This is a genomic window from Streptomyces longwoodensis, assembly GCF_001514125.1.
Lineage (GTDB): Bacteria > Actinomycetota > Actinomycetes > Streptomycetales > Streptomycetaceae > Streptomyces > Streptomyces longwoodensis.
In genome coordinates, this window is the sequence record NZ_KQ948561.1 from 112717 (window position 1) to 222849 (window position 110133).

Sequence of the window (110133 nt, forward strand, 5' to 3'; positions counted from 1 at the left end):
GCGGCGCAGGCGTCCCGGGCACCCGGCGCCGGTCCCCCGCCCCGGCCGCGCCGCGCACGTACCGGCCGGGCCCTGCGTACGCGGCGCCCGCGCTGCTGGCGTACCTCGCGGTGCGGCTCACGGGGCTGCTGTTCCTCACCGTCTGGGCGCACCGGCGCCACCACGGCGTCTGGCCGGTCCTCGCGACCCACTGGGACGCCGACTGGTACCTGGGGATCGCCGACCACGGGTACGCGCGCACCCTGGGCACCGCCTTCGACGCGAACAACCTGGCGTTCTTCCCGCTGTACCCGGTGCTGGTCAAGGCGGTCGCGGCGGTCACCCCGGGCAGCCGGGCCACGACGGGCCTGTGCCTCGCGGTCGCCGCCTCGTTCGCGGCCGCCTGGGGGATCTTCGCCGTCGGCGACCGGCTGCACGGCCGGCGTACGGGGGTGCTGCTGACCGTGCTGTGGGCGGCGCTGCCGGTCGGGCTGGTGCAGTGGATGGGGTACACCGAGTCGCTGTTCACGGCGTGCGCGGCCTGGGCGCTGTACGCGGTGCTCGCGCGGCACTGGATCACGGCCGGGGTGCTGGCGTCGCTGGCCGGGCTCACCCGGCCGACCGGCGTGGCGGTGGCCGCCGCGGTCGTCGTGGCGGCGCTGCTCGCCCTGCGCCGGCGGCCGGTCCCGCCGCGGGCCCTGGCCGCGGTGTTCCTCGCGCCGCTCGGCTGGTGCGGGTACGTCGGCTGGGTGGGGCTGCGCCTGCACCGCTGGGACGGCTACTTCGCCGTACAGCGGCTGTGGCACAACGAGTGGGACGGCGGGGCGGAGACCCTGCGCCGGTTCCGGGAGCTGCTCGGGCGGGACTCGACGCCGGAGCTGTTCCTCGTGGTGGTGACCGTGACGCTGCTGGCATCGGTGGTGCTGTACGGGCTGTCGCTGGCGGACCGGCAGCCGGTGGCGCTGCTGGTGTTCACCGGGGTGCTGCTGGTGATCGTGCTGGGCAGCGGCGGGGTGTACTTCCCGCGGGCCCGCTTCCTGCTGCCCGGCTTCCCGCTGCTGCTGCCCGTGGCCCTGCACCTGCACCGGGCCTCGCGGCGCTTCCGGGCCCTGGCGCTGGCGGCGGCGGTGCTGGGCGGCGCGTACTGCGGCGCCTACATGTCCCTGGTGTGGCCGAGCGCCCCGTAGCGTCCGCCGTCCGGATCGGTCCCGCGTCGCGCGTCGCGGGGTCCGGTGCGCCGCCGTCCGCTCAGCCGACGGCGATGAGGATCACCAGCAGCACCGCTCCCGCGAGCGCCGGGCCCAGGATCTCCCAGGCCCACCGCACGGTGACCTCGTCCGGGCCGGCCGGCGGGGGTCCCGCGGTCTTCTCGTGGTCCGCGTGCAGGTGGCGCAGCTCGTCCATCACCTTGTCGGTCTCCGCCCGCAGGGGACCCTCGGGCACCTCCGGGACCACGGCGCCGCGCGAGGGACCGCCGAAGGCGCCGCGCGACCCCCTCGTACCGCGTCCCTCGCGCCCGGCCGCGGCCTCGGCCCGCAGCCGGGCGTCCTTGCGCGAGGCGCGCTTGCGGGCGCGCAGGGACACCGGGATGGCCCACAACTGGTACGTGTCGCCGTCGGCGGTGACGGCCTCGTTGGAGAAGCCGGACCGCAGGGAGACGACCCGGCCCCAGGGCAGCACGACGACCCGGAAGGGGTTGCGCACCCGCAGCCGCTCCGGGTTCGCGAAGACGGCGGGCCGCAGGGTGAACGCGACCACCAGCGGGACGGCGAGGAGCAGCGAGGCGAGCGCCAGCCAGGGGACGCGGCCCTCGCCGACGACGAGCGCGTCGATGCCGAGCCATCCCATGAGGGCGAGCAGCAGCACCCCGCCGGCCATGCCCGCGGGCGACCGGTAGATCCGGTCCTTGACGGCGGGGACCGGGGGCTGCGGCTCGGGTGACTCGTGGTCGGGGGTCGTCATGCGCCCGATTCTGCCTCAGCGCCCCCGGGCCGGCCCGACCGCCTCCACGCGCCCGTTCCGCCCGCCCGCGGTCGCCGCCGAGGCTGTACAGCCGCTACGCGCGTAGATATGCTCGTCTGGTGACCATGCCCACTACCGCACCCACAGCCAACGCTCTCGCCGACGTCACCGCGTCCGACAGCACGCTGCGCCGCTTCCTGCACGGGCTGCCCGGCGTCGACGCGGTCGGCCTGGAGGCGCGCGCCGCCTCGCTAGGCACCCGTTCCATCAAGACCACCGCGAAGGCGTACGCGATCGACCTCGCCATCTCGATGGTCGACCTGACGACGCTGGAAGGCGCGGACACCCCGGGCAAGGTCCGGGCGCTCGGCGCCAAGGCGGTCCTGCCCGACCCGACCGACCGCACGGCGCCCGCCACGGCCGCGGTCTGCGTCTACCCCGACATGGTGGCCGTCGCCAAGCAGGCCGTCGCCGGCTCCGGCGTGAAGGTCGCCTCGGTCGCCACCGCCTTCCCCGCGGGCCGCGCCGCGCTGGAGGTGAAGCTCGCCGACGTGCGCGACGCCGTCGCCGCCGGCGCCGACGAGGTGGACATGGTCATCGACCGCGGGGCGTTCCTCGCGGGCAAGTACCTCAAGGTGTACGACGAGATCGTCGCCGTGAAGGAGGCCTGCGGCGGCGCCGCCCGCCTGAAGGTCATCTTCGAGACCGGCGAGCTGTCGACGTACGACAACATCCGCCGGGCCAGCTGGCTCGGGATGCTGGCCGGCGCCGACTTCATCAAGACGTCGACCGGCAAGGTCGCCGTCAACGCGACCCCCGCGAACACCCTGCTGATGCTGGAGGCGGTCCGCGACTTCCGGGCGCAGACCGGCGTCCAGGTCGGCGTGAAGCCGGCGGGCGGCATCCGCACCAGCAAGGACGCGATCAAGTTCCTGGTCCTGGTCAACGAGACCGTGGGCGAGGACTGGCTGGACAACCACTGGTTCCGCTTCGGCGCCTCCTCGCTCCTGAACGACCTGCTGATGCAGCGCCAGAAGCTGGCCACCGGCCGCTACTCCGGCCCCGACTACGTGACGGTGGACTGATTCCCCATGGCTTCCGCATTCGAGTACGCACCGGCGCCCGAGTCCCGCTCGGTCGTCGACATCGCCCCGTCCTACGGCCTGTTCGTCGACGGTGAGTTCACCGAGGCCGCCGACGGCAAGGTCTTCAAGACGATCAGCCCCAGCACGGAGGAGGTCCTCTCCGAGGTCGCCCGGGCCGGGGCCGAGGACGTCGACCGCGCCGTCCGGGCCGCCCGCAAGGCGTTCGGGACCTGGTCCGCGCTGCCGGGCGCCGAGCGCGCCAAGTACCTGTTCCGCATCGCCCGGATCATCCAGGAGCGCAGCCGCGAGCTGGCCGTCCTGGAGACGCTGGACAACGGCAAGCCGATCCGGGAGACCCGCGACGCGGACCTCCCGCTGGTCGCCGCGCACTTCTTCTACTACGCGGGCTGGGCCGACAAGCTGGAGCACGCCGGCTTCGGCGCGCGCCCGCGGCCGCTCGGCGTCGCCGGCCAGGTCATCCCCTGGAACTTCCCGCTGCTGATGCTGGCGTGGAAGATCGCCCCGGCGCTGGCGACCGGCAACACGGTCGTCCTCAAGCCCGCCGAGACGACGCCCCTGTCGGCGCTGTTCTTCGCGGACGTCTGCCGCCAGGCGGGCCTGCCCCGGGGCGTCGTCAACATCCTCCCCGGCTACGGTGACGCGGGCGCCGCGCTGGTCGCGCACCCGGACGTGAACAAGGTGGCCTTCACCGGCTCCACGGCCGTCGGCAAGGAGATCGCGCGCACCGTCGCCGGCACCCGCAAGAAGCTGACGCTGGAACTGGGCGGCAAGGGCGCCAACATCGTCTTCGACGACGCCCCGATCGACCAGGCGGTCGAGGGGATCGTCAACGGCATCTTCTTCAACCAGGGCCAGGTGTGCTGCGCGGGCAGCCGCCTGCTGGTGCAGGAGTCCGTCGAGGAGGAGCTGCTGGACGCCCTCAAGCGCCGGCTGTCCACGCTGCGCCTCGGCGACCCGCTGGACAAGAACACCGACATCGGCGCGATCAACTCCGAGGAGCAGCTCACCCGGATCACCCGGCTCGTCGAGCAGGGCGAGGCGGAGGGCGCCGAGCGCTGGTCCCCGCAGTGCGAGATCCCCTCGGCGGGCTACTGGTTCGCGCCGACGCTGTTCACGAAGGTCACCCAGGCGCACACGGTCGCCCGCGACGAGATCTTCGGCCCGGTGCTGTCGGTCCTGACCTTCCGCACCCCGGACGAGGCGGTCGCCAAGGCGAACAACACGCCGTACGGCCTGTCGGCGGGCGTCTGGACGGAGAAGGGCTCGCGGATCCTGGCGGTGGCGGGCAAGCTGCGCGCGGGCGTGATCTGGTCCAACACGTTCAACAAGTTCGACCCGACCTCGCCGTTCGGCGGTTACAAGGAGTCGGGCTTCGGCCGCGAGGGCGGCCGCCACGGCCTGGAGGCGTACCTCGATGTCTGACAAGACCCACAAGGCCCACAAGGCCCACAAGGCGTCCAGGGCCCAGAAGGCGGGCGGGACCCACGAGGCCGCCGCGGACGTCGAGGCCGTCCCGGCCGTCACGGGTGACGGGACGGCCCCGGCCGCCGGTGCCGGGCCGCGGGTGACGGTCCTCAAGACCTACAAGCTGTACGTGGGCGGGAAGTTCCCGCGTTCCGAGAGCGGCCGGGTGTACGAGGTGACGGACTCCGAGGGCAACTGGCTGGCGAACGCGCCGCGGGCGAGCCGCAAGGACGCCCGGGACGCGGTGGTGGCCGCGCGCAAGGCGTTCGGCGGCTGGTCCGGCGCGACCGCCTACAACCGCGGCCAGGTGCTGTACCGGGTCGCGGAGATGCTGGAGGGCCGCCGGCACCAGTTCGTGCGCGAGGTGGCCGACGCCGAGGGCCTGTCCGAGGCGCGGGCCGCCGGGGTCGTGGACGCCACGATCGACCGGTGGGTCTGGTACGCGGGCTGGACCGACAAGATCGCCCAGGTGACCGGCGGCGCCAACCCGGTGGCCGGCCCGTACTTCAACCTCTCCTCGCCCGAACCGACAGGCGTGGTCGCGGTGCTGGCCCCGCAGGAGTCGTCGTTCCTGGGCCTGGTCTCGGTGCTCGCCCCGGTGATCGCCACGGGCAACACCGCGGTCCTGGTGGCCAGCGAGCGCGCCCCGCTGCCCGCGCTGTCCCTGGCCGAGGTCCTGGCCACCTCCGACGTGCCGGGCGGGGTCGTCAACGTCCTGTCCGGCGGTACGGCGGAGCTCGCGGCGCCCCTCGCCGCGCACCAGGACGTCAACGCGATCGACCTCGCGGGCGCCGACGAGCAGCTGGCGAAGGAGCTGGAGGTCGCGGCGGCGGACAACCTGAAGCGGGTGCTCCGTCCACAGCCTGTGGATTACTTCGCCACCCCCGGCACCGACCGCATGACCGCGTTCCTGGAGACCAAGACGGTCTGGCACCCCACGGGTTCGCTGGGCGCGTCGGGCTCGTCGTACTGACGGCCGGCCACCCCGGGGCGACGCCCCCCTGAGCAGGGCCGCGGCTCCTCCCCGTCCGGGGGAACCGCGGCCCTCCGCACGCGTGCCGTCAGGCGCCGAGCAGCCCCGTCACCTGTCCCACCACCGGGAGCGAGCCGATCGACGCCGCCTGGGCGACCGGCCTGGTCAGCATCTGGGAGTCGAGCGGCTTGAAGTCGGCGAGCTGGGTGCCGACGCCGTTGTCGAGCGGGTCGACGCCGGTGCCCGCGAGCGGGTTGGGCTTGAGGTTCGTCAGGGCGCCGGTCGCGTACGGCACCGCCTCCGTCAGCGCCCGCAGGCCCGACTGGGGGTCGATGTGGCCGAGTGAGGTGGGACGGGTGTGCACCCCGCCCAGGAGCGGCGCGCTGTCCGCCGCGGCCGCGGCACCCGCGCCCGCACCGAGGGCGACCCCCGCGGTGGCGAGGACGGCCAGGGCGCGCCGGCCGGTGGTGGTTTGGGGGAAGAGGTGTCGGGCCATCGCTGCTGCCACCTTTGTGTGCGGAAAGTAAGCGGTTCAGCGCAGAGGGTAGTTGAGATGTGACGCGCGCTTCAAAGCCGACCCGCGGGGTCGTGGGGGGGCCGGGGGATGCCGCACACTGGTGTCCCGTGAGTCCCCATCCCCTCCCGCCCACGCGAGTCGTGCTGCTCTGCGGCCCTTCCGGCTCCGGCAAGTCCCTCCTCGCCGCCCGCTCGGGCCTGCCGGTCCTCCGGCTCGACGACTTCTACAAGGAGGCCGGCGACCCGACGCTGCCGCTGGTGGCGGGAAGTTCAGACATCGACTGGGACCACCCCGACTCCTGGGACGCGGACGCGGCCGTCGCCGCGATCGCCGAGCTGTGCCGCCAGGGCCGTACCCGGGTCCCGGTGTACGACATCTCCCTGAGCGCCCGCACCGGCGCGGACGCGCTCGACATCGGACCGACCCCGCTGTTCATCGCGGAGGGCATCTTCGCGGCGGAGATCGTGCGGCGCTGCCGGGAGCTGGGCCTGCTCGCGGACGCGCTGTGCCTGAGCCGCGGCCCGGTGAAGACGTTCCGCCGCCGTTTCCTGCGGGACCTGCGCGAGGGCCGCAAGTCGGTGCCGTTCCTGCTGCGCCGGGGCTGGCGCCTGATGCGCCTGGAACGCTCGATCGTGGCCCGCCAGACCGCGCTGGGCGCCCACGCCTGCGACCGCGACGAGGCCCTGGACCGGCTGGCGGCCGCGGGGACGGGCGGGACCGGTGTGCCGGGCGCGCGGGGCGCGCACGCGGTGCGGGACGTGCCGGACGTGCGGGACATGGACGGTGTGGCCGACGTGCAGGACACGCGGGACGCCCAGGAGCCGACCCCGGCGTAACGCCGACGCGCGCGGTGAACGTCCCCGGCCGCCGGCGCCCGGCCCGGCACGGCACGGCACACGAAAGCGGGACCGGACGGACCCCCCGGCCCTCCGGTCCCGCTCCCTTTCGGTGCTCCCCCGTGCTCCCCCGTTCTTCCCCTTGCTGTTCCCCCGTGTTCCCCCCGGTCGCGGTACCGCTCCCCGTACGTCCCCCGTCGGGTCCCCCCGGTACCGCTCCCGTGTTCCCCCGTGTTTCCCCCGTGCGTTCCCCCGTTGCCGGGCCGGAGCCCGGTGTTTCCCCCGTGACCTTCAGGCGACGAGCTCCCCGAAGGCGTCCTCCTCGTCACGGCCGAAGCTGAGGACCTCGTCCTCGCGCAGCCGGCGGAGCGACCGCCAGATGCTCGACTTCACCGTGCCGACACTGATGCCGAGGATGTCGGCGATCTCCGGATCGGTGCGGCCCTCGTAGTAGCGCAGGACCAGCATCGTCCGCTGGGTCTCGGGCAGCCGGGCCAGCGCCTGCCACAGGACGGCGCGCAGCTCGGTGCCGCGCATCGCGTCCGTGTCGCCGGGCGTCTCCGGCAGTTCCTCGGTCGGGTACTCGTTCAGCTTGCGGCGGCGCCACGCGCTGATGTGCAGGTTCGTCATGGTGCGGCGCAGGTAGCCCCCGACCGCGGCCTTGTCGCTGATCCGCTCCCAGGCCCGGTAGGTCGAGAACAGCGCGCTCTGCAGCAGGTCCTCGGCCTCGAACCGGTCGCCGGTGAGGTGGTAGGCGGTGGCGTACAGGGAGGCGCGGCGCTCCTGGACGTAGGCGGTGAACTCCGCCTCCGTCAGGGAGCGGCGCTCCCCCGGTTCCTCCCCGTACGCGGCTCCCCCGTGAGCCGCCTGCTCCCCCGCGTCGGCCACGGCCACCAGGGCTGTGTGCTGACGCCCGGCGCCGCGAGCGCACCCCCGCCCGATCGCGACGCCGGACTTCTCCCGGTTCACGTCGTGCAGGCGCGTGACCACTGCGCTGGTGCTCATGCCGTGCAGCGTGTTCATCTCGCGCCCCCCGTCGTGGACTTCCGTGGTGTCCGTCTGCTCGGGCGTACGTCCTTGCCCGTGCCGAAAAGCTTGCCGAGGGGACTTCATCGCCGTGTCCGCCGACTGTCACAGACCTGTCACAGGGGCCGGTCCGGGCCGTCAAACCGCGTGTCGCGGTGACGGCCTCACGGAGAGGACGGACGCGCGGGGCGGCGGGGCGGTTGCGAGTCCGGCGGCCCCACAGGTCGAACAGAAGCCCCCGCATGGGCCAGAATGAGCCCGTGCCTTCCCTGTTGCTGATCGAGGACGACGACGCCATCCGTACGGCCCTGGAGCTCTCCCTGACGCGCCAGGGACACCGGGTGGCCACCGCTGCCAGCGGTGAGGACGGTCTGAAGCTGCTGCGCGAGCAGCGGCCGGATCTCATCGTGCTGGACGTCATGCTGCCCGGCATCGACGGCTTCGAGGTGTGCCGGCGCATCCGGCGCACCGACCAGCTGCCGATCATCCTGCTGACCGCGCGCAGCGACGACATCGACGTCGTCGTCGGCCTGGAGTCCGGGGCGGACGACTACGTCGTCAAGCCCGTGCAGGGCCGGGTGCTCGACGCCCGGATCCGGGCGGTGCTGCGCCGCGGGGAGCGCGAGTCGAACGACGCGGCGAGCTTCGGCAGCCTGGTCATCGACCGGGCCGCCATGACCGTCACCAAGAACGGCGAGGACCTCCAGCTGACGCCGACCGAGCTGCGGCTGCTGCTGGAGCTGAGCCGCCGTCCCGGACAGGCGCTGTCCCGGCAGCAGTTGCTGCGGCTGGTGTGGGAGCACGACTACCTCGGTGACTCGCGCCTGGTGGACGCCTGCGTCCAGCGGCTGCGCGCCAAGGTCGAGGACGTGCCCTCGTCACCGACCCTGATCCGCACGGTCCGGGGTGTCGGCTACCGCCTGGACGCGCCTCAGTGACACGCACGCACGGGGGGTTCCGCGGCTGGGCCGCGGATCGTACGGGACACCTGACACGACTGCGCTTCACCAGCCTGCGCCTGCGGCTCGTCGTGGTGTTCGGGCTGGTCGCCCTCACCGCCGCCGTCTCGGCGTCCGGCATCGCCTACTGGCTCAACCGCGAGGCGGTGCTCACCCGCACCCAGGGCGCGGTGCTGCGCGACTTCCAGCAGGAGATGCAGAACCGCGCCGGGGCCCTGCCCGCCCACCCCGAGCAGGACGAACTCCAGCACACCGCGGGGCAGATGGCGAACAGCAGCCAGCGCTTCAGCGTGCTGCTCGTCGCCACCGGCACCGACGGGCGGACGGTCTACGGCAACTCCGGCGGGCTGAGCGGGTTCTCGCTGGACGACGTGCCGGCGTCGCTGCGCACGGCGGTGAACAAGCAGCAGCCGCTCACCGGCGGCAACAAGTCGCCGTACCACCTGTACTGGCAGCGGGTCGTCGACCACGGCACGCCGTACCTGGTCGCGGGCACGCGGGTGATCGGCGGCGGACCGACCGGCTACCTGCGCAAGTCGCTGGAGCCCGAGGCGAAGGACCTCAACTCGCTGGCCTGGTCGCTGGGGATCGCCACCGGGCTGGCGCTGATCGGCGCCGCGCTGCTCGCGCAGGCCGCCGCCACGACCGTGCTGAAGCCGGTGCACCGGCTGGGCGTCGCCGCCCGGCGGCTCGGCGAGGGCCGGCTCGACACCCGGCTGCGGGTGTCCGGCACCGACGAACTCGCCGATCTGTCGCGGACGTTCAACAACGCCGCCGAGGCACTGGAGAAGCGGGTCGCCGACATGGCCGCCCGCGACGAGGCGTCCCGGCGCTTCGTCGCCGACATGAGCCACGAGCTGCGCACCCCGCTCACCGCCATCACCGCCGTCACCGAGGTGCTGGAGGAGGAGCTGGAGGCCGAGACCGGCAGCATGGACCCGATGATCGAGCCGGCCGTGCGGCTGGTGGTCAGCGAGACCCGGCGGCTGAACGACCTGGTGGAGAACCTGATGGAGGTCACCCGCTTCGACGCGGGCACCGCCCGGCTGGTGCTCGACGACGTGGACGTGGCCGACCAGATCACCGCCTGCATCGACGCCCGCGCCTGGCTCGACGCGGTGGAACTGGACGCCGCGCGCGGCATCCACGCCCGCCTCGACCCGCGCCGCCTGGACGTCATCCTCGCCAACCTCATCGGCAACGCCCTCAAGCACGGCGGCTCGCCGGTGCGGGTGTCGGTCCGCGCGGAGCGCTCCGGCGCGCCGGGGACGGAGGCCGGTGCCGAAGATGCCGGTGACGGCGGTGAGGAGTCCGTGGTGATCGCCGTGCGCGACCACGGGCCCGGCATCCCCGAGGACGTCCTGCCGCACGTCTTCGACCGGTTCTACAAGGCCAGCGCCTCCCGGCCCCGGTCGGAGGGCAGCGGCCTCGGCCTGTCCATCGCGCAGGAGAACGCGCACATCCACGGCGGTGCCATCACCGCCGCCAACTGCCCCGAGGGCGGCGCCGTGTTCACGCTGCGGCTGCCGCGGGACGCCTCGGACCTGGCCGAGCAGCCGGGCGAGCGCGCGGGCGCGGTCCAGGTCACGGGCCAGGGCACCGGCCTGGGCCAGGAGGACGCCCGATGACCGTACGCCGACTGCCGGGCCTGCTGGCGCTGCCCGTCCTCGCCGCGCTGCTCGCCGGGTGCGGGATCCGGTCCACCGAGGTGCCGACCGACTTCGGGCCCGCGCCGTCCCGGGTGCGCTGCTCGCTCGCCGACCCCGGCCGGGCCACGCAGAGCGGCACGGGCGTGCCCGTGCAGGTGTTCCTGCTGTGCGGGTCGTCGCTGGTGGCCGTCGACCGGTCGGTGCCGGTGCCGGACGGCGCGGCCGGCGCCGAGCGGCGGGTGCTGGTGGCGCAGGGCCTGCTCGACCAGCTGGCGCAGTCGCCGTCGGCGGCCGAGAAGGAGGCCGGGTACACCACCGACGTGCGCGGCGGGGTGACGGTGAGCGGCCCGGGCCCGGACGACCCGGACGACGCGCTGCGGCTGTCCGCGGCCCCCGGCTCGCTCACGTCGTACGCCCTCGCGCAGGTGGTGTGCACGCTGTCCGACTCGGCGGCCACCGAGGGCGACGGCTCGGTGGTCCTCGGCGGTCCGGGGACGCAGCCGCCGCGCCGCTACGCCTGCACCTCCGGGGTGCGCAACCGCCCCGGCAGCAGCGAACCGCCGTCCTCCGAGGTCACCGGCGGCTGAACGGCCGGGGCACCCGCGGCCGGAGGGCGCGGGGTCCCGGATGTGGCGCACGCCTCGTCCGCCGGTTCGGGGGTGGTCCGGAACCGATCGTCCCGCGGCGGGCGTCTAGTCGGTCGTGCAGCGTCAAGGCTCCATCGGCGGCAGCGCCGCGTACCGCATCCGTGTGGCCGGGGGTGTTCTCCTGGCCGCACACCTCGCGTTCGTCGCCTGGTACGCGCTGCGTCCGCTGGACGTCCCGTGGGTCATGCCCACGAACCTGCACCCGCTCGCCGGCATCCGTGCCGACCTCGCGCTCGGCTGGCCGCAGGCGGCCCGCCGCATCGGCACCGGGCTCGGGCTGCTCGCCCCGCTGGGCGTCCTGCTGCCGCTGGTGCACGGCCGGTCCGTCGTCTCCCCGCTCGCCTCGCTGGTCCGCACGGTGCTGGCGGGCGCCCTGCTGTCGCTGGTCATCGAGCTGCTCCAGACGGGCGTGCCGGGCCAGGTGGTCGACGTGGACTCGCTGCTGCTCAATACGGCCGGGGTGGGGCTCGCCCACGCCCTCGTCGTCCCCGCGGTCCGCACCCGGCTCCGTCGCAGGGCGGACCTCCGGCTGCTGCGGGCCCCCCGCCAGGAGGAACCGGCTCAGGGTCGCACCCCGACGATTCCCAGGGTCGGGATCGCCCCGTAGAGCGACGCTCGGGCGGATTCGTCCCCCTACCGTGGAAGGCACAGTCGAGGGGCCACCGGGGCCGCCTGCGACGGACGCCCACGAAGGAGCCGCTGCCATGTCCAGCCTCGCCCGACCCACCCACGGACGCGTGATCGGCGGCGTGTGCGCCGCGCTGGCCCGGCGGTTCGGCACGTCCGCCACGACGATGCGCGTGATCTTCCTGGTGTCCTGCCTGCTGCCGGGACCCCAGTTCCTGCTCTACCTGGCGCTGTGGGCGCTGCTGCCCTCGGAGGACAAGGCCCGCACCGCCTGGTGACCCGGCCGGCGCGCCGCCGGCCGCCGGGGAGTGTCCGTACCAACGCCGTCGGGGCGCACCGGAGTCGACCGGTGCGCCCCGACGGCGTGCGGGCGGGCTCAGCCCAGCGGGACCCCGTTCACGGGCAGGCCGTGCGTCGGCAGGCCCTGCACCGGCAGGCCGCCGAGGAGGCCGGCGACCGGCTTGGTCGGGCCCTCGGCGACGAGGCGCTCCGCGATCGGCTGGACGGCGGTCAGGCCGTGGCCGACCGCCGGCTGGGCCTGCTTCAGCGCCTGGCCGGCCCCCGGCAGCGCCTGGGCGACGGTCTCCGCCGGCAGCGTCCGGGTCACGCCGTCCAGGGTCTGGGCGGCGTCCGGCAGGGCGGCGGGGGCGGCGTTCGCCGCACCGGCGCCGGCGGCGGCGAAGGCGGCACCGAGGGTGGCGACGCCGAGGGTCTTGGCAGCAGACTGCTTCATGAATGCGTCCTCGAATGGGATACGGGGAACCGAGCGGTCCACGACCGTAAACATGCCCGGGTGCCCACCGCAAACATCGAAATGCGGACGGATGGTGAAGCCCCGTCCGCGCTCCGCGCCGCAATACCGCCCCTATCAGCCCTCCAGACCGGAAGAATCCCTGGTCGAAGCGGTCTGCTGGAACAGCCATTCGGATTTCAGCTCGGCATATCCCGACTTGATCACGTCATTGATCATGGCCAGTCGTTCATCGAAAGGAATGAACGCTGATTTCATCGCATTGACGGAGAACCATTGCAGGTCGTCGAGCGTGTAGCCGAATGCGTCGACCAGGTGCTCGAATTCCCGGCTCATGCTGGTGCCGGACATCAGCCGGTTGTCGGTGTTGACGGTGGCCCGGAAGTGCAGCCGCCGCAGCAGCCCGATCGGGTGCTCCTCGTACGAGGAGGCCGCCCCGGTCTGGAGGTTGGAACTGGGGCACAGCTCCAGCGGGACCCGCTTGTCGCGCACGTACGACGCGAGCCGCCCGAGCTTCACGGTGCCGTCCCCGGCGACCTCGATGTCGTCGATGATGCGCACCCCGTGCCCGAGCCGGTCGGCACCGCACCACTGGAGCGCCTGCCAGATGGACGGCAGCCCGAACGCCTCGCCGGCGTGGATGGTGAAGTGGTTGTTCTCCCGCTTCAGGAACTCGAAGGCGTCCAGGTGCCGGGTCGGCGGGTGGCCGGCCTCGGCGCCCGCGATGTCGAAGCCGACGACGCCCACGTCCCGGTAGCGGTTGGCGAGTTCGGCGATCTCCAGGGAGCGGGCCGCGTGCCGCATGGCGGTCAGCAGGGCCCCGACGCGGATGCGGTGGCCGTGGGCGCGGGCGGTGCGCTCGCCCTCCCGGAAGCCCTCGTTGACGGCCTCGACGACCTCCTCGAGGGTCAGCCCGCCCTCGAGGTGCTGCTCGGGGGCGTAGCGCACCTCGGCGTAGACGACGCCGTCCTCGGCGAGGTCCTCGGCGCACTCGCGGGCGACCCGCACGAGCGCGTCGCGGGTCTGCATGACGCCGACGGTGTGCGAGAAGGTCTCCAAGTACCGTTCCAGGGAACCGGAGTCGGCGGCCTCGCGGAACCAGACGCCGAGCCTGCCGGGGTCGGTCTCGGGGAGGTGCGGGTAGCCCGTCGCGCGGGCGAGGTCCACGATCGTGCCGGGACGCAGCCCGCCGTCGAGGTGGTCGTGCAGCAGAACCTTGGGCGCCCGGCGGATCTGGTCCGGGCTGGGCGTGACGCCCGTCGCGGTGGTCTGGCTCGTCATTGCGGCACTCTAACTCCTACGCGCGTAGATCGCCCGTCGCGCGGGGCCGTCGATACGCAACGGTGACCCCCCGGCAGGGTGGCGTACACCAGCGCTTCTGACACTGTTCTGCCATGGCACAACAAGCGACGCCGGCCCGAACGGCCCGGCTGGGCAGGGCGATCGGACCGGAACCGACGTCGGTGAGCGGGGTCGTCCTGCTGCTGCCCGCCGGCGAGGAGGTCTCCGACCGCAGACCCTCGCCGCTGCGCGCGGCGGCCTCCGTGCACGGCCTCGGCCGGCGGCTGGCCCGCGCCGGCCGGGACGAGGGGCTGGCCACCCACGTCGTGCACTACCGCTACCGCGGCTGGAACGGCAGCGACGCCCACCCGGCGGCGGACGCGACCTGGGCCGCGGACGAGGCGGTACGGCGCTACGGCGACGTCCCCGTGTGCCTGGCCGGCCCGGGCATGGGCGGGCGGGCGGCGCTGCGCGCGGGCGGGCACGAGGCCGTCACCTCCGTGCTGGCCCTCGCGCCCTGGCTGCCGGAGGAGGACGTGGCCGGGACGCCGGAGCCGGTACGGCAGTTGGCGGGGCGGCGGGTGCTGATCGTGCACGGCACGAACGACCGGCGGACCGATCCGGAGCTGTCGTTCCGGCTGGCGGAGCGGGCGAAGAAGGCGAACCGGGAGGTGTGCCGCTTCGAAGTGCACGCCGACGGGCACGGGTTGCACCAGTACCGGGACGAGGTGCACTCGCTGGCCGAGGACTTCGTGATCGGCACCCTGTTCGGGCGGTCGTTCTCCCGCCCGGTGACCGACGCCTTCGCCGCGCCGCCGCCGCTGGGCCTGCGGATGCCCCTGGCGGCGGGGTTCGGGCGCTCGCTGCGGCGGTGACGCGCGCGGGCGGCCGCGCGCGACGGCGGCCGCCCGGGGCGTCAGTCGGGGAGCAGGGCGCCCCGGCGCGAGAGCAGGAACTTCTTGAAGGCCGCCACCGGCGGGGTGTCCTCGCGGTCGGCCAGCCAGGCCACCCCGATCTCGCGGACCGCCCGCGGGGCGGTGACCGCCAGTTCCACGACCCCCGGCCGGGGCACCGTCGGCGGGGGCAGCAGGGCCACGCCCAGGCCGGCCGCGACCAGGCCCCGCAGGGTCTCCGCCTCCTCGCCCTCGAAGGCGACCCGGGGCCGGAACCCGGCCTCGCGGCACAGCGCGTCGGTGATGCGGCGCAGCCCGTAGCCCGGTTCCAGGGTCACGAAGGTCTCCTCGGCGGCCTCGGCGAGGCGCACCCGCCTGCGGCCGGCCAGCCGGTGCTCGGCGGGGACCACCAGGCGCAGCTTCTGCTCGTCCAGCCGGCGCGCGACCAGGTCGGGCGCGTCCGGCACCGGCGAGGTCAGGCACAGGTCCAGTTGCCCCGCCCGCAGCCCCTCCAGCATCGCCTCGCCGTGGTTCTGGACCAGGCCGAAGCGCACGCGCGGGTGGTCGGCGCGGAAGGCGTGCAGCAGGCCCGGCACGGTCTCGGCGCCCATGGTGTGCAGGAAGCCGAACGCGACCTTGCCGGTGGCCGCGTCGGCGTCGGCGCGGACCTCGTCGGCGGCGCGCTGCACCTCGGCGAGGGCCCGTTCGACGGAGGTGAGGAAGGTGCGGCCGGCGGGCGTCAGCGAGACCGTCCGGCCGTGCCGCGCGAACAGGTCGACGCCCAGGTCCTGTTCCAGGCGGGCCATCGCGCGCGAGAGGGTGGACTGCGGGACGTTCATCTCCTGCGCGGCCCTGGTGACGTGCTCGGTGCGGGCCACACCGGCGAAGTGGGCGAGCCGCGGCGCGAGCAGCATCCCCATGTCGGTCGTGTCTTCTGTGTCACTGGACGGTGACAGGCGGGCCGCGGACCTCTGCTGATGCACCATGGGAACGATTATGGACAGTCCGTGCATTGGACGGATGAGTGGGGCGTCCGTAGCGTCGGTGGCATGTCTCCCGCCGATACCGGGGCGTCCACCACCGTGGGCGCCCGTCTGCCAGCCTCCCCCGACTCCCCGACGGACTCCCGCATGGCCCCGGGCGGCCCCGGCTACCGCCGGATGAGCCTCGCCCTGTTCCTCGCCGGCGTCGCCACCTTCGCCCTGCTGTACTCCACCCAGGCGCTGCTGCCGCTGATCTCCGGGGAGTTCGGGGTCGCGGCGGGCGAGGCGAGCTGGACGGTCGCGGCGGCGACCGGCGGCCTCGCGCTGTTCGTCCTGCCGATGAGCGCCCTGTCCGAGCGCTACGGCCGCCGTACGGTGATGACGGCCTCGCTGGCGGTCGCGGTGGCCGTCGGCGTCCTGGTGCCCTTCGCGCCGTCGATCGGCGCGCTGGTGGTGCTGCGGGCGGTGCAGGGCGCCGCGCTGGCCGGGCTCCCGGCGTCCGCGACGGCCTACCTCGCGGAGGAGGTGCGGCCCCGGGCGCTGGTGACAGCGATCGGCCTGTTCGTCGCGGGCAACAGCGTCGGCGGGATGAGCGGCCGGGTCATCACCGGCTGGGTGGCGCAGGAGTGGGGCTGGCGGGTCGCCGTCGGTGTGATCGGCGCGCTCGCCGTGGCCTGCGCGGTGGCGTTCCGGCTGCTGCTGCCCGCGCCCCGGCACTTCACCCCGGGCTCGCTGCGGCCCCGGGTGCTGCTCGGCACGGTCCGCGACCACCTGGCGAACCCGCTGCTGCGCCGGCTGTACGCGATCGGCGCGCTGTTCATGACGGTGTTCGGCGGCGTCTACACGGTGATCGGCTACCGCCTCACCGAGCAGCCGTTCGGCCTGCCGCAGGGCGTCGTCGGCTCGATCTTCCTGGTCTACCTGGTCGGCACCGTGTCGGCGTCGACGGCCGGCCGCCTGGTGGGCCGCCTCGGCCGCCGGGGCGCCCTGTACCTGGCGGGCGGCACCACGGCGGCGGGCCTGCTGCTGTCCCTGGGCGACCGCCTGGCGCTCGTCCTGCTGGGCCTGGTGCTCATCACCGCGGGCTTCTTCGCGGGCCACGCGGTGGCGTCCTCGGCGGTCAGCCGCACGGCCACCACCGGCCGCGCCCAGGCCTCCGCGCTCTACCAGTCCGCGTACTACGTCGGCTCCAGCGCCGGCAGCACGGTGGGCGCCCTGGCCTTCCACTCCGGCGGCTGGGCCGGGACGGTCGGCGTGGGCCTGCTCGCGGTGCTCGGCGTGGTGGGCATCACCCTGTGCGGCACGCGCGCGGCGCGGGTGGCGGCCCGCCGGGAACCGGTGCCGGCGCACTGACGGCCCCGCCCGGCGCCCCGTGCCGGGCCCTCGCACGTCCCTGGAGCCCAGGTCGGGACACCCCTCCCGACCTGGGCTTTCGCGCACTCGGCGGGCCGTTGTCAGTGGGCTGCGGTAGCTTCCGGAGTAGTGGCGCGAAGGCGCGGCACAGGACGGCCACAGGGGCGGGTGGACGACGATGACGGACGGCACGGCGACGGTCGAGGACCTCGACGTCAGGCTGGAGAGGCACCGGACCGAGCTGACCGGGTACTGCTACCGGATGCTCGGCTCCTCCTTCGAGGCCGAGGACGCGGTGCAGGACACGATGGTGCGCGCCTGGCGGAGCTACGCCACGTTCGAGGGCCGGTCCAGCCTGCGCTCCTGGCTCTACCGCATCGCGACGAACGTCTGCCTGGACATGCTGGCCGCGGGCAACAAGCGGGCCCGCCCGATGGACCTCCAGGAGGCCACGCCGCTGGCGCGGGCCGCCCTCTCCCCCCGCCCCGACCACACCTGGCTGGAACCCATGCCCGACGCGCGCGTGCTGCCCACGGTGGAGGACCCGGCCGAGGCGGCCGTGGCCAAGGAGTCGGTGCGGCTGGCGTTCATGGCGGCGCTGCAGCAGCTGCCGCCCAAGCAGCGGGCGGTGCTGATCCTGCGCGAGGTGCTGGCCTGGCGGGCCAGTGAGGTCGCCGAGCTGCTCGGCACGTCGGTCGCGTCGGTCAACAGCGCGCTCCAGCGGGCCCGGGCCACCCTCGCCGAGCGGGACGACAAGGCGGCCTCGGCGGCCGTGTCCGACCCGCTGGACGACGAGCAGCGCAAGCTGCTGGACCGCTACGTGGCGGCCTTCGAGGGGTACGACATGACCGCGCTGACGGCGCTGCTGCACGAGGACGCCGTCATGACGATGCCGCCGTTCGACCTGTGGCTGACCGGCCACGACGACATCGCCGGCTTCATGACCACGTTCGGCTCCGCGTGCGCGGGCTCGCGGCTGCTGCCGGTGCGGGTCAACGGCCTGCCGGGGTTCGCGCAGTACAAGCCCGACCCGGAGCGGGGCGGCTACGCCCCCTGGGCGATCCAGGTGCTGGAGATCTCAGACGGCCGCCTCACCGGGTTCCACTTCTTCCTCGACACCCAGCGGTGGTTCCCGCTGTTCGGGGTCCCCCTCCATCTCGAAGGGGATGCCGACCAGGCCGAGCAGGGCGCGTAGGGCGGGGTCGGCGCCGCGCAGCCGGAGGTGTCCCCCGGCCCGCCGGGCGGCCAGCTCCAGACGGGCCAGGGTGTCCACCACGGGCAGGCCCGGCGGTCCGGCCCCGGTGACGTCACAGACGACCACCCGGCCGGCGGTGACCTCCAGCAGCGCCCGCACGGCGTCGCAGAGCCCCGCCACCTCGGAGCGGGTGGCGGGACCGGTCAGCGTGAGTACGGGCGGTGTCGTCGGGTCCACGTACGGTATGACCGCGGCGGGGCCCCCGACTCATCGGTGCCCGGCGGCCGACCGGCAACCGGCCCCGCCGGGCCGGGCGGGTCCGGGTCGGTCCGGTCGGCCCACCGGTGTCAGGCGATGCGCTCCAGCACCACCGGCGACGGGGTGAACGGCGTGCCCGGCGCCGCGATGTCCCAGGAGCCCTCGACGGCCTGGAGGGCGTAGTCGAAGCGCTCGGGGGTGTCGGTATGCAGGGTCAGCAGCGGCTGCCCCTCGGTCACCGTGTCCCCGGGCCTGGCGTGCAGCTCGACGCCCGCGGCGGCCTGCACCGGGTCCTCCTTGCGGGCGCGGCCCGCGCCGAGGCGCCAGGCGGCGATGCCGATGTCGTAGGCGTCCAGCCGGGTCAGCACCCCGCTCGCGGGCGCCTTGACGACGTGCTGTTCCTTGGAGGTGGGCAGCGCCGCGTCCGGGTCGCCGCCCTGGGCCGCGATCATCCGGCGCCAGACGTCCATCGCCGAGCCGTCGGCCAGCGCCTTCGCCGGGTCCGCATCGCGCACCCCGGCCGCGTCGAGCATCTCCCGGGCCAGGGCGAGGGTCAGCTCGACCACGTCCGCGGGGCCGCCGCCGGCCAGCACCTCCAGCGACTCGCGGACCTCCAGCGCGTTGCCGGCGGTCAGGCCGAGCGGGGTGGACATGTCCGTCAGCAGCGCGACGGTGCGCACGCCGTGGTCCGTGCCGAGGCCGACCATGGTCGAGGCCAGCTCGCGCGCGTCCTCCAGGGTCTTCATGAAGGCGCCGCTGCCGACCTTGACGTCCAGCACCAGCGAGCCGGTGCCCTCGGCGATCTTCTTGGACATGATGGACGAGGCGATCAGCGGGATGGCCTCCACCGTGCCGGTCACGTCGCGCAGCGCGTACAGCTTCTTGTCGGCGGGGGCCAGTCCGTCGCCGGCCGCGCAGATCACCGCGCCGGTGGTGTCGAGGACGTGCAGCATCTCCTCGTTGGACAGCAGCGCGCGCCAGCCGGGGATCGACTCCAGCTTGTCCAGCGTGCCGCCGGTGTGGCCGAGGCCGCGGCCGGACAGCTGCGGGACCGCCGCGCCGCAGGCCGCCACCAGCGGGGCGAGCGGCAGCGTGATCTTGTCGCCGACGCCGCCCGTGGAGTGCTTGTCGGCGGTCGGCCGGGACAGCGAGGAGAAGTCCATGCGCTCGCCGGAGGCGATCATCGCGGCGGTCCAGCGGGCGATCTCGCGCCGGTTCATGCCGTTGAGCAGGATCGCCATCGCGAGGGAGGACATCTGCTCGTCGGCGACCTCGCCGCGCGTGTACGCGTCGATGACCCAGTCGATCTGCTCGTCGCTGAGCTCTCCGCGGTCCCGCTTGGTGCGGATGACGGAGACGGCGTCCATGGCCATGGCGTTCCTTCCGGGTGGTTCAAAAAGAGCGCGGCCCCTCCGGCCTGACGGACTCGGAGGGGCCGCGGGACGTCACTTGGTGAGGTGGTCCGGCCCGAAGGCCTGCGGGAGCATCCGCGCCAGCGGCAGGACGCCCTCGGGGGTCTCCAGCAGCAGGTCAGGGCCGCCGAACTCGAACAGCAGCTGCCGGCAGCGGCCGCACGGCACCAGCACGTCGCCGTTGCCGTCGACGCACGTGAAGTGCGTCAGCCGGCCGCCGCCGGTGCGCTGCAGCTCGGAGACCAGCCCGCACTCGGCGCACAGGCCGAGCCCGTAGGAGGCGTTCTCCACGTTGCAGCCGGAGACCGTGCGGCCGTCGTCGACGAGGGCGGCGACCCCGACCGGGTAGCCCGAGTAGGGGGCGTACGCGTGGCGCATCGCCTCGTGGGCCAGCGCGCGCAGCGCCTCCCAGTCGCAGGCCCCCTCGGGCGGGGTCACTTGCCCTGCCCCTTCCGGTACGGCAGGCCGTCCGCCTTCGGCATCCGCAGGCGCTGCGCGGACAGCGACAGCACCAGCAGCGTGACGACGTACGGCGCGGCGGTGACGACCTGGCGCGGGACCTCGTCGGTGCCGGCGTACCAGAGGAACATCACGGCGGAGATCACCAGCGTGATGACCCCGCTGATCAGCTTGCGGCGCCACAGCAGGTAGACGCCGCCGACCACGAGCAGCATGGCGAGCAGCAGGATCAGCGCGTGCACGTTGGTGGTGCCGCCGCGCAGGTTGAGGCTGTCGGTGTAGCCGAACAGGCCAGCGCCCAGGGCGAGGCCGCCCGGCATCCAGTTGCCGAAGATCATCGCGGCGAGGCCGATGTAGCCGCGGCCGGCGGTCTGGCCGTCGAGGTACACGTTGGACGCGACGATCGACAGGAAGGCGCCGCCCAGGCCGGCGAAGCCACCGGAGACGATCACGGCGATGTACTTGTACTTGTAGACGTTCACGCCGAGGGACTCGGCGGCGACCGGGTTCTCGCCGCAGGAGCGCAGGCGCAGCCCGAACGCCGTGCGCCACAGCACCCACCAGGTGGCGGGGACCAGGGCGACCGCGACGACGGTCAGCGGCGAGAGGTTGGTGACCAGGCCGCCGACCAGGCCGGCGATGTCGGAGACGAGGAACCAGTGCTTCTCGTTGAGCGTCTGGAGCCAGCTCGACAGGCCGGGGATGTCGAAGGTGCCCAGCGAGTCGATCGGCGGGGACTGCTTGGAGGAGCCCTGCGGGGCGTCCTCGAAGGTGAACTTCGACAGGTAGCGGGTGGTGCCGAGGGCCAGGATGTTCAGCGCCACACCGGAGACGATGTGGTTGACGTTGAAGGTGACCGTGGCGATGGCGTGCAGGACGGCGCCGAGCGCGCCGCCGATGATGCCGAAGGCGACACCGGTCCACGGGCCCCACTGGTAGCCGGCCCAGGCGCCGAACCAGGTGCCGAGGATCATCATGCCCTCGAGGCCGATGTTGACCACGCCCGCGCGCTCGGCCCACAGGCCGCCGAGGCCGGCGAGGCCGATCGGCACGGCGAGCCGCAGGGCCGTGGACATCTGGCCGGTGGAGGTGATGCCGTCCGCGCCGGAGATCAGCCGGACGACGGAGGTGAGGACCAGCACGCCCGCGATGATCAGCAGGAGTACCGGCAGGGAGAATCGGCGGCTGCCCTTGCCGGGCTGCTGCGCCGTGGGCTTGGCGACGGTCGCGGTGCTCATCAGGCAGCCACCTCCTTCTGGGCGTTCGGGTTGGCGGCCTCGGCGGCGAGCTGGGCGCCGACCTGCTTCTGCTGGCGGCGCAGGCCCCACTGCCGTACGGCCTCGTACGAGATGACGACCGCGAAGACGATCAGGCCCTGCATGATGGTGGCGATCTCCTTCTCGTACGCCACCGGGACGGCGTAGTCGAGGGCGGGGGACGCCTTGTCGAGGAAGGCCCAGAGCAGGGCGGCCAGGGCGATGCCGCCCGGGTTGTTGCGGCCGAGCAGGGCGATGCCGATGGCGGTGAAGCCGAGGCCCGCCGGGAAGCTCAGCGAGTAGGTGTGCACGTCGCCGAGGAGCAGCGGCAGGCCGGAGATGCCGGCCACCGCGCCGGAGATCAGCATCGCGGTGAGCACCATGCGCTTGGCGTCGACGCCGGAGGCGGCGGCGGCGGTCTCGGACTCGCCGGTGGCGCGCAGGTCGAAGCCGAAGCGGGTGCGGTTGAGGACCAGCCAGTAGGCGATGCCCAGGGCGATCGCGAGGAAGACCAGGCCGTAGATCTCGCCGACGTCCTGGCCCAGGTCGATCCCGGGCACCCAGCCGGAGTCCTTCATGATGCCGGTGGTGACGTTGTCGCCGACCAGCACGCCGAGGTTGTCGGTCAGGGTGAGGTAGCCGATGACGCTGGTGGCGATCGAGTTCAGCATGATCGTCGCGACGACCTCGCTGACGCCCCGGGTCACCTTCAGCACACCCGCGATGCCCGCCCACATGGCGCCGGTGAGCGCGCCCACCAGCAGCAGCATCGGGACCTGGAGGAAGGACGGCAGGGCGACGTGGGCGCCGACCACGGCCGTCATCATCGCGCCGAGGCGGTACTGGCCGTCGACGCCGATGTTGAACAGGTTCATCCGGAAGCCGAGGGCGACCGCGATGGCGGCGATGTAGTACAGCGACGCCTGGTTGACGATCAGCACTTGGACGTCGGAGTACCCGGCCTGCTCCAGCATCAGCCGGTACGGCTCGAACGGGTTCTTGCCGGAGGCGATCAGCACGACCGAGGTCAGCAGGATCGCCGCGACGAGCGCGATGACGGGGCCCGCCACCGCGACGAGCACGCGCTCCTTGTCGAACTTCTTCATCGGGCCTCGTCCTCCGGGGCGGTGTCCGCCGCGCTGTCTTCGGAATGGTGCAGGTGCCCGGTCGCGGCGCCGGTCATCGCGGAACCGAGCTCCTCCGGGGTGATGGTGGCGGGGTCGGCGTCGGCGACCAGCTTGCCGTCGAAGATCACCCGCAGGGTGTCCGACAGTCCGATCAGCTCGTCCAGGTCGGCGGAGATCAGCAGCACCGCCAGGCCCTCGCGGCGGGCCTCGCGGATGCGGTCCCAGATCTGGGCCTGCGCGCCGACGTCCACACCGCGGGTGGGGTGGGCGGCGATCAGGAACTTGGGGTCGTGGCTCATCTCGCGGCCGACGATCAGCTTCTGCTGGTTGCCGCCGGACAGGGAGGCCGCGGTGACGTCGATGCCGGGGGTGCGGACGTCGTACTCCTCGACGATCCGGCGGGTGTCGGCCTGCGCACCCTTGGGGTTGAGCCAGAAGCCCTTGGCGTTGGGGGCCTCGGTGACGTGGCCGAGGATGCGGTTCTCCCAGAGCGGGGCCTCCAGCAGCAGGCCCTGGCGGTGGCGGTCCTCGGGGATGTAGCCGATGCCGGACTCGCGCCGCTTGCGGGTGGCCCAGGGGGTGATGTCCTCGCCGAGGAAGACGATCTGCCCGGAGTCGGCGGCCTTGGTGCCGATCAGCGCGTCGATCAGCTCGGTCTGGCCGTTGCCCTCGACACCGGCGATGCCCATGACCTCACCGGCGTGGATGGTGAAGGTGACGTCGTCGAGGACCTTCTTGACCTCGCCGGCGGGCGCGAACTCGGTGAGGCCACCGGCGGTGGGCTCCTCCTCCGTACCCACGGACACGGCGCCGCGGGCGTGCACCGTGAGGTTCCTGACCTCCAGCACCGCGCGGTCGGTGACCGTGGACTCGGCGGTCTCCGGGGTGGGCAGCTCGCTGCCGACCATCATCTCGGCCAGCTGGCGCGGGGTGGTCTTGGCGGGGACGGCCGTCCCGACGGTCGTGCCGCGCCGGATGACGGTGATCTCGTCGGCGACGGAGAGCACCTCGCCCAGCTTGTGGGAGATGAAGATGACGGACAGGCCCTCGGACTTCAGCCCGCGCAGGTTGGCGAAGAGCGCGTCGACCTCCTGCGGCACCAGCACGGCGGTCGGCTCGTCGAGGATCAGGGTGCGGGCACCGCGGAAGAGGACCTTGAGGATCTCCACGCGCTGGCGGTCGGCCACGCCGAGGTCCTCCACCAGGGCGTCGGGGCGCACCCCGAGGCCGTAGCGGTCGGAGATCTCCTGGATCTTGCGGCGGGCCCCGCCGCCGATGCCGTGCAGCTTCTCGCTGCCGAGGACGACGTTCTCCAGCACGGTGAGGTTGTCGGCCAGCATGAAGTGCTGGTGGACCATGCCGATGCCGCGCGCGATGGCGTCGGCGGGGCTGGAGAAGGTCACCTGCTCGCCGCCGACCGCGATGGTCCCCTCGTCCGGCTTCTGCATGCCGTAGAGGATCTTCATCAGGGTCGACTTGCCGGCGCCGTTCTCGCCGACGAGGGCGTGCACGGTGCCCTTGCGGACGGTCAGGTGGATGTCGTGGTTGGCGACGACACCGGGGAACCGCTTGGTGATGCCCGTGAGCTCCACCGCCACTGTCGACGGAGCGGTGAGCGGAGGGCTGCTGGACGCGTCGATGGCGCACTCTCCTCGGGAAAGGGGCCGCTCTACGCGCGTAGCGCCCCTGCTTTAAATAGTGCCCGGACCTGATCGCACTGCTTCCAGTCTGATCCGTTCCGAGCATTGTGCCGCGCGAACGGGGCGCGGGGAGGCCATCCTCCGCGCGCCCCGTTCCGTGGCGGTAACGCTGTCATGACAGCGCCCTTTTGGCCATGGTCCGTACGGCCTCTGCGGCCGCGCCGGGTCAGGAGGTCTTGACGGTGATGGTGCCGTTCTTGATGCCTTCCTCGGCCTTGTTCACGGCGTCCTGGATCGCCTTGTCGTTCGCGAACGTCGGGTTCGAGTCCGACAGGCTCACGCCGCCGTTGGCCAGGCTGCCGCGGATCTCACCGGTCTCCGGCTTGTCGTCGTGGACGGACTTGGCCAGGCCGTAGACCGCGCCCTCGACGTTCTTCATGGCCGAGGTGAGGATCGAGGCCTTGTACTTGGCCAGCGCGTCCTGCTTGTACTGGTCGGAGTCGACGCCGATCGCCCAGACCTTGTGCGCCGAGGCGGCCTTGATGACGCCCTGGCCGGACAGGCCGGCGGCGGCGTAGATGACGTCCGCACCGGCGTCGATCTGGCCGTCGGCCGCACTCTCGCCCTTGTCGGGGCTGGAGAAGCCGCCCTCGGCGGCGGTCTCGGTCAGGTACTGCGACTTGACCGTGACGCCCTTCTTGGTGTCCGCGACGCCCTGCTTGAAGCCGGCCTCGAACTTGTGGATCAGGGGCACGTCCACGCCGCCGATGAAGCCGACGACGTTGGACTTGGTGGCCTTGGCGGCGGCCACGCCCGCCAGGTAGGACGCCTGCTCCTCGTGGAAGACGAGGTTGGCGACGTTCTTCGCCTGGAAGGAGTTGTCGTCGACGATGCCGAAGGTGGTCTTCGGGAACTTGGCCGCGACCTCCTTGACGGCCGGCGCGTACGCGAAGCCGACGCCGATCACCGGGTTGTAGCCCTGCTTGGCGAGGGTCTCCAGGCGCTGCGTCTTGTCCGCGTCGGACTCGCCGTCCTGCGGCTCGACGGCGGCCGACTTGTAGCCGAACTCCTTGTCGGCCTTCTCCAGGCCGGCGGTGGCCGCGTCATTGAAGGACTGGTCACCCTTGCCGCCGACGTCGTACGCCAGCGCGAGGCCCAGGTTCTTGTCACTGCTGTCGGAGGACGACGACGTGGACGAGCTTCCGCAAGCGGAAACCGTCACGGCGAGGACTGCGGTAGCAACACCCGCAACCGCGATACGGGACACCCGGCGCATGGAACGAGACTCCTTTGTGCAAGCGCCCATACCAGGCGCTGGTTCCGCCGCAGCGTAACGCGCGTAGACCAGACGGAAAAACCCTTCTGTCCGGTCCGTTATCGAGCTGTGGCCGCATTTTGCCGCCAGACTACGGACAGCAATGCGCCCCTTGCGGGAGGCAAGGGGCGCACGGATCGCAAAGGGCCCGGAGGGCCCAGTGGGCCCGGAAAAAGTCAGACCTTTCGGCCCGCCGGGGTTCCGCGGTGGCGGACGGTCACTGGGTCTTGACGGTGACCTTGCCGGAGGTGATGTCCTGCTTGGCCTTGTCGACCGCGCCGACCACGTCGGTCATCGCCTTGTACTTCGGGTTGGAGTCGGCGAAGCCGACGCCGTCGTTGGAGAGGCTGCCGCGGACCACGCCGCTCAGCGGCTTGCCCTCGTGGACCGACTTGACCAGGTCGTAGACCGCGCCGCCGACGTTCTTCAGGGCCGAGCCGAGGATGTGGTCCTTGTACGCGGCCAGCGAGCTCTGGCTGTACTGGTCGGAGTCGACGCCGATGACCCAGATCCCCTTGGACGCGCCCTCGGAGATCACGCCCTGACCGGACAGGCCGGCCGCGTGGTAGATCACGTCGACGCCCTTCTCGATCTGGCCGCCGGCGCCCTCCTTGCCCTTGTCGGGGCTGGAGAAGCCGCCCTCGGCCGGGGTCTCGGTGAGGTACTGCGACTCGATCTTGATGTTCGGGTTCACCGACTTGGCGCCCTGGACGTACCCGGCCTCGAACTTGTGGATCAGCGGGATGTCGACACCGCCGATGAAGCCGATGTGCGCCTTCTTCGACGCCTTCGCGGCGGCCACGCCGGCGAGGTAGGACGCCTGCTCCTCGTGGAAGACCAGGTCGGCGACGTTCTTCGCCTGGACGGTCTCGTCGTCGATGATCCCGAAGGTGGTCTTCGGGAACTTCGCGGCCACCGCCTTCACGGCCGGCGCGTAGATGTAGCCGACGCCGATGACGGGGTTGTAGCCGGCCTGGGCCAGCTGGGTCAGGCGCTGCACCTTGTCCGCGTCGGACTCGCCGTCCTGCGGCTCGACGTCCCGGCCGCTGAGGCCGAACTCCTTCTCCGCCTTCTGGAACCCCGCGTAGGCCGCGTCGTTGAAGGACTGGTCGCCCTTGCCGCCGATGTCGTACGCCAGGCCGATGCCCTTGCCCGTGTAGCCGCCGGCGGACTCCTTGTCACCGCCCTTGGAGCTGGTGCTGGACTCGCCGCACCCGGCGGCCGCGAGCGCGACGACCGCGACGGCCACCGCTGCCTGGGAGACCCTGCTCCCCCGAGAGATCAGACGCATGACAAGCACCCTTCGTCCCCGCGGCACCGCCGCCTGCGCCGGCCCGCATCCCCAATCAGCCACCCGCGGTGGCGATTCCGGCGCACAGTAACGCGCGTAGAAGGGGAGCGGAACGGGGTTCCTCGCGGCCGTTACCGATTCGTGCCGCCCCCGGGTTACGGGCGGGTCCCGGCGGTTACGGGCGGGTGTCAGCACGGGGCGAAGCAGGACGTACCGGGCGCGGGCGCCCCTCTCGCGGGGCCTGAGACGCAGGTCACACGCAGGGCTGTCACATCCGTGCGTGCCGTTCCGTCAGAGAAGTACAACCCGCAGCCACGACAGAGGAGTTCTCATGGAAGCCCGGCTGAACCTCTTCGCCAACCCTTTCTTCGGCAAGGTCCTCAAGCACATCAACTCCGCGGGCAAGGCCGTCTCGGACTCGTCCCTGCCCGCCGCGACCCAGGAACTGGTGAAGATCCGCGCGAGCCAGATCAACGGCTGCGGCTTCTGCACCGACATGCACACCAAGGACGCCGCACACGCCGGGGAGACCGCGCAGCGCCTGCACCTGGTCGCCGTCTGGCGCGAGGCCACGGTGTTCACGGAGGCCGAGCGGGCCGCCCTGGAGCTGACCGAGCAGGGCACCCGGATCGCCGACGCGGCCGGCGGCGTGTCCGACGAGGTGTGGCAGAACGCGGCCAAGCACTACGACGAGGAGCAGCTCGCCGCGCTGGTCTCGCTGATCGCCATCATCAACGCCTACAACCGGGTCAACGTGATCAACCAGCAGCCGGCCGGCGACTACCAGCCGGGCATGTTCGGCTGACGCGGCTGACGGGCACGTGGCCGGCGCACGCGGGATGCACGGCCGCCGGGGGCCGTCCCACGTCGGTGGGGACGGCCCGCCCTACCCGGGCCGGCGGGCCAGGACGTAGCCCCGGGGCATCCGCAGGCGGGACGGTCCCTCCGGGGCGAGGACGGCGCGGGCCCGTACGTCCAGGCCCGCGTCGGCCAGGAGGCCGGCCACCCTGTCCGGGGTGCGCCAGTGGTAGCGCAGGTCGACGGGGCGGCCGTAGCGCTCGGCCAGGTGCCGGCCGTCGAGGTCCTCCTCGAACTGGAAGAGCAGCATCACGTGGCCGCCCGGGGCCAGCACGCGGCGGAACTCGGCGAAGACCCCCGGCAGGTGCTCGTCCGGGACGTGGATGATCGAGTACAGCGCGGTGATCCCGCCGAGCGTGGCGTCCGGCAGGTCGAGCGCGGTCATGGACCCCACGTGGAAGCGCAGGTGGGGGTGGGCGCGGCGGGCCAGCGCGACCATGCGCGGCGAGACGTCCACGCCGAAGACCGGCACCCCGAGGGCGTGCAGCCGGGCGGTGACGTACCCCGGTCCGCTGCCGACGTCGGCCACCGGTCCGCCGCCCGCCTCCTTCACCAGGTCGGCGAAGGCGGTGAGCAGGGCACCGTACAGCGGGCCGTCGCCCAGGCCGTCGGGGTGCTCCCCGGTGTAGTCCTCGGCGATCGTGTCGTACGAGTCCCGGGCGGCCCGGAGGGCGTCCGCCAGGTCCGCCCGCGTGGTCGTGGTCCCTGCGTCGGAGTCGGTCACGGGAGCGGACTCTACCCGCGGGGCGGACCCCCCGGGGGTCCTCCGGACGAGAGGCCCGTGCGGTGAAGTGGCCTGCCCGCCCCTGGGTGTTGGCCCGAGTCGGGTCACGGCGGCGGGTCGTCCTCGTACCGGGTGAAGCCCGCGAGCAGCCGGCCGGCGTCCGTGAGGACGGCCTCCTCGTCCGGTACGGGCCGCCGGGCCCGGGCGCGGGCGCGACGGCCGCGCCATCCCGCGAGCCACACCAGCGTGGCCAGCACCCAGCCGGCGAGAGCCGTGAGCACGATCATGCCGAGGATCATGCCGAGGACCAGGGAGACGGCGTCGAACAAGCCGAGCCGGAGCAGGGTGAAGGGATCCGGGGCGCATCCGCATGCCTGCACGAGGTCGTTCGCCGGGGTCGCCATGCGGGCACCCTGCCCGGCGGCGGGGCGGGGGTCACGCGGTGTGGCCGAACCGCCGCGCGGCGGTGATGGTTCCGCCACCGGGCGGAGCCGGGGCGGGGCGCTTCCCGGTGTCCGGTGGGCGGTGGCCGGTTCCGCTGGGTGGACAACTCCAGCGTTTCTGTGGCGACGCGTGGTATCCGTGGAAGAGGAGGAAAGAGGAAGAACGAGCAAGAGGCACGACGGGTGGAGCCCATGATCGGCTCGGCCGGAGGACGGGCGAGTTTACCCACCCGACACAACCGCCATGCGCCGTGCGGCCAATTTTTCTTCGCCTGACGGGTTGAAGTTTGGTGATCGTGGGTCGGTTGACCGTCCCGGCGTCCTACCCTTCAAAGGGTGAAGCAACTGATGTCCCGAGAGTCCGAGGCCGAACCCGCCGCCACCGCCGGGCACGCACCGCTCCCCGGTGCCCTCCCGGAGGAGCTGCGCGCCGAGCTCGTCGCCTTCCGCCGCGACCTGCACATGCACCCCGAGCTCGGCAACCAGGAGTTCCGCACCACGGCCGCGATCAAGGCCCGCCTGGAGAAGGCGGGTCTGCGGCCGCGGGTGCTGAGCGGCGGCACCGGCCTCCTCTGTGACATCGGCGACGTCGACCCGGTCACCGGCTCCGTGATGGCGCTGCGCGCGGACATCGACGCGCTGCCCATCCCGGACACCAAGAGCGACTGCGCGTACCGGTCCACGGTGCCCGACCGCGCGCACGCCTGCGGCCACGACGTGCACACCACCGTGGTGCTGGGCGCCGCCCTGGTCCTGGCCGAGCTGTACCGCGACGGCCTGCTGCAGCGCCCGGTGCGGCTGATCTTCCAGCCCGCCGAGGAGGTGCTGCCCGGCGGCGCGGCCGACGCGATCGCGAACGGCGCGCTGGACGGGGTGGGCCGGATCATCGCCGTGCACTGCGACCCGCGGGTGGACGCGGGCCGGATCGGGCTGCGGGTCGGGCCGATCACCTCGGCCTGCGACCGGCTGGAGATCTCCCTGGAGGGCCCCGGCGGCCACACCGCCCGGCCGCACCTGACGACCGACCTGGTGACCGCGGCGGCCCGGGTGGTCACCGACGTCCCGGCGCTGGTCGGCCGGCGCGTCGACACGCGCGCGGGGCTGGCGGTCACCTGGGGCCGGATCGACTGCGGTCACGCGCCGAACGTCATCCCGCAGCACGCCGAGCTGTCCGGCACGGTGCGCTGCCTGGACATCGAGGCGTGGCGGCTGGCGCCCGACATGGTGGTCGCGGCGATCGACGAGGTGGCCAACCTGCACCGCGCCAAGTCGGAGATCAACTACGTGCGGGGCGTGCCGCCGGTCGTCAACGACGCCGAGGTCGTAGACCTGCTGGGCAGCGCGATGACCGCGCGCCGGGGCGCCGACTCCGTGGAGGGCACCGAGCAGAGCCTCGGCGGGGAGGACTTCTCCTGGTACCTGGAGCACGTGCCCGGCGCCATGGCCCGCCTCGGCGTCCGCCCCCCGGGCGAGCGCACGGTCCGCGACCTGCACCAGGGCGACTTCGACGCGGACGAGTCGGCGATCCGGGTGGGCGTCGAGCTGTTCACGGCGGCGGTCCTGCTGGACGCCCGCACACGCCCCGCGTAGGTCCCGCGGGCGGCCCCTGAAACCGGTGCCGGCCCGCCGGCGCCGGTCAGAGGGCCGCCCGCAGCGTGGCCGCCGTCGCGCGGGGGTCGTAGTCGGGCGCCACGCCCTCCGCCAGGACGATGTCCCCGGCGATGTGGTCGGTGCGCAGGTGCAGGATCTCCCGGTAGGCGGGGGACGCGTACCAGGCGCGGGCCTCGGCGAGGCCGGGGAACGCGATCAGCACGAGGTTGCCCTCGAAGCTGCCCTCCACCACCTCGGCCGGCGGGCCGTGCAGCAGGAACCGGCCCTGGAAGGGGTCCAGCGTGTCCTGGATGCGGTCGATGTACTCGACGATGTCCGGGTGCAGGGCGCTGTGGTGCAGGTGGGCAAAGGCGTAGGCGGTCATGTCCGGCTCCTTCGGCGCGTCTGCTGGGGTGACGCGTCGAACGTACCGGCGCCGGTGCGGGGGTGCGATTACCCGGGAGGTAAGGGCCCCCGACCCCGGCGTGGCCCCGGCCCTGGTCGACGCGCGCGGGCGCCGCGCGCCTGCGCCGGGACTGCCGCGCGCCTACGCCGGGGTCACCGCCGCCAGCCGGTGGACGTCGCGGGCCGTGGTCGTGACGCCCGCGAGGAAGCCCTCGGCGCGCGGGGAGGCGTGGTCGGTGAGCCAGCCGGGGTCGATGTCGCAGACCACGATGCGCACCCCGGTGCCGGCCAGGGCCAGCGGCAGGGTGTGCACGACCGTGGAGGGGAAGCTGAGCACGGTCCGGCCGACCGGGCCGCGGCGGGCGATCAGTTCCAGTGGCAGCTCGGGCCGGACGACCTCCAGGCCGGTCTCCACGGCCAGCCGGTGCAGCTTGTCGGCGCTCTCGCGCCGGTGGGCGAAGTAGCGGTGCACCCCGTGCGCCTTGGCCAGAGTGCGGACCGCCTCCAGGTAGCGCTCGCCGTCCACCACGCCGGTCTCCACCAGGGAGGTGCCGACCAGGTCGGCGCCGTCGATCAGGTGCGGCGGGCCGAAGCGCTCGCGGGTCCAGGCGAAGGTGTGGGCGGTGACCGTGACGCCCTCGGGCCTCTCCTCGACCGGCATGGCGGAGAACACCTCCACCGTCCGGTTCCCGGCCGGGGACAGCCGACGGCGCGCGCGGGCCGACACCGGGGCGAAGAGCAGGTCGCGCGGGGCGGGCCGGCCGCCCTTGCGGTGCCAGCGCACCAGGCGCTCGCCGCGCGCGAGCTGGGCGACGAACTCCATCGTCGCGGTGCCGTCGTCGACGACCACCAGGGACCGGGCCCGGGTGATCGTCAGCAGCAGCTGGACGTAGCGGGAGAACGGGTCCCCCATGACGACCCGTTCGGCCCGCCGCAGCAGGCCGGCCAGGGCACCGACGGTGCGGAAGGGCGCCGTGGCGCCGCCCCGGGCCTCCTCCCAGCGCACCTCGTGGCCCTCCTCGCGGGCCAGCTCCGCCATCCGGCGCAGCTGGCCGCGGGTCATCGGGTCGGTCGGCGACAGCACGACCAGGGTGAACCCCGCGCCGGGCTCCTCGGGCGGGTGCGGGCCCTGGGCGTGGGCCCACTCCAGCACGTTCAGGAGCTGCACCGGACTCTCGACGAAGGCGAGGGTGTGGGGGGTGCCGGTGTTCCCGGCGCGGGGGCTCATCCTCGTACGACCATCCCGTCGTGGGGCGCTGTCGGGGTGCGGATCGGCGGCCGGGGTCAGACCGTCAGGGGCTCGCCCGCCGCGGCGGCGATCTCCGCCTCGGCGACCACGCCGGTGACCCGGCGCAGCTTCTTCATCGGGCCCCGCTCGGACTCGTAGACCTTCTTCACGCCGTCGCCGAGGGACGCCTCGATGGTGCGGATGTCGCGCACCAGGCGGGTCAGGCCCTGGGGTTCGACGGAGGCGGCCTGGTCGGAGCCCCACATGGCGCGGTCCAGGGTGATGTGGCGCTCGACGAAGGCGGCGCCGAGGGCGACCGCGGCCAGCGTGGTCTGCAGGCCGGTCTCGTGGCCGGAGTAGCCGATCGGGACGTTCGGGTACTCCTTCTCCAGCGTGTTGATCACGCGGAGGTTGAGCTCCTCGGCCTTCGCCGGGTAGGTCGAGGTGGCGTGGCACATCAGGATGTTGTCACTGCCGAGGACCTCCACCGCGTGGCGGATCTGCTTCGGGGTGGACATGCCGGTGGACAGGATGACGGTGCGGCCGGTGGCGCGCAGGGCGCGCAGCAGCTCGTCGTCGGTGAGGGAGGCGGAGGCGACCTTGTGGGCCGGGACGTCGAACTTCTCCAGGAAGGCCACGGCCTCGGTGTCCCACGGGGAGGCGAACCAGGCGATGCCCTTCTCCTTGCAGTACGCGTCGATCTGCCGGTACTCGTCCTCGCCGAACTCCACGCGGTGGCGGTAGTCGATGTACGTCATCCGGCCCCAGGGGGTGTCGCGCTCGATGTCCCACTGGTCGCGCGGGGTGCAGATCTCGGGGGTGCGCTTCTGGAACTTCACGGCGTCGCAGCCGGCTTCGGCGGCCGCGTCGATCAGCTTGAAGGCGTTCTCCAGCTCGCCGTTGTGGTTGATGCCGATCTCGCCGCAGATGTAGACGGGGCGGCCCGGGCCGACCTCGCGGGAACCGAACGTGCGCAGGCGGGAGTTGGTGCTCATGGCGGGAACTGTCCTTAGGTGTGGAGGGAGTCGAGGGAGGGGCCGAGGATCCAGCCGGCGATCTCTCGGATCGCGCCGTCACCGCCGGGGACGGTGGTGACCGCGCGCGCGGCGCCGCGTACGACGTCGTGGGCGCTCGCGACCGCAACGGGCCAGCCCACGAGGGCGAAGCACGGGAGGTCGTTGACGTCGTTGCCGACGTAGAGCACGCGCTCCGGCGCGATGCCCTGCTCCTCGCACCACTGCTTCAGCGCGAGGTCCTTGCGGTCGACGCCGTGCAGCACCGGGAGCCTCAGCTTCCGGGCCCGGGCGGCGACCACCGGGTTCTGTTCCGTGGACAGGACCAGCATCGCCAGGCCGCTGCGGCGCAGGGCGGCGATGCCGAGTCCGTCCCCGCGGTGCACGGAGACGAACTCCCGTCCGTCGGCGTCGATCAGCACCCGGTCGTCGGTCTGGGTGCCGTCGAAGTCCAGCACGACCGCGTCGACGTCATCCGCGGTCGGGAGGGCGCCCGGGCGGTCCGCGTCGAGGAGCGGGGCCAAGGCGCGGGCGCGGGCCAGGTCGTGCGGGTCGTCGATCTCCAGGACGCGCGCCGGGTCGGTGCGGACCAGCTCGGTGCGGCCGAAGAAGCGGTGGCCGTGGGTGCGGAAGCCCGCCGCGTCCATCGCGTAGGCGGCGCCGGTCTCCAGGTAGTCCTGGGGGCGGTCCTGGCGGCGCGGCCGGTGGGACCGGTCGTGGTTGACGCCGGTGCCGCCCTCGGACGCGTCCTCGGCGTCGCGCCAGACGAAGCCGTGGAAGGGGGCGACGGTCACGGCGGTGTCGGCGCCGTGCTCGGCGACCGCGCCGGCCACCGCGTCGACGTCCTCGTGGACCAGGAAGGGGCTGGTGCACTGGACGAGCAGCACCACGTCGACGGGGGCGCCGTGCAGGGCCTCGTGGGCCTCCAGGGCGTGCAGCACGGCGGCCTCGGAGGTGGCGGTGTCGCCGGCGATGGCGGCGGGCCGCAGCACGACCTCGGCGCCGGCCTGACGGGCCGCGGCGGCGATGGCCTGGTCGTCGGTGGAGACGACGACGTCCGTGACGCGCCGCGCCGCCAGGCACGCCCGCACCGCCCGCACCACCAGCGGGACCCCGCCGACGGGCGCCAGGTTCTTGGCGGGCACCCCCTTGGAGCCACCGCGGGCGGGAATCACGGCGAGCACCCGGCGCACCGGGGGGCCGTCGGGGTGGGGCATGGGGGGAACTCCTCGGTCTCGGGACGGGGGTGGGGGCGGGGCCGCGGGCGGGGTCACAGCTCGCCCATCCGGCGGATGACCGGGGCCACGCGCTGGACGCCGTGCCGGTAGGCGCCGCGGGCGGCGCGGCGGACGATCTGGCGGACGGGGCCGGGCTCCCGGTCGGCGGCCGGGGCGCCGGGCAGCAGGGAGCCGTCGGGGGCGAGGTGGTGGCGGGCGAGGACGCCGGGCAGGTAGCCGGGGGCGGTCTCGGGCGTGTAGTACGGCGCGAGCGGCGGACGTCCCCCGGGCCGGCCGAGCAGTTCGGCGATGCGGTCGCGGGCCGCGTCGAAGGCCGACGCGTACCGGCCGTCGGCCGCGACGCCCTGGCGGGCCACCCACTCCTCGTCCGGCACCGGCCGGTGGCCGGCGTCGAGCTGGTCCCAGGAGGCGAGGCAGCCGGAGCCGACGAAGTGGTGGTTGCCGAGCGCCTCGCGCACCCCGAGGTCGGTGAGCACGACGGTGGGGATGCGGCGGTGCAGGGACTCCAGGGCGGCCGTGGAGCTGACCGTGACCATCAGGTCGGTGCGGTCCAGGACCTCGCCCATGTTGCCGTACACCAGCCGGAAGTTGGGCGGCAGGTCGAGGCGCTGCGCCAGCTTCTGGTAGGGCAGCTCCTCCAGGTGGGTGGTGTGCTCGCCGGGCCGGGAGCGCAGCTTGAGGAGCACCTCGCGCCCGGGGTGCAGCCGGGCGTGCCGGACCAGCCGCTCCAGCAGGTAGGTGCGGTCCCGGCGGGTGTCCGGCACCGACGGCTGGGCCGCGAACACCACGGTGTACGGGTCGTGTTCGCCGGTGTAGGGCGCGCCGCCGAGGAACGGCAGGGCCACCTCGGTCACCGACGAGGCGTCGGCGCCCACCCCTTCGTACACCTGCCGGAACCGCTCCGCGTCCTGGCGGGAGTTGGCGAGGACGAGGTCCGCGCCGTGGCGCAACAGCAGTCCGTCGGCGAGCTTTTCGTACACGACGCCGACGTAGCCGGTGACGACGACGGGCCGGTCGGCGCGGTCCTCCCAGACCCGGCGCAGCCCGTGCAGCACGGCCTGCACCCCGCCCCCGACGAGCGCGAGGACCAGCACGTCGTACGGCTCCCGCGCCATGACGCGCAGGAACTCGGCCGCGGTGACCTCGCGCAGGGAGTCGGCGCGCACGCCCACCTCGGCCAGCTGGCGCGGGGTGGGGGTGGCGCGGCCGCGCAGCAGGAAACCGTCCAGGACGGGTGCGGCGGGTGCGGCGGGTGCGACGCGTCCGGCGGTCGACGCCCCCCATTTCCAGCGGGTGTCGGAGTCCGCGAGGACGGCGATCCGGAGGCTCTTCGTATTACTCGGTGGCACGGCCAAGACGCTAGAAAGAGAAATCCAGCGACGTGCCAACCACAAGTCAACAATGAGTTAACAACACATCACCTGGGGCCGAATCGGCTCGCCCCGGGACGGGAAGTAGAAGCGGGGCACTGTTCCGACACATCGAGTTCACCTGCTGTATCCCGGACCGAAATTCCTGCCGCCCCGATGCGCCCTAGGGTTTCGCCGTGCCAAAGCTTTCCGTGATCGTGCCGTTCTACAACGTGCAGCAATACGCGCCGGACACCCTGGTGAGCCTGCGGGCGAACACGCGGGAGGACTTCGAGTTCCTGCTGGTCGACGACTGTTCGACCGACGCGACCCCGGAGATCCTCGAGCGTGCGGAGCGCGAACTGCCGGGAGCCGTGGTGATCAGACACGAGCGGAACGGGGGGCTGGCCACCGCGAGAAACACCGGGATCGACGCGGCGCGCGGTGATTATCTGACATTTCTGGACGGCGACGACTGGCTCGCCCCCGGGTATTTCCCGCGGCTCCTCGCCGCCATCGAGGAACTGGGCTGCGACTTCGTGCGCACCGACCACGTGCAGTGCACCGGGCGGGCACGCAGCATCCACCGGGTGCCGCTGGGCCGACGCGGGACGGTGCTGAGCCCGCGGGACGGCATCCTGCCCGCCGACCGGTCCACCTCGGTGGACTACGCCTACGCCTGGGCCGGCGTCTACCACCGCCGCCTGGTCGACCGGGGGCTGCTGCACTTCACCGACGGACTGCGCACCGCCGAGGACCGGCCCTGGATCTGGAAGCTGCACCGGGAGGCGGACAGCTTCGCCGTGGTGGGGCTGCTGGGCGTCCACTACCGGCGCGGGGTGGCCTCCTCGCTCACGCAGATCGGCGACGTGCGCCAACTGGACTTCATCCGCGCCTTCGACCAGGTGGTCGAGGAGACCGCGCGCGACCCCGAGGCCGGCCGGCTGCTGCCCAAGGCCGTGCGCACCTACTGCGCGATCATGACCCATCACCTCGGCACGATCGAGCGGTTCGAACCCGCGGTGGCCCGGCAGTTGCGCTCCCTGTGCGCGGCGGCCCTGCGGCGCATGCCGCAGGACGTCCTCGCCGAGGTCATGGACTCGATGGACACCGAGCGCGCGAGCACGCTGCGCCGGGTGCGGCGGCGTCCCACGGCGGCCCGGTCGGCGGTGGCCGTCTGATGCCCGGCACCACCCGCGTCTTCTGCGTCTCCACCCTGTTCGGCGCCGCGACCCTGGCCGCCGCCCTGGACGCCGGGCTGTTCGCCCCGACGGACCGCCGGCTGCTGCTGGTCACCAACAACGCGGCCAACCCGGAGACCACCCCGTCCGTCGACACGATGCCCGGCTTCGACCGGATCCGTGAGCGGTTCGACGACGTGCTGTCCTGGAACGAGACCATCGCCCCCTTCCACCCGGGCGGCTGGGGCCCGCGCGCGGACGACGTCCCGATGTGGGAGCGGTACGTGCGGCTGCTGTGGGGCCTCGGCGACGACGAGGTCCACCTGGCCGTGGAGTCCGTCCAGGTGAACCCGGCGCTGGCGCTGGCCCAGCTGTTCACCGGCGCCCCCCTCGACGTCTACGCCGACGGCCTGATGAGCTACGGCCCCACCCGCGACAAGATCGACCCGCTGGTCGGCACCCGCATCGACCGGCTGCTCCACCTGGACCTGGTGCCGGGCCTCACCCCGCTGCTGCTCACCGAGTTCGGCGTGCCGCCGGTGCTGGTGCCGTCGGAGGCGTTCCTGAAGGTGCTCGGCGAACTGGCCGAGGCGGAGACCGACACCGGGGCCGGTATCGAGGAGCGGCCCGCGCTGCTGCTCGGGCAGTACCTCTCGGCGCTCGGCATCCTCGGGGACGCCGAGGAGGAGCAGCTGCACCTGGCGATGGTGCGCGGCGCGGTCGCGCTCGGGCACCGCCGCCTGGTGTTCAAGCCGCACCCCACGGCCCCGGCCCGCTGGTCGCGGCTGCTGGAGGAGGAGGCGGAGCGGCTGGGCGCCCGGCTGACGCTGCTGGAGCGGCCCGTGCTGGCGGAGGTGGCCTACCAGCGGTTGCGTCCGGCCCTCGTCGTCGGCTGCTTCTCCACCGCGCTGCTCACCGCGGCCGGTCTGTACGGCCTGCCCGTCGCCCGGGCCGGCACCGGCACCGTGCTGGCCCGGCTCGCGCCGTACCAGAACAGCAACCGGGTGCCGCTGACCATCGTCGACGCCCTGCTGCCGGACGTCGAGGACGGGGCGGCGGTCGGGGCGTGGAGCATGCCGGGGCGGGAGCGGGTGGCGGAGCTGGCCGCGCTGCTGCGGGCGGTCGGTTTCGCGATGCAGCCGAAGATCCACCCGTCCCTGCGGGGCGAGGCCGAGCGGTACCTCGCCGCGCACCTGGACCCGCACACCTGGCGCTACTTCAAGCGCCGGCGCCTGGCCGCGCTGGCGCTGCCCGGTGCCGTACCGGCCCAGCTCGCCTTCCTCCCGCGCAACGCGGCCGTGCGCCGCATCGCCCGCCGGGCGCGGGCCCTGAAGAAGGGCGTGCCGGGCAACAGGCGCTGATGGCAGCGGAGTCCGACCGGGCAGCCGTTCATCCGATCGTCATGTTCACGCCCCCGGCGGGTCAGCCGTCCCTCATTCCTCATGCGCGGGAGGTCCCTAGCGTGCACGCGTCCCCCGACTCCCACGGAAGGTCCCCAGGATGAGCGCGGCTGACCAGGCCACGGCCCCGGCACCCCCGCCGGCGCCGGCCCCGGGGCGGAGCGCCCTGCTGTCCGGCCCGGCACCGGTCCGGCCCCGGGCGGAGGGCCGGCTGCGCGCGCTGGACGGGCTGCGGCTGCTGGCGGCGCTCATGGTGTGCTGCTACCACTACGCCGGCAAGAACGGCGAGGTCGCGCAGTCCTGGCACCAGTCCCCCAGCGAGGTGTTCCCGACCTTCTCGCAGTTCGCCACCTACGGCAGCCTCGGGGTGCAGTTCTTCTTCCTGATCAGCGGGTTCGTCATCTGCATGAGCAGCTGGGGCCGCAGCCTGGGCGACTTCTTCCGCTCGCGCGTGGCCCGGCTGTACCCGGCGTACTGGGCGGCGATCGTCCTCGTCACGGTGGCCGCGTACGTCCTGCCGGTGGTGGTGGAGCCACTGCGCTCGGACGAGCTCCTGGTGAACCTCACCATGCTCCAGCAGCCGATGGGCGTGGACCGCGTGCTGGGCGTGGACTGGACGCTGTGGGTCGAGGTCCGCTTCTACGCCCTGTTCGCGCTGTGCGTGGTCTGGCGGGGCGTCACCTACCGGCGGGTGGTGGTGTTCTGCTGCCTGTGGACGCTGGCCGGGGCCTTCGCCCGGGTCGCGGACACCCCGCTGACCGACGAACTGGTGATGCGCGACCACGCCCCCTACTTCATCGGCGGCCTCGCCCTCTACCTGATCCACCGCTACGGCAACGACCTGCTGCTGTGGGGCATCGTCGTGATGAGCTTCCTGCTCGGCCAGCGCTACTCGGTCACCGCGCTGTGGCACCCGGGCCCCCAGGGCGACTTCCACCGCGACCCGCACGTCATCCAGCTGATCGTCCTGGTCGCCTTCGCCGCCGTCGCCGCGGTGGCCGTGGGCTGGACGAGCCGGGCGAACGGCAGGTGGCTCACCGTGGCCGGCGCGCTGACGTACCCCTTCTACCTGATCCACGAGCACCTGGGCTGGTTCGCGATACGCGTCCTGCACCGGGGCTTCGGCCTGAACCCGTACGTCACGATCACCGGCAGCATCCTGATCATGCTCGGACTGGCCTGGCTGCTGCACAAGTGCGTCGAGAAACCGATCGGCCCGCGGCTCAAAAGGGCCCTCGTGGTCCGCCGGGTCGAGGACCCCGCGCGGCCGTGACCGACATGCCCACCCCGACCCCGGCCCCCACTCCGACCCAGGACGTCTCCGCCGCCCGGCGCGGCCCCGGTCCGCGCGGGCCGCACGCGCGCCGGCCGCGCCTGACCTCTCCCGCCGGCTGGACGACCGCCGTCGTCACCGCGGGGCTGCTGCTCGCGACCACGCTCACCACCGGGGTGTTCCTCGACCTGCGGTACGTGCTGGCGGCCCTGCGCACCACGGGCCGGGGCGGGCTGTCCCCGTCGGAGGTGTTCGCCCACCGGCCGTTCTTCTACCGCTGGCTGATCGCCGGGCTGGACGCGCTCACCGCCGGGCCGGACGCGGTGCGCGAGGCGCTGATGCGGTGCGTCGGGCTGCTCCTGTGCGCGGGCGCCGGCCTGCTGCTGCACCGCGCCCTGCGCGCCCGGCTGCCGGAGCGCGACGCGCTGCTCGTGTCGGGGCTGACCGCGCTCACCCTCGCCTTCGCGCCGGTCATCGACTACCTGCAGCCCGAGTGGTTCGCCCTGGTCTTCTCGGTGGTCGCCGTCGCCGCCGTGCTCGGGGTGCGCAGCCGGTGGCGGGCCGCCGCGCTCGCCGCCGCGCCGCTCGGTCTGGCCGTGCTGATGAAGTACTCGACGGCGGGCACCGCGGCGATGGCGCTGCTCGTGGTGTTCACCGTGGACCGGGTGCGGGCCGTGCTGCTGGCCGCGGCCACCGCCGTCGCCACCGGCCTGCTGTTCGCGGTCAGCGCCTGGTCCGGCTCGCGCGAGGTGCAGTGGCTGCGCGACATGCCGCACATCAACGCGCACGCCTGGGGCAACGACCCCGTGGTCGCCTCCGAGTTGCTGCGGCGGACCGCCTACTACCTGGGCGACCGCACGGCGCTGACGCCGGTGCTCGCGCTGCTGCCGGGCGCCCTGCTGCTGTACGCGCTGACGCTCGCCTCCCGGCGGCAGCGCGTGGAGGCGACGCTCGTCACCGTGCTGCTGGTGCTCTGCGGTGTGGCCGTCGTCGTCTACCAGGGCAACTGGTTCGCCTACCACGGTGAGAACCTGCCGGTGGTGGCGGCGGCCCTCACCGGCCTCGCGATCGGCCGCTGGTACGGCCGGTACGGCCGGCCGCCGCTCTGCCTGACCGCGCTGGCGCTGCTGCTGGGCGTGCTCACCCCGCTGCTGGCAACGGTCCGCCAGGACGTGGACGCGGCCGTGCTCGCCGGGTACGCCGCCGCCCTGTCCTTCGGCGCCGCGCTCCTCGACGTCCTGCTGTCCCGCGGCCCTCGCGGGGCGCGCGGCCCCCGGGTGCCCGCGGCCCTGTCCGTGCTGGCGCTGGTGGTGTGCCTGGCGGTGACCGTGTGGCCGTGCTCCGGGGTCAGGATCATCGTCGGCCGGCTCGTCACGACCAACGCCGAGCTGAAGGCGCAGGCCCGCTCGGCGAAGGACGCGGCCGAGCAGGTGGACGCCCTGCTGCCGGCCGGCGCCGAGGTGCAGTACCTCGTGTTCGGGCAGCAGGCGTACTACATCGGCCACCCGACGCGCTGCCGCTACCCGTTCCCGACGTTCCTCAACGTGCCCAAGCAGCTCACCGAGGTGCCGTCGCTGACGTCCAGCCGGGAGAACGTCCGCTGCATCACCCAGGAGCACCCGCCCGCGTACGCCGTCTACCAGCCCAGCTGGCTCTCACTCGGCGTGATCGACCCGCGCGTCGCGTCCGCCATCCGCACCACCTACCGCTGCCCCCGGCCCGCCCAGGGGCAGCAGCTGGTGGTGTGCACCCTGCGCCACCCGCACTGAGGTCAGGCGACCCCGGCGATGCGGGCCGCCTTGTGGCCCAGCTCCACCGAGTAGCTCTGCCCCCGGTCCTGCGGGTAGATCTGCGCCATCGTCGCCAGCGTGACCCCGTCGAGGTGGGTGCGGTGCCCGGGGATCAGCGCCTTGTACGCGGGCGTGACCACGGGCTGCGCGAAGGGCGCCCGGGAGAAGTGCCAGTCCTGGATCCAGGTCCGGTCGAACTCCGGGTTGATCCGCCGCAGCCACGGCAGGTAGCGGTCCAGCAGCTCGGCCGGCTCGGTGGTGAAGCGCCAGTCGTCGCGCTCCACGTAGTTGCCGACGTAGAGGATGTGCCGCCCGCCGTACTCGGCCGGGTCGATCATCCGGGTGTGCTCGACGACCGCGAGGAACGGGAAGTCCGGCTCGTTGACGTTGAGCCAGTAGTACGGGATCGCGCTGCGGTCCAGTTCCAGGACGAAGCAGGTCGCGCCCAGGTACTGGTTGCGCCACACCGTGTCGTCGGCGGGGGCGTCGGCGGCGTGGGCGAAGGCCGGCTGCGGGGTGGTGACGATCAGGTGGTCGAAGGCGTAGGAGGCGCCGTCGGCGGTGCGCACGGTGACCGGGCCGCCCGCGTCGGGCTGCCGGATCGTGTCCACCCGCTTGCCGAACTCCACCTTGCCGCCGCGCTCGGCGATCCGGTCCCGCAGGGTGGCGTAGACCCGCTCGAACCCGCCGTCCAGGTAGCCGAGTTCGAAGGTGCGGCAGTGCACGCGGGCCCACAGCCAGGCCATCGACACCTGGTCGGCGCGGTCGCCGAACTTGCCGCGCAGCAGCGGCTCCCAGACCGCCTCGGTGGCACGCCGCCCGGCCCACTTGTTCAGCCAGCCCAGCGCCGTGCGGTCGGTGAACCGCTCACCGTCGCGCACGACCTTCAGCCAGGCCGACGACAGCCCGAAGCGGATGCCCGCGGGCAGCCCGTACAGCGGCGAGCGCAGCATCTCCAGCGGGGTGCTGAAGGGGTACGTGCGGTCACCCCGGAAGACGCCGGTCGTCGTCTTGTGGAAGCGCAGCGAACCGCCGAGGCCGAGGTCCTCGATCAGCTCGATCATCTGCCGGTCGCTGCGGAAGATGTGGTGGTAGTAGCGCTCCAGCGGCACTCCCCCGACGGTGATCGACGCGGCGAGTCCGCCGAGTTCGTCGGCGGCCTCCAGGACCGTGACGGCGTGGCCCTGCTTGACCGCGTCGTACGCGGCGGTCAGGCCGGTGGCTCCCGCGCCGATGACGCCGAGGTTCATCCGAAACTCCACTTTCTGTTGAGCGCGAACTGGAAGAGCAGCACCACGGGCAGCGAACCGGCCTTGACGAGGTTCGGGTCGATGCCGAGGCCCCGGGAGAACACCGCGAGCAGCACGAAGGTCAGCGCGATGCCGGTCAGGCCGACGGCGTAGAAGCGCAGGTAGCGCACCAGCAGGCGGTCCCGCCTGCGGAAGGTGAACAGGGCGTTCAGCACGAAGTTGTTGGTGATGCCGATGCTGGTGGACAGGACGTTGGCCAGCTGTTCGTGCCAGCCGGCGACGTCGTAGAGCAGCAGGAAGGCCCCCAGGTCGAGCAGCACGCCGCTGCCCCCGACCAGCGCGTACGTGATCAGCTGCCGCACGTCACGGGCGCGGCCGTGGGCCTCGGGACGCGCGGGGGCCGGGGTGTCCGTGCCCGTGCCGGTGCCCGCGGGCATCAGGTCATCGGTCGCCATGGCCGGTGCCGTCACCGCCGACGGGGACGGGAACGGGGACCGGGGCGGGAGCGGGGGCAGGGGCCGTGTCCGTCCCGTGCGCGATGATCTGCCGCACCGTGTACAGCGGTCTGCCCTGCACCTCGCTGTAGGTGCGGCCGATGTAGCTGCCCAGCACGCCGAGCGAGAGCATCTGCACGCCGCCGAGGAAGAGGACGACCACCATGAGCATCGTCCAGCCCGACACCGTGATGTCCGGGCGCAGCACCTTCATGCCGAGCGCGTAGGCGATGCCGAGCAGCGACAGCGCGAGCACCGCGAAGCCCAGCTTGGTGATCAGGCGCAGGGGCGCCGTGGAGAAGCCGGTCAGCCCGTCGACGGCGAGGCGCGCCATCTTCTTCAGCGGGTACTTGGTCTCCCCGGCGAACCGCTCGTCGCGGTCGAAGGTGACCTCGCTCTGGCGGAAGCCCATCGAGGCGACCATGCCGCGCACGAACCGGCTGCGCTCGCGGAAGCGCCGCAGCTCGTCGGCGGCGCGGCGGTCCATCAGCCGGAAGTCCCCGGTGTCCAGGGGGATGTCGACGTCGGTGGAGGAGCGCAGGACCCGGTAGAAGGCGTGCGCGGTGGTCCGCTTGAAGAACGTGTCCTGCCGGCTGCGCCGGCGGGCGTGCACGATCTCCGCGCCGTCGCGCCAGGCGTCGATCAGCTCCAGGCTGACCCGGGGCGGGTCCTGCAGGTCGGTGTCCATGACGATGACGGCATCGCCGCGCGCCACGTCGATCCCGGCCGTGATGGCCATCTGGTGGCCGAAGTTGCGGGCGAAGTCCACGACCCGGACCCGCCGGTCGTTCTTGGCGATGTCCTCCAGGACGGCGAGCGTGCCGTCCGCGGAGCCGTCGTTGACGTACACCAACTCGTACGTGTACTCGGGTCGTTCGCGCAGGGCCGCCACGAGTTCCTCGTGGAAGTGACGGATCCCGTCGAACTCGTTGAAGACGGGCAGCACATAGGAGACGAGCGCGGCGCCACCACGCTGGCGCGGCACGTGCACCTGTGGCGCCCGGCGGGATATGTCTGGCATCCGCCGAACCTAGGGGGACCATGTGAACGTGCCGCTAACGCGTGGTAAGCGGTGCGGTGCCGTGAGTCGACGCCCCCCGCACGGCCGTTACGCGGGCCGCGCCGCCGTCCGCAGCCGCCGTACGGCCCGGCGGACGGCCGGGTGGCGGCGCAGCGCCTCGGCGCGGACCTGGGCGCCGCCGGGCAGCCGCAGGCTCGTCAGCCGGCGGCGCTTGAAGTACCGCTGGTACTCGGTGAGGTGGACGGCGAGCCAGAGCGCCGTCTCCTCGCGCAGGGCGTGGTGCTTGCGGGACTGCATGCAGTACCCCACGGCCCGCACCAGCGGCGTCAGCTCCTGCGCGATGCCCTCGAGTTCCAGCGGCGTCCCGACCTCGTCGCGCTCGGCGTCGGGCAGCGCCGCGTCGATGAGGGTGAGCGGCACCCGGTTGCTGTTCTCGTAGGGCGTGATGCGCTCCAGCAGCAGGTCGGTGCCGACCCGGGCGACGGGGATGTCGTAGAAGGCGGCGGCGGTCATCAGGGCCGTGGAGAAGCAGCCGATGACGAGCTTCGGCTTCAGGAACGCGAAGACCGTCTCGGCGAGGACCGGCTCGTTCAGCACGGTGAGCCGGACGCCGAGTTCGCCGGCGGCCGCCTCCAGGGACTCGTTGTAGACGGAGGGCGCGCTCGGGTGCGGCTTGAACAGCACGTCCCGGTGCCCGGCGCGGGCGGCGGCCCGCAGCATCCGCAGGTGCAGTCCCTGTTCCTCGTCCTGGCTGATCAGGTCGAGGGCGGAGAGGTACTGCCCGAGCAGCACGGCGGTGGGCGGGTGGTCGGCGGGCAGCAGACCGGCGAGCAGACCGGCACCGGACTCGCCGAGCTGCGCGAGGACCTCGACCATCGCCGCGCTGGGCACGGCCTCGGGCTCCACGCCGTACTCGGACAGCAGCAGGGGCCGCAGTCCGGGCACCAGGTCGAGGTGCAGGACCCGCTCGATGCGGCTGCTCATGCCGTGCGGGATGCGGTTGCGGGTGGGGCCGTAGGTCATCAGGCCGTCCGCGTACACGTGCAGGGGGCTGTCGGCGAAGATGTCGGCGACCGCCCGGGAGGGGTTGGCCTGGATGGACTCGCAGGCGATCTCCACCGGTTCGTCGCCGAGGTCCCAGGCGAGGCGCACGGCCTTCTCCCACAGCGGGGCGTCCTGGGCGCGCGGCGCCCAGCCGGCCGGGTGGTGCGGGGAGATGAACTCGTTCCAGGAGCGCACCTCGTCGAACTCGGGCCGCAGCTTCTCGAAGCCGGGCATCCGGTCCAGCGGCGTGCCGACCTCCGGGACGGCGGCGACGTTGCTGACGACGAGGATGCGGCGGACGCCCTCGCGGGGGCCGAACTGCCCGGCGCGGATCGCGGCCGTCACCGTCGCCGCCGCGTACTGCGTCGCCGAGAAGAACATCTGGATCATGCCGCCACTCCCTTCAGGCCACCGCGCACCCGGCGCAGCAGGTGTACGCGTTCCTCGCCCATCCCCACGACGGCCTCGCCCAGCTCGTCCTCGCTCATCGCGCGCAGCGCCTCGGCGGCACGGCGCTTGAGCTCGGCGGCCACCCCGCGTTCGAACCGCCCCCGGTCCAGCAGCTGGTGGGCGATCACGACGCAGTAGTTGCGCAGCGCCTTCGTGCGCAGCCGGCCGGCCTCGGGGTCGTCGGCGAGTTCGGCGAGGACCAGGTCGAAGGAGCGGAAGAAGTCCAGCTGGCGCACGTCGCCGATCTGGGTGAGCGAACTGGCCACGCCCCGGCGGTAGAAGACCCCGCGCAGGCTGGCGACGACGTAGGACTCCGCCCTGCGGTGCAGGCCCCAGATCCAGGGGCGGTCCTCGGCGGTGCGCAGCCCGTCGTGGAAGCGCAGCAGCCCCTTGTCCAGCAGGCGGCGGTGGTAGACGCCGGCCCAGGCGTAGGGGTAGTCGACCATGGTGGTGTCGTCGACCGGGAGGATCGAGGTGCGCGGGTCCAGGGGGGTGTGGCGGCGGCCCTCGGGCGCGCGGTGGACGGCCCGTTCGACACCGGTGACCTGGACGTGGTCGGTGCGCACGAAGTCGACGTCGAACCGCTGGACGACGTCGACGAGGCGGGCCAGGTAGCCCGGCGCCAGCCAGTCGTCGCCGTCGAGGAAGGTGAGGTAGCGGCCCTCGGAGGCGTCGATGCCGGTGTTGCGGGCCGTGGCGAGTCCGCCGTTGTGCTCGTGCCGGATCACCCTGCTGCGGGGCAGCCGTTCCGTCAGGGCGAGCAGGGCCTCGTAGGTGCGGTCCTTGGTGGACCGGTCCTCGACGAAGACGAACTCGAAGTCGTCCCGGGCGTTGTTGACGAGGCTGGTCACCGTTTCGGAGACGTACGCCTCGATGTTGTAGCAGGGGACGACGACGGACAGGGTCGGTGTGTTGGCCACGGGTGCGCACCTGGATTCTGAGCGGGAAGTCAAGTGACTCTAAGAAAGTAAGATCAGCACCCTGATGTCCCGCCGACGACAGTCGGGTGAACTCGCTGTGACATCCGCGTCGGGGCCGTCAGGCGTGGCCGTACCGTGCCGCGATCCCGCAGATCACCAGCTCCAGGCCCTCCTCGAAGTGCCGGTCGTAGTCGGTGAAGATCTCCGGTCCGGCCGCCGCCGACAGCGGGAAGTCGGCCAGCAGCCGGGCGCGCTCCTCTAGGTCGTAGCCCTCGCGGCGCTCGCCGGGCAGGGGCCGTACGCCCTGCTCCTCGATGACGAAGCCGACGGTGTACGCGTACGCCGTCGAGGTGGCCCGGACCGCCTCGGCGAGGGTGAAGCCGGCCGCCGTGAAGACGCGCAGGGTGTCCTCCATCTGCACGGCGTGGTCGGTGCCGGTGAAGCGGGAGCCGCTGAAGACCCGGGCCCCGTCGCGGTGGGCGAGCAGGGCCGCACGCAGCCCGTGGTGGGTGGCGCGCAGCCGCTCCTGCCAGGTGCCGCCCGGCGCGGGGCCGACGTCGGCGACCATCCGGCGGTACATCGCGGTCGCCATCTCGTCGAGCAGCGCCTGCTTGTCCTTGAAGTGCCAGTACAGCGCGGGCGCCTTGACGTCCAGCTCGCGGGCGATGGCGCGCAGGGTGAGGCCGTCGAGGCCGACCTCGTTCAGCAGCGCCAGGGCGGTGTCGGCGACGCGGGCGCGGTCCAGGGGGGCTCGGCGTTCGGTGCTCACCCGGCCAAATTAACACCGTTAAGCGGTGGGGCTTGACTCCTTAACGACGTTAAGGGCAGGCTGGTCGGCGACAGCACTTAACAACGTTAAGGAGCAGGCATGGCCACAGGAGCGACCCCCACGGACGTCGTGATCGTCGGCGCGGGACCCACCGGCCTCGCACTCGGCATCGACCTGGCCCGGCGCGGGGTGGACGCGCTGGTGGTGGAGCGAGGCGCGGAGCTCGCCCCGGGCTCGCGCGGCAAGGGGTTCCAGCCGCGCACGATGGAGGTCTTCGAGGACCTCGGCGTACTGGACTCGGTCCTGGCGGCCGGGGGCACCTACCCGGTGGGCATGGTCTGGCGGGACGGCCGGCAACTGGGCGAGCACCGGATGTTCGACCCGGCCGAGGACGGCGAGCCGCACTCCCGCTTCACCGTCCCCTGGATGGTGCCGCAGTGGCGGACCACGCGGATCCTGCACGCGCGGCTGACGGAACTGGGCGGCCGGGTGGCCTTCGGCCGCGAGGCCGTGGCCGTCGACCAGGACGCCGACGGCGTGACCGTCCGCTTCGCCTCCGGAGCGCCGGTGCGCGCCCGGTACGCGGTCGCGGCCGACGGGGGCCGCTCGGCGCTGCGGCGGGCGCTGGGCATCGGGATGACCGGGGAGACCGTGGACCCGGACCCGATCCTGGTGGCGGACGTGCGCGTCGAGGGGCTGAGCCGGGAGTTCTGGCACCTCTTCCCGCCGGGCGGGGCGGGCGAGGCGGGTGAGGCGGGCGAGGCGCGTGACCCCGGCGGCTCTGGCGGCCCCAGTGGCCCCGGTGACCCCGGTGACCCCGGTGAGTCCGACGGGAGCGGTGGGCGCCGCGGCTTCCTGGCGATCTGCCCGCTGGCCGGCACGGAGGACTTCCAGCTGGTGGCGCAGTTCCATGGCGCGGACGGGCCCGACCCCTCCCTGGAGGGCGTCCGCAAGGTCGTCGGCGAACGCACCCACCTGGCCCCCGAGTCGGTGACGGCGGTCGGCTGGTCCTCCGACTTCCGCCCGCGCGCGGCCCTCGCGGACCGCTTCCGCGCCGGCCGCGTGTTCCTCGCCGGGGACGCGGCCCACGTCCACTCCCCCGCGGGCGGCCAGGGCCTCAACACCAGCGTGCAGGACGCCTACAACCTCGGCTGGAAGCTGGCCGCCGTGCTGACCGGGGCCGCGCCCGAGGCCCTGCTCGACACCTACGAGGAGGAGCGCCGCCCGATCGCCGCGCACATCCTGGCCCTGTCCACGGCGATCCACCGCGACCAGGCGCGACGCGGTGCGGCGACCCGCCAACTGGGCCTCGGCTACCGGGAGTCGTCGCTGGCCGTGACGGACGGCGAGACCCCGGGCGAGGTGCGGGCGGGCGACCGCGTGCCCGACGTGCAGGTCGACGGCGCACGCCTGCACGCGTCGCTGGCGGGCCCGCGCTGGACACTCCTCGCGATGGGCACGCACGCCCCGCGGACGCCCGAGGGCGTACGGGTGCTGTCCTGCCCACCGGTCGAGCCGTTCGGCACGGGCCTGTACCTGGTCAGGCCGGACGGCTACGTGGGCTGGACGGGCACGGACCCGGAGGGCCTGGCGGCGTACGCGGCCCGGGTGGGAGCGGGCGCGGGAGCCGGGAAGCAGGGACGGCCGGGGACGGCGACGCGGTGACCGCCGGAGACAGGAGGCGGCGTCAGGCGCTGGCCAGCGTCAGCTTCACCGCGAAGCCCAGGAACAGCGCGCCCGCCGCGCTCGTGGCACCCGCGGCCAGCCGCCGGCGCCGCCGGAACGCCGCCGCGAGCCGGGTGCCGCTGAAGATCAGGGCGCTGAGGTAGAGGAAGCTGGCGACCTGGGCGAACGCCCCGAGGACGACGAAGGACAGCGCCGGGTAGGCGTAGGCCGGGTCGACGAACTGCACGAAGAAGGCGACGAAGAACAGGATCGCCTTGGGGTTGAACAGGCTGACGACGAGGGCGCGCCGGAAGGGGCGTTCCTCGGCGACGGCGGCGGCAGCGGCACCGGCACCCGCCGACGGCCCGGCCGCCGGGTCCCCGGCCGCGCCCCGCTCGCGCCGGGAGCGCCACATCCCCCACGCGGCCCGCATCATCCCGACCGCGAGCCACGTCAGGTAGCCGGCCCCGGCGTACTTCACGATGCCGAACAGCAGGGCGTTGGCCTGGAGCAGCGAGGCGACGCCCGCGGCGGACAGGGTCATCAGCACGGCGTCCCCGCACCACACGCCGGCCGCCGCGGTGTACCCGGCCCGTACGCCCTTGCGGGCGGCGACGGACAGCACGTAGAGCGAGTTGGGGCCTGGCAGCAGGACGATCAGGACGAGTCCTGCCAGGTAGGTGGGGAGGTCGATGACGCCGAACATGGCAGGAGTGTCGCACGCGCGTGCGGCACTCCTCACCGTGGTTTCCCTCACCCGGTCCGCGGTGCTCCCGGGGCGGGTCTCAGAACGCGTCCGTGGGCACGTACGTCCCCCACACGTCCCGCAGCGCGTTGCACACCTCGCCGACCGTCGCGCGGGCCCGGAGCGCGTCCTTCATCGGGTACAGGACGTTGTCCTCGCCCTCCGCGGCCTTCCGCAGCGCCGCGAGCGCCGTGTCGACGGCCGCCTGGTCCCGCTCCGCCCGGAGCCGGGCGAGGCGCTCGGCCTGCTGGGCCTCGATGGCGGGGTCCACGCGCAGCGGCTCGTACGGTTCCTCCTCGTCGAGCTGGAAGCGGTTGACGCCGACCACGACGCGCTCGCCGGCGTCGGTCTCCTGGGCGATGCGGTAGGCGTTGCGCTCGATCTCGTTCTTCTGGAAGCCGTGCTCGATGGCGGTGACCGCGCCGCCCAGGTCCTCGACCTTCCGCATCAGCTCCAGCGCGGCCGACTCGACCTCGTCGGTCATCTTCTCGATGACGTACGACCCGGCGAACGGGTCCACGGTGGCGGTCACGTCGGTCTCGTACGCGAGGACCTGCTGCGTGCGCAGCGCCAGGCGGGCGGACTTGTCGGTCGGGAGCGCGATCGCCTCGTCGAAGGAGTTGGTGTGCAGGGACTGGGTGCCGCCGAGCACGGCCGCGAGGCCCTGGACGGCGACCCGCACCAGGTTCACCTCCGGCTGCTGCGCGGTGAGCTGCACACCGGCCGTCTGCGTGTGGAAGCGCAGCATCAGGGACTTCGGGTTCTTCGCCCCGAACTCCTCCTTCATCACGCGCGCCCAGATCCGGCGGGCCGCGCGGAACTTGGCGACCTCCTCCAGGATCGTCGTGCGGGCGACGAAGAAGAAGGACAGCCGGGGCGCGAAGTCGTCGACGTCCATGCCGGCCGCGACCGCCGTACGGACGTACTCGATGCCGTCCGCGAGCGTGAAGGCGATCTCCTGCGCGGGGGACGCGCCGGCCTCGGCCATGTGGTAGCCGGAGATCGAGATGGTGTTCCACTTCGGGATCTCGGCCCGGCAGTACTTGAAGATGTCGGCGATCAGGCGCAGCGACGGCTTGGGCGGGAAGATGTACGTCCCGCGCGCGATGTACTCCTTCAGCACGTCGTTCTGGATGGTGCCCGTGAGCTGGTCGGCGCCGACGCCCTGCTCCTCGGCGACGAGTTGGTAGAGCAGCAGCAGGAGGGCGGCCGGGGCGTTGATCGTCATCGACGTCGACACCTTGTCCAGCGGGATCCCGCCGAACAGCACCCGCATGTCGTCGATCGAGTCGATGGCGACGCCGACCTTGCCGACCTCGCCCGAGGCGATCGGGGCGTCGGAGTCGTGGCCCATCTGGGTGGGCAGGTCGAAGGCGACCGACAGGCCCATCGTGCCGTTGGCGATCAGCTGCTTGTAGCGGGCGTTGGACTCCGACGCCGTGCCGAAGCCGGCGTACTGGCGCATCGTCCACGGCCGGCCCGTGTACATCGACGGGTACACACCGCGCGTGAACGGGTAGGCCCCCGGCTCGCCCAGCTTCTCGGCGGGGTCCCAGTCGGCCAGGGCGTCGGGTCCGTAGACCGGTTCGATGGGCAGTCCGGACTCGGACTCGCGTGCCATGCTCTGCCTCCGCGCTCTCATGGTTACTCGCCGGTAGGGCCGACTCCTCGCCACGGACTGTAGCGGCGGCCGTGTGCCCTATGGAGTGGCCCACGCTGGGACCTTCCTCACAACGATGCCGTGTCGTACGCGACGCGTCACCCGAGGAGCGCGTCCTAGGGGTACGGGCGACCGGAAGTGGGGTGGGGAGGGGCGGCGACGGGGGCGGGGCGGGGCGTCGCGTGAGTGGGGCGCGGGCGGGACCGGGGGAACGTGTCCCGCCCGCGCCAGGTGCACGAGCCGTGGGTACGGGGGGAACCCCGGCTCCGTGCGACGGCCGATGACCAGTCGGCTCACTAGTACCTGCGTGACGGGGCCGGAAAATGTCACACCTCGGGCGGGAAATTTTCGGGGAGGGGGAACGTCGCAGGTCAGAGGGGGTTGTGGGACTGCGGGTCCGGCCGCCGGCTGTGACCGTGGCCTTCGCCCTGGTCCGAGCCTCGATGGGTGCCGGTGGTGCCGGTGGTACCGGTGGTGCCCGCGGTCGAGGCCTTCTTCTCCTGGCCTTGGCCGTGCCCCTTGCCGTTGCCGTTGCCGTTGTCGCCCTGGCCCGTGCCGCCGCTGTTGGCCTTGTTCCCGTCGGCGTTGCCGTTGCCGTCGGTGCCGCTTCCGTTGCCCTTGCCCTTGCCCGTGTCCTTGCCCGTGCCGGAGCCGCCCTTCTCCTCCTCGAGGAGGTCGGTGCAGTAGGCGGTGATGCGGGACGGGCCGCCGGCGCGGTTCTCCAGGGTGTGGCGCAGGACGGGGTTCACGGTCCTGCCCTGCCGGACCGCGCGGCAGGCGGCGGCGACCTCGGGCGGGGTGCCGTGCACGGAGCCGGGCTCCGCGGGGCCGGTCGCGGTGCCGCCGTCCGAGCCGTCGGCGGTGGCCGAGTCGCCCGCCCGGGGTGAGGGAGTGGGGTCCGGGTGGCCGCCGGGCCCGGGGGTGGCGGCGGAGACCGAGGTGGCGGGCTCCGGGCCTGCCCCGCCGAAGGGCTCGGGGAGCACACCGGTGCCGGCCGCGACGGCGACCCCGCCGACCGTGCCGACGATCAGCGCGGCGGCCAGTCCGAGACGGACGGTGTGGCGGCGGCGCGAGGAACGGGCGGTGCCCCGCTGCCCGGGACGGCCGATGCGGACCAGGCCGCTCCCGGTAGCGGCGGGCTCCGCACGGGCGGCGCGGAAGGCGGCGAGGGCGGCGGCCTCACCGGGGAGTTCACCGGAGGGGTCGCCCAGGGCGGGGGCGGGGGCTGGGGCGGAGGGGGGCTCCGCCGCGCCGGACCCGGTGAGGGAGGCGGACAGGGCGTCGAGGGTGCGGGAGAGCCGTTCGGCCTGCTCACGGGCGGCCGGGGGGACGGCGTCGTCCGGTGACTCGCGGCGCAGCAAGCGTTCGGCCGCCTCGCTGTCCAGCCACCTGTACTCGTCGGCCATCACACGTCCTTCTGCGTCCGCGGGCACGCGTGCGTCACACCGGCGGAGGTCACCGCGCCCGAGGGCGGTCGTCGCTGGAGTGGGAGGGCGTCGAGCACCCCGGCCGTCTCCGGGTCGTCACCGATCAGCTCGGCGAGCTTCTTCAGCCCGCGGTGGGCGGCGGTGCGGACGGCGCCGGGCCGCTTGCCGAGGGTCTCCGCGGCGGTCTTGGCGTCGAGGCCGACGACGACGCGCAGCACGACGGCCTCGGCCTGGTCCTGGGGCAGCTTGGCTATGAGGGAGAGCGTACGGCCGGTGGCGAGCGCCTCGATGGCCTCGCCCGCGGTGTCGGACGCGGCCGCCCGGCCGGTCAGTTCGCTCTCGTCACCGCCGACGGCGGGGCGCCGGCCCCGCATGCGGATGTGGTCGAGGGCGCGGTTGCGGGCGATGCGGGCGGCCCAGCCGCGGAAGCGGTCGGCGTCACCGCTGAAGCGCTGGAGGTCCCGGGCGATCTGGAGCCAGGCCTCGGAAGCCACGTCCTCGGCGTCGAGTTCACCGACGAGGGTACGGACGTAACCGAGGAGCCGAGGGTGCACAGCGCGGTACACGGCACGGAACGCGGTCTCGTCCCCGCCCTGCGCCGCAAGCACCGCGGCGGTCAGCTCCGCGTCGTCCCCCAGCACCCTGTCCCTCGGTCGATGGTCGCGGTGGTCCGGCCGCCCCGCACTCGGCGCGAAAGGCACGTTACGGCGTGAAACCGCGGCGCGTCCATGTACGTCCAACATGCAACTATCTCGTGACACGGACGATGCGGACCGGGGTGTGACACGAAGCGCCCGCCCGGCGCTGTAGGGAGTACGGACCGCGGCGCGGTCCGTGCCGCGACGGCCGGGGCCTCTCCTGTGGGGGGTGGCGGCCCCGGCCGTCGCCTCGGTACGGCCCCTTCGCCGCCACCGGACACGACACTGCGGCGCCCTGGGCGCGGTGTGCCGGGCCGGGTCACGAACCCTTGCCGCCGCCGGTCTTCGCCCCGTTGGACTGTCCGTCCGTCTGTCCTTCCGTCTGTCCTTCCGTCCGTCCGTTGCCCTGTCCGCCGTCCTGGCCCTGGCCCTGGGTGCCGTTGGAGGCGGCGGCCCCCGGGGATCCGCCGGCGCCGTCGGGCCGGGCCGTCGCGCGGGCCGTGCCCGGGGTGGTGTTCCCCCGGGTCGTCCCGTCCGGCGGGGAGGCGGTCGCGGTGACGTGGGCGCAGTACGCGGTGACCTGGTCCTCGCCGCCCGCCGCGGCGACCAGCCGCTGCCAGGCGGTGGTCGCCATGGCCTCGCCGCTCCTGCCGCCGGCCTTCTCGTACGCCAGGCACCGGGCCGCGGTCTCCTCCGCGGTGGCCGCCGGACCGGCCGGGAGCGCCCGGGTCGAGGCCGGGGCTGCGGGGTCCGCGGTGGAGTGCCCGCCGGACGCGGCGGGCGGTGCGGACGGCCGGGTCGTGGGGTGGGCGCCGGAGCCGTCGTCGGTGGAGGAGCCGACCGTGCCGATGGCCGCGACGGCGACCCCGCCCAGGGCGAGGCTCGCGACGGCCACGGTCAGCGTGGCCCTGAGCGAACGTCTGGCGCGTCGCTGCCCCTGCTGCCGCCAGTCGTCGCGGCGGCGGGTGCGGGCGCTGTGGGCGCCGGCGTCCCGGGCGGCGCGGAAGGCGGCCACGGCCCGCTGCTCGCCCTCGCTGCCGCCTGCCGGCCCGGTCCCGGGGGCGCGCAGGACGACGGCCAGCAGTTCCTCCAGCCCGGTCCGGTCACCCCGGGCGGGCGCGCCGGACGCGGTGGCGCCAGGCTGCACGCACCGTCGGCGGCCGTCCGCGGCCCCGCGGTCGTCCTGCCGTTCACCCATGTCCGTTTCCGCCTCTGTCCGGTTGGTCACTGCTCACGGGACCCGGGGCCCCGTCGGCGCGGGAGGCCGCCGCCCCGAGAGCGCACGGGTCCCCCACTTCATACGGTCCGGCGCCGTCGCCGTTCATGTCGACTCACCCAGCGTCCGGGGGCCGTCATCCGTCACACCCTCCACGTCGAGCTGGCGTGCGAGCCGTTTCAGGCCCCGGTGGGCTGCCGTGCGGACGGCACCCGGCCGCTTGCCGAGCACCCGCGCCGCCGAGAGCCCGTCGAGCCCGACCACCACCCGCAGCAGCACGGCCTCGGCCTGGTCCCGAGGCAGCCCCCTGACCAGGGCCAGGGCCCGCTCGGTCGACAGGCTCTCCAGCACCTCGTCGTGCGTGCTGCGCGGCCCGGGCAGGTCGAGCACGTCCTGCTCCAGCGCGGCCGACCGGGGCCGGACCCGCATCCGGCGCAGGTGGTCGAGCGCGCGGTGCCGGGCGATCGTGGCGGTCCACCCCCGGAACCCGGCCCCGTCGCCCTGGAACCGCCCGAGGTCGCGGGCGATCTCCAGCCAGGCGTCGGAGGCGACGTCCTCGGCGTCGTCCCCCACGATCCCGCGCAGGTAGCCGAGCAGCCCCGGCTGCACCATCCGGTACGCCGCCGCGAACGCGGCCTCGTCGCCGCCCTGGGCCCGTGCGACCGCCGCGCCCAGCTCCCCGTCGTACGCCTGCGCGCGCCGGGGTTCCCCTCCCTGGCCCAAGACTGTCCTCGTTCGTGCGGAGTTCGTGGCGGGCGCGCGGCCCCCGTGCCGCGTCGACGGTCGGTCGCGGCCACGCCCCCACGGTGATCAGCGCCCGTGTGCATGGAAGTGTCACAGTGCGATCAGGCGGCCACCCGCCGGGCCGCCCGTGCGGGACCACGGAACGGGGGTGCGGAAAGCCCCCCGGGCGCCCACGCCGGGAGGCGGCTGACGCTGCTCCCCGAGTGGTTGCGGATCCACCCGGCCGCCGTCCGCGCCGCGGCCAGCCGGCCCGTCCGGGATGCGGGCCGCTGCGGACGTACTGTTCGCCGGAACGCCGGTCCGTCATCCCTGGCTGTGGGGCGTTCCCGCTCCGGTGGTGCGCACCGGGCCGAGGAGGAACCCGGAGCCGGTGATGTCGAGGACGCGGGTCATCGCCCGTGATGGGTGGTGCAGTCGCAGGGTTCCTCCGGCGTCCGTGGCGAGGAGGGATGCCAGGAGGAAGGCGTTGAGGCCGCTCGCATCGCAGAAGGTGACCGCCGTGAGGTCGACGTCGATCCTGTGGATGCCGTCGTGCAGGCACCGGCCCAGCACCTCACGCACCAGTGGCGCCGTGACCAGGTCGATCTCGCCGGCGAGGGTGATCAGGGTGTCGGTGTCGCGGTCGTGGCGGGCGACGTTGAGCTGGGGAAGGGTCATGATTCCTCTTGTTTCGGGCGGGCGCGTCGGGGCGGGAGGCGAGAGGAGCGGGCGCGGGGCCGGGAGCCGCGAGGCAAGGGCGGAGCCGCGGCGCCGGGCGGGGGCCTTCGGCCGGGCGGCGTCGCCGTCCCGGCCGACGACGGAGGTGCACCTTCCCGCGGTCGACCGGTGACCGGGGCCAGCGGAGTGTCAGGTCGCCGTGGGCCGAGCACGGCCGTCCCCGGCAGCCCGGCACGGGGTCACCGCGGACGCGGCGGCCGGATCCGCGTCGTCGGGGTGTTCGGGTGCGGGAGCAGGGTCCCGCCTCATGCGACGGGTCAGTGGGCCCCGTGTCCGCCTTCGGGGTCCCGGACCGCCGTACGGGCCCGGTCGGCCCCGGACGCCGCACGGGTGCGCGCCGCCCCCTCTTCCTCCATCAGCCGGCCGGCGGCCGGCGTGCCGAGGGGATCACTCGCGCCGGTCGTCCGTCGGCCGGCCAGCGCGTCCAGCACCGCGGTCGGAGCGCGGAGTTGGACCGCGAGGTCCCGGGAGCGGGGCCACCACGCGCCGTCCAGGAGGGTGGTCGGGGCGCCGGAGGCAGCCAGGGACGGACGAGGAGCGGAGAAAGCAGAAAAAGCAGAGAAACGGGGGGAACTCGGCAACCGGTGTTCTTCGAGCGTCGGCGAGCCGTAACTGGTCGCAACCATGACGCGAACCCTGCCCCGGACCGACCGTGACCGGCCCGGCCTATTCGATCACCGGGAACGACACGGGCGTGGAAACCGGTGTGCGGAACATCCTCGGTGCCCCGAGCCTACTCCCCACGGGAGAGCAATGGAGCGGGATGCCGCCTCGGCCGTCCTTGCGGCTCGGTGTGGGACGCGGCCGCCGGGGAACCCGGCGCGTACGAAGGGCCTGCGCTGCTCCCGACAGACGAAGCAGACGTCGTCCTTGCTCCGCGATCGCGTGACGCGCGTTCTCCCGGAGCGGAAGCGCACCCCACCCACGGCCCGGCCCCTGTGACTCCCGAGGCGGCACCGAGCCGGTCTGCCTCCTCAGGAGAGAGTTGCACCCCCATGACCAGTGACACGGTCCGGCCTCCGCGCTCGGAGACGTCCGGCAGTGATTTCGCGCGGCTGTCGAGGAAGATCGCCGATGCCGGCCTGATGGGACGTCGCCCCGGCTACTACGCCCTGCGGAGCGCGGTGGTGGCCGGACTCTACGTCGGCAGCTGGGTCACCGTCGCGCTGCTCGGCGACAGTTGGTGGACCCTGGCGGTCGCCGCCTTCCTCGCCGTCGTCTTCGGACAGGTCGCCCTGCTCGCCCATGATGCGGCGCACCGGCAGGTGTTCCGCAGGCGCCGGGCCAGCGAGGTGTCCGGACGGATCGCCGGTGCCGGTGTCGGGATGAGCTACGGGTGGTGGCAGGACAAGCACACCCGCCACCACGCCAACCCCAACCACGAGGACCTCGATCCCGACCTCGACCCCAACCTGTTGGTCTGGTCCCCGGACCAGGCCCGGGCCGCCCAGGGTCTGCCCCGCCTGATCGGACGTCACCAGGCGTTCCTGTTCTTCCCGTTGCTCACACTGGAGGGGTTCAACCTGCACGTGTCGAGCGCGAGGGCCCTGGCCGATCGCTCGCTCAAGCACCGCGCCCTCGACGGCACGCTGCTCTACGGTCACTTCGCCGTCTACCTGGCCCTGCTGTTCTGGCTGCTGCCGCCCGGCATGGCGATCGCCTTCCTCGCCGTCCACCAGTGCCTGTTCGGGGTCTACCTCGGCTCCCTCTTCGCGCCCAACCACAAGGGGATGCCGATCCTGACGGGGGAGGACCGCCCGGACTTCCTCCGTCGTCAGGTGCTCACCTCGCGCAACGTGCGCGGCGGCAGGCTCACCGACATCGCCCTGGGCGGACTGAACCACCAGATCGAGCACCACCTGTTCCCCAGCATGCCCAGCCCCAACCTGCGCAGGGCCCGGACCGTCGTGCGGCGCCACTGCGAGGAACTCGGCCTGGACTACGTCGAGACCGGGCTGATCGCCTCCTACCGTCAGGCCCTCGCCAGTCTCCACCGGGCCGGAGCGCCCCTGCGGCAGCCCCGGCTCTCCGTCGCACGCTGACGGGTCCGGCTTCCGTGGCGGCAGTGCAGCGCACAGGTGCCCCGCGTCGGCCACGGGGTGTCCCGCGGAGACATCCCCTAACGCCATGGCCCCATCGTGTCCTGCAGGGACCGGCGTGCCCTGGACAGCCTTCCCCGCACGGTCGGTTCACTGGTCCGCGTCACGCAGGCGATCTCCCGGTAGGACAGGCCCTGCATCTCCCGCAGGACCCAGCAGACCCGCTGCCCGGCGTCCAGGTCCGCCAGGGCGTGGGAGAGGGCGACGGTGGCCGCCTGCTGTTCCGCGGAGCGCGAGGGCTGGCTCCCGGGGTCGCCCGCCGCGGGCTCGACCACGATGTCCAGCGAGAGGGTGGACGGCCGGCGGCGGCGCATGGTCAGGCAGCGGTTGACGGTGATCCGATGCATCCAGGTGTGGAACTCCGCGCCGTGGCGGTACTCCGGAAGTCGCCGCCAGGCACTCACGAAGGCGTCCTGCACGGCCTCCTCGGCGTCCTCGGCGTTGCCGAGCAGGCTGCGGGCCAGGGCGAGCAGGGAGAGACGGTGCCGCAGGACGAGGACGGAGAAGGCTTCCTCGTCCCCCTCGGCCGCCCGTGCGGCCAGGAGCCCGTCCGGCAGGCCGCGGCCCGCCGGACCGCCGTCCAGGACCGCACGTACCCGCGGGTCGCGTGCCGCCGGAGGGGAAGCAGTGCGTTCGCTCATGACGCTCCCGCCTGAGGCTCGGACCCCCCGGGTACCCGGCAGGCGAAATGTGATGCACATCACTTCACTTGGCCGTGAGGAACGAGCCGCACCGGGTGTCCAACGTGTGACGGGCGCCGCACCGGTGTCCGGACGACTGATCGGGGCGACCGCCATGACGGACAACATCACAAGCGTCGGGGCAGGCAGCCGGCCCGATGCGGGCGTCAGCGCGCTCAGGGGCCGTGCCGGGACGGGGGCTCCGGCCGAGACCCGGGGCAGGACGACCATCGCGGACGGCGTGGTAACCAAGATCGCGGGAATGGCCGCCCGTGAGGTACCGGGCATCCACACCCTGGGAGCCGGCATGGCCCGTGCTTTCGGCGCCGTGCGGGAACGCGTGCCCGGCTCGGGCGGAGGCGTCACGCGGGGTGTGAAGGTCGAGGTCGGTGAGCGGCAGGCCGCAGTGGACCTGGACGTCGTCGTCGAGTACGGCGTCTCCATCGTCGACATCGCGGGTGACGTGCGCACCAACGTGATCAACGCCGTGGAACGCATGACGGGCCTGGAGGTCGTCGAGGTGAACATCGCCGTCGCCGACGTCCACCTGCCCGACGAGGAAGAGGAAACCGCACCGGACGAGGGCCGCGTGCGGTGATGCACCGCCGCCCCTGAGGGCCGACGGCGAGTGCCCGGACGGAAGACGGCGCGCGGGACGGACGTGGGTGAGATGAACGCAGCGACCACGGGCCTGGCGGCAGGCATGGCCCTGGGCTTCGCCGGTTACTTCGGTGGCTTCTGGGCCTTCCTGCTGGTCCTGGTCCTGGGCGCGGTCGGGCTGACCATCGGCCTGGCCGTGCAGGGCGACCTCGACCTGCGCTCCCGGGGACGACGGTGACAGCGCGGCGCCGTCCCCCTGGACCGGGGGCGGTTCCGCGGGCGCCCGCGGCCGCTCCGGCCGGTCACGTGCGTGCCGCGTCGGCCGGTTGGCGCGCGGGCGGGGCGGGCGTCACGGTCCAGCGGCCGGCATGGATCGCGCCCGCGATCCGGGGGCGCCGCGCCGTCACGTCCACCGACGTCAGCCCGCTGGACGCGGGCCCCACACCGCCACGCGCGGAGCGAGGAGGGGACCAGCCGTTACCGTGCCGCTTTCCACGGTCCTGCGGGAACCGCGGAACAGGGGCTCAGCTCCCTTGGAGGAATCATGATCATCCTTGGCGTCATCCTGCTCGTCGTGGGCTTCCTCACCGGGATATCCATCCTGTGGACCATCGGGATCGTCCTGGCGGTCATCGGCATCGTCCTGTGGATCGTCGGAGCGACGGGACACGCCGTCGGGGGCCGGCGCCACTACTGGTGACGGTACGACCGGTCGGCCGCCCCGGCGGCGGTCGTCCAGGAACGGCTCATCGCCCTGGTCGACGGCCTGGAACGGACGCCGCGGGAGATCCGGTCAGTGGCCCGGTCCCTGTCCCACGGCCTCAAGCGCGCGGGGCGGATCCACCTCGGACGACGCGACGCCCCTCCCCGGCCGGGTGCGGCCGGCGGACGTGGTCGTTCAGGACGCCGCCTCCTCCTCGGGCGGAGCGGCGCCCCGCGGTGCTGACCGTGCCCGTTCCGGCACTGTTTGTTCGGCTCCTCGCGGGGTCAGCGAGAGGAGACCGGGCGTGCCGTCCGCGCCCCATGCGACGTCGATGAAGCCGGCGGCCTCCAGGCGGGCGCAGGTCGGGGCCATGGCCCCGACGGGGATGCCGAGGTCGACGCCCAGTCGCGCCCCGTCGACGACGACACGGGCCGGGGCCCGGGCGGCCCGGTGCAGCGCCCGCATGATCTCGTCCCGGTACACCTGCCGCTCCCGCAGGATCGCCATGACCTGGCGTGCCCTGGCTCCCACCGCCGGACGGAGGTCCGCGCTGCGCGCGCGTGCCGTCGCCGCGGGCCGGTCCGGGGCCGGCGCGCCGGGCCCGGGTGCGGGTGACGGGGGACCGATCCCCGGCGGCGCGTCTCCGCCGCGGACGTCAGCGACCGTGGTGTCGTGCCGGGCGTCGAGCCGGTGGATCAGTACGCAGCCGAGGGCGGCCAGGATGAGCAGGACGGCGACGAGCAGGGCGGTCACTGACTCCTCACCGCCCCGGACGCCGGTCCGACACCCGGGCGAGGCCGCAGCGGGGTACCCGGAACGGCACCGCTGAGTCGTCGGCCCCCGGCGCCTGCCGCACGTCGCGGGCACCCGCCCGCTCGGCCGTACGCTCCGGATCCGGGACGCCGACGAGGCCCTCCGCCAGCAGCCGCCGGGCGCGCTGCGCACCGGCTTCGGGCGGGATCACCAGCACGTCCCGGCGACCATGGGCACATTTCAGGGTCAGTCGGTGGGGGTCCTGCGTACCGGTGGCGGAGTCCACCCGCACCGTGCGACCGCGGACGGACACCCAGTGCGGGACGACGGGCCAGCAGGCCGGACTGATCACGACCTCCGTGACGCGCCCCCAGGGCCCGTCGAGGGCGGCTGTCAGACCCGGCAGCTCACGGGTCAGGGCCCGGGACCGGGGCCACCAGACGCCGTCCAGGCCACCGGGGGCGGGCGTCAGGGACAGGCGGACCGGAAGCGGGGGAACGCGCGGGCCGGGGGTCCTGCGGTGGATGGTCACGGACATGGCGCGGACCCGTCCCCGGGCCGTGGTGCGACCCGGCGTCGTCGATCACCGGGAACGGCACCCGCGGCGGAGCCGGTGCACGAAGAACTCCCGGTGACGGCCAGCTTACTCCGCGCACCCCCTCCGGGGCCGGTGGCAGGTCGCGGCGGCCGGACGGAGCCGCCCGGCCTCAGCAGCCGCTCGCGTCCCGGCACAGCAGCCGCAGCGACCCGTGGCCCGCGAAGCAGCGGTGGGACTCCTCGACGGGGTTCCAGAGGCGGCCGTCGGGGGTGCGGACCCAGTGCTCGCCGTCGCCGGTCCACCACTCGCCGCCGGTCTCCCGGACGATCACCTCGCCCGCGTACGCCCCGAGTCCGCGCAGGACGTGGTCCATCGCGGCCGGGGGCGTGCCCTCGCGGCGTATGTCGTCGATCATCCGGTCGACCCGCCACAGGCTCCGCGCCGAGTAGTCCAGGTGCAGCCGTGCGCCCTCGCGCAGCGTGGCCACGGCGTCGGCCGCCCAACGCACCGGCTTGGCGGCGGCGTGCGGCCGGGGCTGCTGGGGCGTCGTCGTCTCGTCGGGCGTCGTCTCGCTCATCGCACTGGTCACATGTACAAGAGCGGGTCCGGCGCGCCCGGTGTCACTCCTCCCGCGCGCCCTCCGTCGGAACGGCGCGGGAACGGCGCACGGTCACCGCAGCGCCCTCACACCGTGACCCCGCTGTGAGGGGCCCGCCCTCACGCCGTGCGTGCCCTGCGGGACACCGCCGCCCGCAGCACCCGCCTGCCCTCCGTCGACACCTCCAGCGCGCGGCGCAGGCCCTGGGCGCCGTGTTCCGCGAGGAGTTCGAGGACCGTGACCTGGCGGCGCAGCTCGGCCGCGGCGAGCGGCGGCATGCCCTCCGTGCGGCCCGCGCGGCGGGCGTCGACGTCCTCGGGGTCCTGCGCCGGGTCCAGCAGCCGGTGGATCCGCAGTGCGGCGACGGAACAGGCGTCCGCCCACTCCCGCAGCTCCGCCCCGGTGCGCCGGTCCGGCGCCGTGTCGAGCATCCGGCGGGCGAGCGCCACGGCCTCCGCCACGGCGGACTCCTCCGGGGCGGCCCCCGGCCCGCCGTCCTGGTCGCCCGCGGCCCCCTCCAGCTTGTCCCGCACCACTGCCACCAGGTCGCCCCACCGCGCGGTGTCGGAGTCCTCCATGAGGGTGCCCCACAGCGGCCGCAGGGTCTCGTCGTCGCCCCCGAGCAGCGTCACGCACCGATCCGAACAAGCCAGCCCCGCCGCGGCCAGGCCCCGCTCGTCGGCCCGCGCGATCAGTTCCACCAGGCTCATCAACGCCTCCCTCCCCGGGGCGCCATCCCTCACGGAGCCCGCACTTCCCCTTACTGCGTGCCACAGCGCCGGAGTGTCACAGACCTACCACGGCAGGACGCGCCAGGAGGCGGAACGCAAGGATCCAGCCAACCGCCGGGGGACGGCACGACCCGGCAGGGTCAGCCCAGCCGTCCCGCCAGCGCCCGGAACTGCGTCCACGTCAGCGTCGGCGGACGGGCGTCCCACAGCTTCTGGGCCGTCGCCCGCAGGGGCATCCGGATGCCGGCCGCCACCTGGTCCTGGGTCTGCGCGTTCGGGTAGTCGCCCCACACCGCGAAGGACCCGCCGAGGATCTGGGCGTCGTACCGCGCGGGCACGGCGGTCGAGCCGCGCAGCACCCTCGGCGTCCACTGCTCGTAGATGAGCCGGCCGGTCGGGTAGAAGAAGTCGTTGGGCTGCCCGAGGACGTAGTACAGGTACTTGTCGTTGTAGTTGATCACCTTGCAGCCGGCGCTCAGGTACTCCCCGGGCGGCCGCGCCCCGATCTCCTTGCCCGTCCAGTACCCGACCCGGATGTCCTTGTCGGGCTGCACGGACGTCCCGCGGAAGAAGCCGTCGTTCCACGCGCGCGGGGTGCGGTGGTGGGCGCGGACCGTGGCGGCGCGGTCGTTGAGCCAGCCGGTGGTCAGGTCGGCGACGGTGCCGCCGGAGCCGTAGGCCGAGCGGGCCGCGGCGGCGAGCTGCGGGTAGGACGCCTCGGGGTCGGAGACCACCAGCGCCTGGTACTCGTCGCCGCCGAGGTTCCAGTCGGCGCCGGGGAACAGCCCGGCGTACTCGTCGAGCAGGTCGTCGACGATCTCGGCGGAGGCGTCCTTGGAGATGTCGATCGCACCGCGCGTGGCGGTGCCCTGTGCGTTGCGCAGCTGGAGGTCGGGGTGCGCGGCGATGACGGCGCCGAGGTGTCCCGGCGAGTCGATCTCCGGCACGACGGTGATGTGCCGGGCCGCCGCCAGCTGGACGATCTTCTTCACCTGCGCCTTGGTCAGGTGCTGCCGGGACACGATCTCCGGGTGGGTGTCGGAGGCGATCCGGAAGCCCTGGTCGTCGGAGAAGTGCAGCCCGAGCTCGTTGTACTTCAGGTCCCCCAGCTCGCGGACCCGGTCCTCGATCCAGCCGGCCGTGTAGTACTTGCGGGCGATGTCCACCATGAAGCCGCGCTTGGGCTTGGCCGGCTGGTCGCGCACGACGCCCTCCGGCGCGGTGCCGCCGCCGTGCACCTCCTGCTTGAGGGTGCGGGTGCCGTAGAAGACGCCGGCGTCCGAGGGCCCGCTGATGGTGACCCGCCCGCCGCGCACGGTCATGGTGTACGACTCCGGGCCGGCGCCCTGCCCGGCGTTCAGCGTCAGCCGCAGGTCCCCGGCGCGTTCGTCGGACGCCTGCCCGGCGTACGCCAGCCCCAGCTCCCCGGCGATCAGCCGGCCCTCGTCGGCGAGGCGGGCGTCGCCGACGACGACCCGCTTCCCGGCGGCGGGTTTCCACCCGGGTCCGCGCGCCGGCGTGTGCGAGCGGACGGCGGGGATCGTCCTCGGCGCCTGCGACAGGGGGTACGTGCGGGTCGGCGCGGGGGCCGCGCTGTGCGACGCCGTGCCCGTGGCGGCCCGGCCGCGCTCGCCGGAGCCCGCCGCCGACGCGTTCCCGCCGTCGCCGTCGCCGGACGTCGAGGCCCACACGCCCAGGCCCACGCCGAGCCCGATCGTCGCGACGAACGCCCCGGCGATCACCGCACGCTGCCTGGTCCTGCCCTGCCGTGCCCGGCGCCTGTGACTGCTCACCCAGCCAACCTACGACTCGTGCGTCCCGGAGGTGTCCACCACACGTTCCGAAACTCTCCCGTTCGAGTGAAATTCGGGCATCCGTCGGACACAGGATGACCGCTGTCGATAACGTGGCGTCACAGTCTTCACAGCATCCCCTGCCACATCGCTCGTGACGCGAGGATCCACGCTGTCCGCCCACCGCCTCCCCCACTGCCCGGGCCCGTCCGGCCGCGCGGCCATACCGGCCCTGCCCGAACAGCCCCGCCCCTGCTCCCCGCCGGTCCGCACGGCCGCCGCGACCGCCACCACGAGGGCCACCGCGGTCCGCACGGCCGCCCCGGTGCACGCCGTCTCCGTCGCGACCGGGCTCGCCCTGTTCAACGCCCTGCCCGCCGACGAGGCACGCGCCGTCCTGCTGGCCTGTCTGCACAGCCCGCGCTGGGCCCGCCGCGTGGCCGACCACCGTCCGTACCCCACGGTCGACGCCCTGCTCGCCGCGGCCGACGAGGCGGCCTACGACCTCGGCCCCGGGGACCTCGCCGAGGCCCTGGCCGCCGAAGCACTGCCGCCGCTGCCGCCCGGCACCTACGAGGCGGCCCACACGGCCCTGCGCGCGGCACACGCGGCGTACGAGGCCCGCTTCGGCCACGTCTTCGTGATCTACCTGGGCGACACCCCCGCCGGCGAGACCCTCGACCGCCTCCTCGAAGGCATCCGGTCACGATTGACCAACGATCCCGAGGAAGAACGGGTCCTCGCGGCCGAGGAACTGCGGCGGCTGGCGGGCGGACGGCTGCTGTCCCGCCTCACGGGGACCCCGGACGGCACGACCAGCCACGACGGCGCGGGGCGCGGCGCCTGACCGGTCCGCCGCGCGGCCCGGCCCGAGAAACCCCCTAGCCCGTCCGGTGCCACCTCGATCACACGTCCGGTGCCTCTTCGATCACACCGGCAGGCCCCCTGTGAGCACCGGCTCAGCGGGTGGATACCATGCTGGGGGCCGGTGGACCGTACCCGGCCGGGCCCGACCGACACCGAAGCCGGCGCGGCCCTAGTCCCCGCTCCCGGAGGGTTCTTCCGTGCCGGCTGGAACGCTGTACCGCGGCCGGGAAGGAATGTGGTCCTGGGTGGCTCACCGAGTCACCGGCGTCCTCATCTTCTTCTTCCTGTTCGTCCACGTGCTGGACACCGCTCTCGTGCGTGTCTCCCCCGAGGACTACGACAAGGTCGTAGCCACGTACAAGACGCCGATCGTCGCCGTGCTGGAGTACGGCCTCGTCGCCGCCATCCTCTTCCACGCGCTCAACGGCCTGCGCGTCATCGCCGTCGACTTCTGGATCAAGGGCGCCCGCTACCAGAAGCAGATGCTCTGGACCGTGGTCGGCCTGTGGGTCGTGCTGATGCTCGGGGCGGTCTACCCCGTCCTCGGCCACGCCGCTCGTGAACTGTTCGGGAGCTGACGCACATGTCCACGACTGAAACCACCGCGTCCGGGATCGGCCCCGTCGAGGGCGGCTCGGTCTACAACGTCGACAACCCCGCGCCCCTCATCGAGGCCCCGCGCAAGCGCACCAAGAAGTCCCCGAAGTCGACCCGGGGCAACTTCGAGATGGCGGCCTGGCTCTTCATGCGCCTGTCCGGCGTGGTGCTGGTCGTCCTGGTCATCGGTCACCTGCTGATCCAGCTGGTGCTGGACGGCGGCGTCTCCAAGATCGGCTTCGCCTTCGTGGCCGGCCGCTGGGCGTCCCCGTTCTGGCAGGTCTGGGACCTGCTGATGCTGTGGCTCGCGATGCTGCACGGCGCCAACGGCCTGCGCACGGTCATCAACGACTACGCGGAGCACGCCCAGACCCGGCTGTGGCTCAAGGGCCTGCTCTACACCGCCACGGTGTTCACCATCCTGCTGGGCACGCTGGTGATCTTCACCTTCGACCCGAACATCCGCTAGGCACGGGGCTGCGAGAATCATGAAGATCCACAAGTACGACACCGTCATCGTCGGCGCCGGTGGCGCGGGCATGCGCGCGGCCATCGAGTCGACGAAGCGCAGCCGCACCGCCGTGCTGACCAAGCTCTACCCCACCCGCTCCCACACGGGCGCCGCGCAGGGGGGCATGGCCGCCGCGCTGGCCAACGTGGAGGAGGACAACTGGGAGTGGCACACCTTCGACACGGTCAAGGGCGGTGACTACCTGGTCGACCAGGACGCCGCCGAGATCCTGGCGAAGGAGGCCATCGACTCGGTCCTCGACCTGGAGAAGATGGGCCTGCCGTTCAACCGCACGCCGGACGGCACCATCGACCAGCGCCGCTTCGGCGGTCACTCCCGCAACCACGGCGAGGCCCCGGTCCGCCGGTCCTGCTACGCCGCGGACCGCACCGGCCACATGATCCTCCAGACGCTGTACCAGAACTGCGTCAAGGAGGGCGTGGAGTTCTTCAACGAGTTCTACGTCCTGGACCAGCTGATCACCGAGGTCGACGGCGTCAAGCGCTCGGCCGGCGTGGTGGCGTACGAGCTGGCGACCGGCGAGATCCACGTCTTCCAGGCGAAGGCCGTGATCTACGCGTCCGGCGGCTGCGGCAAGTTCTTCAAGGTGACGTCGAACGCGCACACGCTGACCGGCGACGGCCAGGCCGCGGTGTACCGGCGGGGCATCCCGCTGGAGGACATGGAGTTCTTCCAGTTCCACCCGACCGGCATCTGGCGCATGGGCATCCTGCTCACGGAGGGCGCCCGCGGTGAGGGCGGCATCCTGCGCAACAAGGACGGCGAGCGCTTCATGGAGAAGTACGCGCCGGTCATGAAGGACCTGGCGTCCCGTGACGTCGTGTCCCGGTCCATCTACACGGAGATCCGCGAGGGCCGCGGCTGCGGTCCCGAGGGCGACCACGTCTACCTGGACCTCACGCACCTCCCGCCGGAGCAGCTGGACGCCAAGCTGCCCGACATCACCGAGTTCGCGCGCACCTACCTCGGCATCGAGCCCTACACGGACCCGATCCCGATCCAGCCCACCGCGCACTACGCGATGGGCGGCATCCCGACCAACGTCGAGGGTGAGGTCCTGGCGGACAACACCACCGTCGTGCCGGGCCTGTACGCCGCCGGCGAGGTCGCCTGCGTCTCCGTGCACGGCGCCAACCGCCTGGGCACCAACTCGCTGCTGGACATCAACGTCTTCGGCAAGCGGGCCGGCATCGCGGCGGCGGAGTACAGCCAGAAGGCCGACTTCGTCGAGCTGCCGGAGCGCCCCGAGGCCCTCGTGGTCGAGCAGATCGAGCGCCTGCGGACCTCGACCGGCACCGAGCGGGTGTCGACGCTGCGCCGTGAGCTGCAGGAGACCATGGACGCCAACGTCATGGTGTTCCGCACGGAGCAGACGATCAAGACGGCCGTCGAGAAGATCGCCGAGCTGCGCGAGCGCTACAAGAACGTGGCGATCCAGGACAAGGGCAAGCGGTTCAACACGGACCTGCTGGAGGCCATCGAGCTGGGCAACCTGCTCGACCTGGCCGAGGTCATGGCGGTCTCCGCGCTGGCCCGCAAGGAGTCGCGCGGCGGTCACTACCGCGAGGACTACCCGAACCGCGACGACGTCAACTTCATGCGTCACACCATGGCGTACCGCGAAGTCGGCGCCGACGGCTCCGAGACCGTCCGTCTGGACTACAAGCCGGTCGTCCAGACCCGCTACCAGCCGATGGAGCGTAAGTACTGATGGCTACCCCTGTTCTGGAGAAGGACGACGCGGCCGGCCGCCCCGAGCCCGGTTTCGCCGACTCCCCGTACATCACGGTCACCCTCCGGGTCCGCCGGTTCAACCCGGAGGTCGCGGCCGAGGCGACCTGGGAAGACTTCCAGCTGGAGATCGACCCGAAGGAGCGCGTCCTCGACGCCCTCCACAAGATCAAGTGGGACCTGGACGGCACGCTGACGTTCCGCCGGTCCTGCGCGCACGGCATCTGCGGCTCCGACGCGATGCGGATCAACGGCAAGAACCGCCTCGCGTGCAAGACGCTGATCAAGGACATCAACCCCGAGAAGCCGATCACGGTCGAGCCCATCAAGGGCCTGACGGTCCTGAAGGACCTGGTCGTCGACATGGAGCCGTTCTTCCAGGCGTACCGGGACGTGATGCCCTTCCTGATCACGAAGGACACCAACGAGCCGACGCGCGAGCGGCTGCAGTCCGCCGAGGACCGCGAGCGCTTCGACGACACCACCAAGTGCATCCTGTGCGCCGCGTGCACGTCGTCCTGCCCGGTGTTCTGGAACGACGGCCAGTACTTCGGCCCGGCCGCGATCGTGAACGCCCACCGCTTCATCTTCGACTCGCGTGACGAGGCCGGGGAGCAGCGGCTGGAGATCCTCAACGACCGCGACGGCGTGTGGCGCTGCCGTACGACCTTCAACTGCACGGACGCCTGCCCGCGCGGCATCGAGGTCACCAAGGCCATCGCCGAGGTCAAGCGGGCGCTGATCACCCGCCGCTTCTGAGCCGGCCGGCACACAGCACGACGGCGAGGGCCCCCTCCGGTAGGACACGGAGGGGGCCCTCGCCGTTGCTGCGCACCGGCGCGCCGGCGGCGTCAGCCGCGCAGGACGCGGCCCTGCTTGTCGGTGCGGTCGTTGCTCGTCAGGAACAGGATGCCGTCGATCAGGGACCAGATGCCGAGACCGCCGCAGGTGAGCAGCTGCGCGACACCGACGCCGACGGAGCCGACGTAGAAGCGGCCGATGCCGAGCCCGCCGAGGAAGATCTGCAGGAGGCCCGCGACGATCTTCGACTTGTCGGAGTAGGGACGGCCCTGCGGGTCGAAGCCGAAGGGGGCGTCAGGGGTGGGGACGGTCATGTGCACTGCTCCTGGATGACGTGCTGCGAGAGTCCGGAGCGGGACGGCTCCGGAACGGAGGGCGCACGGACCCATGGCTCGGCCCACCCCCCGTAAGCGGTGAGCCTAGAGAGCGGGAGGAGGCCGCGGGGAGGGGCGCGGGGTGATCGTTCCTGTTCCGTGATCAAAACTTCGTCAAGTCCCGGCTTGATCCGGCCCCTGACGGGTATGCGGGTGAGTTGCCGTCAACGCGGCCCGAATCAGACCAGGTTGCGGACGACGGTCCAGGTGACGGCGAGGGCGAGGATCAGCAGTTGGCCACGGGGGCCGACGCGGGGCTGCCAGCGGCGGCCGCGCAGGCCCTCCGCCATCCACCGGCCGAGCATCGCCAGCGCGAAGGGCGCGGCCAGCAGCAGGGCACGGTTGTCGAGCCAGGCCTGGGTGAGGTGACCGTGCATCAGGTCGTACGCCATGCGCGTGCCACCGCAGGCGGGGCAGAGCAGCCCGGTGACCAGGCGGAAGGGGCAGCGCGGCAGGAGGTGGCCGGGCTCGTGCGGGTCGGTGACGTACACGTGGGCGCTGCCCGCCGCGCCGGCGGCGAGCACCGCGAGGGGGCCCGCCGCCGGGTGCCGCAGCAGCGCACGCGCCGAGGGGCCGGCCGACGGGGGCGCCGACGGGGGCACCGGCGGGGGTGCCGCCTCAGCCACGCAGGACCCGTCCCTGGGCGTCGGTGGTGTTGCTGCTGGTCAGCAGGATGATGCCGTCGATCAGGGCCCAGATGCCGAAGCCGCCGCAGGTGAACAGCTGGGCGAGGCCGAGGCCGACGTTGCCGATGTAGAACCGGCCGACGCCGAAGGTGCCCAGGAACAGCTGGAGGATGCCCGCGACGATCTTCGACTTGTCGGAGTAGGGGCGCCCGTAGGGGTCGTAGCCGTACGGGGCGTTCGGGTCGCCGGTGTAGGAGCCGGGCGGGACGGCGCCGCCCTGCGGGTAGCCGTACCCGGGCTGCTGGTAGCCGCCCTGGGGGTAGCCCTGCTGCCCGTAGCCCGGCTGGCCGTACGCCTGCTGGCCGTAGCCCTGCTGCGGGGAGCCGTAGGGGCCGGCCTGCCCGCCCCCGTAGGGGCCCTGGCCGGCGTTCGGGTAGCCGTACCCCGGCTGGGGCGGTTGCTGCGGCTGTTCGGTCACGGCGGTGTCTCCCCGTTGGCACGTGGACGGAGCTGTCGGCTCCGACGGTGAAGTGAGTTCAGGTCATCTTGCAGGAGGGGGCGCCCCGCTGAGAAGCCGGGTCCGGGCCCGGGGCGACGGCCGCGCGGGGCGGGGCGTGCCCCTCACGGGTTCGCGGGCGATGCGCACCTAAAGTGACGGTATGTCAGATGACCAGTCGTACGAGCTGCTCGGGTTCGACAACGTCCTGCTGCCCGTCGGGGACCTCGGCGAGGCCGTGGGGTTCTACGAGCGGGCCGGGTTCGTGGTGGGCCTCCGCTTCGACGAGGGCGGGATCGCCCTGCTGAAGGTCGGGGGCGAGACCCCCGGCGTCCTGCTGCGCCGGGAGGACGGGCTGGGGCACCGGCCGCCGCCGTGGCCGTCCCCGCGGGTGTGGCTGGAGGTGCCGGACGCGCGGGAGGCGGCGCGCAGGCTCGCGGCCGCCGGGATCGCGCCGCTGGACGAGCCGTTCGCGGTGGCCACGGGCTGGACGGTGGAGGTGGCCGACCCCTGGGGCAACGTCATCGGCTTCACGGACTACGCCAAGCGCCCGGAGCTGGGCCGCCGCGGCTGAGGCCCTCCCCCGGCCACCCCCGTCTTGAACGTGTTCAAAAACAGGTCTACAGTCACCCCTGTCAGCGTTTTGAACGCGTTCAAGAAGGGGTGGGGCATGGACCGCACCGTCATCGCCTACGTCATCTACCTGGCCGTCAGCATCGCGCTGACCGTCTGGGTGGCCCGGACCCTCAGCCGCAACGGCCGGGTCTTCCTCGCCGACGTGCTGCACGGCGACGAGAAGCTCGCGGACGCCGTCAACCACCTCCTGGTGGTCGGCTTCTACCTCGTCAACCTCGGCTTCGTCGCGCTGTACCTGAGCGGCGACGACACCATCGTGGACGCCCGCGGCGTCTTCGAGGCGCTGTCCACCAAGCTCGGGGTCGTGCTGCTGGTGCTCGGGGTGATGCACCTGGGCAACGTGTACGTGCTCAACCGGATCCGGCGGCGCGGGCTGCTGGAGCGGGAGGAGATCCCGCCGGTGCGGCCGCAGGGCCGGGTCGCCGCCACGCCGGGCGCGTGATCCCGGTGCCGGCCGAGGCCGCCCGCGTCCCGGTGCGCGGGCTGACCGTCCTCTACGACGCCGAGTGCCCGCCGTGCGCCTTCCTGCGCGACTGGCTCGTACGGCAGCCGCAGCTGGTGCCGCTCGCCCTGGTCCCGGCCGGGTCGGAGCAGGCCCGGCGGCTCCTGCCCGGGCTCGACCACGCCGCCACCCTCGAGGAGATCACCGTGGTGGACGACACCGGGCAGGTCTACCGGGACGCCGCCGCCTGGGTCGTCACCCTGTGGGCGCTGCGCCGGCACCGGGCCCTGGCCCACCGGCTGAGCACCCCCTCGGGGCTGCGGCTCGCCCGGGGAGCGGCGCTGGCGGCGGCCAAGTGGCGGGACCGCGGGCGGGCCCCGGCCTGGCCGGCCCCGTACGGGCCGTCGCAGGCCCAGGGCCGGCCGTGGGGCGGACAGGGTTACCGGCGGGCCGACGGGTGGGTGTACGACCCCGCCGCCGGCTGGACGTACCTGCCGGGCGGCGACGGCTGTGCCGGTGGGACCTGCGCCACTCGTTAGGCTCTGTCCGTGTCCGCGAAGAACCAGGGCGCCTGCCCCGAGGAGCCGGTCCCCGTCCCCAGCAAGTCCGAGCAGACCCGCGCGCTGATCCTGGAGACCGCGATGCGGCTGTTCCAGGAGCGCGGGTACGACAAGACGACGATGCGGGCCATCGCCCAGGAGGCCGGGGTCTCGGTCGGCAACGCGTACTACTACTTCGCGGGCAAGGAACACCTGATCCAGGGCTTCTACGACCGCCTCGCCGCCGAGCACCGGCAGGCGGTCCGCGCGGTCCTGGACCGGGAGACCGACCTGGAGGCCCGGCTGGCGGGCGTGCTGCGGGTGTGGCTGGACGTGGCGACGCCGTACCACGAGTTCGCGGTGCAGTTCTTCAAGAACGCCGCCGATCCGGACAGCCCCCTCAGCCCGTTCTCCCCGGAGAGCGAGCACGCGCGCGAGGAGGCCGTCTCCGTCCACCGCGAGGTGCTGGCGGGGGCGACGCGGACCAAGGTCCCCGAGGAACTGCGGGACGTGCTGCCCGAGCTGATGTGGCTCTCCCAGATGGGCCTCGTCCTGTACTGGATCTTCGACCGCACGGAGGGCCGCGAGCGCAGCTACCGCCTCGCCGAGCGCGGCGCCCGCCTCACGGCCCGCGGCGTCTCCCTCTCCCGCTTCCGCCTCCTGCGCCCCCTGGTCCACGAGGTCCACGAACTCTTCACGGACTTCCTGCCGGGCATGACGCGGGTCCTGCCGGACCCGGGACGGGAGCGCGGGCGCGGCGACGGCGAGTGATCCCTTCCGTGCCCCGCCGTCGAACCGGCCCGCGCGCCGCTAATTGACCGCGTCCACCCCGCCCCCCGTCAGTTCCACGTCGTGGGTCAGGGGGGTGTCGGGCACCGTGACGTGGCGGGCGTTCGAGCCGTGGGCGGGGGACGTCGTGGCCAGGAGGTAGGTGCCGGGGGCGGGGACCGTGAGGATGTAGGAGCCGTCGGCCAGGGTGGTGACGCGGTCCAGCTGGCGGCCGCCCTTGGACAGGAGCGTCACCGCCGCGCCGTCGACCGGGGCGCCCGAGGCGTCGCGGACGAAGCCGTGGACCGCGGAGGAGGGGCCGCCCGTGCCGGGGGCGGGCTCCGGAGCCGGGTCCTCCGCCGGTTCCACCGCCAGGTGGGGCAGCCGCCGGTCGAGCCAGGCCGGCAGCCACCAGTTGGAGCTGCCGAGCAGGTGCATCGCCGCCGGGACCAGCGCCGTGCGCAGGAGGAACGCGTCCAGCGCCACCGCCGCCGCGAGGCCCACGCCCGCCATCGCCGCGCCCGAGTCGCCGCTGAGGACGAAGGCGAGGAAGACGCACACCATGATCAGCGCCGCCGAGTTGATGACCCGGCTGGTCTCCGCGAGGCCGACCCGCACCGCCCGTGCGTTGTCCCGGGTGTGCACCCACTCCTCGTGCATCCGGCTCACCAGGAACACCTGGTAGTCCATCGACAGGCCGAAGAGCAGGGACAGCATGATGACCGGGAGGAACGCGTTGATCGGGCCCTCCTTGCCGAGGGCGAGCAGGTCCAGGCCCCAGCCCCACTGGAAGACGGCGACCAGCACGCCGAACGACGCCGCCGCCGCGATCAGGTTCATCACCGCCGCCGTCAGCGGCACCACGAGCGAGCGGAACGCCACCAGGAGCAGCAGGAAGCCCAGTCCGATGATCGTCGCGACGAACAGCGGCAGTCGGTCGCCGGTGACCGTCGCGAAGTCCTTGGACACCGCCGTCACCCCGCCGACGTGCGCCGACGCCCCGGCCCGCGGGATCACCTCGTCGCGCAGGGTGTCGATCAGCTCGTCGGTCTCCTTCGACTGCGGGGACGTCGTCGGGACCACCTGGACCACCGTCACGCCGCCGGCGGGCGGCAGCGCCGCCACCCGGGCCACGCCCTCGGTGCCCTGGATGCCCTTGACCAGCGCCGCGGTGTCGCCGCCGTCGGCCACGACCTGGAGGGGGCCGTTGAAGCCCGGCCCGAAGCCCTCGGCGAGCAGGTCGTACGCCTGGCGGGTGGTCGTGGTGGTGTCGTCGTTGCCCTGGTCGGTGGCGCCGAGGCGCAGCGACAGCACCGGCAGCGCCAGGACCGCCATGACGACCAGCGCCAGCGCCGCGACCGTACGGGGCCTCCGCTGCACGCCCGCCGACCAGCGGGCCGCGAGGCCGCTCGCACGCTCCGGCTCGGGCCCGGCCTCCGCGAGCCGGCGCCGCTGCCGGCGGCTGAGGACCCGCGGGCCCAGGAAGCCCAGCAGGGCCGGCAGCAGGGTGGTCGCCGCGAGCACGCTCAGCACCACGGTGAGGGACGTGCCGATGACCACGCCGTCCAGGAAGCGCAGGTTCGTCACCAGCATCCCGGCGAGCGCGATGCACACCGTGCCGCCCGCGAACAGCACCGCCCGTCCGGAGGTGTTCATCGCGGTGACCACCGACTCCTCCGGGTCGAGGCCGCGCAGGATGCCGCGCCGGTGCCGGGTGACGATGAACAGCGCGTAGTCGATGCCGACGCCGAGTCCGATCAGCGAGGCGAGCAGCGGCGCGAGGTCGGGGATGTCGGTGCTGTGGCTGAGCAGCTGGGTGCCGAACAGGCCCATGCCCACGCCGAAGACCGCCACCGCGATCGGCAGCAGCATCGCGAACACCGAGCCGAAGGCCAGGAAGAGCACGACGGCCGCGGCCACCAGGCCCACCATCTCGGCGAGGCCCGTCGGCGGCTCCTGCACGCGCTGGATGGCCTGGCCGCCCAACTCCACGCGCAGCCCGTCCCGTTCGGCGTCCTGCGCGGTGTCGACGACGTCCTGCACGAGCTCCTTGGGCACCTCGTTGGCCCGCTGGGTGAAGGTGACCTGCGCGTACGCGATCCGCCCGTCCCGGCTGACCTGCGCCGCGCCCTGCGCCCCCGTGTAGGGGCCGGCGACGTCCCCGACGCCCTTCATCCCGGCGATCTTCTGCAGCGCGGGCTGGATGCGGGCGCGCACGTCCGCGTCGCGCACCGAGCCCTCGTCGACCTTCCACACGACGGTGTCGGTGTCGCCGGCCCGGGCCGGGAACGCCTTCTCCATCAGGTCGTACGCCTTCTTGGAGTCCGTGTTCGGGAGGGAGAAGACGTTCGCGTAGTCCGTGCCGGCCGCCGAGGCCGAGAACCCCAGGCCGAACAGCGCCCCCACCCACAGCAACAGGACCACCAGCCGGTGCCGATGGCACCACCGCGCCAATGCCGCCACGCTCAAGCTCCTTCTTCGCTCGGTTCCCCCGGGTCCTGGCTCCAGCATGGGTGCCCGCGTGCGCGCGGGGCGGCCGTCTGCGGCGGTTCTCAAGGAACTCCAAAGCAACGGGCCGCCCGGGCACCGGCCCACCGCCCGATACTGGGGGCATGACGACGGCCCCCGGGACGGTACTGGTGGTGGAGGACGAGCCGAGCATCGCGGACGTCCTCGCCATCGCCCTGCGCTTCCACCGCTTCGAGGTGATGACCGCGGCCACGGTCCGCGCGGCGCTGGCCCTCGCCGAGCGCACCCGGCCGGACGTGGCCCTGCTGGACGTGATGCTGCCGGACGGCGACGGCCGTGAGCTCGGCCGACGGCTGCGCGACGAACAGCCGCAGCTGGGGCTGGTGTTCCTCACCGCACGGGACGCGCCCGCGGAGATCGTCGGCGCGCTCGGCTTCGGCGACGACTACATCACCAAGCCGTTCGACATCGACGTGGTGGTGGCCCGGATCGGCGCGGTCATCCGCCGCACCCGCCCGGCCGACGTCCTGCCCCGGCACCCCCCGCTGCGCTACGGCGACCTGGAGCTGGACGAGACGACGTACAGCGTCCACCGCGCGGGCCGCACGGTCGAGCTGACGCCCACCGAGTACGCGCTGCTGCGCTTCCTGGTGCGCAACGCCGGGCGGATCGTGCCCAAGGAGCAACTGCTGCGCCACGTCTGGCAGTACGAGCACACCCCGCCGGAGTCCACGGTGGTGGAGACGTACATCAGCTACCTGCGGCGCAAACTCGCCGCGCTGGGCCCGCCGTTGATCACGACCCGGCGCGGGGTCGGGTACGGGCTGGCATGAGGCGCCCCCGGCTGCCGGTGAAAGCGCCCCGGGCGCGGCGGGCGATCCACTCGCTGCGGGTGCAGCTGACGCTGGCCAACGTGGCGCTGCTCGCCCTCGGCATCGTGGCCACCACGGCGGTCAGCCTGATGGGCATGCGGTACTACCTGCTGGACCAGGTCGACTCCGGGCTGACCAAGACCCGCGCGTCGATCGCGAGCACGCGACTCACGGTGCGTCAGATCGACTCGCTGACCGTGCTGTCGTTCGTCCGGGACCGGCTGGCGCCCGGGCAGTTCGACGAGCGGTCGACACCCGACTCGATCTTCACCGCGGTGGACGCGCACGGCCGCCCGCAGACCCTGTTCGGCGTGGCCCCGACCCCCGCCCAGCGGGGCCTGGCCGAGGCCGTCGACGACCCGGCCGCCCTGACCTCCGACCCCGACCCGCACTCCGTCGACGTGCACGGCGCCGCCTACCGCGTGACCGCGACCCGCCTCGCCGACGGCACGTACGTGCTGCTGGCCGCCTCCACCGACGGCCTGCACAAGGGCATCGGCAAGGCCCTCAAGCTCGACCTGGCCGTGGGCACGCTGCTGCTGTCGCTGCTGGCGTGCCTGACGCTGTTCAGCGTGCGGCGGCGGATGCGGCCGCTGGAGGACATGGTGGAGACCTCCTCGGCCATCGCCGAGGGCGACCTGACCCGGCGGGTGCCCTCGCGGCACCACTCCACCCGGGAGGTGGAGCAACTGCGGCTCGCGCTCAACTCGATGCTGCACCAGGTCGAGTCGGCGTACCGCACCCGCGAGCACAGCGCGACCCAGCTGCGCCGGTTCGTCGCCGACGCCTCGCACGAGCTGCGCACCCCGCTGTCCGCGATCCGCGGCTACCTCCAGCTGTACGACCAGGGGATGCTGCGCGACGCCCAGGAGCGGCGCCGGGCCTGGGACCGCATGAACGGCGAGGTGGACCGCATGGGCCGGCTCGTGGACGAGCTGCTCACCCTGGCCCGGCTGGACCAGCGGCCCGAACTGCGGCTGCGGGACGTCGACGTGGGCCGGCTGGTGCGGGACGCGGCCGAGGACCTGCGGGCGCAGCAGCCGGAGCGGCCGCTCACCGTGGACGCCGCCGCGCCGGTGCGGGTGCGCGCGGACGAGTCGGGGCTGCGCCAGGTGCTCGGCAACCTCGTCGCCAACGTCCGCATCCACACGCCCGCGGACGTGCCGGTGCGGCTCGGCGCGGAGCGGACGGGGGACGCCGAGGGCGTCGTACGGCTGTGGGTGCGGGACGAGGGGCCGGGGCTGGCCGCGGACGACGCGGCGCGGGTCTTCGACCGCTTCTTCCGCGCGGGCGGCGGCGCGGGCAGCGGCCTGGGGCTGGCGATCGTGCAGGGCGTGGTGCACGCTCACGGCGGCGAGGTGTCGGTGCGCACGGCACCGGGCGAGGGGCTGACGGTCACGGTGGAGCTGCCGGCCCGGCGCGAGGAGTGCGACTAGGGTCCTCGGAATCAGCGGGGCGGGTCGGCGTGGATCAGGGCCCAGACCGTCTTGCCGTCGTGGCCGCGGGTCCACACGCCCCACGCGGCGGCCAGGTGCTCCACCAGGTGCAGTCCGCGGCCGTGCTCGGCGGCCGTGCCGACCCGGCGCGGGCGGGGTTCGCGCAGTCCCCCGTCGGACACCTCGACCAGGCAGGAGCCGTCGGCGAGGGCGGTGACGGCCACCTCGAACTCCCGCTCGGCGCGCGGCCCGTGCCGTACGACGTTGGTGGCCAGCTCGGACACCAGCAGGACCGCGTTGGCGAGTGCCGGGTCGTCGGGGCCGTGCCCCCAGGCGGCCAGGTGCTCACGCACTCCGCGCCGGGCGAGCGCGACGGACGCCGGGTGCCGGGGCAGCCGGATCGAGTGGCGTCTCAGCACATCGGCTCCTCACCCCGTACCCGCCCCCGTCACAACGCGCCCGTGGGGTGACTGCCCGTCAGCGGGCGAACGCATGCACGAACCGCCCGCGGCACGCGGGTCCGGGCGGCGGTCAGGCGCGGGTCGACGCCAGTTCGATCACCGTGATGTCGGACGGCGCCCCGACCCGGGTCGGCGGGCCCCAGGCACCCGCGCCACGGGAGACGTACAGCTGGGTGTCGCCGTAGCGGTCCAGGCCGGCCAGCGTCGGGTTCGCGGCGGCCGCGACGAAGTTGCCCGGCCAGAGCTGACCGCCGTGGGTGTGGCCGGAGAGCTGGAGGTCGACGCCGTGCCGTACGGCCTGGTGGATCTGGACGGGCTGGTGGGCGAGCAGCACGCACGCGCGGGCGGTGTCCCGGTCGTCGAGGGCCTTGGCGTAGTCGGGGCCCTGGCCCTCGCGCTCGCCGGTGACGTCGTTGACGCCGGCCAGGTCGAACCAGGGCAGTTCCGCGCGGGCGTTCTCCAGCGGGCGCAGACCGAGCCGCCGCACCTCCGCGACCCACTGATCGGCGCCGGAGAAGTACTCGTGGTTGCCGGTGACGAACCAGCTGCCGTGCCGGGCCTCCAGTTGCGCGAGGGGGGCCGCGGCCGGGCCGAGGTCCTTCACGCTGCCGTCGACCAGGTCGCCGACCACCGCGATCAGGTCGGGCCGGGTGGAGTTGATCGTGTCGACGACCGTCTGCGCGAAGCCGCGGCCCAGGACCGGACCCAGGTGGATGTCGCTGACCACCGCGATGCGGTACCCGTGCGCCGCGCGCGGCAGCTTGGCCAGCGGCACGGTGACCCGCTTCACCCGCGGGCCGCGCAGGACACCGTAGGTGCCGTAGCCGACCGTCCCCACGGCCGCGGCGGCCGCGGCACCGGCGACGACCCGGGAGACCAGGAGCCGGCGGGAGGGGGCGGGCTGCGCGGGCGCGACGGGTTCGGCCGGGGGCGCGGGGTCGGCCGACGGTGCGGGTTCGGCCGGGAGCGCGGGCTCGCCCGACGGTGCGGGCCCGGCCGACGGTGCGGACCCCGCCGGGGACGGGACGGGGGACGGCGTCTCGACGGCCGGCCGCGGGGCGCGGCGTTCCAGGACGCGCCGCAGCAGCGGGCGCACCACTTCGCCGGCCAGGACCGCGAGCAGCAGGTAGACCGACAGGGCCATCCACAGGAACCCCGGCCAGGCCAGGACCCGCTGGAGGAGGAACGGGGCACCGGCCCGCTCGGCCACCAGGGCGCCGACCGCCAGGATCCAGCCACCCGCGATCACGACGGCGCCGGCCCGGCGCGCCCGGCCGGGGCCGGTCGTCGTGTCCCGGAACAGCCGCCGCCACAGGTACCAGTTGGCCGCGACCAGCACGGCCAGGACCGCCAGGGCGAGCAGCACGTAGACGATCACCATGCGTCGTGTCCCCGTCCCCGTGCCCTATGACGTCCGACGCAGTGCGCGCAGCCCGCGCAACCCGATGCCCCCGATGACCGTCCCCAGTACGAAGGAGACGACGGCCAGCGTCAGGTGCACCCAGAAGAACGCGGTCGGCTGCCCGTCGTCGAAGGCCTGCCCGCTGCTGTCCTTGACCAGGTTCTTGACGAAAGTGACCCAGATGACCCAGCTCCACACCCCGAAGGCGAGCAGGAACCAGGAGAGGGGGCGGCTGAGCTTCATGGGTTCAGTATCGCCGTCCCGTGGCCGGTTCCGGGACCGGGGTGGGGAGGGCGGCGGGACTTCCCGTCGCGCGCCAGGTACGTTTCGCCTCGTGCCCGCACCGAAGATGCCGGCCGGCAGGCGGTCCCTGCTGGTCACCTCCGCCACCCTCGTGTCCCTCGCCTCGTCCCTGGCCCTCGCCGCGCCGGCCGCCGTCGCCGCCCCGACGCCCACGCCCGGCCCCTCCGCCCGTGCCTCCGCCAGTGCCTCGGCCCGTCCGACGGCGACTCCCCCGGCGGCCATGTCGACCGTCGGCGGGGCGCGCCTCGGGCAGCCCGGCACCCAGGTGCAGCTCGCGGGCGGCGCCCCGGTGCTGCCGAAGGACCTCACCGCGCGCTCGTGGATCGTCGCGGACGCCGAGTCGGGCCAGGTGCTCGCCGCGCACAACGCGCACTGGCGGCTGCCCCCCGCGAGCACGCTGAAGATGCTGTTCGCGGACACCGTGCTGCCCCGCTTCCCCCGCACGCAGACCCACCAGGTGACCGTGCAGGACCTGGCGGGCGTCGGTTCGGGCTCCAGCATGGTCGGCATAAAGGAGGGTGAGACGTACACCGTCCACGACCTGTGGCTCGGGGTGTTCCTGCGCTCCGGCAACGACGCGGTGCACGTGCTGTCGGCCATGAACGGCGGCGTCCCCGCCACCGTGCAGGAGATGAACGCGCACGCCGAGGAGCTCCAGGCCCTCGACACGCACGTGATCACCCCCGACGGCTACGACGCGCCCGGCCAGGTCTCGTCGGCGTACGACCTGACGCTGTTCGCCCGCTCGGGGCTGCAGAAGAAGGACTTCCGGGAGTACTGCTCGACCGTCCGGGCCAAGTTCCCGGGCGCGACCACGACGAAGAAGGGCAAGTCGTCCCGCTCGTCCTTCGAGATCCAGAACACCAACCGGCTGCTCGCGGGCGACTACGACATCTCCCAGTACCCGGGCATCGCGGGCGTGAAGAACGGCAACACCACCAACGCGGGCGCCACCTTCACCGGTGTCGCCGAGCGGGGCGGGCGGGTGCTGCTGGTCACCGTGATGAACCCGGAGAAGCCGGACCACAACGAGGTCTACAAGGAGTCGGCGGCGCTGCTCGACTGGGGCTTCCAGGCGGCCGGCAAGGTGACCCCGGTGGGCGAGCTGGTCCGGCCCCGGGGCGGGGCCGGTGCGCAGCCCGGCGCCGGCGACTCGGCGGGCGAGTCCGGCCAGGCGGGCGGCGGGTCGGGCACCTCCGGCGGGGCGGGCGCTTCGGCGAACCCCTCCGGCACGCCGGTCGCGGCCGCCACGGGCTCGGGCCACTCGACCGGGGTGGGTACGGCGATGGCCGTCGCCGCGGGCCTGATGGTGCTGCTGGTCGGGGGCGCGTTCCTCGTCAATCGTCGCTGGCCGCTGCCGGACCTGGTGCGCCGCCGACGGTGACGCCCTCCTCCGCCTTGCTGCCGGTCGCCGTCCAGGCGGCGCAGTACAGGACCAGCTTCGCCGTGAAGTTGATCCACAGCAGCAGGGCGACCGGCACGCCGAACGCGCCGTACATGCTCTTCGTGGCGACGCCCTGCATGTAGCCGCTGAGCAGCAGCTTGAGCAGTTCGAAGCCGACCGCGCCGACGAGCGCGGCGACGAAGAGCCGGTGGCGCGAGGGCTCGACGCCGGGCAGCAGGGTGAGGGCGTACAGCAGGACCAGGAAGTCGGCGAGGACGGCGACGGCGAAGGCCAGCACCCGCAGCAGGACGGTGCCCCAGCCGTGCTCGTCGAGGCCGAGCTGGCGTGACGTCCAGCCGATGGCGGCCGAGGCGACGGCGGACGCGGCGAAGGTGAGCAGGACGGCGCCGCCGAGGCCCAGCAGGACGCCCGCGTCCTTGGCCTTGAGCAGCAGGGGGTTCTGCTCGCTGTCGGGCAGCTCCCACACGGCGCGCAGGCAGTCGCGCACCTGGCCGACCCAGTTGATGCCGGTGAACAGCAGCACGGCACCGGCGATGAGTCCGACGGTGCCCGCGTTCTGCACGAGCGAGCCGATGTTCAACTGCTCGGAGATGCCCGGGACCTGGTCGGCGATCTTGCCCTCCAGGGTCTTCTGCCGGTCCTCGCCGAGGGTGGCCGCGGCGATCGCGGCGACCACCGTGAGCAGCGGGAAGAGCGAGACGAAGCTGATGAAGGTCATCGCGGCGGCGAGCCGCGTCCACTTCACCCGGTCCAGCCGCTCGTACGAGCGCCACGCGTGCGTGGTCATCAGCCGGGCGATGTACGGCCCGATGCCGGGGAGCCTCTTCAGCCAGTCCATGGTCCGACTCTGCCCTCGTCCCCGCGGAACACCCACGTGCGGGTGCCCCAGAAGCGCAGGGCCGTGGCCAGGACCATGCCGACCCCGGCCCAGGAGAGCGTGTCCGCCCGCTGGGAGGTGAGGCCGAGGCCGTAGTGGCTGACGAGGAGGCAGAGGAACTGGACCAGGGCGCCCGCCGCGTTCACCGCGAGGAAGACGGCGCCGGAGCGCAGGGTGCGGGCGGCCCGGTGGCGGTAGGTGCCGAGCGCGTTGCCGGCGTAGGCCACCGCGCAGCCGGCGAGGAACGACAGGGCCTTCGCGGTGAGCGGGTCCGCGCCGGCCGGTCCGCGCAGGCCGGTGAAGACGGCGAGGTCGGCGGCGTAGGCGAGCAGGCCCACGGCGGCGAACCCGGCCAGTTCCCGGCCGCGCACCGGCCCGGCGTGCGAGGTCACCAGTCGGCCACCGCCAGCCCGTACATCGCGAGCCAGGCGAGGCCGATCAGGGCGAGGGCGCGGTCGCCGAGGACGACCTCCTCGGGTTCGCCGGCGGTGCCGCGGTCGGCGAAGACGGCGTAGCGCAGCACGGCGAGGATGAAGGGCACCATGGACAGCTGGCGCCAGGGCAGCACGCTGGTGTGCGGGACGCCGCCCTGCTCCAGCGCCCACAGGCAGTAGGCGAGGACGGCGACGCCGGCGGCGAGCTGCCAGACGAAGCGGAGGTAGCCGGTGGTGTACTCGGACAGCAGCGCGCGGGTGGCACCGGCCGTGCCGGCCATCTGCACGGCCTCGGAGTAGCGCTTGGCGGACACCATGAACAGCGCGCCGAAGCCGGTGGTGATCAGGAACCAGCGGGACAGCGGGATGCCGAGCGCGAGTCCGCCGATCATCGCCCGCATCAGGAACCCGGTGGTGACCACGGCGAGGTCGACGACCAGTACGTGCTTGAGGCTGACGCAGTACGCCAGTTGCATGCCGAGGTAGGCGGTCAGCAGCGCGGCGACGGCGGGGGCGGTGAGCCAGACGGCGAGTGCCGGGGCGAGGACGGCGAGGGCGCCGCCGACGCCGTAGGCGACCGGGACGGGCACCTGCCCGGCGGCGACCGGGCGGTGGCGCTTGGTGGGGTGGGCGCGGTCGGCGTCGGCGTCGCGGGCGTCGTTGATCAGGTAGACGGCGGCGGCGCAGGCGGTGAACAGGGCGAAGACCAGCACGAGTCGGCCGGCCGCGGCCCGGGAGAACAGCTGTCCGGCGGCGGCCGGGGCGGCGACGACCAGGACGTTCTTGACCCACTGCTTGGGGCGGGTGGTCCGCAGCAGTCCGCCGAGGAGGGTGCCGGGGCGGCGGCTCGGGGGCGTGGGCCTCGGGCGCCGGGTGCGCTGTTCGAGGAGGGTGCCCGCCGGGCGTGCGGTGTCGGCGAGGGGGGCCGCCTCAGTCATGCGTTCCCCCTCGCACGCCGTGGGTGCCGGCCGGTGAGCCGGGCAGGCCCGCGCGCATCCAGCGCGCCCCCAGGCGCGCGGTGAGGGCGCCGAGGGCGGCGCCGGCGGCCACGTCGGACGGGTAGTGGACGCCGACGACCAGGCGGGACAGGCACACCGCGGCGGCGAGCGGCGGGACGGCGCGGGCGGCGCGGGCGCCGAGCGCGGTGAAGGCGACGGCGGCGGCGGCCGACGAGGTGGCGTGGGAGCTGGGGAAGGAGTGCCGCCCGGCGGTGCGCACCAGGGGGTCGACGTGGGCCGGGCGGGGGCGGCGCACGAGGCGCTTCACGCCCATGCTGGCGGCGTGCGCCCCGGCGGTGAGCGCGGTCGCGCGCAGCCAGGCGCCGCGCCGGCCGCGGTCCACGGCGGCCCCGGTGAGGCCCGCCGCCAGCCACAGCGCGCCGTGCTCCCCGGCCCAGGACAGGGCGCGCGCGGTCCCCGCGACGCGCGGGTCGGCGCCGCGGGCGCGCAGCGCGGAAAGGAGCCGGTGGTCGATTCCGTGTCTCTTCTCCATCTGGTCCATGAGGACTCACTGTTCACGCCCGCGGCGCCGGACCTCTGGCAATATCGGGCGACATACCATTAATCACCCATTTCGGGTAGACCGGTATGTTTCCCGGCTGATCGCCCGGAGGTCGGCGATACGGTCACCGACATGCCTGCCGAGACCGCTTCCGTCACCGGGTGGGGCCGCACCGCCCCCTCCGTCGCCCGTCTGATCCGCCCGAGGACGTACGAGGAGGCCGTGGCCGCCGTCCGCACGTGCGGGGCGCGCGGCGGCATCCCGCGGGGACTCGGACGGGCGTACGGCGACGCCGCGCAGAACGCGGGCGGTGCCGTGTTCGACATGACCGGCCTGGACCGCGTGCACGCGATCGACGCCGACGGCGGCACCGTGCTGTGCGGCGCCGGGGTCTCCCTGCACCGGCTGATGGAGGTCCTGCTGCCGCTCGGCTGGTTCGTGCCGGTGACCCCCGGCACCCGCTACGTCACGGTCGGCGGCGCGATCGGCGCGGACATCCACGGCAAGAACCACCACGGCTCCGGCTCCTTCTCCCGCCACGTGCTCGCGATGGAGCTGCTCACCGCCGACGGCACCGTGCACTCCGTGCGGCCGGGCACCGACCTGTTCGACGCCACGGCCGGCGGCATGGGCCTGACCGGGGTCATCCTCACCGCGACCCTGCAACTGCAGCCGGTGCAGACGTCCCTGATGAGCGTGGACACCGAACGCGCCACCGACCTCGACGACCTGATGGCCCGGCTGACCACGGGCGACGACCACTACCGCTACTCGGTCGCCTGGATCGACCTGCTCGCGCGCGGCGCCGCCACCGGCCGGGCGGTCCTCACCCGCGGCGACCACGCCCCCGTGGACGCGCTGCCGGCCGGCTCCCGCGCCCGGCGCGACCCGCTGGCCTTCCGCCCCGGCCGCCTCCCCGCGGCCCCCCGGCACCTGCCCGGGGGCCTGCTCACCCGCCGCAGCGTCGGCGCGTTCAACGAGCTCTGGTACCGCAGGGCCCCCCGGCTGCGCCGCGGCGAGCTGCAGACCATCACCGCGTTCTTCCACCCCCTCGACGGCGTCCCGCACTGGAACCGGATCTACGGCCGCGGCGGCTTCGTGCAGTACCAGTTCGTCGTCGGGTACGGCCAGGAGGACGCCCTGCGCCGGATCGTGGACCGCATCGCCGCCCGGCGCTGCCCGTCCTTCCTCGCCGTCCTCAAGCGGTTCGGCGACGCCGACCCCGGCTGGCTGTCCTTCCCGCGCCCCGGCTGGACGCTCGCCATGGACGTGCCGGCCGCGCTGCCGGGCCTCGGCCCCTTCCTCGACGAGCTGGACGAGCAGGTCGCCGCGGCCGGCGGGCGCGTCTACCTCGCCAAGGACTCCCGGCTGCGCCCGGAGCTGCTCGCCGGCATGTACCCCCGGCTGGAGGACTTCCGCGCGCTGCGCGCCGAGCTGGACCCGCGCGGCGTGTTCGTCTCCGACCTCGCCCGCCGGCTGTCGCTCTAGATCGCTCACGTAGTCCCCCCCACGCCCTTTAGGAGCTGCTGTCGTGAAGGACGCCTTCGGTCTTCCCCAGTCCCTGCTGGTCCTCGGCGGCACGTCCGAGATCGCGCTGGCCACGGCCCGCCGGCTGATCGCGCGCCGCACCCGCACCGTGTGGCTCGCCGGCCGCCCCTCCCCCGCGCTGGACGAGGCCGTCCAGGACCTGCGGGCGCACGGCGCGGACGTGCGCACCGTCGCGTTCGACGCGCTGGACCCCGAGACCCACGAGGAGGCCCTGGGCAAGGTGTTCGCCGAGGGCGACATCGACCTGGTGCTGCTCGCCTTCGGCATCCTCGGCGACCAGGCCCACGACGAGCGCGACCCGTCCGCGGCCGTGCGGGTCGCCCGCACCAACTACATCGGGGCCGTCTCCGCCGGTCTGGTCGCCGCCCGCGCCCTGCAGACCCAGGGCCACGGCTCGCTGGTGGTGCTCTCCTCGGTCGCCGGGGAACGCGCCCGGCGCGCCAACTTCATCTACGGCTCCAGCAAGGCCGGCCTCGACGCGTTCGCGCAGGGCCTCGGCGACGCCCTCCAGGGCACCGGCGTGCACGTGATGGTCGTACGCCCCGGCTTCGTGCGCACCCGGATGACGGCCGGGCTGCCCGAGGCCCCGCTGGCCACCACCCCCGAGGCGGTCGCCACGGCGATCGAGCTGGGGCTGCGGCGGCGGTCGGAGACGGTGTGGGTGCCCGGGGTGCTCCGGGTGGTGATGTCGGCGCTGCGGCACGTGCCGCGCGGGGTGTTCCGCCGGCTGCCCGTGTAGGCGGCCCGGGCGGGCCGCCCGGGGCTCAGTGGGCCGGCAGGGTGCCCTGTTCCAGCGGGGCGGACGCCTGCGTGGGGACGACCGGGCCGCCGCCGAAGGCGTAGTCGCGCAGCTTGCGCCACACGCCGTCGGGGCCCTGCTCGTACAGGGCGAACCCGGTGCAGGACCACAGGGCCTCGTAGTCGGCGAGCTCCGCGAAGGCGCGGTCCATCGCCGCGTCCTCGATGCCGTGCGCCACGGTGACGTGCGGGTGGTACGGGAAGTGCAGCTCGCGGGCCAGCGGCCCGGAGGCGTCGCGGACCTGCTGCTGGAGCCGGGTGCAGGCCTCCGCGCCCTCGGCGACGCGCACGTACACGACCGGGGACAGCGGCCGGAAGGTGCCGGTGCCCGACAGCCGCATCCGGAACGGCCGGCCGGCCGCGGCGACCGCGCTCAGGTGCGCCTCGACGGACGGCAGCGCCGCCGCCTCGACCTCGGTCGGCGGCAGCAGCGTGACGTGCGTGGGGATGCCGTGAGCCGCGGCGTCGCCGAAGCCCGCGCGCCGCTCCTGGAGCAGGCTGCCGTGGGGCTCCGGGACCGCGATCGACACGCCGATCGTTACGGTCCCCACGAGGTCTCCTGTCATCGTGTGGTCCCGGGCGGCGGGTGCCCGCCCGGGCAGCTCTCGACTATCGACTGTACGACCGCCGCCGCCGTGTTGGACGGCCGCGGCGGTGTGCTCTACGGCTCAGTGCCCGCGAGGGCCGGGTTCAGTGCTTCGCCGGGAGGAAGCCGATCCGGTCGTACGCCTGGGACAGCGTCTCGGCGGCGACGGTCCGGGCCTTCTCGGCGCCCTTGGCGAGGACCGAGTCCAGCGTCTCCGGGTCGTCCAGGTACTGGTGGGTCCGCTCGCGGAACGGCGTGACGAACTCCACCATGACCTCGGCGAGGTCGGTCTTCAGCGCGCCGTACATCTTGCCCTCGTACGCCTGCTCCAGCTCGGCGATCGTGCGGCCGGTGAGCGTGGAGTAGATGGTGAGCAGGTTGGACACGCCGGGCTTGTGCTCCGCGTCGTAGCGGATCACGGTGTCCGTGTCGGTGACGGCGCTCTTGACCTTCTTCGCGGTGGTCTTCGGGTCGTCGAGCAGGTTCACGAGGCCCTTCGGCGTGGACGCCGACTTGCTCATCTTGATCGACGGGTCCTGGAGGTCGTAGATCTTCGCCGTCTCCTTCAGGATGTACGGCGACGGGATCGTGAACGTCTCGCCGAAGCGGCCGTTGAAGCGCTCGGCGAGGTCGCGGGTCAGCTCGATGTGCTGGCGCTGGTCCTCGCCGACCGGGACCTGGTGGGCCTGGTACAGCAGGATGTCGGCGACCTGGAGGACCGGGTACGTGAACAGGCCGACGCTCGCGCGGTCGGCGCCCTGCTTGGCGGACTTGTCCTTGAACTGGGTCATGCGGCTGGCCTCGCCGAAGCCGGTGAGGCAGTTCATCACCCAGGCCAGCTGGGCGTGCTCCGGGACGTGGCTCTGCACGAACAGGGTGCAGCGGTCGGGGTCCAGGCCGGCCGCGAGCAGCTGCGCGGCGGCCAGCCGGGTGTTGGCGCGCAGGTCCGCGGGGTCCTGCGGGACCGTGATCGCGTGCAGGTCGACGACCATGTAGAACGCGTCGTGGCTCTCCTGCAGCGCCACCCACTGGCGGACGGCGCCGAGGTAGTTGCCGAGGTGGAACGAACCGGCGGTGGGCTGGATGCCGGAGAGCACGCGGGGACGGTCTGCAGTGGCCATGGGCCCATTCTCGCAGAGCCCCGGGGTGGGCCGGGCCGGGAGGTGGGGGTGGTCCGGGGCGCCGGGGACGGGGTGACCGGACCCGGCCGGTCGCCCCGTCCCCGACGCCCTTCCGGGCTGCTCAGCCCAGGTCGACCTCCGGGTACAGGGGGAAGCCCGCCACGAGGTCGGTGGCCCGCTGGGAGATCTCGTCGGCGACCTTGGCGTCCAGGACGTGCGCCGCCTTGGACGGGGCGCCCGACTTGGTGGTGCCCGCCTCGGTGGTGGTCAGGACGCGGTCGATCAGGCCCGCCACCTCGTCCATCTCCGCCGTGCCGAGGCCCCGGGTGGTGAGCGCGGGGGTGCCGACGCGGATGCCGGAGGTGTACCAGGCGCCGTTGGGGTCGGCCGGGATGGCGTTGCGGTTGGTGACGATGCCGGACTCCAGCAGCGCCGCCTCGGCCTGGCGGCCGGTGAGGCCGTAGGAGGAGGCCACGTCGATGAGGTTGAGGTGGTTGTCCGTGCCGCCGGTGACCAGGGTCGCGCCGCGGCGCGTGAGGCCCTCGGCCAGGGCGCGGGAGTTGTCCACGATCCGCCGGGCGTAGTCCTGGAAGGACGGCTGCCGGGCCTCGGCCAGGGCGACCGCCTTGGCGGCCATGACGTGCGGGAGCGGGCCGCCGAGGACCATCGGGCAGCCGCGGTCCACCTGGTCCTTCAGGGAGTCGTCGCACAGCACCATGCCGCCGCGCGGGCCGCGCAGGGACTTGTGGGTGGTGGTCGTCACGATCTGGGCGTGCGGCACCGGGTCGAAGTCGCCGGTGAGGACCTTGCCCGCGACCAGGCCGGCGAAGTGGGCCATGTCGACCATCAGCGTCGCGCCGACCTCGTCGGCGATCTCCCGCATGACCCGGAAGTTCACCAGCCGGGGGTAGGCGGAGTAGCCGGCGACGATGATCAGCGGCTTGAACGCGCGGGCCTGCGCGCGCAGAGCGTCGTAGTCGATGAGGCCGGTCGCCGGGTCGGTGCCGTAGGAGCGCTGGTCGAACATCTTGCCGGAGATGTTCGGGCGGAAGCCGTGGGTGAGGTGGCCGCCGGCGTCCAGGGACATGCCCAGCATGCGCTGGTTGCCGAACGCCTGGCGCAGCTCGGCCCAGTCGGCGTCGGTCAGGTCGTTGATCTGCCGGACGCCGGTCCGCTCCAGGAAGGGCGCCTCGACGCGGTCGGCGAGGACGGCCCAGAAGGCAACCAGGTTGGCGTCGATGCCTGAGTGCGGCTGGACGTAGGCGTGGCGGGCGCCGAACAGCTCACGGGCGTGCTCGGCGGCCAGCGACTCCACGGTGTCGACGTTGCGGCAGCCGGCGTAGAAGCGGCGGCCGATCGTGCCCTCGGCGTACTTGTCGCTGAACCAGTTGCCCATCGCGAGCAGCGTCGCCGGGGAGGCGTAGTTCTCGGAGGCGATCAGCTTGAGCATCTCGCGCTGGTCGTGCACCTCCTGGCCGATGGCGTCGGCGACGCGGGGCTCGACGGCGCGGATCACGTCGAGGGCGGCACGGAAGGCGGTGGACTCGGTGGACAGCGGCTCGGCTGGCATGGGGACCTCCGGACGTCGGCGTTCAGCGTTCACGGGTACGGCCCAGGCGCACGGCACTGTGTCGAACGGGCCGCTCCCCGATGGTCGGTCCCATCCCAGCGCGCCAGTCACGGCCCACGGCCAGCCTACCGGCCCGGGCGGTCGGCGCCGCCGGGCCGTCCACCATCCGGGCCGGCCCGGACGCCGTCAGAGGATCACGTGGGGCAGGAAGCGGGCGTACCCGTCGGTGACCAGGCCCGACGACTCGCGGATGCCGAGGCCGGCCGCCTCGCCCTCGACGACCCAGGTGCCCAGGACGACGTGGTTGCCGTCGAAGGCGGGCAGCGGGGCGAGCTGCTGGTAGCAGCAGGGTTCGTCGCGCGGCGCGGGCGCGCTGCCCGCCTCGTGGACCGTGACGCCGTCGCCCTCGCGGCCCAGGAGCGGCTTGGCGACCCAGCCGGGGCCGTCGGCGTCGGCCAGCTCGCGGGGCCCGTCGAGGTAGGCCGGGAGCAGGTTGGGGTGGCCGGGGTACAGCTCCCACAGGACCGCCAGCAGGGCCTTGTTGCTGAGCAGCATCTTCCAGGCGGGCTCGATCCACAGGGTGGAGCCGGTGCCGCCGCCGTTGTCGAGGGTGTCCAGGACGTGCCCGGCGAACCGGTCGGTGGTCAGCCACTCCCAGGGGTAGAGCTTGAAGCAGCTGCGGATGAAGCGGAGCCGGTTGTCGACGAACCGGCCGGACAGCGGGTCCCAGCCGATCTCCTCCACCGAGATCCAGTCGGTGTCCAGGCCGGCCTGCTCGGCGGTCTCCTTGAGGTAGGCGACCGTCATCAGGTCCTCGCCGAGCTCGTCGTCGGAGGAGTGCGCGAAGTACAGCGGGCCGCCGGGCGGCAGCAGCTTCCCCTGGCTGCGCCAGGCGGCGACGAGCCGTTCGTGCAGGGAGTTCCACTGGTCGGCGCCGGGGAAGCGCTCCTCCATCCAGAACCACTGCGGGGACGCCGCCTCCACCAGCGAGGTCGGGGTGTCGGCGTTGTACTCCAGCAGCTTCGCCGGGCCGGTGCCGTCGTAGCGCAGGTCGAACCGGCCGTAGACGGAGGGCAGTTCGGCGCGGCGGTGCCAGGCCTCGGTGACGGCGGCGGCGACGCGCGGGTCGGTGATGCCGAGGTCGGCGAGGCGGCCGGTGGCGACGATGTGCGCGGCGGCCTCGAGGCACATGCGGTGCAGTTCCCCGACGGTCTCCTCCAGCGCCTCGACCTCCTCCAGGGAGAAGACGTAGTAGGCGCTCTCGTCCCAGTACGGCCGCAGGGATCCGTCGGGGTGGCGGGTGAGCGGGTAGATCAGGCCCTGCGCCTCGACGGTCTGCTGCCAGCCGGGGCGGGGGGCGACGGTACGGCGTTCCATGGGTGGTCGGGTCCTCGCGTCCTCGGCGGCTCGGCCGGTCGGCTCGTCGGGTTCTCGGGTCGTCGGCGCGTCGGCGTCGTCGGCGTCGTCGGCGCGTCGGGGCCTCGGGTCCGCTCAGCCGCCGCCGCTGCCCTTGCCGCCGCCGAAGCCGCCGCGGTCGACGCCGCCGCCGTGGCCGCCGCCCGAACCCCCGCCACCCTTGCGGGGCTTGCTGAACGAGCCGCCGTCGACCCAGCCGTTGCGCTTCTTGCCGCCGTAGTACCAGACGCCGGTGCGCGAGCCCGACTTGCAGTTCTTGTCCGCGACGACCTTGTAGCCCTTGGAGAGCTGGTAACTGCCGCGGTCCACGCAGCGCTTGTCCGGGTCCGAGGAGCAGGCGGTCAGGGCGGCGGCGAGCAGTCCCATGCCGCCGAGGACCACCGTGCCGGAGCGCAGTCGTCGTCGTGTGTCGGCCATCGTTTCCCCCGTGATGCGTTCGTTTCCGTCGGATGTGGTGTCCGGTTCCCGTCGGTCAGCCTAGAGATCGGTGTGACCGGCCCCGCAAGGACCCCTGCCCCCTGCCCCTCACCTACAGTCGCCTCGTGCTCTTCGGAATGGTGTGTGCGCTGGCCGCGGCCCTCTGCTTCGGTACCGCGACGGTGTTGCAGGCGATGGCCGCGCGGGCCGCCGGGACCGGGGGCGGCGAGGCCGCGCTGTTGCTGCGGGCGCTGCGGCAGTGGCGGTACCTGGCCGGACTCGCCCTGGACGGGCTGGGGTTCGTCTTCCAGATCGCCGCCCTGCGGTCCCTGCCGATCTACGTCGTGGGCGCCGCCCTGGCCTCCAGCCTCGCGGTGACCGCGGTGGTCGCGGCCCGGCTGCTGCGGGTGCGGCTGAGCCGGGGCGAGTGGGCCGCGGTGGGCGTGGTGTGCGCCGGACTGGCGATGCTGGCGCTGGCGTCGGGACCGGAGGGCGAGGAGAGCGGGCCGGAGGCGCTGCCCTGGGTGATGCTGGGCGCGGCCGGGGCGGTGCTGGTGCTGGGCCTGGCCGGGACCCGGCTGCGGGGGCGGTCGCGGGCACTGGTGCTCGGTCTGGGCGCCGGGTGCGGGTTCGGGGTGGTGGAGGTGGCGGTCCGCCTGATCGACTCGCTGCGCCCGCTCGACCTGCTGACCGACCCGGCGGTCTACGCCCTGCTGCTCGGCGGCGGCGCCGCGTTCCTGCTGCTCACCTCGGCCCTCCAGCGCGGCTCGGTGACCACCGCCACGGCCGGCATGGTCCTCGGCGAGACGATCGGCCCGGCCGCGGTCGGCGTCGTCTGGCTCGGCGACCGCACCCGCCCGGGCCTGGCCTGGCTGGCCGTCCTCGGCTTCACGGTCGCGGTGGCGGGAGCACTGGCCCTGGCCCGCTTCGGGGAGGCACCGGCGGAGCCCGGCGCGGAACAAGACACGGACACCGGCGCCCTGCGGGAACGAGGCTGAGCTGATCGGCAGGCGCCTCGGAAGAGCCGCCGCCCCACCCCGCTACGGGACCCACCCGCTCCCTTGGATCCGCCGCAACGGCGGGCACCCACCGCGGCGGCCTCCGGCGGTGCCGAACCGGCCGGTGCCTCCGCCCGGCGACGACGCCCGCACGTCGCCCCACCCCCGCCGCGGCACCGGCCCGAGCACGCACTCCGCCGCACAACCCCCCGCCCACCCCTACGGCAGGACCCGGCACAACGCTTCCAGTGCCGCCGGCCAGCCGCGGTCCGACGGGCCGCCGTAGCCCACCACCAGGGCGTCCAGGGGCTCGGCGCGGGCCGCGGTGTGGCGGAAGCGGGAGAGGCCCATCAGGGCGAGGCCCTGCCAGGCGGCGGCGCGCACGACGGAGTCCTCGGTGCCGGGCGGGAGCTGGAGCACGGCGTGCAGTCCGGCGGCGATCCCGGTCACCCGCACGTCCGGCGCCTGGGCGGCGACCGCCTCGACGAGGGCGTCCCGGCGGCGCCGGTACCGCAGCCGGGAGGCGCGGACGTGACGGTCGTAGGCTCCGGAGGTCAGGAACTCGGCGAGGGTCAGCTGGTCGAGCACGCCCGTCGTGGGGCTGCCGACGAGCCGCGTCACCTCGGGGGTGAGGGACGGCGGCAGGACCAGCCAGGCGAGCCGCAGCCCCGGGGCGAGGGACTTGCTGGCGGTGCCGAGGTAGGCGACGTGGTCGGGGCCGAGGTCCTGGAGCGCGCCGACGGGCTGCCGGTCGTAGCGGAACTCGCCGTCGTAGTCGTCCTCCAGGACCAGCCCGCCGGTGCGCCGCGCCCAGTCGATGACGGCGGCCCGCCGCTCGGGCCGCAGCGCGACGCCCATCGGGAACTGGTGGGCGGGGGTGAGCAGGACGGCCCCCTCGCCGTCCAGGTCCTCGGTGCGGGTGCCGTGCGCGTCGAAGGGCAGCGGCGCGGTGCGCAGCCCGGCCCGCTCCAGCAGGGCCCAGTGCGGCGGCAGGCCGTAGGACTCGACGGCGACGGTGCGCGCCCCGCGTGCGTGCAGCACCTCGCCGAGCAGCCGCAGCCCGTGGGCGAACCCGGAGCACACGACGACGTTCTCGGGGTCGGCGCGCACGCCCCGGGCCCGGGAGAGGTAGGCGGCGAGCGCGGTGCGCAGTTCGGCGCGGCCGCGGGGGTCGCCGTAGCCGAGGGCGTCGTTCGGGGCGGCGTTCAGGGCGCGGCGGGCGGCCCTGAGCCACTCGGCGCGCGGGAACGCGGCGAGGTCGGGGGTGCCGGCGTCGAGGCTGTGGGTGGGGCGGCCGGGCGCGCGCGGGTGCGGCGGCGGCGCGGGCGGCGCGGGCACCGCCCGGTCGGCGACCCGCGTGCCGGAGCCCTGGCGGGCGGTCAGCCAGCCCTCGGCCACCAGGTCGGCGTACGCGTCGGCGACGGTGTTGCGGGCGACGCCGAGGTCGGCGGCGAGCGAGCGGGAGGACGGCAGGCGGGTGCCGGGCGCGAGGCGCCCGCTGCGCACGGCCTCGCGCAGCGCGTCGGTCAGCCCGCGCCGCACCCGCGGCCCGGTCGGCTTCAGGTGCAGGTCGACACCCAGGGTGGCCCAGGATTCCGGCATGGGAATGGACCATACTCCTGGGCTGCTTCGCTCCTAGGGTCGAGGGCATGAGCGCACAGACCACCACCACCGACACCCCCACGGACACCCCCGCCCCCACCGCGGACGGCACCGCCCGCGCCGCCGAGCACGCCCCGCGCCTGTCCTGGACCGAGCGCGCCCCGGAGGTCTACAAGGCCATGGTCCGGCTGGACGCGGCCGCCCGGCGGGGCCTGGACCCGACGCTGCACGAGCTGGTGAAGATCCGCGCGTCGCAGATCAACCACTGCGCGTTCTGCCTGGACATGCACACCAAGGACGCCCTGGCGGCGGGCGAGAGCGTCGAGCGGATCGTCCAGCTCGGCGCGTGGGAGGAGTCGCGGCACTTCTACACGGAGAAGGAGCTGGCCGCGATCGAGCTGACCGAGGCGGTCACCGTGCTGACCGACGGCTTCGTGCCGGACGAGGTCTACGAGCGGGCGGCCCGGCACTTCGAGGAGACCGAGCTGGCGCAGCTGATCGCCGCGATCACGGTGATCAACGCCTGGAACCGGTTCGGCGTGAGCACCCGCATGGTGCCGGGCCACTACCAGCCGGGGCAGCACGCGTGACGGCGCGCACGGCACACCTCGACCAGGCCGTCGCCCGGGCGCTGTCCGGGCTGAGCGCCGCCGCGAAGAAGGGCCTCGGCGACCCGGCCCTGGCCGAGCTGGTCGTCATCCGGGCCTCGCAGCTCAACCACTGCGCGTTCTGCCTGGACATGCACCTCGGGATCGCCCGGCAGCACGGCGTGCCCGAACGGCAGCTCGACCTGCTCGCCGCCTGGGAGGAGGCCGGGGACGTCTTCGACGAGCGGGAGCGGGCCGCGCTCGCGCTGACCGAGGCGGTCACCGTGCTCACCGACGGCTTCGTGCCGGACGAGGTCTACGACCGGGCGGCCCGGCACTTCGACGGGACCGCGCTCGCCCACCTGATCGGGCTGGTCGTGGCCATCAACAACTGGAACCGGGTGATGGTCGGCCGGCGGATCCCGCCCGGGGGGTACACCCCGTGAGCCCCGCGGAGACGGCCGGCGGACCGTCCGGCACGGGCGGGGCGGCGAGGTTCCGCGCCCTGCACCGGCGCCCCTCCCCCGACGACCCGCTGGTCCTGGCCGGCCCCTGGGACGCGGCGACGGCACGGGTGTGCGCCGACGCGGGCTTCCCCGCGCTCGCCACGCCCAGCGCGGGCGTGGCCGCCTCCCTCGGGTACGCGGACGGCGAGACACCGCCCGAGGAGATGTTCGCGGCCGTGGCGCGCATCGCCCGGGCCGTGGACGTGCCGGTGTCGGCGGACGTCGAGGACGGGTACGGGCTGGCGCCCGGTGAGCTGGTGGAGCGGCTGCTGGAGGCGGGCGCGGTCGGCTGCAACCTGGAGGACTCGGCCGGGGGCGTCCTGAAGGACCCGCGGGCGCACGCCGACTGGCTGGCCGAGGTGTGCGCCGCGGCCGGCGGGGAGCTGTTCGTCAACGCCCGCGTCGACACGTTCGTCCGCGGCGTCACCGACCCCGACCGAGCCATCGAGCGGGCCGCGCTGTACGTCGCCGCGGGCGCCGACTGCGTGTACCCGATCGGGGCTCCGGTGGACGTGCTGCCGCTGCTGCGGTCCGGCATCCAGGGCCCGGTCAACGTGTTCGCCCGGCCCACCGGGGGGCCCACCCCGTCCGAGCTCGGCGAACGGGGCGCCACCCGGGTCACGTTCGGGCCGGGCCTGCAGCGGCTGGCGACGGCGGCGCTGGCGGAGATCGCCGCCGACCTGGCGCCCCGCGGCACCGGGAGCTGACCCGGGCGGCTCAGCGGGGCCCCGGCCGGGCGGCCGACCAGTCCCGCACCAGGTCGCGCACGGTCGCGCGCAGCCAGGCGTGGGCCGGGTCGGCCTCGTGGCGGGGGTGCCAGGCCAGGCCGAGGCGCAGCGGGGGCAGGGGCAGCGGGATCTCGAAGGGCACCAGGCCGAGCGTGTCGGCGAGCGGCAGGCCCCAGGAGTGGACCAGGCCGACGAGGTCGGTCTCCCGGATGACGAACAGCGAGGCCGGGAGGGTGCCGACGGTGCCGGTCACCCGGCGGCGCAGCCCGAGCTCGGCGAGCGCGGCGTCGACGGGGCCGTGCAGCCGGCCGCGCCGGGAGACGATCAGGTGGTCGGCCGCGGCGAACCGCTCGGCCGTCAGCTCCCCCTCCAGCAGCGGGTGTCCGGCCCGCGCGACCCCGAGCATCCGGTCCTCGTGCAGGATCTCCACGTGCACCTCGGGGGCGGTGGAGTCGACCACGCCGACCTCCAGATCTGCGGTGCCCTCGCGCAGGAACGGCGCGTCCACGTGGCTCTCGCTCAGGAAGCGCAGCCGGATGCCGGGCGCCTCCTCGGCCGCGCGCGCAAAGAGCACCGCCCCGTGCGCGGCGGGCACGGCGTCGTGGCACAGGACCGTGAACGTCCGGCTGACGGTGCGCAGATCGGTGTCCGCGGCCGGGGCGAACAGCGCCCGCGCCCGCTCCACGACCGCGCTCACCTCGGCGCGCACCGCGAGGGCGCGGGGAGTCGGCACCATGCGCCGCCCGGCCCGCACCAGCACCGGATCGCCGAGCGCCCGGCGGATCCGGCCGAGCGTGCGGCTCATGGCCGGCTCGGAGAGGTGCAGCCTGCGGGCGGCGCCCTGCACGCTCTGCTCCTCCAGCAGCACGTCCAGGGCGAGCAGCAGGTTGAGGTCGATCCCGGTGGATTGCGTCATGTGCATGTGTCCCCTGCAAAGGTTGCACTGGAGTGCAGGCCAGTGTCGCGCCTACGGTGACAGGGCATCCCACCCCTCGTCCAGCTCCCGGGAGGAGCCGTGCCCGCGCACGCCCTGAAACGCTCGACCCTGCTCACCCTGTGCGCCTGCGTGCTCGTCGCGCAGAGCATGGTGGCCGCCATCAATCTCCTGATCCCGCAACTGGGTTCGTCGCCCCTGCACCCCTCGCCCACCGAGGTCCTGTGGACCGTCGACGCCTACGTCATCGTCTTCGCGGGCCTGCTCGTCCCGGCGGGCGCGCTCGGCGACCGGCACGGCCGCAAGGGCGCCCTGCTGGCCGGGCTGGCCCTGTTCGCCGCGGGCGCCGCGACCAGCGCGCTCGCTCCCTCGCCCGCCCTGCTGATCGCGGGCCGGGGCCTGTCCGGCGCGGGTGCGGCGCTGATCACCCCGGCGACGATGTCGATCCTGGTCCGGCTCGCCGGTCCCGAGCGCCGGGCGCAGGCGCTGGCGTCCTGGACGCTGGCCCTGGGCCTGGGCGGCCTCGCGGGCAACCTGGGCGGCGGCCTGGTCGGCCAGTTCCTGTCCTGGCGGGCGCTGTTCTGGGCGATGGTGCCGCTGGCGGCCGTGCTCGCGCTCGCCGTGGCGGTGACGACCCCGCGCACCGCCCGCTCCGCGCAGGGCAGTCCGGACCCGGTCGGCACGCTGCTGCTGACGGCCGGCCTGGTCACCGTGCTGTTCGGCATCATCGAGGGCCCGGGCCACGGCTGGACCTCGGCGCGCATCCTGACGGCGTTCACGGCGGGCGCGCTGCTGCTGGCGGCCTTCACGCTGCACGCCCTGCGCTCGGCCCAACCCCTCGTCGACCCGCGGGTGTTCCGCTCCCGCGGCCTGCGCACGGCGACGCTGGGTCTGGCCACGGGCTTCTTCGGCCTGTTCGCGCTGTTCTTCGTCAACTCCCAGTACCTGCAGGAGGTGAAGGGCTTCTCGCCGGCCGTGACGGGCCTGGCGATCGTGCCGCTGATCGTCGGCATGGCGCTGGTGCCCAGGTTCGCGGCCCGCTGGGCGGCGCACCCGCGCCCGGTGGTCGGCACCGGGCTCACCCTGATCGGCCTGGGCCTGCTGGCCGCCTCCACGGCCGACGCGCACACCCCGTACCCGCTGTACGCGTGCTGGCTGCTGGTCCTGTCGGCCGGGACGGGCCTGGCCATGCCCGCGCTCACCCTGGGCGTGGTGGTGTCCCTGCCGGAGCACCGGGCGGGGCTCGGCTCGGGCCTCGGCACCTCGGCCCGGGAGGTCGGCGCGGCGCTCGGGGTCGCCGTCGCCGGCACGGCGCTCGCGGGCCACGCCGACTTCGCGTCCGGGATGGGCCCGGCGCTGCGGGTGGTGGGCACGGTGGTGCTGGTGGCGACGGCGGTCGTGGTGGCCGGCTACCGCGGCACGGGCGGTGCGGCCCCGGTGGCGTCCGGTACGGCGCCCGCGAAGGAGCCGGTGGCCTGAAACGCGACGAGTCCCGCCCCGCGTGATGCGGGACGGGACTCGTGTCTCGGAGCGCCGGGCAGGCCTTGCACCTGCATCTCCCCGCAGGAAGCGGGGCGTCTTTCCTTGGACCACCAACGCACAGTCGGCTTCCGGGACTTCCCGGCGGCCGGTGTGTGATCAACTATAGCGCATCTCCGGGCTGACGATCACACACCGGCCGGGCACGGGCTGTCGGCCGTGCCCGGGGGCCCCGGCGGGCCGGCGTGGATCAGATGAGGCCGAGGGAGCGGACCGCCTCGCGCTCCTCCGCGAGCTCCTGGACGGAGGCGTCGATCCGGGCGCGGGAGAACTCGTTGATCTCCAGGCCCTGGACGATCTCGAACCGGCCGTCCTTGGTGGTGACCGGGAAGGACGAGATGAGGCCCTCGGGGACGCCGTAGGAGCCGTCCGACGGGATGCCCATGGAGGTCCAGTCGCCGTCGGCGGTGCCGTTGACCCAGGTGTGGACGTGGTCGATGGCCGCGTTGGCGGCGGAGGCAGCGGAGGAGGCGCCGCGGGCCTCGATGATGGCGGCGCCGCGCTTGGCGACGGTCGGGATGAAGTCCTCGGCCAGCCACTTCTCGTCGTTGACGACCTCGGCGGCGTTCTTGCCGGCGACCGTGGCGTGGAAGATGTCCGGGTACTGGGTGGCGGAGTGGTTGCCCCAGATCGTCAGGCGCTTGATCTCGGAGACCGGCGTGTTCGTCTTCTTCGCGAGCTGGGTCAGCGCGCGGTTGTGGTCCAGGCGGGTCATCGCGGTGAAGCGGTCGGCCGGTACGTCCGGGGCGGCGGCCTGGGCGATCAGGGCGTTGGTGTTGGCCGGGTTGCCGACGACGAGGACCTTGATGTCGTCCGCGGCGTGGTCGTTGATGGCCTTGCCCTGGGGCTTGAAGATGCCGCCGTTGGCCTCCAGGAGGTCACCGCGCTCCATGCCCTTGGTGCGGGGGCGGGCGCCGACCAGGAGGGCGACGTTGGCGCCGTCGAAGGCGACGTTCGGGTCGTCGGTGATGTCGATGCCCTGGAGCAGCGGGAACGCGCAGTCGTCCAGCTCCATCGCGGTGCCCTCGGCGGCGCCGAGCGCCGGGGTGATCTCCAGCAGGCGCAGCTTGACCGGCACGTCCGCGCCGAGCAGCTGGCCGGAGGCGATGCGGAAGAGCAGGGCGTAACCGATCTGGCCGGCCGCGCCGGTGACGGTGACGTTCACGGGAGTGCGGGTCATGGCGTTCTCCGTATGACAGCTGGCGGTGGGGCGTCCCTGCCCCGGGGCGGGAACGGATGATCGATCTCTTGGCGTCAAGAGATCCACCGGTCAGGCTATCGCGCATCGGGCATCCCCGACCGCTGGGGCCGTGTGGCCCGTCCCACAGAGTGGACACCGCGCGAGGCGGCGGCCGCCGGTCCGGGAGGGGGTGGACGTGACGGCCGCCGTGGGGGGACCAGGCATCCGGACTCCCGTGGGGGTACGGATCGCGTGCCCCGTCCGGGGCGCCCCATGCGCGCCCCTGGTCCGCTGGCCGAGGACCACGGCCGACACCAGTACGGCCACCAGGAGGACCGAGAGCAGCGCGACCGCCGCCAGCAGCAGGCGGCCGGTGGCCGGGCGGGGCGTGTTCCTCCAGCCGTTCCCACCAGGGGACGGTCGGGTCGTCCTCGTAGCCGCCGGCGCCGCCGTACGCGCCCGCGTCCCCGCCTTCCGGGCCGCCGCCCTGCGCCGCCGCCGGACGCGGCCACGCCTCGACCGCCAACTCCCAGCGCACCGCGAGCCGTTCGGCCTCCGTGCCGGTCAGTCCCGCCACCCGGCACAGCGCCGCGACGGCGTGCCGGGGCGAGGGCTGGACACCGTTGAGGTACCGCTGCCAGGAGGACCAGGAGCCCATCCCCCGCCTCCACGGCGTCGTCCCCTGGTCGCCCGGCCCGCCCGGGTCCGCTCCGGGGGACGACGGCGGACGGCTGTTCGGTTCCGTACCGGAACGGTCACTTCCGTGCCACAGCGGGCTGACAGCTGTTGAACGGCACGTTCACCGTGCGGGAGCGTGGAACGCGTCGGCGGCCCGCCCTCGCTCGGGGGAGGGGACGGGCCGCCGACGTGCCGTCAGTTGCTGACCGTGAAGTGCAGGGTGTCCTTCAGGAACGGGATCTGCAGCCACGGACCGGGCTGCGCCATCAGGGCGAGCAGGACGATCGCGGCGCCCAGCACGCCGTACGTCACGATGTCGGTGAACCGCGAGCGCACGGCCAGCATGCCGACGCCCGGCAGCAGCCAGCGCAGCGCAGCGCCGACCAGCAGGGCGGCGCCGATCAGGATGCAGCCGACGCGGAACACGTCCAGCGCGGTCAGCAGCAGGCCCAGCGCCACCAGGCCCAGGACGGCGAGCATCGGCCACTGCCGGGCGGGCGCCGGCGCGTCCCCGGGAGCGGCCCGGCCGCCGCCCTCGGGGCGGGCGGTGTCCCGGGTGAACAGCGGGAAGCGGCGCGTGACACGGCGGGGCCGGCCCTCGGCGTCGGGCGCGCTGACCGGACCGCGCACCAGCGGCTTCTCGAACGCCTCGGCCCCCTCGGGCACGGGACCGAGGGACCCTTCCTCGCCGTCGGGGCCCGGGGCGTCGTCCGGGTCCGGGGTGTCCTCCGGGTGCTGCGTGTCCTGAGAATCCTGGGGGCGGGGCGCGTCCTGAGCGGTGACCGCGTTCTCCGCGCCGTCCGCGTCCCGCGTGGCGTCGGCGTCCTTCGGCGCGCCCTGGGCGCGGAGTTGCCGTCCTGGCTCAGCCGACACTGCGCTCCGCCGCCTCGACCACGTTGACGAGCAGCTGCGCGCGGGTCATCGGGCCGACACCGCCGGGGTTGGGGGAGATCCAGGCGGCGACCTCGCGGACGTCGGGGTGGACGTCGCCCACGATCCGGCCCTCGGCGTTGCGCGAGACGCCGACGTCGAGGACGGCCGCACCGGGCTTGACGTCCTCCGCGCGGATCAGGTGCGCGGAGCCGGCCGCGGCCACGATGACGTCGGCGCGCTTGAGGTGCGCGGACAGGTCACGGGTGCCGGTGTGGCACTGCGTCACCGTGGCGTTCTCGCTGCGCCGGGTCAGCAGCAGCGGCATCGGCCGGCCGATGGTCACACCGCGGCCGACGACCACCACTTCGGCGCCCTTGGTCTCCACGCCGTAGCGACGCAGCAGCGTGAGCACGCCGTTGGGGGTGCAGGGCAGCGGGGCCGGCTCGTTGAGGACGAGGCGGCCGAGGTTCATCGGGTGCAGGCCGTCGGCGTCCTTGTCCGGGTCCATCAGCTCCAGGATGCGGTTCTCGTCGATGCCCTTGGGCAGCGGGAGCTGCACGATGTAACCGGTGCAGGACGGGTCCTCGTTCAGCTCGCGGACGACCGCCTCGATCTCCTCCTGCGTGGCCGTGGCGGGCAGTTCGCGCTGGATGGAGGCGATGCCGACCTCGGCGCAGTCGCGGTGCTTGCCGGCGACGTACTTCTGGCTGCCGGGGTCGTCCCCCACGAGGATCGTGCCGAGGCCGGGCGTCACGCCCTTCTCCTTCAGCGCCGCCACACGGGCGGTCAGCTCGGACTTGATCTCGGCTGCGGTGGCCTTGCCATCGAGAATCTGGGCGGTCATGCCTCCATCCTCGCGGATGACCGGCCCCCGGTTCCAATCAGGGTGGCCGGCGGGCGGCCCGGCCCCCGTCCCCGGGGTGACCTCCGATGTTGCACTTGCACAACAGCCGTATATCCGACTGGACAAGTACTCGTCCGGCACATGACGATGAGCGGCGCATCACTGCGGTCCGGCAGGGGGACGAACCGCTCACGCCCACCCGTTCCTCCGCGGCATCCGCGACGTCCCCAGAGGCAACGGAGGAAACACAGTCATGAGCTTCGGCCAGCCCGGCGGCAACCCCTACGGGGAGCAGCCGCAGAACCCCCAGCAGCCCGGCTACCCGGCCTACCCGCAGGCCCCGCAGGGCATCCCGCCGCAGCAGGGCTACGGCTACCCCCAGCAGCAGCCCGGTTATCCGCAGCAGGGCTACGGCTACCCGCAGCAGCCGGGCTACGGCGCCCGTCCCGAGCTCGCCCACTGGGGCCTGCGCGTCGGCTCGTTCCTGCTCGACGGCCTGATCATCGCCGGCCCGATGTACGCGCTCATCGGCATCGCGGCCGCCATGGGCAGCGACACGGCGGCCGGGGCCGTCGTCACGCTGATCGGCGTCCTGTACGCCATCGGCATGGGCTTCTACCAGCTCTACCTGGAGGGCTCGACCGGCCAGACCACCGGCAAGAAGGTCGTCGGCACGCGCGTGCTGCGCGAGGCCGACGGCAGCACGCTGGGCTTCGGCATGGCCTTCGTGCGCCGCCTGGCGCACATCGTCGACGGCCTGCCCTGCTACCTCGGCTACCTGTGGCCGCTGTGGGACGACAAGAAGCAGACGTTCGCCGACAAGATGTGCTCGACCCTGGTGGTCCGCGCCCAGTAACGCGCCGGGCGCCACCGCGCCACATGAGAGGGCCCGCCGACCGGAGGAACGGTCGACGGGCCCTCTCATGCGCCCACGCCGCGGTCAGCGCGGCTCGGCGCTTCAGTGACTCGGCGTTTCAGCGGCTCAGCGGCTCAGCTCAGTGGAAGAAGTGCCGCGTGCCCGTGAAGTACATCGTCACGCCCGCCTCCTTGGCGGCCTCCACGACCTGCTCGTCCCGGATCGAGCCGCCCGGCTGGACGATGGCCCGCACCCCGGCGCCGATCAGGATCTCCGGGCCGTCGGGGAAGGGGAAGAACGCGTCGGAGGCCGCGAAGGCACCCCGGGCGCGCTCCTCGCCGGCCCGCTCGACGGCCAGCTTGCAGGAGTCCACGCGGTTGACCTGGCCCATGCCGACGCCGACCGAGGCGCCGTCCTTGGCGAGCAGGATCGCGTTGGACTTCACCGCGCGGCAGGCCTTCCAGGCGAAGGCGAGCTGCTGGAGCTCCTCGGGCGACAGGGCCTCGCCGGACGCCAGCGTCCAGTGGGCCGGGTCGTCGCCCTCGGCCTGGAGCCGGTCGGCGACCTGGAGCAGCGCGCCGCCGTCGATCGGCTTGACCTCGACCGCGCCGGCCGGGCCGTCGGGACAGCGCAGCACCCGGATGTTCTTCTTCCGGGTGAGGACCTCCAGGGCCCCCTCCTCGTAGTCCGGGGCGACGATGACCTCGGTGAAGATCTCCGCGACCTGCTCCGCCATCTCCTTGCTGACCGACCGGTTGACGGCGATGACCCCGCCGAACGCGGACAGCGGGTCGCACGCGTGCGCCTTGCGGTGCGCCTCGGCGACGTCCGAACCGATCGCGATGCCACAGGGGTTGGCGTGCTTGATGATCGCCACGCAGGGCTCGGCGTGGTCGTACGCGGCACGGCGGGCGGCGTCCGTGTCCGTGTAGTTGTTGTACGACATCTCCTTGCCGTGCAGCTGCTCGGCGGCCGCGAGCCCGCCCTCGCCGGAGGTGTAGAGGGCGGCGGGCTGGTGCGGGTTCTCGCCGTAGCGCAGGGTGTGCGCGCGCTGCAGCGAGGAGGCGACGAACTCGGGGAACTGCGAGTCGTCGGCGGGGGCGTAGGAGGACGCGAACCAGGAGGAGACGGCGATGTCGTACTCCGCCGTGTGCCGGAAGGCCTCGGCGGCCAGCCGCTTGCGGGCGGCGAGGTCGAAGCCGCCGTCCTTGACGGCCGCGAGGACGTCGGCGTACCGGCCGGGGCTGGTGACCACGGCGACGGAGGGGTGGTTCTTGGCGGCGGCGCGGACCATCGACGGACCGCCGATGTCGATCTGCTCCACGCACTCGTCGGGGGTGGCGCCGGAGGCGACGGTCTCGCGGAACGGGTAGAGGTTGACCACGACGAGGTCGAACGGCTCCACGCCCAGCTCGGCGAGCTGCTCGCGGTGGCTGTCCAGGCGCAGGTCGGCGAGGATGCCGGCGTGCACCTTCGGGTGCAGGGTCTTGACCCGGCCGTCCAGGCACTCGGGGAAGCCGGTCAGCTCCTCGACCTTGGTGACGGGGACACCGGCGGCGGCGATACGGCCGGCCGTCGACCCGGTGGAGACCAGCTCCACGCCGGCCTCGTGCAGCCCGCGGGCCAGCTCCTCCAGGCCGGTCTTGTCGTAGACGCTGACGAGCGCGCGACGAATGGCCCGCTTGTTGCTCTCGGCGGTCACTGGATAACTACCTTTCGTCCCTCAATGCGATGGCCGTTGCGGGCGAGCCGCCCCACGACCTCGACGAGCAGCCTTCGCTCGACGTCCTTGATGCGCTCGTGCAGAGCGCTCTCGTCGTCCTCGTCCCGGACCTCCACCACGCCCTGCGCGATGATCGGCCCGGTGTCGACGCCGTCGTCGACGAAGTGGACGGTGCAGCCGGTGACCTTGGCGCCGTACGCGAGCGCGTCACGGACGCCGTGGGCGCCGGGAAAACTGGGCAGCAGCGCGGGGTGGGTGTTCACGAACCGCCCGCCGAACCGCGCGAGGAACTCCTTGCCCACGATCTTCATGAACCCGGCGGACACCACCAGGTCCGGCTCGTACGCGCCGACGGCCTCCGCGAGCGCGGCGTCCCACGCCTGACGGGTCTCGTGGTCCTTGACCCGGCACACGAAGGTGGGCAGCCCGGCGCGCTCGGCGCGGGCCAGCCCCTCGATGCCGTCCCGGTCCGCCCCGACGGCGACGATCCGCGCTCCGTACGACTCGGCTCCGGTGCGCTCGATCTCGTCGAGGAGCGCCTGCAGGTTGGTGCCTGATCCGGAGACCAGGACGACGAGGCGCTTGGCCACGGGCTTGGCGGCCACGGTGGGGCCCTTTCTCGGGGAAGCGGTTGCGCGGTCGGCGTGCGTACGGCCGCTTTGTACGGTCGTACGAATGCTTCGCGCCCCCGGATACGGGGAAGTCTACGAAGCGGCCGACCGTCAGCAACGATACCGGCACTCCGGACGGCCCCCGTGGGACGGGGGCGCGGCCGGAAGGTAGCGTCTGCGGGAGCGGTCCCGGGAACGCCGTGGAGGCACGGCACGTTTCCCGGGTGAACGCTCACGAAGACAGCAATTCTTCGGTCACCTGTTGGTCACCTAGGGGAAGACGCCTTTTGATGCCGGACCGCAGCCTGCGACCCCTCACGTTCCCCCCGCACCCCGCCCAGGGAGGGGAGCGCGTCCCGGCGCTGCTGCGGGAGCGTCCGACGTCACCCCCCGACGCACCCGACGAGCACCGTGGGGGCGGGGACCGGCCCGGCAGGGACGAGGCGGCCGACGAGGACAACCCCTTCGCGCCGCCGCCCGAGGGCACCCCCGACCGCCCCTGGCAGCCCCGCCGCCCTGCCCAGGGCTCCGACGACGACCAGGGCCACCCCCCGGCGGCCGGACAGGACCCCTCCGGGCACGGTCCGGCCGGCGCCCCGTGGGGCAGCCAGTGGAGCGACCGCCAGCCCGGCCGCTCCTCCGGCGGCTTCGGCGAGCGTCCCGGCAGCGGCCCCGAGGGCCCGGCCGGCCCCGGCGCGCCCGGCCCGCGCTGGGACCCCATGGACCCCGCCCAGCGCCGCGCGCGCTACGCCCTGCTCAGCGGCATGTGGGGCTTCTTCTTCGCCCTGTTCGGCTGGCCCTACGTCGCCCTGCTGCTGGGCGCGCTGGCCCTGTACTGGGGCATCAGCGCCCTGCGCGCGAAGCCCCGCACCCCGGACCCGGAGACGCCGGCCGCGCCCGAGCCGCCCGGCCGCCCGAAGACCACGGCGGCGATCACCGGGCTGGTCACGGCGTCCCTCGCGCTGGCCCTGGTCGCGGTGGGCTTCACGGCCCAGCTGGTGTACCAGGACTACTACACCTGCACGAAGGACGCCCTGACCCACGAGGCGAAGCAGTCCTGCAGCGACCTGCTGCCGAAGGAACTGCGGGGCGTGCTGGGGACGGGCGGCTAGCCGGGGCGGGGAGCCCGGTCAGGGCGTGCCCGACGTGCCCCCGTCCTCAGGGGCAGGGGGTGCGGGTTCGGGTCCGGCTCGTGCTGCGGTGGGTTCCGGCTCGGCGTCCGTCGGGGCGTCGGGTTCCGGGGTTCGGTTCCGCAACTCGTCCCGCAGCGCGTCCCACCGCGCCCGCAGTGCCTCGTCCCGCCAGACGTCCTCCACCGGCTCGTCCGCCGGGAGCAGGTCGTAGGCCTCGGACTCCGGTGGTTTCGGCGGGGTCCGCGGGCTCGGGGGTGCGGCCGCTTCGGGGGTCACCGGGGTCGCCGTCTTCTTGCGCAGGGTCACGCCGGCCCTGGGGGCCACCACGGGTGTCTTGGGGGGCTTGGCTGAGGCGGGGGGCTTGGCGGGGGCGGGGGGCTTGGCGGACGTCGCCTTTGCGGGCTCGGTCGCCTTCGTCGCCGCCGCCTTCGGTGGGGCCGCCTTCGGTGGGGCCGCCTTCTGAGCTGCCGCCTTCTGCGCCGTCGTCCTGGGAGCCTCCGCCGTCCGGGAAGCCGTGGCCCTGGCCTGTGCCAGGGAGAGGGCCCGGGAGGCCTCCTCGGCGGCCTTGGCCGCGGCCCTGGTCACGGCCTTGGTGGCCGCCGCCGTCCGCCACCGCGTGACCCACCCGCCGCACACCCGGACCACCACCGCCACCGGCACCGCCACCCCCACGCCCCAGGCCAGCGCCGCGCCCCCGACCTGCCACCACACGGGCCCGAACCGGGCCAGCACCCCCACCCCCAGCGGGCCGCCTGCCATCCCCGCCGCCACCGCCAGCGCCGTCGCGCACACCGTCGCGGCCAGCCCGGCGATCACCGCGGTCCGCCGTACCGACCACCGCATCCCGCCCCGCCCCACGAACCACCCCATCGTCACCCCGGCCGCCAGGGGCACCACCCCGGCCGCCCAGTTCCACGGGGTCCCGGCCCCGGCGTCCGGCACGGCCGCCAGCAGCGGGAAGGGCGGCAGCATCGGCGCCGGGTCGGACACCCAGGGCCCCACCCCGTGCCCGGTGCCCAGCGCGAATCCCGGCCCGAGCGCGTACGCCGCCCCCCACACCGCCGCGTTGGGCACCAGGGTCACGCACAGCAGCAGCACCGCGCACCGCCCGGACCACCCCTCGGTCAGCTGCAGGAACGCCTCCCGCGCCAGGTCCCCGTGCCACACCGACGACGCGGCGACCAGCCCGGCCCCGCCCCCGACGCACACCGCGACCGCGGCCCCGGCCGCCCGCACCGCCACCAGGAACTTCTCCCGCTCCCGCGGGCCGAGCAATACCCGCCGGGTCCCGCCCGGCAGCAGCCGCAGCAGCCGGTCGACGGGCTCGCGGGGACGGCCGTACGCCGTCCACACGCCCGTGCCGGCCGACAGCGCGACGACCGTGGGCAGGCCGAGCACGGTCCAGGCCCAGGAGGGCCGCAGCGGTCCACCGGCCGCGTACAGGGCGGTGCCGGCACCGACGGCCAGGTAGCCGAGGACGACGCCCGCCCACGCCGTACGGGCGCCCACCGGCGGGGCGACGCCGTCCTCGTCGGCGTCCACGGCGTCGCGCGCCGCGCGGTGGACCAGCCACACGGGCAGCACGGAGAGCAGCAGCGGGGTGACGCCGACCGGGGCGGGGACGCCGGAGAGGGTGTCGGCGCGGACCAGTTCGACGCCGTGGGCGAGGAGCCACAGCGCGGCGGCGACGTGCAGCGCGCCGCCCGGCCCGCTGTCGGGGTAGGGCGAGCTGATCCACAGCACCATCACCAGCACGGTGAGCGCGCCGAGCCCCAGTCCGGCCGCGACCGCCCCGCCCACCAGACCGGCGGCCAGGCCGGGCGAACGGTCGCGCACCCGGGTGAGCAGCTGCGAGTTGGACGGTCGGCGCGGGGAGGGCCGGCGGGCGGTCATCGGGATCACGCCCGTCATGCTCCCAACGACACGCGCTTTTCCCACGTACCCGGCGAAGCCCCGTTGTGTCGCTCAATATATGTTTATGTACTTTTTCGTACGAAAGGGTGTCCGGTGACCCAGAGTTCCGCCACCCCGCTCCCCGCCCCCGAGGAGCGCCGAGGCCCGGACGAGGCGGCCTCCCTGACGCCCGCTCAGGCCTTCGACGCGCTCTACGCGTTCTGCGCCCCCGCCCTCGTACGGCAGACCTTCCTGCTCACCGGCCGCCGGGAACTCGCCCGCGAGTCCGTCGAGCGGGCCTTCCAGTGCGCCTGGGACCGCTGGCCCGAGGTGGCCCGCGACCCCGATCCGCCGGGCTGGGTGCGGGCCGCGGCCCACGAGTACGCCCTCTCCCCCTGGCACCGGCTGCGCCCCCGCCACCGGCACCCCGAACCCCCGCCCGCCGCACCGCCCGACCGCGCGCTGCTCGAGGCGTTCCTGTCGCTGCCCCCGACGTACCGCCGCACCGTGCTCCTCTACGACGGCGTCGGGCTTGACCTGCCGGAGACGGCGGCGGAGACCGAGGCGAGCACCCCGGCGGCGGCGCACCGCCTGCTGCACGGGCGCGCGGAGATCGCCGCGCTGCTGCCCGACCTCGCCGACCCGGCCGTACTGCACCGGCGGCTGACGGAAGTGGCCTCGGCGGAGCGGCTGCGGTCCGCGAAGCCGCCGGCCGTGCGCCTGGGCAGTGAGCGCCGCGCCCGGTTCTGGACCCGCGCGGCGGTCGCCTTCACGCTCGCCGTCATCGGCGCGACGGCGCTGACCCTGCACACGGCTCCCACGAAGTACGAGGCCCCGGTCCCGGCCGGGGAGTCGGTACAGGGGGTCCCGCCGAAGCCGGCCCCGGGCACGCTCTCGGACACGGAGCTGGAGCTGCGCGCGAAGCTGCGCGCGCACACGGCGCACGGGCCGGAGAGGCTGCTGCCGGAGACGCGGTGAAGCCGTCTTACGGACGGGCGGACGGGCGTCGGCATCGGCGCCCGGACACGCGGAAGGGTCCGCGTCCCGGGGGGACGCGGACCCTTCCTGCTGCCGGTGACCGGCCTTCCGTCACGGGTGACGTCAGGCGCTCAGGATCTCCCGGGCCAGCTTCGCCGTCTCGGTCGGCGTCTTGCCGACCTTGACGCCGGCGGCCTCGAGGGCCTCCTTCTTGGCCTGGGCGGTGCCGGAGGAACCGGAGACGATGGCGCCGGCGTGGCCCATGGTCTTGCCCTCGGGCGCGGTGAAGCCCGCGACGTAGCCGACGACCGGCTTGGTCACGTTCTCCTTGATGAAGGCCGCGGCCCGCTCCTCGGCGTCGCCGCCGATCTCACCGATCATCACGATCAGGTCGGTGTCGGGGTCGTCCTGGAAGGCGGCCAGGGCGTCGATGTGCGTGGTGCCGATGATCGGGTCGCCACCGATGCCGACGGCGGTGGAGAAGCCGATGTCCCGGAGCTCGTACATCATCTGGTACGTCAGCGTGCCGGACTTCGACACCAGGCCGATGCGGCCCGGCTTGGTGATGTCGCCCGGGATGATGCCGACGTTCGACTGGCCCGGGGTGATGATGCCGGGGCAGTTCGGGCCGATGATCCGGGTCTTGTTGCCCTTCTTGCCGGCGTACGACCAGAAGGCGGCCGTGTCGTGCACGGCGATGCCCTCGGTGATCACGACGGCCAGCGGGATCTCGGCGTCGA

General features: G+C 73.7%; 112 protein-coding genes and 1 riboswitch (2 of these 113 cut by a window edge). Of the genes, 46 read left to right on the forward strand and 66 right to left on the reverse strand.

Annotated elements, in window-relative coordinates; translation table 11 throughout:
- Nucleotides 1–1166, forward strand: the 3' portion of a protein-coding gene (locus AQJ30_RS29385; RefSeq protein ID WP_067239966.1) for a glycosyltransferase family 39 protein. The gene continues 28 nt to the left of window position 1, outside the view; the window shows 1166 of its 1194 coding nt (coding positions 29–1194); its start codon lies off the left edge, out of view; its stop codon occupies nt 1164–1166.
- A 61-nt stretch (nt 1167–1227) separates the two neighbouring features.
- Here AQJ30_RS29385 and AQJ30_RS29390 read toward each other — a convergent pair whose 3' ends face one another.
- Nucleotides 1228–1941: a PH domain-containing protein gene (locus AQJ30_RS29390; RefSeq protein ID WP_067239967.1), complete on the reverse strand. Its 714-nt coding sequence runs from the start codon at nt 1939–1941 to the stop codon at nt 1228–1230.
- A 119-nt stretch (nt 1942–2060) separates the two neighbouring features.
- Between AQJ30_RS29390 and deoC the strand changes: the two genes are divergently transcribed.
- Genes deoC through AQJ30_RS29405 form a run of 3 tightly spaced genes read left to right on the forward strand, consistent with a single transcriptional unit; the run spans nt 2061 to nt 5484 of the window.
- Nucleotides 2061–3026, forward strand: coding sequence for a deoxyribose-phosphate aldolase (gene deoC / locus AQJ30_RS29395; RefSeq protein ID WP_211279131.1), 966 nt, complete (start codon nt 2061–2063; stop codon nt 3024–3026).
- 6 nt (nt 3027–3032) lie between these two features.
- The gene (locus AQJ30_RS29400) at nt 3033–4469 is read left to right on the forward strand and encodes an aldehyde dehydrogenase family protein (protein ID WP_067239969.1); all 1437 of its coding nucleotides are present in this window, start codon (nt 3033–3035) and stop codon (nt 4467–4469) included.
- Entirely contained in the window at nt 4462–5484 is a 1023-nt protein-coding gene (locus AQJ30_RS29405) for an aldehyde dehydrogenase family protein (protein ID WP_245727181.1), read from the forward strand. The genes AQJ30_RS29400 and AQJ30_RS29405 overlap by 8 nt, the downstream gene beginning before the upstream one ends.
- Before the next feature lie 88 nt (nt 5485–5572).
- Here AQJ30_RS29405 and AQJ30_RS29410 read toward each other — a convergent pair whose 3' ends face one another.
- On the reverse strand, nt 5573–5980 hold the full coding sequence (locus tag AQJ30_RS29410) for a hypothetical protein (protein ID WP_067239971.1): 408 nt from the start codon (nt 5978–5980) through the stop codon (nt 5573–5575).
- Nucleotides 5981–6039: 59 nt separating this feature from the next.
- On the opposite strand from AQJ30_RS29410, the gene AQJ30_RS29415 reads away from it, so the two are divergent.
- Entirely contained in the window at nt 6040–6837 is a 798-nt protein-coding gene (locus AQJ30_RS29415; protein ID WP_245727182.1) for a uridine kinase, read from the forward strand.
- Between the two features lie 291 nt (nt 6838–7128).
- Here AQJ30_RS29415 and AQJ30_RS29420 read toward each other — a convergent pair whose 3' ends face one another.
- Nucleotides 7129–7860: a SigE family RNA polymerase sigma factor gene (locus AQJ30_RS29420; RefSeq protein ID WP_067239972.1), complete on the reverse strand. Its 732-nt coding sequence runs from the start codon at nt 7858–7860 to the stop codon at nt 7129–7131.
- A gap of 263 nt (nt 7861–8123) precedes the next feature.
- Here AQJ30_RS29420 and afsQ1 point away from each other — a divergent pair, with 263 nt between their 5' ends.
- The 5 genes from afsQ1 to AQJ30_RS29445 all read left to right on the forward strand — a co-directional run bounded on the left by afsQ1 (nt 8124) and on the right by AQJ30_RS29445 (nt 12023).
- Complete coding sequence (gene afsQ1, locus AQJ30_RS29425) at nt 8124–8801, forward strand: two-component system response regulator AfsQ1 (RefSeq protein ID WP_067239974.1); 678 nt, start codon at nt 8124–8126, stop codon at nt 8799–8801.
- Nucleotides 8798–10450, forward strand: coding sequence for a sensor histidine kinase (locus AQJ30_RS29430; RefSeq protein WP_067239975.1), 1653 nt, complete (start codon nt 8798–8800; stop codon nt 10448–10450). Before afsQ1 ends, AQJ30_RS29430 begins: the two co-directional genes overlap by 4 nt.
- Nucleotides 10447–11058: a hypothetical protein gene (locus AQJ30_RS29435; RefSeq protein ID WP_067239976.1), complete on the forward strand. Its 612-nt coding sequence runs from the start codon at nt 10447–10449 to the stop codon at nt 11056–11058. The genes AQJ30_RS29430 and AQJ30_RS29435 overlap by 4 nt, the downstream gene beginning before the upstream one ends.
- Before the next feature lie 115 nt (nt 11059–11173).
- On the forward strand, nt 11174–11725 hold the full coding sequence (locus AQJ30_RS29440) for a VanZ family protein (RefSeq protein WP_067239977.1): 552 nt from the start codon (nt 11174–11176) through the stop codon (nt 11723–11725).
- A gap of 97 nt (nt 11726–11822) precedes the next feature.
- Nucleotides 11823–12023 carry a PspC domain-containing protein gene (locus AQJ30_RS29445; protein WP_067239978.1) on the forward strand — a complete coding sequence of 67 codons (201 nt, stop codon included), beginning with the start codon at nt 11823–11825 and terminating at the stop codon, nt 12021–12023.
- A 98-nt stretch (nt 12024–12121) separates the two neighbouring features.
- Here the strand turns inward: AQJ30_RS29445 and AQJ30_RS29450 are convergent, their stop codons facing one another.
- Both AQJ30_RS29450 and AQJ30_RS29455 read right to left on the reverse strand, forming a co-directional pair.
- A complete protein-coding gene (locus AQJ30_RS29450) occupies nt 12122–12478 on the reverse strand; it encodes an ATP-binding protein (protein WP_067239982.1) in 357 nt (118 codons plus the stop codon).
- A gap of 135 nt (nt 12479–12613) precedes the next feature.
- Nucleotides 12614–13777 (reverse strand): adenosine deaminase, encoded by a 1164-nt coding sequence (locus AQJ30_RS29455; RefSeq protein WP_067239984.1) that lies wholly within the window; start codon nt 13775–13777, stop codon nt 12614–12616.
- A 113-nt stretch (nt 13778–13890) separates the two neighbouring features.
- Here AQJ30_RS29455 and AQJ30_RS29460 point away from each other — a divergent pair, with 113 nt between their 5' ends.
- The gene (locus tag AQJ30_RS29460) at nt 13891–14652 is read left to right on the forward strand and encodes an alpha/beta hydrolase (protein WP_067239986.1); all 762 of its coding nucleotides are present in this window, start codon (nt 13891–13893) and stop codon (nt 14650–14652) included.
- Nucleotides 14653–14693: 41 nt separating this feature from the next.
- Here AQJ30_RS29460 and AQJ30_RS29465 read toward each other — a convergent pair whose 3' ends face one another.
- Nucleotides 14694–15656: a LysR family transcriptional regulator gene (locus tag AQJ30_RS29465; protein ID WP_067239987.1), complete on the reverse strand. Its 963-nt coding sequence runs from the start codon at nt 15654–15656 to the stop codon at nt 14694–14696.
- Between the two features lie 63 nt (nt 15657–15719).
- On the opposite strand from AQJ30_RS29465, the gene AQJ30_RS29470 reads away from it, so the two are divergent.
- Both AQJ30_RS29470 and AQJ30_RS29475 read left to right on the forward strand, forming a co-directional pair.
- Nucleotides 15720–17006: an MFS transporter gene (locus tag AQJ30_RS29470; protein ID WP_067239989.1), complete on the forward strand. Its 1287-nt coding sequence runs from the start codon at nt 15720–15722 to the stop codon at nt 17004–17006.
- A 178-nt stretch (nt 17007–17184) separates the two neighbouring features.
- Nucleotides 17185–18201, forward strand: a complete 1017-nt coding sequence (locus AQJ30_RS29475; protein ID WP_067239990.1) for a sigma-70 family RNA polymerase sigma factor — start codon at nt 17185–17187, stop codon at nt 18199–18201.
- On the opposite strand, the gene AQJ30_RS37435 is transcribed toward AQJ30_RS29475, so the two are convergent.
- The 8 genes from AQJ30_RS37435 to AQJ30_RS29510 all read right to left on the reverse strand — a co-directional run bounded on the left by AQJ30_RS37435 (nt 18085) and on the right by AQJ30_RS29510 (nt 26959).
- Nucleotides 18085–18438 carry an STAS domain-containing protein gene (locus tag AQJ30_RS37435; RefSeq protein ID WP_137308366.1) on the reverse strand — a complete coding sequence of 118 codons (354 nt, stop codon included), beginning with the start codon at nt 18436–18438 and terminating at the stop codon, nt 18085–18087. The genes AQJ30_RS29475 and AQJ30_RS37435 overlap by 117 nt on opposite strands.
- A 110-nt stretch (nt 18439–18548) precedes the next feature.
- Nucleotides 18549–19832, reverse strand: coding sequence for a thymidine phosphorylase (locus AQJ30_RS29480; protein WP_067239992.1), 1284 nt, complete (start codon nt 19830–19832; stop codon nt 18549–18551).
- Nucleotides 19833–19904: 72 nt separating this feature from the next.
- The gene (locus AQJ30_RS29485; protein ID WP_067239993.1) at nt 19905–20309 is read right to left on the reverse strand and encodes a cytidine deaminase; all 405 of its coding nucleotides are present in this window, start codon (nt 20307–20309) and stop codon (nt 19905–19907) included.
- Nucleotides 20306–21568, reverse strand: a complete 1263-nt coding sequence (locus AQJ30_RS29490; RefSeq protein ID WP_067239994.1) for an ABC transporter permease — start codon at nt 21566–21568, stop codon at nt 20306–20308. The genes AQJ30_RS29485 and AQJ30_RS29490 overlap by 4 nt, the downstream gene beginning before the upstream one ends.
- Entirely contained in the window at nt 21568–22692 is a 1125-nt protein-coding gene (locus AQJ30_RS29495; RefSeq protein ID WP_067239995.1) for an ABC transporter permease, read from the reverse strand. The genes AQJ30_RS29490 and AQJ30_RS29495 overlap by 1 nt, the downstream gene beginning before the upstream one ends.
- On the reverse strand, nt 22689–24311 hold the full coding sequence (locus AQJ30_RS29500) for an ABC transporter ATP-binding protein (RefSeq protein ID WP_067239996.1): 1623 nt from the start codon (nt 24309–24311) through the stop codon (nt 22689–22691). The genes AQJ30_RS29495 and AQJ30_RS29500 overlap by 4 nt, the downstream gene beginning before the upstream one ends.
- A 268-nt stretch (nt 24312–24579) precedes the next feature.
- On the reverse strand, nt 24580–25629 hold the full coding sequence (locus AQJ30_RS29505) for a BMP family lipoprotein (protein ID WP_067239998.1): 1050 nt from the start codon (nt 25627–25629) through the stop codon (nt 24580–24582).
- A 256-nt stretch (nt 25630–25885) separates the two neighbouring features.
- A complete protein-coding gene (locus tag AQJ30_RS29510) occupies nt 25886–26959 on the reverse strand; it encodes a BMP family lipoprotein (RefSeq protein WP_211279132.1) in 1074 nt (357 codons plus the stop codon).
- A 331-nt stretch (nt 26960–27290) separates the two neighbouring features.
- Here AQJ30_RS29510 and AQJ30_RS29515 point away from each other — a divergent pair, with 331 nt between their 5' ends.
- Nucleotides 27291–27764 (forward strand): carboxymuconolactone decarboxylase family protein, encoded by a 474-nt coding sequence (locus AQJ30_RS29515; protein ID WP_067239999.1) that lies wholly within the window; start codon nt 27291–27293, stop codon nt 27762–27764.
- 81 nt (nt 27765–27845) lie between these two features.
- Here AQJ30_RS29515 and AQJ30_RS29520 read toward each other — a convergent pair whose 3' ends face one another.
- Together AQJ30_RS29520 and AQJ30_RS39605 are read right to left on the reverse strand one after the other, a co-directional pair.
- Nucleotides 27846–28541 (reverse strand): class I SAM-dependent DNA methyltransferase, encoded by a 696-nt coding sequence (locus AQJ30_RS29520; RefSeq protein ID WP_245727183.1) that lies wholly within the window; start codon nt 28539–28541, stop codon nt 27846–27848.
- Between the two features lie 104 nt (nt 28542–28645).
- On the reverse strand, nt 28646–28945 hold the full coding sequence (locus AQJ30_RS39605) for a hypothetical protein (RefSeq protein ID WP_067240001.1): 300 nt from the start codon (nt 28943–28945) through the stop codon (nt 28646–28648).
- Nucleotides 28946–29332: 387 nt separating this feature from the next.
- Between AQJ30_RS39605 and AQJ30_RS29530 the strand changes: the two genes are divergently transcribed.
- Nucleotides 29333–30574 carry an amidohydrolase gene (locus AQJ30_RS29530; RefSeq protein WP_067240003.1) on the forward strand — a complete coding sequence of 414 codons (1242 nt, stop codon included), beginning with the start codon at nt 29333–29335 and terminating at the stop codon, nt 30572–30574.
- 46 nt (nt 30575–30620) lie between these two features.
- Here AQJ30_RS29530 and AQJ30_RS29535 read toward each other — a convergent pair whose 3' ends face one another.
- The 5 genes from AQJ30_RS29535 to AQJ30_RS29555 form a co-directional block, all read right to left on the reverse strand.
- A complete protein-coding gene (locus tag AQJ30_RS29535; RefSeq protein WP_067240004.1) occupies nt 30621–30959 on the reverse strand; it encodes a DUF1330 domain-containing protein in 339 nt (112 codons plus the stop codon).
- 162 nt (nt 30960–31121) lie between these two features.
- A complete protein-coding gene (locus AQJ30_RS29540; protein ID WP_067240006.1) occupies nt 31122–32207 on the reverse strand; it encodes a hypothetical protein in 1086 nt (361 codons plus the stop codon).
- 56 nt (nt 32208–32263) lie between these two features.
- Nucleotides 32264–33202: an N-acetylneuraminate synthase family protein gene (locus AQJ30_RS29545; RefSeq protein WP_067240007.1), complete on the reverse strand. Its 939-nt coding sequence runs from the start codon at nt 33200–33202 to the stop codon at nt 32264–32266.
- 14 nt (nt 33203–33216) lie between these two features.
- Nucleotides 33217–34437 carry an acylneuraminate cytidylyltransferase gene (locus AQJ30_RS29550; RefSeq protein ID WP_067240008.1) on the reverse strand — a complete coding sequence of 407 codons (1221 nt, stop codon included), beginning with the start codon at nt 34435–34437 and terminating at the stop codon, nt 33217–33219.
- Nucleotides 34438–34490: 53 nt separating this feature from the next.
- Nucleotides 34491–35807, reverse strand: a complete 1317-nt coding sequence (locus AQJ30_RS29555) for a DUF6716 putative glycosyltransferase (protein ID WP_067240230.1) — start codon at nt 35805–35807, stop codon at nt 34491–34493.
- A 197-nt stretch (nt 35808–36004) separates the two neighbouring features.
- On the opposite strand from AQJ30_RS29555, the gene AQJ30_RS29560 reads away from it, so the two are divergent.
- From AQJ30_RS29560 to AQJ30_RS29575, 4 genes are all read left to right on the forward strand, one after another.
- The gene (locus tag AQJ30_RS29560; RefSeq protein ID WP_067240009.1) at nt 36005–36988 is read left to right on the forward strand and encodes a glycosyltransferase family 2 protein; all 984 of its coding nucleotides are present in this window, start codon (nt 36005–36007) and stop codon (nt 36986–36988) included.
- Entirely contained in the window at nt 36988–38349 is a 1362-nt protein-coding gene (locus tag AQJ30_RS29565) for a polysialyltransferase family glycosyltransferase (RefSeq protein WP_067240010.1), read from the forward strand. Before AQJ30_RS29560 ends, AQJ30_RS29565 begins: the two co-directional genes overlap by 1 nt.
- A 139-nt stretch (nt 38350–38488) precedes the next feature.
- Nucleotides 38489–39661: an acyltransferase family protein gene (locus AQJ30_RS29570; protein WP_211279133.1), complete on the forward strand. Its 1173-nt coding sequence runs from the start codon at nt 38489–38491 to the stop codon at nt 39659–39661.
- Nucleotides 39658–41430 (forward strand): hypothetical protein, encoded by a 1773-nt coding sequence (locus AQJ30_RS29575; RefSeq protein ID WP_067240011.1) that lies wholly within the window; start codon nt 39658–39660, stop codon nt 41428–41430. Before AQJ30_RS29570 ends, AQJ30_RS29575 begins: the two co-directional genes overlap by 4 nt.
- A 2-nt stretch (nt 41431–41432) precedes the next feature.
- Here AQJ30_RS29575 and AQJ30_RS29580 read toward each other — a convergent pair whose 3' ends face one another.
- The 6 genes from AQJ30_RS29580 to AQJ30_RS29605 all read right to left on the reverse strand — a co-directional run bounded on the left by AQJ30_RS29580 (nt 41433) and on the right by AQJ30_RS29605 (nt 47399).
- Nucleotides 41433–42701 carry an NAD(P)/FAD-dependent oxidoreductase gene (locus AQJ30_RS29580; RefSeq protein ID WP_067240012.1) on the reverse strand — a complete coding sequence of 423 codons (1269 nt, stop codon included), beginning with the start codon at nt 42699–42701 and terminating at the stop codon, nt 41433–41435.
- On the reverse strand, nt 42698–43156 hold the full coding sequence (locus tag AQJ30_RS29585; RefSeq protein WP_245727184.1) for a GtrA family protein: 459 nt from the start codon (nt 43154–43156) through the stop codon (nt 42698–42700). Before AQJ30_RS29585 ends, AQJ30_RS29580 begins: the two co-directional genes overlap by 4 nt.
- Nucleotides 43143–44216: a glycosyltransferase family 2 protein gene (locus AQJ30_RS29590; RefSeq protein ID WP_245727185.1), complete on the reverse strand. Its 1074-nt coding sequence runs from the start codon at nt 44214–44216 to the stop codon at nt 43143–43145. Before AQJ30_RS29590 ends, AQJ30_RS29585 begins: the two co-directional genes overlap by 14 nt.
- Nucleotides 44217–44303: 87 nt before the next feature.
- Nucleotides 44304–45650 carry a polysialyltransferase family glycosyltransferase gene (locus tag AQJ30_RS29595; RefSeq protein WP_067240014.1) on the reverse strand — a complete coding sequence of 449 codons (1347 nt, stop codon included), beginning with the start codon at nt 45648–45650 and terminating at the stop codon, nt 44304–44306.
- Nucleotides 45647–46630 (reverse strand): glycosyltransferase family 2 protein, encoded by a 984-nt coding sequence (locus AQJ30_RS29600; protein ID WP_079084383.1) that lies wholly within the window; start codon nt 46628–46630, stop codon nt 45647–45649. The genes AQJ30_RS29595 and AQJ30_RS29600 overlap by 4 nt, the downstream gene beginning before the upstream one ends.
- Before the next feature lie 118 nt (nt 46631–46748).
- The gene (locus AQJ30_RS29605; protein WP_067240015.1) at nt 46749–47399 is read right to left on the reverse strand and encodes a TetR/AcrR family transcriptional regulator C-terminal domain-containing protein; all 651 of its coding nucleotides are present in this window, start codon (nt 47397–47399) and stop codon (nt 46749–46751) included.
- Between the two features lie 99 nt (nt 47400–47498).
- On the opposite strand from AQJ30_RS29605, the gene AQJ30_RS37440 reads away from it, so the two are divergent.
- The gene (locus AQJ30_RS37440) at nt 47499–49064 is read left to right on the forward strand and encodes an FAD-dependent monooxygenase (RefSeq protein WP_079084384.1); all 1566 of its coding nucleotides are present in this window, start codon (nt 47499–47501) and stop codon (nt 49062–49064) included.
- A gap of 22 nt (nt 49065–49086) precedes the next feature.
- Here the strand turns inward: AQJ30_RS37440 and leuE are convergent, their stop codons facing one another.
- The 8 genes from leuE to AQJ30_RS39610 all read right to left on the reverse strand — a co-directional run bounded on the left by leuE (nt 49087) and on the right by AQJ30_RS39610 (nt 56837).
- Entirely contained in the window at nt 49087–49770 is a 684-nt protein-coding gene (leuE, locus tag AQJ30_RS29615) for a leucine efflux protein LeuE (protein WP_067240017.1), read from the reverse strand.
- Between the two features lie 79 nt (nt 49771–49849).
- A complete protein-coding gene (locus tag AQJ30_RS29620) occupies nt 49850–51430 on the reverse strand; it encodes an acyl-CoA mutase large subunit family protein (protein WP_067240019.1) in 1581 nt (526 codons plus the stop codon).
- Nucleotides 51431–51840: 410 nt separating this feature from the next.
- Nucleotides 51841–52875, reverse strand: coding sequence for a hypothetical protein (locus tag AQJ30_RS29625; protein WP_067240021.1), 1035 nt, complete (start codon nt 52873–52875; stop codon nt 51841–51843).
- The gene (locus AQJ30_RS29630) at nt 52875–53537 is read right to left on the reverse strand and encodes an RNA polymerase sigma factor (RefSeq protein ID WP_067240023.1); all 663 of its coding nucleotides are present in this window, start codon (nt 53535–53537) and stop codon (nt 52875–52877) included. Before AQJ30_RS29630 ends, AQJ30_RS29625 begins: the two co-directional genes overlap by 1 nt.
- 316 nt (nt 53538–53853) lie before the next feature.
- Nucleotides 53854–54732: a hypothetical protein gene (locus tag AQJ30_RS29635; RefSeq protein ID WP_067240025.1), complete on the reverse strand. Its 879-nt coding sequence runs from the start codon at nt 54730–54732 to the stop codon at nt 53854–53856.
- A gap of 123 nt (nt 54733–54855) precedes the next feature.
- Nucleotides 54856–55473, reverse strand: coding sequence for an RNA polymerase sigma factor (locus AQJ30_RS29640; RefSeq protein ID WP_067240026.1), 618 nt, complete (start codon nt 55471–55473; stop codon nt 54856–54858).
- A 324-nt stretch (nt 55474–55797) separates the two neighbouring features.
- Nucleotides 55798–56151 carry an STAS domain-containing protein gene (locus tag AQJ30_RS29645; RefSeq protein ID WP_067240028.1) on the reverse strand — a complete coding sequence of 118 codons (354 nt, stop codon included), beginning with the start codon at nt 56149–56151 and terminating at the stop codon, nt 55798–55800.
- Between the two features lie 317 nt (nt 56152–56468).
- A complete protein-coding gene (locus AQJ30_RS39610) occupies nt 56469–56837 on the reverse strand; it encodes a DUF5994 family protein (RefSeq protein WP_245727186.1) in 369 nt (122 codons plus the stop codon).
- Nucleotides 56838–57206: 369 nt separating this feature from the next.
- Between AQJ30_RS39610 and AQJ30_RS29650 the strand changes: the two genes are divergently transcribed.
- On the forward strand, nt 57207–58253 hold the full coding sequence (locus tag AQJ30_RS29650) for a fatty acid desaturase family protein (protein ID WP_067240029.1): 1047 nt from the start codon (nt 57207–57209) through the stop codon (nt 58251–58253).
- Nucleotides 58254–58330: 77 nt separating this feature from the next.
- Here the strand turns inward: AQJ30_RS29650 and AQJ30_RS29655 are convergent, their stop codons facing one another.
- A complete protein-coding gene (locus AQJ30_RS29655) occupies nt 58331–58951 on the reverse strand; it encodes an RNA polymerase sigma factor (RefSeq protein ID WP_079084385.1) in 621 nt (206 codons plus the stop codon).
- Nucleotides 58952–59105: 154 nt separating this feature from the next.
- On the opposite strand from AQJ30_RS29655, the gene AQJ30_RS29660 reads away from it, so the two are divergent.
- The 3 genes from AQJ30_RS29660 (at nt 59106) to AQJ30_RS38830 (ending at nt 60290) form a co-directional block, all read left to right on the forward strand.
- The gene (locus AQJ30_RS29660) at nt 59106–59588 is read left to right on the forward strand and encodes an Asp23/Gls24 family envelope stress response protein (RefSeq protein WP_067240238.1); all 483 of its coding nucleotides are present in this window, start codon (nt 59106–59108) and stop codon (nt 59586–59588) included.
- A 72-nt stretch (nt 59589–59660) separates the two neighbouring features.
- The gene (locus AQJ30_RS38825) at nt 59661–59828 is read left to right on the forward strand and encodes a hypothetical protein (protein ID WP_168218143.1); all 168 of its coding nucleotides are present in this window, start codon (nt 59661–59663) and stop codon (nt 59826–59828) included.
- A gap of 306 nt (nt 59829–60134) precedes the next feature.
- Nucleotides 60135–60290: a DUF6131 family protein gene (locus AQJ30_RS38830; RefSeq protein ID WP_169808506.1), complete on the forward strand. Its 156-nt coding sequence runs from the start codon at nt 60135–60137 to the stop codon at nt 60288–60290.
- Between the two features lie 198 nt (nt 60291–60488).
- Here the strand turns inward: AQJ30_RS38830 and AQJ30_RS29665 are convergent, their stop codons facing one another.
- The 5 genes from AQJ30_RS29665 to AQJ30_RS29685 all read right to left on the reverse strand — a co-directional run bounded on the left by AQJ30_RS29665 (nt 60489) and on the right by AQJ30_RS29685 (nt 64706).
- Nucleotides 60489–61046, reverse strand: coding sequence for a hypothetical protein (locus AQJ30_RS29665; RefSeq protein ID WP_067240031.1), 558 nt, complete (start codon nt 61044–61046; stop codon nt 60489–60491).
- A gap of 7 nt (nt 61047–61053) precedes the next feature.
- Entirely contained in the window at nt 61054–61584 is a 531-nt protein-coding gene (locus AQJ30_RS29670) for a DUF5994 family protein (RefSeq protein WP_067240032.1), read from the reverse strand.
- A gap of 169 nt (nt 61585–61753) precedes the next feature.
- A complete protein-coding gene (locus tag AQJ30_RS29675) occupies nt 61754–62161 on the reverse strand; it encodes a hypothetical protein (protein WP_107119729.1) in 408 nt (135 codons plus the stop codon).
- A gap of 140 nt (nt 62162–62301) precedes the next feature.
- Nucleotides 62302–62892, reverse strand: a complete 591-nt coding sequence (locus AQJ30_RS29680; protein WP_067240037.1) for a hypothetical protein — start codon at nt 62890–62892, stop codon at nt 62302–62304.
- Between the two features lie 161 nt (nt 62893–63053).
- On the reverse strand, nt 63054–64706 hold the full coding sequence (locus AQJ30_RS29685) for a beta-N-acetylhexosaminidase (RefSeq protein ID WP_079084386.1): 1653 nt from the start codon (nt 64704–64706) through the stop codon (nt 63054–63056).
- Nucleotides 64707–65031: 325 nt separating this feature from the next.
- Between AQJ30_RS29685 and AQJ30_RS29690 the strand changes: the two genes are divergently transcribed.
- From AQJ30_RS29690 to AQJ30_RS29710, 5 genes are all read left to right on the forward strand, one after another.
- Nucleotides 65032–65553, forward strand: coding sequence for a 2-oxo-4-hydroxy-4-carboxy-5-ureidoimidazoline decarboxylase (locus AQJ30_RS29690; RefSeq protein ID WP_067240243.1), 522 nt, complete (start codon nt 65032–65034; stop codon nt 65551–65553).
- A gap of 217 nt (nt 65554–65770) precedes the next feature.
- Nucleotides 65771–66151 carry a succinate dehydrogenase, cytochrome b556 subunit gene (gene sdhC, locus AQJ30_RS29695; protein WP_079084388.1) on the forward strand — a complete coding sequence of 127 codons (381 nt, stop codon included), beginning with the start codon at nt 65771–65773 and terminating at the stop codon, nt 66149–66151.
- Nucleotides 66152–66156: 5 nt separating this feature from the next.
- Nucleotides 66157–66639 carry a succinate dehydrogenase hydrophobic membrane anchor subunit gene (locus tag AQJ30_RS29700; RefSeq protein ID WP_067240040.1) on the forward strand — a complete coding sequence of 161 codons (483 nt, stop codon included), beginning with the start codon at nt 66157–66159 and terminating at the stop codon, nt 66637–66639.
- Nucleotides 66640–66658: 19 nt separating this feature from the next.
- Nucleotides 66659–68413: a succinate dehydrogenase flavoprotein subunit gene (sdhA, locus tag AQJ30_RS29705; RefSeq protein ID WP_067240041.1), complete on the forward strand. Its 1755-nt coding sequence runs from the start codon at nt 66659–66661 to the stop codon at nt 68411–68413.
- Complete coding sequence (locus tag AQJ30_RS29710) at nt 68413–69192, forward strand: succinate dehydrogenase iron-sulfur subunit (protein WP_067240043.1); 780 nt, start codon at nt 68413–68415, stop codon at nt 69190–69192. Before sdhA ends, AQJ30_RS29710 begins: the two co-directional genes overlap by 1 nt.
- A gap of 92 nt (nt 69193–69284) precedes the next feature.
- Here the strand turns inward: AQJ30_RS29710 and AQJ30_RS29715 are convergent, their stop codons facing one another.
- The 3 genes from AQJ30_RS29715 to AQJ30_RS29725 form a co-directional block, all read right to left on the reverse strand.
- Nucleotides 69285–69548 (reverse strand): TM2 domain-containing protein, encoded by a 264-nt coding sequence (locus AQJ30_RS29715; RefSeq protein ID WP_067240044.1) that lies wholly within the window; start codon nt 69546–69548, stop codon nt 69285–69287.
- A gap of 239 nt (nt 69549–69787) precedes the next feature.
- Nucleotides 69788–70210 carry a DUF2752 domain-containing protein gene (locus AQJ30_RS29720; protein WP_067240046.1) on the reverse strand — a complete coding sequence of 141 codons (423 nt, stop codon included), beginning with the start codon at nt 70208–70210 and terminating at the stop codon, nt 69788–69790.
- Nucleotides 70211–70226: 16 nt separating this feature from the next.
- Nucleotides 70227–70712, reverse strand: a complete 486-nt coding sequence (locus AQJ30_RS29725; protein ID WP_067240047.1) for a TM2 domain-containing protein — start codon at nt 70710–70712, stop codon at nt 70227–70229.
- A gap of 181 nt (nt 70713–70893) precedes the next feature.
- Here AQJ30_RS29725 and AQJ30_RS29730 point away from each other — a divergent pair, with 181 nt between their 5' ends.
- The 4 genes from AQJ30_RS29730 (at nt 70894) to AQJ30_RS29745 (ending at nt 73118) form a co-directional block, all read left to right on the forward strand.
- Nucleotides 70894–71304, forward strand: a complete 411-nt coding sequence (locus AQJ30_RS29730; protein WP_067240048.1) for a VOC family protein — start codon at nt 70894–70896, stop codon at nt 71302–71304.
- A gap of 96 nt (nt 71305–71400) precedes the next feature.
- A complete protein-coding gene (locus AQJ30_RS29735; protein WP_067240245.1) occupies nt 71401–71808 on the forward strand; it encodes a hypothetical protein in 408 nt (135 codons plus the stop codon).
- Nucleotides 71805–72347, forward strand: coding sequence for a thiol-disulfide oxidoreductase DCC family protein (locus AQJ30_RS29740; protein WP_425424173.1), 543 nt, complete (start codon nt 71805–71807; stop codon nt 72345–72347). The genes AQJ30_RS29735 and AQJ30_RS29740 overlap by 4 nt, the downstream gene beginning before the upstream one ends.
- Before the next feature lie 9 nt (nt 72348–72356).
- Nucleotides 72357–73118, forward strand: coding sequence for a TetR family transcriptional regulator (locus AQJ30_RS29745; protein ID WP_067240049.1), 762 nt, complete (start codon nt 72357–72359; stop codon nt 73116–73118).
- A 39-nt stretch (nt 73119–73157) separates the two neighbouring features.
- On the opposite strand, the gene AQJ30_RS29750 is transcribed toward AQJ30_RS29745, so the two are convergent.
- Nucleotides 73158–75569: an MMPL family transporter gene (locus tag AQJ30_RS29750; protein WP_067240050.1), complete on the reverse strand. Its 2412-nt coding sequence runs from the start codon at nt 75567–75569 to the stop codon at nt 73158–73160.
- 158 nt (nt 75570–75727) lie between these two features.
- On the opposite strand from AQJ30_RS29750, the gene AQJ30_RS29755 reads away from it, so the two are divergent.
- Nucleotides 75728–76417, forward strand: a complete 690-nt coding sequence (locus AQJ30_RS29755) for a response regulator transcription factor (protein ID WP_067240051.1) — start codon at nt 75728–75730, stop codon at nt 76415–76417.
- Nucleotides 76414–77892 (forward strand): sensor histidine kinase, encoded by a 1479-nt coding sequence (locus AQJ30_RS29760; RefSeq protein WP_067240053.1) that lies wholly within the window; start codon nt 76414–76416, stop codon nt 77890–77892. Before AQJ30_RS29755 ends, AQJ30_RS29760 begins: the two co-directional genes overlap by 4 nt.
- Before the next feature lie 11 nt (nt 77893–77903).
- Here AQJ30_RS29760 and AQJ30_RS29765 read toward each other — a convergent pair whose 3' ends face one another.
- From AQJ30_RS29765 to AQJ30_RS39615, 3 genes are all read right to left on the reverse strand, one after another.
- Nucleotides 77904–78311 carry an ATP-binding protein gene (locus AQJ30_RS29765; protein ID WP_067240054.1) on the reverse strand — a complete coding sequence of 136 codons (408 nt, stop codon included), beginning with the start codon at nt 78309–78311 and terminating at the stop codon, nt 77904–77906.
- 112 nt (nt 78312–78423) lie between these two features.
- A complete protein-coding gene (locus AQJ30_RS29770) occupies nt 78424–79734 on the reverse strand; it encodes a metallophosphoesterase (RefSeq protein WP_067240056.1) in 1311 nt (436 codons plus the stop codon).
- A 24-nt stretch (nt 79735–79758) separates the two neighbouring features.
- The gene (locus tag AQJ30_RS39615; RefSeq protein WP_067240058.1) at nt 79759–79998 is read right to left on the reverse strand and encodes an SCO4848 family membrane protein; all 240 of its coding nucleotides are present in this window, start codon (nt 79996–79998) and stop codon (nt 79759–79761) included.
- A gap of 91 nt (nt 79999–80089) precedes the next feature.
- Here AQJ30_RS39615 and AQJ30_RS29780 point away from each other — a divergent pair, with 91 nt between their 5' ends.
- On the forward strand, nt 80090–81442 hold the full coding sequence (locus AQJ30_RS29780; RefSeq protein ID WP_067240059.1) for a D-alanyl-D-alanine carboxypeptidase family protein: 1353 nt from the start codon (nt 80090–80092) through the stop codon (nt 81440–81442).
- Here the strand turns inward: AQJ30_RS29780 and AQJ30_RS39020 are convergent.
- From AQJ30_RS39020 to AQJ30_RS29800, 4 genes are read right to left on the reverse strand one after another with little or no spacing between them, the layout of a single operon-like run.
- Nucleotides 81396–82301: a YihY/virulence factor BrkB family protein gene (locus tag AQJ30_RS39020; protein ID WP_067240060.1), complete on the reverse strand. Its 906-nt coding sequence runs from the start codon at nt 82299–82301 to the stop codon at nt 81396–81398. The two genes, AQJ30_RS29780 and AQJ30_RS39020, sit on opposite strands and share 47 nt — an antisense overlap.
- Nucleotides 82289–82735 (reverse strand): GtrA family protein, encoded by a 447-nt coding sequence (locus AQJ30_RS29790; RefSeq protein WP_402217597.1) that lies wholly within the window; start codon nt 82733–82735, stop codon nt 82289–82291. Before AQJ30_RS29790 ends, AQJ30_RS39020 begins: the two co-directional genes overlap by 13 nt.
- Nucleotides 82729–83712, reverse strand: a complete 984-nt coding sequence (locus AQJ30_RS29795; protein WP_067240062.1) for a decaprenyl-phosphate phosphoribosyltransferase — start codon at nt 83710–83712, stop codon at nt 82729–82731. The genes AQJ30_RS29790 and AQJ30_RS29795 overlap by 7 nt, the downstream gene beginning before the upstream one ends.
- A complete protein-coding gene (locus AQJ30_RS29800) occupies nt 83705–84274 on the reverse strand; it encodes a phosphatase PAP2 family protein (RefSeq protein ID WP_169808507.1) in 570 nt (189 codons plus the stop codon). The genes AQJ30_RS29795 and AQJ30_RS29800 overlap by 8 nt, the downstream gene beginning before the upstream one ends.
- A gap of 132 nt (nt 84275–84406) precedes the next feature.
- On the opposite strand from AQJ30_RS29800, the gene dprE1 reads away from it, so the two are divergent.
- Nucleotides 84407–85762: a decaprenylphosphoryl-beta-D-ribose oxidase gene (gene dprE1, locus AQJ30_RS29805; RefSeq protein ID WP_067240064.1), complete on the forward strand. Its 1356-nt coding sequence runs from the start codon at nt 84407–84409 to the stop codon at nt 85760–85762.
- A 43-nt stretch (nt 85763–85805) separates the two neighbouring features.
- Entirely contained in the window at nt 85806–86561 is a 756-nt protein-coding gene (gene dprE2, locus AQJ30_RS29810) for a decaprenylphospho-beta-D-erythro-pentofuranosid-2-ulose 2-reductase (RefSeq protein WP_067240066.1), read from the forward strand.
- A gap of 25 nt (nt 86562–86586) precedes the next feature.
- Here the strand turns inward: dprE2 and AQJ30_RS29815 are convergent, their stop codons facing one another.
- From AQJ30_RS29815 to AQJ30_RS29835, 5 genes are all read right to left on the reverse strand, one after another.
- Entirely contained in the window at nt 86587–87171 is a 585-nt protein-coding gene (locus AQJ30_RS29815) for a 2'-5' RNA ligase family protein (protein ID WP_067240068.1), read from the reverse strand.
- 139 nt (nt 87172–87310) lie between these two features.
- Complete coding sequence (gene trpS / locus AQJ30_RS29820; protein ID WP_067240070.1) at nt 87311–88327, reverse strand: tryptophan--tRNA ligase; 1017 nt, start codon at nt 88325–88327, stop codon at nt 87311–87313.
- Between the two features lie 121 nt (nt 88328–88448).
- Nucleotides 88449–89897 (reverse strand): glycine hydroxymethyltransferase, encoded by a 1449-nt coding sequence (locus AQJ30_RS29825; RefSeq protein ID WP_067240072.1) that lies wholly within the window; start codon nt 89895–89897, stop codon nt 88449–88451.
- A gap of 33 nt (nt 89898–89930) precedes the next feature.
- Nucleotides 89931–90018: riboswitch (ZMP/ZTP riboswitch) on the reverse strand.
- A 65-nt stretch (nt 90019–90083) separates the two neighbouring features.
- A complete protein-coding gene (locus AQJ30_RS29830; protein WP_067240073.1) occupies nt 90084–91274 on the reverse strand; it encodes a glutathionylspermidine synthase family protein in 1191 nt (396 codons plus the stop codon).
- A gap of 114 nt (nt 91275–91388) precedes the next feature.
- The gene (locus tag AQJ30_RS29835) at nt 91389–91730 is read right to left on the reverse strand and encodes a hypothetical protein (RefSeq protein WP_067240075.1); all 342 of its coding nucleotides are present in this window, start codon (nt 91728–91730) and stop codon (nt 91389–91391) included.
- A 137-nt stretch (nt 91731–91867) separates the two neighbouring features.
- On the opposite strand from AQJ30_RS29835, the gene AQJ30_RS29840 reads away from it, so the two are divergent.
- Nucleotides 91868–92728: a DMT family transporter gene (locus AQJ30_RS29840; RefSeq protein ID WP_067240253.1), complete on the forward strand. Its 861-nt coding sequence runs from the start codon at nt 91868–91870 to the stop codon at nt 92726–92728.
- A gap of 219 nt (nt 92729–92947) precedes the next feature.
- Here AQJ30_RS29840 and pdxR read toward each other — a convergent pair whose 3' ends face one another.
- Nucleotides 92948–94330, reverse strand: a complete 1383-nt coding sequence (gene pdxR, locus AQJ30_RS29845) for a MocR-like pyridoxine biosynthesis transcription factor PdxR (RefSeq protein WP_067240077.1) — start codon at nt 94328–94330, stop codon at nt 92948–92950.
- Nucleotides 94331–94377: 47 nt separating this feature from the next.
- Here pdxR and AQJ30_RS29850 point away from each other — a divergent pair, with 47 nt between their 5' ends.
- Genes AQJ30_RS29850 through AQJ30_RS29860 form a run of 3 tightly spaced genes read left to right on the forward strand, consistent with a single transcriptional unit; the run spans nt 94378 to nt 96130 of the window.
- Nucleotides 94378–94920: a carboxymuconolactone decarboxylase family protein gene (locus AQJ30_RS29850; protein ID WP_079084390.1), complete on the forward strand. Its 543-nt coding sequence runs from the start codon at nt 94378–94380 to the stop codon at nt 94918–94920.
- Nucleotides 94917–95363: a carboxymuconolactone decarboxylase family protein gene (locus AQJ30_RS29855; protein ID WP_067240079.1), complete on the forward strand. Its 447-nt coding sequence runs from the start codon at nt 94917–94919 to the stop codon at nt 95361–95363. Before AQJ30_RS29850 ends, AQJ30_RS29855 begins: the two co-directional genes overlap by 4 nt.
- Nucleotides 95360–96130, forward strand: coding sequence for an isocitrate lyase/PEP mutase family protein (locus AQJ30_RS29860; RefSeq protein ID WP_067240081.1), 771 nt, complete (start codon nt 95360–95362; stop codon nt 96128–96130). Before AQJ30_RS29855 ends, AQJ30_RS29860 begins: the two co-directional genes overlap by 4 nt.
- 10 nt (nt 96131–96140) lie before the next feature.
- On the opposite strand, the gene AQJ30_RS29865 is transcribed toward AQJ30_RS29860, so the two are convergent.
- Nucleotides 96141–97073: a LysR family transcriptional regulator gene (locus tag AQJ30_RS29865; protein ID WP_067240083.1), complete on the reverse strand. Its 933-nt coding sequence runs from the start codon at nt 97071–97073 to the stop codon at nt 96141–96143.
- Nucleotides 97074–97166: 93 nt separating this feature from the next.
- Between AQJ30_RS29865 and AQJ30_RS29870 the strand changes: the two genes are divergently transcribed.
- Nucleotides 97167–98564, forward strand: a complete 1398-nt coding sequence (locus AQJ30_RS29870) for an MFS transporter (RefSeq protein WP_067240086.1) — start codon at nt 97167–97169, stop codon at nt 98562–98564.
- A gap of 250 nt (nt 98565–98814) precedes the next feature.
- On the opposite strand, the gene AQJ30_RS29875 is transcribed toward AQJ30_RS29870, so the two are convergent.
- From AQJ30_RS29875 to AQJ30_RS29885, 3 genes are all read right to left on the reverse strand, one after another.
- Nucleotides 98815–99804 carry a malate dehydrogenase gene (locus AQJ30_RS29875; protein WP_067240088.1) on the reverse strand — a complete coding sequence of 330 codons (990 nt, stop codon included), beginning with the start codon at nt 99802–99804 and terminating at the stop codon, nt 98815–98817.
- Nucleotides 99805–100677: 873 nt separating this feature from the next.
- Nucleotides 100678–101148 carry a DUF3017 domain-containing protein gene (locus tag AQJ30_RS29880; RefSeq protein WP_067240256.1) on the reverse strand — a complete coding sequence of 157 codons (471 nt, stop codon included), beginning with the start codon at nt 101146–101148 and terminating at the stop codon, nt 100678–100680.
- A 196-nt stretch (nt 101149–101344) separates the two neighbouring features.
- The gene (locus tag AQJ30_RS29885) at nt 101345–102199 is read right to left on the reverse strand and encodes a bifunctional methylenetetrahydrofolate dehydrogenase/methenyltetrahydrofolate cyclohydrolase (protein ID WP_067240090.1); all 855 of its coding nucleotides are present in this window, start codon (nt 102197–102199) and stop codon (nt 101345–101347) included.
- A 253-nt stretch (nt 102200–102452) separates the two neighbouring features.
- On the opposite strand from AQJ30_RS29885, the gene AQJ30_RS29890 reads away from it, so the two are divergent.
- Nucleotides 102453–103055 carry an RDD family protein gene (locus tag AQJ30_RS29890; RefSeq protein ID WP_067240091.1) on the forward strand — a complete coding sequence of 201 codons (603 nt, stop codon included), beginning with the start codon at nt 102453–102455 and terminating at the stop codon, nt 103053–103055.
- 139 nt (nt 103056–103194) lie between these two features.
- Here AQJ30_RS29890 and purH read toward each other — a convergent pair whose 3' ends face one another.
- Both purH and purN read right to left on the reverse strand, forming a co-directional pair.
- Nucleotides 103195–104757 (reverse strand): bifunctional phosphoribosylaminoimidazolecarboxamide formyltransferase/IMP cyclohydrolase, encoded by a 1563-nt coding sequence (gene purH / locus AQJ30_RS29895; protein WP_067240092.1) that lies wholly within the window; start codon nt 104755–104757, stop codon nt 103195–103197.
- Nucleotides 104754–105383 (reverse strand): phosphoribosylglycinamide formyltransferase, encoded by a 630-nt coding sequence (gene purN / locus AQJ30_RS29900; protein ID WP_067240093.1) that lies wholly within the window; start codon nt 105381–105383, stop codon nt 104754–104756. The genes purH and purN overlap by 4 nt, the downstream gene beginning before the upstream one ends.
- A gap of 296 nt (nt 105384–105679) precedes the next feature.
- Between purN and AQJ30_RS29905 the strand changes: the two genes are divergently transcribed.
- Nucleotides 105680–106501 carry a hypothetical protein gene (locus AQJ30_RS29905; protein WP_067240096.1) on the forward strand — a complete coding sequence of 274 codons (822 nt, stop codon included), beginning with the start codon at nt 105680–105682 and terminating at the stop codon, nt 106499–106501.
- Nucleotides 106502–106519: 18 nt separating this feature from the next.
- On the opposite strand, the gene AQJ30_RS29910 is transcribed toward AQJ30_RS29905, so the two are convergent.
- Nucleotides 106520–108433: a cell division protein PerM gene (locus AQJ30_RS29910; protein ID WP_067240098.1), complete on the reverse strand. Its 1914-nt coding sequence runs from the start codon at nt 108431–108433 to the stop codon at nt 106520–106522.
- On the opposite strand from AQJ30_RS29910, the gene AQJ30_RS29915 reads away from it, so the two are divergent.
- Nucleotides 108371–109393 (forward strand): RNA polymerase sigma factor, encoded by a 1023-nt coding sequence (locus AQJ30_RS29915; RefSeq protein WP_425424174.1) that lies wholly within the window; start codon nt 108371–108373, stop codon nt 109391–109393. The two genes, AQJ30_RS29910 and AQJ30_RS29915, sit on opposite strands and share 63 nt — an antisense overlap.
- Before the next feature lie 123 nt (nt 109394–109516).
- On the opposite strand, the gene sucD is transcribed toward AQJ30_RS29915, so the two are convergent.
- Nucleotides 109517–110133, reverse strand: partial view of a succinate--CoA ligase subunit alpha gene (sucD, locus tag AQJ30_RS29920; RefSeq protein ID WP_067240109.1) — the 3' portion only. 268 nt of this gene lie beyond the right edge of the window; 617 of the gene's 885 nt are visible here — the last part of the coding sequence; the start codon falls outside the window, past its right edge; its stop codon occupies nt 109517–109519.

Excerpts from the sequence above, each read along its gene's own strand:
- AQJ30_RS29390 (WP_067239967.1), bottom strand. The coding sequence starts at position 1,941 with ATGACGACCCCCGACCACGAGTCACCCGAGCCGCAGCCCCCGGTCCCC.
- AQJ30_RS29400 (WP_067239969.1), top strand. The coding sequence starts at position 3,033 with ATGGCTTCCGCATTCGAGTACGCACCGGCGCCCGAGTCCCGCTCGGTC.
- AQJ30_RS29405 (WP_245727181.1), top strand. The coding sequence starts at position 4,462 with ATGTCTGACAAGACCCACAAGGCCCACAAGGCCCACAAGGCGTCCAGG.
- AQJ30_RS29410 (WP_067239971.1), bottom strand. The coding sequence starts at position 5,980 with ATGGCCCGACACCTCTTCCCCCAAACCACCACCGGCCGGCGCGCCCTG.
- AQJ30_RS29420 (WP_067239972.1), bottom strand. The coding sequence starts at position 7,860 with ATGAACACGCTGCACGGCATGAGCACCAGCGCAGTGGTCACGCGCCTG.
- AQJ30_RS29435 (WP_067239976.1), top strand. The coding sequence starts at position 10,447 with ATGACCGTACGCCGACTGCCGGGCCTGCTGGCGCTGCCCGTCCTCGCC.
- AQJ30_RS29445 (WP_067239978.1), top strand. The coding sequence starts at position 11,823 with ATGTCCAGCCTCGCCCGACCCACCCACGGACGCGTGATCGGCGGCGTG.
- AQJ30_RS29450 (WP_067239982.1), bottom strand. The coding sequence starts at position 12,478 with ATGAAGCAGTCTGCTGCCAAGACCCTCGGCGTCGCCACCCTCGGTGCC.
- AQJ30_RS29455 (WP_067239984.1), bottom strand. The coding sequence starts at position 13,777 with ATGACGAGCCAGACCACCGCGACGGGCGTCACGCCCAGCCCGGACCAG.
- AQJ30_RS29460 (WP_067239986.1), top strand. The coding sequence starts at position 13,891 with ATGGCACAACAAGCGACGCCGGCCCGAACGGCCCGGCTGGGCAGGGCG.
- AQJ30_RS29465 (WP_067239987.1), bottom strand. The coding sequence starts at position 15,656 with ATGGTGCATCAGCAGAGGTCCGCGGCCCGCCTGTCACCGTCCAGTGAC.
- AQJ30_RS29470 (WP_067239989.1), top strand. The coding sequence starts at position 15,720 with ATGTCTCCCGCCGATACCGGGGCGTCCACCACCGTGGGCGCCCGTCTG.
- AQJ30_RS29475 (WP_067239990.1), top strand. The coding sequence starts at position 17,185 with ATGACGGACGGCACGGCGACGGTCGAGGACCTCGACGTCAGGCTGGAG.
- AQJ30_RS29480 (WP_067239992.1), bottom strand. The coding sequence starts at position 19,832 with ATGGCCATGGACGCCGTCTCCGTCATCCGCACCAAGCGGGACCGCGGA.
- AQJ30_RS29490 (WP_067239994.1), bottom strand. The coding sequence starts at position 21,568 with ATGAGCACCGCGACCGTCGCCAAGCCCACGGCGCAGCAGCCCGGCAAG.
- AQJ30_RS29495 (WP_067239995.1), bottom strand. The coding sequence starts at position 22,692 with ATGAAGAAGTTCGACAAGGAGCGCGTGCTCGTCGCGGTGGCGGGCCCC.
- AQJ30_RS29505 (WP_067239998.1), bottom strand. The coding sequence starts at position 25,629 with ATGCGCCGGGTGTCCCGTATCGCGGTTGCGGGTGTTGCTACCGCAGTC.
- AQJ30_RS29510 (WP_211279132.1), bottom strand. The coding sequence starts at position 26,959 with ATGCGTCTGATCTCTCGGGGGAGCAGGGTCTCCCAGGCAGCGGTGGCC.
- AQJ30_RS29515 (WP_067239999.1), top strand. The coding sequence starts at position 27,291 with ATGGAAGCCCGGCTGAACCTCTTCGCCAACCCTTTCTTCGGCAAGGTC.
- AQJ30_RS39605 (WP_067240001.1), bottom strand. The coding sequence starts at position 28,945 with ATGGCGACCCCGGCGAACGACCTCGTGCAGGCATGCGGATGCGCCCCG.
- AQJ30_RS29530 (WP_067240003.1), top strand. The coding sequence starts at position 29,333 with ATGTCCCGAGAGTCCGAGGCCGAACCCGCCGCCACCGCCGGGCACGCA.
- AQJ30_RS29535 (WP_067240004.1), bottom strand. The coding sequence starts at position 30,959 with ATGACCGCCTACGCCTTTGCCCACCTGCACCACAGCGCCCTGCACCCG.
- AQJ30_RS29540 (WP_067240006.1), bottom strand. The coding sequence starts at position 32,207 with ATGAGCCCCCGCGCCGGGAACACCGGCACCCCCCACACCCTCGCCTTC.
- AQJ30_RS29545 (WP_067240007.1), bottom strand. The coding sequence starts at position 33,202 with ATGAGCACCAACTCCCGCCTGCGCACGTTCGGTTCCCGCGAGGTCGGC.
- AQJ30_RS29550 (WP_067240008.1), bottom strand. The coding sequence starts at position 34,437 with ATGCCCCACCCCGACGGCCCCCCGGTGCGCCGGGTGCTCGCCGTGATT.
- AQJ30_RS29565 (WP_067240010.1), top strand. The coding sequence starts at position 36,988 with ATGCCCGGCACCACCCGCGTCTTCTGCGTCTCCACCCTGTTCGGCGCC.
- AQJ30_RS29570 (WP_211279133.1), top strand. The coding sequence starts at position 38,489 with ATGAGCGCGGCTGACCAGGCCACGGCCCCGGCACCCCCGCCGGCGCCG.
- AQJ30_RS29580 (WP_067240012.1), bottom strand. The coding sequence starts at position 42,701 with ATGAACCTCGGCGTCATCGGCGCGGGAGCCACCGGCCTGACCGCCGCG.
- AQJ30_RS29585 (WP_245727184.1), bottom strand. The coding sequence starts at position 43,156 with ATGGCGACCGATGACCTGATGCCCGCGGGCACCGGCACGGGCACGGAC.
- AQJ30_RS29590 (WP_245727185.1), bottom strand. The coding sequence starts at position 44,216 with ATGCCAGACATATCCCGCCGGGCGCCACAGGTGCACGTGCCGCGCCAG.
- AQJ30_RS29595 (WP_067240014.1), bottom strand. The coding sequence starts at position 45,650 with ATGATCCAGATGTTCTTCTCGGCGACGCAGTACGCGGCGGCGACGGTG.
- AQJ30_RS37440 (WP_079084384.1), top strand. The coding sequence starts at position 47,499 with ATGGCCACAGGAGCGACCCCCACGGACGTCGTGATCGTCGGCGCGGGA.
- leuE (WP_067240017.1), bottom strand. The coding sequence starts at position 49,770 with ATGTTCGGCGTCATCGACCTCCCCACCTACCTGGCAGGACTCGTCCTG.
- AQJ30_RS29620 (WP_067240019.1), bottom strand. The coding sequence starts at position 51,430 with ATGGCACGCGAGTCCGAGTCCGGACTGCCCATCGAACCGGTCTACGGA.
- AQJ30_RS29625 (WP_067240021.1), bottom strand. The coding sequence starts at position 52,875 with ATGGCCGACGAGTACAGGTGGCTGGACAGCGAGGCGGCCGAACGCTTG.
- AQJ30_RS29635 (WP_067240025.1), bottom strand. The coding sequence starts at position 54,732 with ATGGGTGAACGGCAGGACGACCGCGGGGCCGCGGACGGCCGCCGACGG.
- AQJ30_RS29645 (WP_067240028.1), bottom strand. The coding sequence starts at position 56,151 with ATGACCCTTCCCCAGCTCAACGTCGCCCGCCACGACCGCGACACCGAC.
- AQJ30_RS39610 (WP_245727186.1), bottom strand. The coding sequence starts at position 56,837 with ATGGTTGCGACCAGTTACGGCTCGCCGACGCTCGAAGAACACCGGTTG.
- AQJ30_RS29650 (WP_067240029.1), top strand. The coding sequence starts at position 57,207 with ATGACCAGTGACACGGTCCGGCCTCCGCGCTCGGAGACGTCCGGCAGT.
- AQJ30_RS29655 (WP_079084385.1), bottom strand. The coding sequence starts at position 58,951 with ATGAGCGAACGCACTGCTTCCCCTCCGGCGGCACGCGACCCGCGGGTA.
- AQJ30_RS29660 (WP_067240238.1), top strand. The coding sequence starts at position 59,106 with ATGACGGACAACATCACAAGCGTCGGGGCAGGCAGCCGGCCCGATGCG.
- AQJ30_RS38825 (WP_168218143.1), top strand. The coding sequence starts at position 59,661 with ATGAACGCAGCGACCACGGGCCTGGCGGCAGGCATGGCCCTGGGCTTC.
- AQJ30_RS38830 (WP_169808506.1), top strand. The coding sequence starts at position 60,135 with ATGATCATCCTTGGCGTCATCCTGCTCGTCGTGGGCTTCCTCACCGGG.
- AQJ30_RS29670 (WP_067240032.1), bottom strand. The coding sequence starts at position 61,584 with ATGTCCGTGACCATCCACCGCAGGACCCCCGGCCCGCGCGTTCCCCCG.
- AQJ30_RS29675 (WP_107119729.1), bottom strand. The coding sequence starts at position 62,161 with ATGAGCGAGACGACGCCCGACGAGACGACGACGCCCCAGCAGCCCCGG.
- AQJ30_RS29680 (WP_067240037.1), bottom strand. The coding sequence starts at position 62,892 with ATGAGCCTGGTGGAACTGATCGCGCGGGCCGACGAGCGGGGCCTGGCC.
- AQJ30_RS29700 (WP_067240040.1), top strand. The coding sequence starts at position 66,157 with ATGTCCACGACTGAAACCACCGCGTCCGGGATCGGCCCCGTCGAGGGC.
- sdhA (WP_067240041.1), top strand. The coding sequence starts at position 66,659 with ATGAAGATCCACAAGTACGACACCGTCATCGTCGGCGCCGGTGGCGCG.
- AQJ30_RS29710 (WP_067240043.1), top strand. The coding sequence starts at position 68,413 with ATGGCTACCCCTGTTCTGGAGAAGGACGACGCGGCCGGCCGCCCCGAG.
- AQJ30_RS29715 (WP_067240044.1), bottom strand. The coding sequence starts at position 69,548 with ATGACCGTCCCCACCCCTGACGCCCCCTTCGGCTTCGACCCGCAGGGC.
- AQJ30_RS29730 (WP_067240048.1), top strand. The coding sequence starts at position 70,894 with ATGTCAGATGACCAGTCGTACGAGCTGCTCGGGTTCGACAACGTCCTG.
- AQJ30_RS29735 (WP_067240245.1), top strand. The coding sequence starts at position 71,401 with ATGGACCGCACCGTCATCGCCTACGTCATCTACCTGGCCGTCAGCATC.
- AQJ30_RS29755 (WP_067240051.1), top strand. The coding sequence starts at position 75,728 with ATGACGACGGCCCCCGGGACGGTACTGGTGGTGGAGGACGAGCCGAGC.
- AQJ30_RS29760 (WP_067240053.1), top strand. The coding sequence starts at position 76,414 with ATGAGGCGCCCCCGGCTGCCGGTGAAAGCGCCCCGGGCGCGGCGGGCG.
- AQJ30_RS29770 (WP_067240056.1), bottom strand. The coding sequence starts at position 79,734 with ATGGTGATCGTCTACGTGCTGCTCGCCCTGGCGGTCCTGGCCGTGCTG.
- AQJ30_RS39615 (WP_067240058.1), bottom strand. The coding sequence starts at position 79,998 with ATGAAGCTCAGCCGCCCCCTCTCCTGGTTCCTGCTCGCCTTCGGGGTG.
- AQJ30_RS39020 (WP_067240060.1), bottom strand. The coding sequence starts at position 82,301 with ATGGACTGGCTGAAGAGGCTCCCCGGCATCGGGCCGTACATCGCCCGG.
- AQJ30_RS29795 (WP_067240062.1), bottom strand. The coding sequence starts at position 83,712 with ATGACTGAGGCGGCCCCCCTCGCCGACACCGCACGCCCGGCGGGCACC.
- AQJ30_RS29800 (WP_169808507.1), bottom strand. The coding sequence starts at position 84,274 with ATGGACCAGATGGAGAAGAGACACGGAATCGACCACCGGCTCCTTTCC.
- dprE1 (WP_067240064.1), top strand. The coding sequence starts at position 84,407 with ATGCCTGCCGAGACCGCTTCCGTCACCGGGTGGGGCCGCACCGCCCCC.
- trpS (WP_067240070.1), bottom strand. The coding sequence starts at position 88,327 with ATGGCCACTGCAGACCGTCCCCGCGTGCTCTCCGGCATCCAGCCCACC.
- AQJ30_RS29825 (WP_067240072.1), bottom strand. The coding sequence starts at position 89,897 with ATGCCAGCCGAGCCGCTGTCCACCGAGTCCACCGCCTTCCGTGCCGCC.
- AQJ30_RS29830 (WP_067240073.1), bottom strand. The coding sequence starts at position 91,274 with ATGGAACGCCGTACCGTCGCCCCCCGCCCCGGCTGGCAGCAGACCGTC.
- AQJ30_RS29835 (WP_067240075.1), bottom strand. The coding sequence starts at position 91,730 with ATGGCCGACACACGACGACGACTGCGCTCCGGCACGGTGGTCCTCGGC.
- AQJ30_RS29840 (WP_067240253.1), top strand. The coding sequence starts at position 91,868 with ATGGTGTGTGCGCTGGCCGCGGCCCTCTGCTTCGGTACCGCGACGGTG.
- pdxR (WP_067240077.1), bottom strand. The coding sequence starts at position 94,330 with ATGCCGGAATCCTGGGCCACCCTGGGTGTCGACCTGCACCTGAAGCCG.
- AQJ30_RS29850 (WP_079084390.1), top strand. The coding sequence starts at position 94,378 with ATGAGCGCACAGACCACCACCACCGACACCCCCACGGACACCCCCGCC.
- AQJ30_RS29865 (WP_067240083.1), bottom strand. The coding sequence starts at position 97,073 with ATGCACATGACGCAATCCACCGGGATCGACCTCAACCTGCTGCTCGCC.
- AQJ30_RS29875 (WP_067240088.1), bottom strand. The coding sequence starts at position 99,804 with ATGACCCGCACTCCCGTGAACGTCACCGTCACCGGCGCGGCCGGCCAG.
- AQJ30_RS29885 (WP_067240090.1), bottom strand. The coding sequence starts at position 102,199 with ATGACCGCCCAGATTCTCGATGGCAAGGCCACCGCAGCCGAGATCAAG.
- AQJ30_RS29890 (WP_067240091.1), top strand. The coding sequence starts at position 102,453 with ATGAGCTTCGGCCAGCCCGGCGGCAACCCCTACGGGGAGCAGCCGCAG.
- AQJ30_RS29905 (WP_067240096.1), top strand. The coding sequence starts at position 105,680 with ATGCCGGACCGCAGCCTGCGACCCCTCACGTTCCCCCCGCACCCCGCC.
- AQJ30_RS29910 (WP_067240098.1), bottom strand. The coding sequence starts at position 108,433 with ATGACGGGCGTGATCCCGATGACCGCCCGCCGGCCCTCCCCGCGCCGA.